Genomic DNA, 112426 nt, shown 5'->3' with positions numbered 1-112426 from the left:
TGTCGACCGCGGCGATGAAGCCCTCGCGGGTGAAGCCGGAGACGAAATCGTTCTCGTCCAGCACATCGCGGGTGATCGGCGCGGGGTAGCCGGCACCGGGCGCGCGCAGCTTGGTAACCAGCGCATCCAGCTTGGCCTGGGCATCCTCCCAGGCACCGGGCTGACCCGGGTCGGCATGCACGATCAGGTACAGGCGGCCCTTGAGGTTGTCGAACACCGCCAGCTCTTCGGAGTGCAGCAGCAGGATGTCCGGCGTGCCCAGCTCATCGCGGCCACGCGGCGGGGCCAGGCGCGGTTCGATATAACCGATGCACTCAAAGCCGAACCAGCCGACCAGGCCACCGGTGAAGCCGGGCAGACCCGCCAGCTTGGGCACCGAGTGGGCGCTGCGCAGCGCCTCGACCTCGGTGAACGGGTCGGCGACCTCGCGGGTTTCCACCACGGTGCCGGACTCGCTGATGGTCAGGGTATGGCCGTGGAAGGCATACACCCGGCGCGCCGGCAGGCCGATGATGGAATAGCGCCCGAAGCGTTCGCCGCCTTCGACCGATTCAAACAGATAGGTATGCGGGCCGTCGGCGAGCTTCAGATAGACCGACAGCGGCGTGTCCAGGTCGGACAGCACTTCACGGACGACGGGGATGCGGGTGTGGCCTTCAGCGGCCTGCTGCTGGAACTGCTCGAGCGTAATCAAGACGACTTTCCTTCCGGGAAACGGCGGTGGCGGGACGGACGACGGCAACAGGCCACCATCGCCACCAACGGCGAGCGGAAGAAAGGGTATGCGGGGTCGTCAGAATGGACACCCGGCGACTGTACCGCATTGACGGCACCGGATGGAACCCGGCGCCGCGCGTGGCATCAGCCCCGCGACAGCAGCGGGCTGTCCAGCGCCACATGCAGGTTGACCCGCCCCGGCACGCAGTCGATGCGGAAGTGCCGGGCCTGGACCGGTTCGCCATCCAGATTGAGCGTCAGCGGCGCCTCGGCGTCGATCTCCACCCACGGCGCCTGCACACGTTCGGCCACCTGCTCCAGCGCGCCACGCTTGCCGCCCTTGACCAGTGCGGCAAAGGTGGAGGCGACCTCCCCGCTCAGCTCAGGGATCACCGTGATATCCAGCACACCATCATCAATCAACGCTTCCGGGCACAGCACCTGCCCACCGCCGGCCTGGCGGCCGTTGCCCACGCCGAGTGCGATGAAACCACCGGCCCATTCGAACCCCGGCGCGCGGACCCGTGCCTGGATCGGATCGATCCGCCCCAGCCGCGATATCCCGGTGACCAGATAGGCCAATCCGCCGAGCACCTTCTTCAGGCCCTCATCGGTCTCCACCGTGACCTCGGTGCCGAAGCCGCCACTGGCCACGTTGGCGCACCACCACACCTTGCCATCGGCATCGATGCGGAGCAGATCGACCGGGCGCGCTGGCGCCTGGGCGATCAGCTCCAGCGCCGCCAGCGGCTCATCGGGAATCTCCGCTGCGGTGGCGAAATCATTGGCGGTGCCCAATGGCAACAATCCCAGCGACGGCAGCGCGTCGGCCGACTCCTCGCGATGCGCCAGCGTCTCGGCCACCTCACTGAGCGTGCCATCCCCGCCGGCCGCGATGATCGTATCGACCCCGTGCGCGATCGCCTCGGCTACATAGCGCTCGGCATCGCCCGATTCCCAGGTCACCCGCACCTCCAGCTGCACCCCGCGCTCACGCAGCGCGGCCACCGCCTCGCGCACATCCTCGTTGCCGGTGGCCTTGCCGTTGAGGATCAAACGCCAATGGGGACGGCTCATGCGGTACTTCCAGGGAGTGGGGAAGCGAAGGCTAGCAGCGGACGGCGTGGCCGCCGGTGAACGTCATCAAAGCGTCACCGATGGCCCGGAGAATGAAAGGCCATAGCAAGGAAGATGGATGGAGGCAGGATCAGCCTCCCGCTATTCCCAGGGCCGCATCAGCAATGGTGCGGTTTTTTTTGAAGACAGCTCAGCCTGCGGCAAACACCCGCAACGCCTCGCCTTCCATCCGGTACACCGTCCACTCGCTCTGCGGCTTCGCACCTGCGGCCGCGTAGAACTGTATCGCCGGTGCATTCCAGTCCAGCACCGACCACTCGAACCGCCCGCAGCCTTTGGCCACCGCGATCCGTGCGATGTGCTGCAGCAGCGCCTTGCCGGCACCGCTGCCGCGGCGCTCCGGGCTGACGTACAGATCCTCCAGATAGATCCCGTTTCGGCCCAGCCACGTCGAATAGTTATAGAAGTACACGGCATACCCGATGGCCACGCCGTCGGCTTCGCAGATCAGTGCATGCGCCTTGGCATCGGGGCCGAACAGACTCGCCCGGATGCCCGCTTCATCGGTCTGCACCGACGACTCGGCCTTTTCGTAGATCGCCAACTCGCGGATGAAGCGCAGGATCAGCCCCGCATCCTCGGCGGTGGCCACGCGGATGGTCACGGCAGCCACCGGTCCCATGGCTCAGCCCCGCGCCGCGGCGACGTTGCCGCGCATCTGCGCGATGATGTCCTGGTAGCTGGTCTTCGCGTTGAAGATCGCCGAGCCGGCCACGAACGCATCCGCCCCCGCCGCCGCGATGGCGCCGATGTTGTCGGCCTTCACGCCACCGTCGATCTCCAGGCGGATGTCCTTGCCGCTGGCATCGATCTTCTTGCGGATCGCGCGCACCTTGTCCAGCGCCGAGGGAATGAACGCCTGGCCGCCGAAACCCGGATTGACCGACATCACCAGCACCAGATCGAGGTCATCGAGCACCCAGTCCAGGATGTCCACCGGCGTGGCCGGATTGAGCACCACGCCCGGCTTGCAGCCCAGCGAACGGATCAGCTGGATCGTGCGGTGCACGTGGCGGCTCGCCTCCGGATGGAAGCTGATGTACGTCGCGCCGGCCTCGGCGAAATCCGGAATGATCCGGTCCACCGGCTCCACCATCAGATGCACGTCAATCGGTGCGGTTACGCCGTGCTTGCGAAGGGCCTGGCAGACCAGCGGGCCGATGGTCAGATTCGGCACGTAATGGTTGTCCATCACATCGAAATGCACCCAGTCGGCGCCGGCCGCGAGCACGTTGTCCACTTCCTCGCCCAGACGGGCGAAATCGGCGGACAGAATGGAGGGAGCAATGATGCAGTTGGACATGGCCGGGGCCTTCAGGAGGTTGAAAGGGGGCGCCGCGCGGAATCAGCGCTTGCGCAGGGTCTTGATGCGGTCGTAGGCGGCATTGAGCTGGCGCGACTTGCGCTCGGCCTGCTGGCGCAGCTCCGGCGCCGCGCCGACCACCTTGTCCGGGTGGTACTGGGACATCAGGCGGCGGTAGGCCAGGTCGATCTCGGCATCGGTCGCCTCGGAGGTCAGCCCCAGTTCGCGATAGGGGTTTTCCCTGTTCAGCCGGAACCAGTCGGCATCGAAGGCATGCCCCAGCAACAGCCCGACCACGGCCCCGAACAGCGGATTGGGCCTGAACAACAGGGCGCCAGCGATGAATCCGAGCAGTTTTCCGTACCAGCGCATGGTGGTCTGGGCAGCCAAGGCGACAAAGGATCCTCATTTTACGTCACAGCGGGCCCAACCCGCTTTACACTAGGCCGCCCGCTGTCTGTGCGGGCCCTCCGGGTCCCCTGGACAGCTGTCATGACGAAGCCTCAGGAGTGCCCGTGCCGACCACGTTGTTGCAATCCGATCTCCCCGGCCTGCCCTTGCGCCATCGCGGCAAGGTGCGTGATGTTTTCGACATTCCGCGCGACCGGCTCCCCGCCGGCACTCCGCCGGGGGACTACCTGCTGATGGTCGCAACCGACCGTCTGTCAGCCTTCGACGTGGTGCTGCCCGATCCGATCCCCGGCAAGGGCGAGATGCTCTGCCAGGTCTCGAACTTCTGGTTCGCCAAGACGGCGCACCTGATGCCCAACCACTTGACCGGCATCGATGTCGCCAGCGTGCTGCCCGAAGGTGTCGATCCGGCTCTGTACGCCAAGCGCGCCGTGGTCACCCGCAAGCTCAAGCCGGTTCCGGTCGAGGCGATCGCCCGTGGCTACCTGATCGGCAGCGGCTGGAAGGACTACCAGCGCACCGGCAAGATCAGCGGCATCGAGCTGCCCGACGGCCTGCAACAGGCCGAACAGCTGCCCGAACCGATCTTCACCCCCTCGACCAAGGCCGCCGTCGGCGACCATGACGAGAACATCGATTTCGATGCGATGGTGAAGGCGGTCGGCGCGGACCTGGCCGAGCGCGTGCGCGATGCCACCCTGCGCATCTATGCCTTCGCTGCCGAGTACGCCCGCGAGCGCGGCATCATTCTGGCCGACACCAAGTTCGAGTTCGGTACCGATGCCGATGGCCGTCTGTACATCATGGACGAGATGCTGACCCCGGATTCCTCGCGCTACTGGCCGGCCGACGAGTACGAGGTGGGCACCAGCCCGCCGAGCTACGACAAGCAGTTCGTGCGCGATTACCTGGAGACGCTGGACTGGGGCAAGACCGCCCCGGGCCCGAGCATCCCGGCCGAGATCATCGAGCGCACCCGCGCCAAGTACGCCGAGGCGCTGCAGCGTCTGGCCGGCATTTCGGTCGACTGACCGGCACGGCGTTCCCCGGCCCTGCGCCGGGGAGCGCGGTTTCCGATGCCGGGGCCATGTCGGGCAGCCGATGGAAAGCAACCGACCAACGGTCGGCTCTACCGGCGGTATGCTCTGCAGATCCTGGGAGGGAACATGGCCACCACCACCGTCGCACGCCCGATCGACCGCTATTTCGCCAGTTATTCCGACGACCACCGCAATGCGCTGAACCAGCGCATCCACGTCGTGGCCGTCCCGGCGATCGCATGGTCGGTGATTGCCCTGCTGTGGTGCCTGCCGCCGCTGATCACCTGGTTCCAGAACGGGATCTGGGCCGGCCTGGCGATGTTCGCCGCCTGGTGCTTCTACAATCGCCTCTCGCGCACGCTCGGCTACGGCATGCTGGCGTTCTTCTTCGTCAGCGGCTGCGTCTGCCGGCTGCTGGAAGCCGAGATCGGCCTGGTGAACCTGTTCTGGCTGGCCCTGGGCGTCTTCGCCGTGGCCTGGGTCGCGCAGTTCATCGGCCACAAGCATGAAGGCCGCAAGCCCAGCTTCCTGACCGATCTGGTCTACCTGCTGATCGGCCCGCTGTGGGTGCTGGCCAAGCTCTACCGCCGGATGGGTTGGCGCTGCTGACCGGTTTTTCCTGAACGAGCGAGGACGCTCACCAGCAGTCCACGCCACACCGTCCAGCATCGTCCGCAGTGGCCTTTCGAGCGACGGTCACCGTTCATCTTCGTGCACACCGCTACGCCCCCGTAGCCCCTGCGACGACTGGTTCCGGACCCGTTTCGACCGGTGCCGGGAGGCCACAGTCGGCAAAGTCGTTGGCCGGTCTCCATACGGCCGTCGACGGACCCGAATGGGGCCATGCGCTGCCCGGAAAAAATGAATCAGTGCACGTTACATGCAATTGAGGGCGTATTCGGGTGTATCGGCAGCAATTGCCTGCCTGTTAGACTGAACGACCTGCTCGTGAATCCCGCATTCCCTGCATGAATCCTAGTCTGCTCCTGCTGCTCGCCCTGCCCTTCCTGATGGCAGTGGCCGTCGCTTCATTCCGCCGCACCTCCCGCTCCACGGCCGCCTGGGTAGCCGCGGCCGCTCCGCTGGGAGGACTGGCGCTGTTGGCGACGATGACTCCGGCCATCATCGACGGCGGGATCGTCCGCAGTTACGGGGAGTGGATACCGCAGATCGGCCTGGCCTTCTCGCTGCGCCTGGATGGCCTGGCCTGGATGTTCGCCGGGATGGTGCTGGCGATCGGCGCACTGGTGGTGATGTACGCCCACTACTACCTCAGTGCCCGCGACAGCGCCCACCGCTTCTACTGCTACCTGCTGCTGTTCATGGGCGCCATGCTGGGCATGGTGCTCTCGGGCAACCTGTTGCTGTTGATGGTGTTCTGGGAAATGACCAGCATCAGCTCGTTCCTGCTGATCGGCTTCTGGTCGCACCGCCAGGATGCCCGCGAGGGCGCCCGGATGGCCCTGGTGGTCACCGGCGGCGGCGGGCTGGCGCTGCTCGGCGGCGTGCTGCTGATCGGCCGCATCGTGGGCAGCTTCGAACTGGATGCCGTGCTCGCCGCCGGCGATCTGATCCGCGCCAGTTCGCTGTACCCGTATGCCCTGTTCCTGGTCCTGGCCGGCATCTTCACCAAGAGCGCCCAGTTCCCGTTCCACTTCTGGCTGCCGCACGCGATGGCCGCGCCGACGCCCGTCTCGGCCTACCTGCATTCGGCGACGATGGTCAAAGCCGGCGTGTTCCTGCTGGCGCGGTTGCACCCGGCGCTGGCCGGCACCGATCTGTTCTTCTATACGGTCAGCGGCATCGGGGCGATCACCCTGCTGATCGGCGCCTGGAACGCGATCTTCCAGCATGACCTCAAAGGCCTGCTGGCCTATTCGACGATCTCCCATCTGGGCCTGATCACCATGCTGTTCGGCCTGTCCACGCCGATGGCGGTGGTGGCCGGCGTGTTCCACATCCTCAACCACGCCACCTTCAAGGCCTCGCTGTTCATGGCCGCCGGCATCATCGACCATGAGACCGGCACCCGTGACATGCGCAAGCTGGGCGGCCTGCGCCGGTTGATGCCGATCACCAGCGCGCTGGCGATCATCGCCTCGCTGGCGATGGCCGGCATTCCGCTGCTCAACGGCTTCCTGTCCAAGGAAATGCTGTTCGCCGAAGCGCTGACCGCCGGTGGCCCGGAAACCATGCGCGTGGTGATGTCGATCGCCGCGCTGCTGGCCGGCGTGTTCGGCGTGGCCTACAGCCTGCGCTTCGTGCACGACACCTTCTTCGGCAAAGGCCCACACGATCTGGACCGCGTCCCGCATGAGCCGCCGCGCTTCATGAAGGTGCCCGTCGAGATCCTGGTCGTGGTCTGCGTGGCCGTCGGCGTCGCCCCGGCGATCACCATCGCGCCGGTGCTGCATGCGGCCGCCTCCTCGATCCTGGGCGCGGCGATGCCGGCCTACAGCCTCTCGGTCTGGCACGGCTTCAACACCCCGTTGATGATGAGCATCGCCGGCGTGATCGGCGGTATCGCGCTGTACTTCGGCCTGCGTCGCCTGATCAACCTGCATGCGGTGGTCAGTCGCAGCATCGGCCGCAATATTTTCCACAAGCAGCTGGACCTGGTGTTCGGCTTCGCCCACCGCCTCACCCAGGGCCTGGCCAACGGCAGTCTGCAGCGCATGCTGATGGCGCTGGTGCTGGTGGCGATCATCGTCGCCGCCGCGCCGTTCGTGGCCAACCCGGCCTCGCCCAACTGGCCCTCGCCGCAACCGATCCCGCTGCTGGGCTGGGCGCTGTGGCTGGTGATGATGGCCTGCGCGCTGGGCGCGCTGTTTGTCTACCGGCAGCGCCTGCTGGCGGTGCTGGTGGTCGGCGGCGTCGGCCTGATGGTCTCGCTGACCTTCGTGTTCCTGTCCGCGCCCGATCTGGCGCTGACCCAGCTGCTGGTGGAGATGGTCACCCTGGTGCTGATGCTGCTGGGCATGAACTACCTGCCGATCCAGTCGCCACCGGAGAAGTCGGTCTGGCGCAAGCGGCGCGATGCGGTGATCGCGATCGTCGCCGGTGGCGGGCTGGCCGCGATGGCCTACACCGCCATGACGTTGCCGCCCAACACCATGGCCGGCGAACTGCTGGCGCGTGCGCTGCCGGAAGCCTATGGGCAGAACGTGGTCAACGTGATCCTGGTCGACTTCCGTGGCTTCGATACCTTCGGTGAGATCACCGTGTTCGGCATCGCCGCGCTGGTGGTGCACGCCATGCTGCGCCGCTCGCGGATGGCGCCGGAACAGATCATGCCCGGCCCGCCGATCAAGCTGCCGGTGCCGGCCGATCTGGCCCAGATCATGTTCCCGCTCACCCTGACCGTCTCGATCTTCCTGTTCCTGCGCGGCCACAACGCGCCCGGCGGCGGCTTCATCGCCGGCCTGGTGCTGGCCGTGCCGCTGCTGATCCAGTACGTCATCCAGGGCACCACCTCGGTGGAATCGCGCTTCGGCTTCGATTACATCCGCTGCATCGGTGCCGGTCTGCTGATCGCCATCCTCAGTGGCTGCGCGTCGATGCTGTTCGGCGTGCCGTTCCTGACCAGCGGCCATCTGGACCTGCACATTCCGCTGATCGGCGAGGTGCCGCTGGCCAGTGCGATCGGCTTCGATACCGGTGTGTACCTGGTGGTGTTCGGCGGTGTGATGCTGATGCTCTCGATGATGGGCACGATCAAGCCCTCGCGCACCCGCAATGCCCGCAAAGGCGAGATCGATCCCACCCGCCGTTCGGCAAAAACCGGGGAGATGCACTGATGGAACTGGCCCTGGCAAGCGCCATCGGCGTACTGAGCGCGATCGGCATCTACCTGCTGCTGCGCGCCCGCAGCTTCGATGTGATCCTCGGCATGACCTTCCTGTCGTATGCGACCAACCTGCTGATCTTTGCCGGCGGCCGGCTGGTGCAGGGCAAGGCGCCGGTGCTGCGTGAGGGCATCGACAGCGACCTGGGCAACTACACCGATCCGCTGCCGCAGGCGCTGGTGTTGACCGCCATCGTGATCGCGTTCGCGATGACCGCCGTCAGCATCGTGCTGGCGATGCGCAGCCGCAGCGACAACCACAGCGACCACGTGGATGCGCACGAAGAAGAAGAGCTTCCTGCCGATACCGCGCCGGGCCGGGAGGGCGGCGCATGAACCATGCGGTGATCCTGCCCATCCTGATTCCGCTGTTCGGCGCGGCCTGCTCGCTGTTCGTCGAGCATCGCCGCTACGGGCCGAAGGTGCAGCGCACGGTGGCGTGGACCACGCTGACCGCGCTCGCCGCGGCCGTCGCCCTGCTGTTCGCGCAGACCGCTGACGGCAGCATCGCGGTGTACCTGCTGGGTGACTGGCCCTCGCGCCTGGGCATCGCGCTGGTGGCCGACCGCCTCTCGGCATGGATGCTGGTGACCACACTGCTGCTGGCCATCCCCTGCCTGCTGCACGCCTGTTCGGGCTGGGACCGCCGCGCGCCGCACTTCCATGCGTTGTTCCAGTTCCAGCTGGTCGGCCTCAACGGCGCGTTCCTGACCGGCGATATCTTCAATCTGTTCGTGTTCTTCGAGGTGATGCTGATCGCCTCCTACGGCCTGCTGCTCAGCGGCGGGCGCGGCCTGCGCATGCGCATCGGCCTGCACTACGTGGTATTCAACGTCACCGCCTCGACCCTGTTCCTGATCGCACTCGGCCTGCTGTACGCCTCGCTGGGCTCGCTCAACATGGCCGAACTGTCGCAGCGCATCGCTGAAGTGCCGGCCTCGCACCTGACCCTGGTCAAGGCGACGATGGGGCTGTTGCTGCTGGTGTTCTGCAGCAAGGCTGCGCTGATGCCGCTGTATCTGTGGTTGCCCGAAGCGTATGCGCGTGCGCCGGCCGCGGTGGCCGCGCTGTTCGCGATCATGACCAAGGTCGGCCTGTACGCGGTGCTGCGGGTCAGCACCCTGTGGTTCGGCGAGGGTGCCGGCCCGATGGCCGGCTACGGCAGCGAATGGCTGCTCTGGGCCGGTGTGGCCACCCTCGTGCTGGGCGGTCTGGGCGTGCTCGCTGCGGCGCGCCTGCGCGTGCTGATCTCCTACCTGGTGGTGGTCTCGGCGGCGACGCTGTTCATGGCCTTCTCGGTGCGCACACCCGAAGTCCTCTCGGCCGGCCTGTACTACTTGCCGCACAGTACCTTCGTGGCCGCCGCGCTGTTCCTCATTGCCGATCTGATCCGCCGCCGTCGCGGCGGTGCCAGCGATCGCAAGGAAGTCATCGCGCCGATGCCGGGCAAGGAGACACCTGCGGTGCTGTTCCTGATCGGTGCGGTCTCGGTCGCGGGCCTGCCGCCGCTGTCCGGCTTCCTGGCCAAGGCCGCGCTGCTGGCCGGCATGCCGGCGCAGTACACCTGGGCGGTGTGGGCCGCGGTGCTGGGCAGCAGCCTGATGGTGATCGTCGGCCTGACCCGTGGCGGCATCCGCCTGTTCTGGCGCGTGCCGGTGGTCGAAGAAGGCGCACCGAAGCCGCGCAAGGCGCCGACCCGCACCGTGGAATTGTTCGCCGCCGCGCTGCTGCTCAGCTATGGCATCGCGATGAGCGTGTTCGCCGGCCCGCTGATGCAGCACACCGATGCCATGGCCACCCAGCTGCTGCAGCCCCAGGACTATGTGGGTGAACTGCGCGCCACCACGCCGGAGATCCGCCAGCCATGACGCGCAAGCCTTCCCTGTACAAGCGCATCCTGCCCTCGCCCTCGCTGAGCGTCATGGTGGTGGCGTTCTGGCTGTTGATGTCCGACAGCTTCACCCTGGGCCAGTTCGTGCTCGGCATGATCCTGGGCGTGGTGGTGCCGTTGTTCGCCGCCCGGCTGGACCGCGAGTTCGCGCGGATCGGCTCGCTCAAGCCCCTCCCCAAACTGCTGTTCGTGACCCTGTGGGACATCCTGATCTCCAACATCCGGGTGGCGATCCAGGTGCTGGGGCCGGAGCGCCGCATCCACCCCGGCTTCATCTGGCTGCCGCTGGATATCGCCAACATCCACGGCATCGCCGCGCTGACCAGCATGATCACGTTGACCCCGGGCACGGTCTCGGCCGCGTTGTCCGATGACCGCAGGTATCTGCTGGTGCACGTGCTGCATCTGGATGATCCGGATGAACTGATCCGGCAGATCAAATCCCGCTACGAAGCCCCGCTGATGGAGATTTTCCCATGACCGGATACATGTTCATCCAGACCACGATGGTGGTGTGCATGCACGTGGTCGGCCTGGCCATGCTGCTGGCCACCTGGCGCCTGCTGCGCGGCCCCACCGTGCCCGATCGCATCCTTGCGCTGGACACCTTGTCGGTGACGGCCATCGCTGAACTCATGTTGTTCGGCATGTACCTCAACTCGGCGGTGTACTTCGAAGCGGCGCTGATCATCGCCATGCTCGGCTTCGGCAGCACGGTGGTGCTGAGCAAGTTCGTGCTGCGCCGGGACATCGTCGAATGATCACCTTCATCCAGATCGTGCTGTCGATCCTGCTGCTGTTCGGCTGCTTCTTCATCCTGGTCGGCGCGCTCGGCCTGGTGAAGCTCTCCACCTTCTTCAAGCGCCTGCACGCACCGACCAAGGCCAGCACGCTGGGCGTGGGCTGCGTGCTGGTCGGCTCGGTCTGTTATCACATCTTCCTCGGCGAAGACCCGCAGCCGCGCGAGCTGCTGATCACCGTGTTCCTGTTCATCACCGCGCCGATCAGCGCGCACATGATGGCCAAGGCGGCGCTGTCGCTGCTGATGGAAACCCGACCGGACCTGCCGGGCCACAAGACCGCCAAGGAAGAGCAGCTGCCACCGCCGGAACCGCGTCATCCGGGCGACACCGAGGGTGCCGAGGCACCGGTTTCCCGCGACAGCCAGTAGCGCCCGCCGCTGGTCGGCTGCATGCATCGTGACGGAGGGCAGCCGATCAGCGGTCGGCTCGACGTTCAGCCGCCCCGTATCAACACCAGCTCCAGCGCGATCCAGCCGAGGAAGGCCACCACCAGCACCGCGCCTTCGCGCCGGCTGATCGTCAGATCGCCGCGCAGCATCGGGTAGAGCACCAGCACGAAGGCGATCGCCGCCGGCAGCTCCAGTTTCACGAACGATCCGGGCAGCGCCAGCGGCCGCAGTGCGGCCATGCCACCGACCACCACCAGCAGGTTGAACAGGCTCGAGCCGATCACGTGGCCGAGCACCATGTCGCCCTGACCACGCCGGGCGGCGGCAATGGCGGCCGCCACTTCAGGCAATGCGGTGCCGATCGCCACCGGCAGCAAGCCGACCAGCAGCGGCGACCAGCCCAGCCCGGCGCCGAACACCGGTGCGGCCTGCACGATCCAGCGCGCGCCGAAGTAGAGGCACACACCCGCGAACAGCAGCCGCAGGATGTTGAGGAACAGCCCGGTGCGGGTCATCGCATAGCCGGCGATGGCCTCGCGCACCGGCTCGGATTCCAGCTTCGCCCGGCGCAGCAGGACCACCAGCAGGGCGACGAAGGCGAGCAGCAGCACGGCCCCTTCCCAGCGTGCGATCACGCCATCCAGGCCGAACAGGATCAGCAGCGCACTGGCGGCGGCAAGACACACCAGCAAGGGCGAGAGCAGCCGCGCACGGACCAGCAGCGGCGCAGCCAGCGCCGCCAGGCCCAGGGTCAGGCCGACGTTGACGATATTGCTGCCCACCGCATTGCCCAGCGCGAGTTCTTCCGCGCCGACCACGAAGGCACGGGCGTTGACCACCAGCTCCGGCAGCGAGGTGCCGAAGGCCACCAGCAGCAACCCGGCCACGAACGGCGACGCGCCGAAGCGCTGGGCCAGACCCGAGGCGGCCCGGACGATGGAGTCACCGCCCAGTGCCAACAGCACCAGGCCCAGCACGAACCAAACAGTGGCAGCGATCATCTGGTGCTCCGCGGTGACAGATGTGAGCCGATTCTAGGGCCAGCCCACGCCAAACAGTGAAGGCCCGCCCCGGCAGTGCGGCCGGCGCGGTGCCGGTGGCTCAGGAACAGCCTTCCACGTAATCCACCTGCGGGGTCTTGCCGACCCGCCAGGCGGTGACGTTGCCATCGCCGTTGATCTCGAAGTTGACCAGCGCACCGCCCTCGGTGGCCGGGCGCACACGCAGGTTGTGGCCCTGCTCGTCGTACTTGTGCGGGGTCAGGTCGCCGCGATCCGGGTACAGCGTCTGCAGCTGGCCGAGCGACATGCCGACCTTGCCGCCCCCCGGTGCGACGATGCGGTCGTTGCGCACGTCATAGCGCACCAGTCGCTTGCCTTCGATCATGAAGATCACGTCCTCAGCCTGCGCGCCTTCCGGCCGCAGGGCATGGCAGTAATCGTCAGCGACGTCGCCCTGCAGGGGTGCCTTCCAGGCTGCCCGGACCTCGTCCAAGGTGCTGCCCAGCGCCACCGGGCCGTAGCCATCCAGCCGCGCCGGGCCGTGCGTCGCCGTGCCCGGGGCCGCCGTGGCGGGCGCTGCCGGCGCGGTGTCCGCCGCCGGTGTTGGCACGGCCGCCTCGGCATCAGCCGACGGCGTCTCCGGCGAGCGCTCGCACGCGGCCAAGGCCAGCACCATCCCCAGTGCCATCACGCTTCCCAGCTGTTTCATGCCTGCATCCTCCCGTTGAATGGGCGCAGCCTAGCGCGAGCGCTGTGTGGGCGACATGCACAGTGTCGCTGTCATCCGCGTTTCACCTGCCGCGCTCAGGCTCGGCCTGCACCGCATCGACCCCGCCCCCATGCAACCGCAGAAGACCGACCTCGCCCGCACCGCCCTGCAGGCCCACCGCGCGCCCTTGGACATGCGCCAGCGCCGGCTGTTGATCCTGTGCGACGGCCAGCGTGACCTGGTCCAACTGGGCCAGCTGGTGGGCCCGGAAACCCCGGCGATGGTGATCCAGCTGATCCAGAGCGGGTATCTGGTGTTGAGTGCGGTGACACCGACCGCGGAGCCGGCGCCGCTGACCGAACGCCGCCGATCGCTGGTGGCCGCCCGCATCTATCTGCTGGACATCCTGGAACTGCAGCGTCATCCGCAGGCGGCGGCGCTGTTCCACACCCTGCAGCAGTCGCGCAGCGACGAGACGGTCATGGGCGGGCTGCAGGCCGCATTGGACGCGCTGCCCGGCCTGACCTCCACCGGGTATGCCGAGCGGGTGCGGCAGCGGTTGCTGGAGGTACTGCCGAAGGAACATGCCGAGCGGTTCCAGATCGCGGTGGTTTGAGCCCGCGTCAGCCCGAGAAATTCGCCTTCAACCCCTGCCAGCACTGCTGGTACCCGCGCTGGCGATGCGCCGCGTCCATCGCCTGTGCGGTGGGACGGATCACGCCGCGGGTTTCGAACATGAAGGCCATGGTGTCCTTGATCACGTCCGGCCTGCTCAGATCGGCCGCGGAGGCCTTCTCGAAGGTCGCCGCATCCGGGCCGTGGCCGCTCATGCAGTTGTGCAGCGAGGCACCGCCGGGTACGAAACCTTCGGCCTTCGCATCGTAGGCGCCATGGATCAGCCCCATGAACTCGCTGGCGATGTTGCGGTGGAACCACGGCGGGCGGAACGTGTTCTGCGCGACCAGCCAGCGCGGCGGGAAGATCGCGAAATCCATGTTGCTGGTCCCCGGGGTGTCGCTGGGCGAATGCAGCACGAGGAAGATGGAGGGATCGGGATGATCGTGGCTGATCGAACCGATCGTGTTGAAGCGGCGCACATCGTAGCGGTACGGCGCGTAGTTGCCGTGCCAGGCGACCACGTCCAGCGGCGAATGATCGATATCCGCACGCCACAGCTGGCCCTCGAATTTGGCGATCAGTTCAAACGCGCCGTCGATGTTCTCGAACGCCGCATGCGGGGTTTCGAAGTCGCGCGGATTGGCCAGGCCGTTGGACCCGATCGGGCCCAGGTCGGGCAGCTTCAGCAGCGCCCCGAAGTTCTCGCAGACGTAGCCACGGGCATCGCCATCGGGCAGCTCGACACGGAAGCGCACGCCGCGCGGGATCACCGCGATCTGCTGCGGCTCGATCTCGATCACGCCCATTTCGGTGAGCAGGCGCAGGCGGCCCAGCTGCGGGACGATCAGCAGCTCGCCATCGGCGTTGTAGAAGTACCGGCCGTGCATGTCGCGGTTGGCGGCATACAGGTGGATGCCCACGCCACCGTGGGTATCGGGCGAACCGTTACCGCCCATGGTGTACAGCCCCTCGATGAAATCGGTGGGCGTGCTGGGCAGCGGCAACGGATCCCAGCGCAGCTGGTTGGGCGACACCGCGCCGTGCGCGAAATCGCCGTGCAGATGCGGCTGGGTAAAGGGGGTGAACTCACCGTGGGTCACCGCGGGGCGGATGCGGTACACCCAGCTGCGGCGGTTGCTGCCGCGTGGCGCGGTGAACGCGGTGCCGGACAGCTGTTCGGCGTACAGGCCATGGGCGACACGCTGCGGGGAGTTCTGCCCCACCGGCAGCGCACCGGGCACCGCCTCGGTGGCGAACTCGTTGCCGAAACCGGTCTGATAGCCGCGCGATGACATCGGGTTGTTCATGGTCCTGCTCCGCCGGAGGCGTGGATGGCAAGGGAGTACTGCCAGTGGCACCCACGCGAACGCGGATGCCACCGTTGAAGCGTAACGCCGACGGATGCCGGACGCTTTACCGCAGGCGTCTTACAGCACGCCGCGCTTGATCTGATCGCGCTCGATGCTTTCGAACAGCGCGGTGAAGTTGCCTTCGCCGAAGCCTTCATTGCCCTTGCGCTGGATGATCTCGAAGAAGATCGGGCCGATGCAGTTGGTGGTGAAGATCTGCAGCAGCTTGCGCTGGTGCGTCTCCGGGTCGGCATCGATCAGGATCTTGTTCTTGGCCAGGCGCGCGACGTCTTCACCGTGGTTGGGTACGCGCATGTCGATCACATCGAAGTACGTGTCCGGTGTATCCAGGAACTCCACGCCCTGGGCGCGCATCGCTTCCACGGTGTCGTAGATGTTCTCGGTGAAGCAGGCGATGTGCTGGATGCCCTCGCCCTTGTAGGCATCGAGGTATTCGTTGATCTGGCTCTTCGGATCGGAGGATTCGTTGAGCGGGATGCGCACGATGCCGTCCGGGGCGGTCATCGCCTTGGACACCAGGCCGGTCTTGAGGCCCTTGATGTCGAAGTAGCGGATCTCGCGGAAGTTGAACAGGCGCTCGTAGTAATCCGACCACTGCTGCATGTTGCCGAAGTACAGGTTGTGGGTCAGGTGATCGATGAAGGTCAGCCCGAAGCCCTTCGGGCGCGGGTCCACCCCTTCGATCGGCGCGTAGTCGGTATCGAACATGCTGCCGCTGGCGCCGTAACGGTCGACCAGGTACAGCATGCAGTCGCCGATGCCCTTGATGATCGGGGCGGCGACGGCGCGGGTGTCGGGCTTGAAGTCGATCGCTTCGGCACCGTTGCCCAGCGCCATCTGGTAGACCTCATCGCCCGGCTTCTTGAAGCGGATGGCGAAGCCGCAGGCGCACGGACCGTGCTTCTCGGCGAAGTCCGAGGCGAACGAATCCGGCTCCTCATTGACCAGGAAGTTCACGTCGCCCTGGCGATAGACCGTGATCGCACGCTGCTTGTGGCGCAGCACCGCGGTGAAGCCCATCTTGCGGAAATAGTCGTGCAGTTCCGCGCCACGGCCGGCCGGGGCGGCGAACTCGACGAACTCGAAACCATCGATGCCCATCGGGTTTTCGAAGGTGGTGACCTGCATGCCCGGATCGGGTGCGAAGGACGCGGTGCTCGTTTGGCTGGTCATGCTGTGGCTCCAAAGCAGTCCGCATCGGAAAAAACCAGGTGCGGTAGGAAGACAGACCCGCGAGAATGCGGAGTCCGGAACGTAGGTTATAGTTTCACATGAAACCACCATCAAGGTGCACCGCAACATGAGCCCGCCCGATCCCAGCAGTCACAGCATCCGCGCCTCGCACGCCCTGCTCGATCTGGAGCAGTTCCTGCCTTACCGGCTGAGCGTGCTGTCCAACCGCGTCAGCGGCAACATCGCCAAGCTGTACGGGGACCGTTATGGCCTGGCGATCCCCGAGTGGCGGGTGATCACGGTCCTGGCGCTGTATCCGGGCTCGTCGGCCAGCGAGGTGTCCGATCGCACCGCGATGGACAAGGTCGCGGTCAGCCGCGCCGTGGCCAGACTGCTCGAACGCGGCTTCATCAAGCGTGAAACCCACGGCGATGACCGCCGCCGCTCGGTGCTGGCGCTGTCGGCGGCCGGGTTCGAGGTGTACGAGACCATCGCCCCGCTGGTGATCGAGATCACCCGCAAGCTGATGTCCGTGCTCAGCGAGGAAGAGGAGCAGCTGCTGGAAACGCTGATCCTGCGCCTGGCCGGGGAAGGCCTGCAGCGGATGGACGAGTAGGCAGCGACCGTTGGCCACTGGCCGACGCAGCTCATCAGCTGAGGTGCTTGCGCCGTGCATGCACCCACGGCGCGGCCAGGGCGCCGATGGCGCCGGCGGCAAAGCCCAGCGAGGCGGCCACTGCGGCCGCCTCGATCGCGCCCGGCAGGGCCAGTGCAGCGACCACCAGCAGCAGTGACGGCAGGCCGATGAACACGGCCATGAAGTAGCGCCAGCGCGGTGACCAGGTCCCGACCTGGAGCAGACTGACCGGCATCCACGTCTCTGCCGATGCGTCCTGCGCGACCTTGGCCGCGACCTTGGTCAGGTCCGCCTCCACCGGCCCCTTGCCGGTGCGCGCGGTGGCCAGCATCGCGGCCACCTCATCCACGGCCGGGAAGCTGGTCGGCCAGGTCTGGGGGGCGCTCACGCCATAGGCGGTCAGCAGCGGCACGCTGATCCAGGGCGCCAGCAAGGGCCGCACCTTGCGGCGGTCCATCACGCACCAGATCTGGGTCACACCATGCGCGGTGACGCTGTACAGCGCCAGCTGCGCTGCAACCGGGTACGGCAGCATATGCACGCGCGCAGCCATGCTGTCGTAGCCCATCGCGCGCAGGAAGCCAGGACGGGTGCGTCCCTCGTGTGCCCACGCCAGGCCGAGCGCACCGACCAGGTAGGCCTCGGCAGGATCTTTCACACCGGCACTGGCGCGATCATCGCTGGCCAGGAAGAACGCCAGCGACTTGGGCTCGGCGACATCGTGCTGATCCCAGCGCCCGGCATCGCCGAGCACGTGTTTGAGCGGCAGACGCGCGGGCGCGGTTTCGTCCTTGCCGGCGTTCTGCAGGAACGGCACGACGCTCAGCACGAAGCCCTGCAGGTCCACGCCCCGGATGCCACTGCCCTGCCACTCGGCGGGAATCAGGCCCGGCAGCGTGCCTTGGCGCGCGAGCGCGTCCAGCTGCGCTTTCTGCTCGACCAGTTTCTGCACGGCCGCCTTGAGCAGCACGTTGTCCGGCACGGACACCATCGGCAGGCGGTAGCGGATAGCGCCCGGCGCCGGGGTCTCCGCCTCGGCATCCAGCGCATCCGGCGCGGTTTGATCGTCGAGCAGCACATCGACCGGCGGCAGGCTCACGCCGGCCGGCGCATCAAGGGAAACTTCGGTGGTGCTGTCGCTGGTGCCCGGCTGCATGCGTGGATTCCGTCGGTTGTCCGCCACGAACAGCGCGGCATGAGGTCCTTGGAGGTAGCGGCAGGGTTGCGCAGAAATTGAGCGCAAAAAAAAAGCCGCGGAATCCGCGGCTTTTTCGATCATGACGCCTTCGGTGGCGCCCATTGCTTCATGAAGGCGAAGAAGCGGCCACGGTCGTAGCCCTTCTTCTGCCCCTTGTCCGCCTCCAGCTCCCCGGTGAACTGCGAATGCAGCAGCGTGCCGTCGGCATCGAGCACGAACAGGTGGGGGTAGCCCTTCACTGCCGGGAACTGCGACAGGAACGCCGCGTTCTCGTTGTCTTCGCTGTAGTTGACCTTCATCCAGACATAGTTCGCATCGCGGAAGCTGCGGATCTCCGCATCGCCCTCGATGAAACCGTCCATCAGATGGCACCACGGGCACCACTCGCCGCCCACGTCCAGGATGATCCGCTTGCCGCCGCGCTGGGCCTCGACCTTGGCCGTGGCCAGATCGGCGACCGGATCGCGGGCGGGATCGAACTGGGCGTTGAGCGCCGCGATCGCGGCGATGTCCGCCGCGGCCGGGGTGTTGCCCGAGGCCACCGGTTCGCCGGGATCGGCGACCGGGGGCTTCTGCTCGGAGGTATCCAGCGGCTGCGCAGGCGCAGCGGTGGGCGCCGACGACGGCGAACAGGCGGCCAGCAGGCCGGCCACGATCATCGACATTGCCGCTGCTTTCATGCGCATCGCAGACCTCACTTGACGCCGTGCATCAGCTTGTTGATCAGCGGGGCGACCAGGAACAGCACCACGCCGGAAATGATCAACGCCCAGAAGCCGAAGGTGTAGCCCTTCAGGGCCGATTCCACGGTCATGCCGCCTTCGCCGCTGACCACACCGGCGAAGATGCCGGACATGTTGTTGCCGATGCCGGTGGACAGGAACCAGCCGCCCATGCCGAAGCCGACCAGACGCACCGGCGCCAGCTTGGTCACCATCGACAGGCCGATCGGCGACAGGCACAGCTCACCCACGGACTGGATGACGTAGACCATGAACAGCGTCCAGAACGGGATCTTGCCGTCCACGACCATGCTCGACAGCGCCACCATCAGCAGCGCGAAGGCCGCACCGTTGAACAGCAGGCCCAGGCCGAACTTGCGCGGAATCGACGGGTTGGCGCGACCCAGCTTGATCCAGATCCAGGCAATGATCGGGGCCAGGGTGATGATCGCCACCGAGTTGACCGACTGGAACCAGGCAGTCGGGAATTCCCAGCCACCCAGGTTGCGGTTGACGATGTTGTCGGCCAGGAAGGTGAACGAGCTGCCGGCCTGTTCGAAGAACATCCAGAACATCACGTTGAAGGTGAAGATGATCAGCATCGCGATGACGCGGTCACGCTGGACCTTGCCTTCACGGATGCCCTCCACCAGCAGCAGCACTGCCAGCGCGATGAACATCACGCCCAGGATCCAGGCCAGCGCGGTGGCGCCGGTGGAGAGCAGGAAGAAGGCGACCGGGATCGCCACGATGGCACCGATGAACACCATCACGATGCGGCCATAGCCCTCGGCACCGGCCGGTGGGGCGCCAATGCCCTTGAGGCCGGCACGGCCGACGTAGAACCAGGCCAGGCTGATCAGCATGCCGATGCCCGAGGCGATGAAGACCATCTTGTACGACGGCATCGCCTTGGTGCCGAACACGCTCTCGGCCAGATACTGGGTCAGCACCGGAGCGATCATCGCGCCGATGTTGATGCCCATGTAGAAGATGGTGAAGCCCGAGTCGCGGCGCTCATCCTTCAGGCCGTACAGCTTGCCGACCATGGTGGAGATGTTGGGCTTGAACAGGCCGTTGCCGATGATGATCGTGGCCAGGCCCAGCTCGAAGATTTCCTTGTTGGGCATCGCGACCATGAACAGGCCCGCGGCCATGATCACCGCGCCGGTCAGGATCGAGCGCTGGTAACCCAATACCCGGTCGGCAACGTAGCCGCCGAAGATCGCCGCCGCATAGACCAGCGCCAGATAGGCACCATAGGTCCGGCTGGCTGCGGCCTGGCCGGCCGAGTCGCCTTCGAAGAACTGCGCGACGATGTACAGCACCAGCGCCCAGCGGATCCCGTAGAACGCGAAGCGCTCCCAGAATTCGGTCATGAACAGCATCCACAACGGGCGCGGATGGCCCAGCGTGGTCTTGAACTCCGGCAACGCCGGTTCGGGAACGGATTTCGCGGCGGTGTCTACGCTCATGCGGGATTCCTGGGTTCGGTGGAAGACATGCACGTCCGATGTGCGAAAGCAGCGCGGGAGAATCCCAGACCAACCACGTTCACGTCAAATACACGCTGATGTGTACCGCTGGCAGCACGGTCGCTGAACTTGCATCTGCAACTGCCGGTCCACGACCGGCAGCGCAGCAACGGCGGGGCCTGCCGCACCGTACGGCGGATGGACCGGCTAAATATGAATAGGCTTATTGCAGGGAATGCCCGATCAGGCATCCGGCGGCATCGGATCGTCGTTGCGGATCGTGGTGCGCACCTGGAACAACTCCGGGAAGAAGGTCAGCTCCAGCGCCTGGCGCAGGAAGCCTACCCCGCTGGAGCCCCCGGTGCCGCGCTTGAAGCCGATCACCCGCATCACCGTGCGCATGTGGCGGAAGCGCCACAGCTGGAAGGCGGTTTCCAGATCGACCAGGTCTTCGCACAGCGCGTACTCACGCCAGAAACGGTCGGTGTTCTGGTAGATCCGCTCGAACACCGGGTGCAGCGCATCGTCGGCCACGTGCGGCTGCTGCCAGTCCCGCCCCTGATAGCCGGCCGGGACCGGATGGCCGAAGCGGGCCAGGTAGCGCAGGAACTCCTCGTACAGGCTGGGGGCATCAAGCACCTCCTGCAACTGGGCCTGGCCGGCCGGGTCATGCGAGAACACCTGCAGCATCTGCGCGTTCTTGTTGCCCAGCAGGAACTCGATGTAGCGGTACTGCAGCGACTGGAAGCCCGACGACGGGCCCAGCACATCGCGGAAACCCATGTACTCCGAAGGGGTCAGCGTCTCCAGCACCGACCACTGCTCGGTGAGCTGGCGCAGCACCTGCTTGCTGCGCGCCAGCACCTTCTGGCATTGCCAGACCTCGTCGCGCTTGAGGTGAGCGATCGCCGCGCGCAGCTCGTGCCCCAGCAGTTTCAGCCACAGCTCGGACGTCTGGTGCTGGATGATGAACAGCATTTCGTCATGGTGCGGCGGGTTGGACAGCGGCTGCTGGGCCGCCAGCAGCTGATCCAGGCGCAGGTAGCCGCCGTAGGTCAGCCGCCCCTCCAGATCGGTGTGGATACCGGCTTCGAGATCGCGTTGGTTCTTGTCGACGGACATGGCAGGGACCGCTTGAGGGGCAGAAAGGGTAGCGCAGTGGCCTGCTGGCCGTGCATCTGGCGGCCGGCGGCTTACCGTTCCACCAACTCGGCCGAGCGCACGACGTTGACGCCGGGCCTCGGCGCCAGGGCCGCCTCGACCAGCGCGGCCGCAATGCGCTCGGCCGGATTGATCCGCCACGCCCGCGGAAGGACCGGACCCAGTACGCCCAGCACCAGGCTGGCCAGATGCTCGCCGGTGCGCCGCTCGGCCCGCTCGCCCCCGATCAGCCCGGGGCGGACCAGGGTCAGGGAGGGGTAGCCCAGTTCCCGCAGGTCCTGCTCCAGCCGGCCTTTGACCTGGTTGTAGAAGATGCGCGAGCCCGGGTCGGCCCCCATCGCCGAGTTCAACGCGAAGGCATGCGCGCCTTGCGCCCGCGCCAGCCGCGCCACCGCCAGCGGCGCGTCATGGTCGACCCGCGCGAACGCCTCTTTGCTGCCGGCCTGTTTGATCGTGGTACCGAGCGCGCAGATCACCGCATCCACCGCCCACCAGTCGGCCTCGGCCCGCAACTGCGCGAAGTCCACCACCGGATTGACCAGCGCGGGATCGGTGATGCCCACCGGGCGTCGGGTCGGTGCAACCACCGCATCGCAGCGCGGGTCCTCCAGCAACTGCCGCAGCACGTGACTGCCCACCAATCCGGTCGCGCCCACCAGCATCACCTTCATCGCATTCTCCTGCCTCGCTCGTGCTTACCATCCTGCCATGCAGGATCGGTTCAAGCGTGACCGGACTGCGCCGATACTGTTCCAACCTCTCCACCGCTCCGGCCCCCGGCCGTGCCCTGCAAGGACCTGCCGCATGACGGACCCGCACGACCCTCCCCCCAGCCCCGGCACTGCTGTCGGGCGGCTGCTGTCGCGGCGGCAGAGCGTGGGGACCGCGGTGGACACGCGCAGCGAACCGGCCCCGGTCCTGAAGGGCGGCAGCAGCGCGATGCTGCAGCGCCTGTTTGCCGGGATCGACAGCCCCGAGCCCCTGCTGGCCGCGTTTGCCAATGGCATGTCCACCCTGCCCGGCGAGCTGGGCGACATGGGCCTGCGGCTGCAGTCGGCGCAGCGCAGCGGCGACTGGGTCAGCTACGGCCGCGCGATGCGCCAGCTGATCGACAAGTACATCCGCACCATCGAACAGGAAACGCCCGACGGCCAACCCGACAGCCTGCGCCTGCGCGAGCTGCTGCGGCACACCCTCGGGGTGACCGTGGCCAGCCTGCTGCAGAACATGCCTGAACTGCGCGAAGAGCCCGGGCACCTCGCCGGTGAGGTGCATCGCTGGCATCCCGGCCAACCGCTGCAGCCGATCGAAGTCCGGCTCCGCGAGCTGTCCCACCAGATCGGCGTACGCAGCGATGGCTGGCAGGAACAGCAGGAGCTGTTGCTGAGCCTGTTCGATCTGCTGCTGGACAACATCGGCGAGCTGCTCGACGACAGCAGCTGGCTGCACGGCCAGGTGCACGCGGTGCGGTCACTGATCGGCGGCCCGCTCGATCGCGACTCGGTGGAACAGGCACGCGCCAACCTGCGCGAAGTGATCTACAAGCAGGGCCTGCTCAAGCAGGGGATCGTGGAATCCAAAGCGGCGATGAAGAACGTCATGGGCGGCTTCATCGAGCGCCTGGATGGCATGGCGGTCAGCACCGGCGAATACCACGACCGCATCAGCAGCTATGCGCTGGCCCTGAAGGAAGCCCGCAGCATCGCCGATCTCAACCAGCTCCTGCAGGACGTGCTGGTGGATACCGGCCGGGTCCAGGAACAGGCGTTGCAGGCACGCGACCACCTGGGCAATGCACGCCGCGAGGTGGAGCAGGCCGAGCAGCGCATCGCCGAGCTGGAGCAGGAGCTGCGTGATGTCTCCGGGCTGGTCCGCACCGATCCCCTGACCGGCGCGCTCAACCGGCGCGGGCTGGATGAACTGCTCGAGCGCGAAATGGCGCGCGCCGCCCGCCATGGCCATCCGCTGGCGCTGGCCCTGCTCGATCTGGACGATTTCCATCAGACCAACACCCTGCACGGCCATGCCGGCGGCGATGCGGTACTGCGCCATCTGGTCGAGGTCTGCCAGCTGCACCTGCGCAGCAGCGATGCGATCGCGCGCCTGGGCGGGGACGAGTTCGTCCTGCTGCTGCCGGAAACGCCGGCGGCGGACAGCATGTCCACCCTGCTGCGGCTGCAGCGCTCACTCGCCCAGCGGCCGCTGCCGTTGGAGGAGCAGCGGGTGCCGGTGCATTTCAGCGCCGGCCTGGCGCAATGGCAGCCGGGCGAAGCGGCGGACGCGCTGTTGCGACGCGCCGATACGGCGCTGTATGCGGCCAAGCGGGTCGGCAAGAACCGCGTGCAGGCTGCCGAGCCGGCGCGCTGATCCGATGGCTGTGATATTCCGCGCCCCGGCGCGAATCACCCGGGTATGCACATGACCCTGCCCCGCGCCGCCCACGATCCACGCGCGCGCTTCGCCGCGTTGCTGGAGCAGCATCGCGGCATCGTGCTCAAGGTGGCGCGCGGTTACTGCCATCAGCACGAGGATCGGCTGGATCTGGTCCAGGAGATCAGCGTGCAGGCGTGGGCGGCATTCGAGGATTTCGACCCGGCGCGGGCGCGCTTCTCGACCTGGTTGTATCGGGTGGCGCTCAATGTGGCGATCTCGCAATGGCGTCGCCAGCAGCACCGGCAGGGCCACCACGCACCATTGGACGACGATCTGCCCGCGGTGGACGACGCCGCACCGCCCGAACACCGCCACGCGTTGCGCCAGCTGGAGCTCGCCATCCACGCGCTGCCACCGCTGGACCGCGCCCTGATGCTGCTGCACCTGGACGACCACGACCATCGGCAGATGGCCGAGGTGCTGGGCATCAGCATCGCCAATGTTTCCACCCGCCTGCACCGGGTGCGCCAGCAGCTGCGTACCCGCTTGAACCCCACCGACTGAGGGAACCACCATGCAACCGGATGAGCTCAAGCAGCTGTGGAGTCACGCCAACGCTCCCACCGACGCGCAGGAGGCCTTCGCGCTGGATGCGTGGCGCAGCCATCGGCAACGCGCCGTACAGCATCAGCTGGGGGCCTTCAGCCTGTGGCAGTGGCTGCAGCTGGCGATCTGGCTGGCCGTGGCGGTGTACTGCGGCAGCCAGTGGTGGCAGCAGCCGCCGCTGGCGGTGATGCTCAGTGCGCTGTCCCTGCACGCGTACTGCATCGCGGCCATCATCGTCAGCATCACCCGCCTGCAGCGCCGACGACAGCTGCACCCCACCCATACGGTGGTGGAGCAATCGCAGCAGTTGGCCGCGCTGCGCTGGCATACCGCACTGACCGAACTGCTGCTCGGCCTGCCGTGGTGCTGGCTGTGGCTGGCGGTGCCGGTGCTGGTGGCCTGGCAGGCGTGGGGGGTGGATCTGGGCGCGTTCGCCGCACCGTGGCTGCTGGTCTCGCTGGGTGCAGGGACGCTGGCCATGATCGCCGCGATGGTGGGTGCGCGACGCTGGGTGCAGCGTGCGCCGGCCTCACCACGGCTGCAGCGCGCGATCGACGCGCTCTCCGGGCGCCGCCTGGCCCGTGCCCGCGCCGAACTCGAGGCCCTGCGCGGGTGGGAATCGGCCTGAGCTGGCCGAGCCTCAATGCGCCGGCTTGGCCCCGCGCAGCTTCTGGAATGCGGTGACCGCGCCCAGCACCACCGCGCCGATCACCACGCCGACGATCACGTTGCCCAGCGCGTTGATCAACCAGCCCCAGCGGCCATCACCGCCCATCTCCAGAATGGCGTGATGCAGCGGCGCGATGCTGTGCACCAGGATCCCGCCACCGACCAGGAACATCGCTGCGGTACCGGCCACCGAGAGGAACTTCATCAGCCACGGCGCAGCCACCAGCAGGCCCCGGCCGATCGCGGCCAGCGCGGCGCCCTTGTTGGACAGGTACAGGCCCAGATCGTCGAGTTTGACGATGCCGGCGACCAGGCCGTAGACGAACACCGTCATCGCCAGCGCGATCACCACCAGCGCGGTGACCTGGTTGAGGAAGGGGGCGCTGGAGACCACGCCCAGCGACAGCACGATGATCTCCGCCGACAGAATGAAGTCGGTGCGGATCGCGCCCTTCACCTTGTCCTTCTCCCACGCCACCATGTCGACCTTCTCATCGGCGAGGGCCTTGACCCGCTCGGCCTTGCGCTGCTCGTCCTCATCGCGCGAATGCAGGAAGCGGTGCGCGAGCTTCTCCACACCCTCGTAGCAGAGGAAGGCGCCGCCGATCATCATCAGCGGGGTGATCGCCCACGGCAGCCAGGCACTGATCGCCAGCGCGGCCGGCACCAGGATCGCCTTGTTGACCAGCGAGCCCTTGGCCACCGCCCACACCACCGGCAGCTCCCGGTTGGCGCTGACCCCGGTCACCTGCTGGGCGTTCAGCGCCAGGTCGTCGCCGAGCACGCCGGCGGTTTTCTTGGCCGCCACCTTGGTCAGCACCGCCACGTCATCCAGCAGGGACGCAATATCATCGAGCAACGCGAACAGACTGGCACCGGCCATGGTGGATCCAAAGGAGGAAGCGGGAGCGCCGATTCTCACCGATCCGCCCCCTTCCGCGGTAGCGGGTGCGGATTCACCGGCCCACCACCGCCGCCCGGCCACACTGCCGGTGATCGTCGCCCCGGAGTCCTGCTTGAACACCACGCCCGTCGTCCCCGGTTCGCCGTCGCTGGTCAAGGGCATGAACCGTCGCAGCCAGATCCTGCGCCTGCTGTTGCGTTACCGTAATTCCGGCGTGTTTTCCGGCATGAACCTGGACGCCCGCGCGGTCCACGATGTGCCGCCGGACGGCAACCCGGAGCAGTTCGTCACCGATCTGGAATCGCTCGGGCCGACCTTCGTCAAACTGGGCCAGATGCTCTCCACCCGGCCGGACATGGTGCCTGTGGAGTTCGCCACGGCCCTGGAGCGCATGCAGGAGAACGTGGCGCCGATTCCGGTCGAGCGCGTTGCGGCGATCATCGAACAGGAGCTGGGGGCCTCGGTCTCCAAGCTGTTCGCCAGTTTCGATCCGGTCCCGCTGGGCTGCGCCTCGATCGCCCAGGTCCACCGCGCCGAACTGCATGACGGGCGCCAGGTGGCGGTCAAGGTGCAGAAGCCCGAGGTCGCCGCACAGCTGCGCTCGGACCTGGAGGTGCTGCGCAGCTTCGCGTTGGCCGCTGACCACCTCACCCAGGTCGGCCGTCGCGTACGCCTGCGCGACTGGCTCAATGAGTTCGCCAAAACCCTGATGCAGGAGCTGGACTACCAGGCGGAGGCCGAGAACCTGCAGCGCTTCGGGCAGCACCTCAAGCCGTTCAAACCGCTGTGGATGCCGCAGCCGATCTGGGACTACTGCAGTCATCGCGTGTTGACCATGGAGCTGGCGCAGGGCGTGCGCGTGGACATGATCCCCGACGTGCGCCGCACCGAACAGCCGATGGCGCCGCTTGCCGCGGCGTTGATCCGCGGCTATGTGGATCAGATATTCGTGCACGGCGAGATCCATGCCGATCCGCACCCGGGCAACCTGCGCGTCACCCCGGACGGTCGTCTGGCGATCTTCGACCTGGGCATGGTCGCGCACATGCCGCCGCGGCTGCGCGAGCGCCTGCTCAAGCTGCTGTTCGCGGCAGTGGATGGTCGCGGCGAAGAAGTCGCCGACGAGATCATCGGCATCAGTACGCGGCTGGAGTACTTCGACGAGGAACGCTACCTGCGTGAGACCGGCCAGGTCATCGCGCGCTACGCGGCCAACAGCAGCTTCTCCGAAGGCCGCGTGGTGCTGGACCTGGTGCGCATCGCCACCGCCAGTGGCCTGCGCACCCCGCCGGAGCTGAGCCTGCTCGGCAAAGCACTGCTGAATCTGGAAACTGTCTGCCGACTGCTGTCGCCCGACCTGGATACGCGCCGCATCGTGGAGAAACAGCTGCAGCACGTGATGCGCGCACGTCTCAAGAAATCGCTGTCCAAAGCCAATCTGGCCAGCGAGGCGATGGAGATCCAACAGCTGCTGCGCGATGGGCCGCGCAAAATGACCGACATCCTCGCGCTGCTCGCCGAGAACCGCCTGCAGATGAAAGTCACCGGGCTGGAAGAATCACGCCTGATGGAGAACCTGCAGAAGATCGCCAACCGCGTGTCCGCCGGTATCGTCACCGCCGCGCTGATACTCGCCGCGGCCATGATGATGAAAGTCGACACCGGCTGGCATCTGTTCGGCTATCCCGCCATCGCATTCACCTTGATGTTGATCGGTGTGTTCCTTGGCTTGGGCATCATCCTCAGTGCGCTGATCTTTGATCGTCGTGCGCGCTCGAAGGAAGAACGCGGGCACCGTTGACGCGCTCTCCACGCACCTCACGCATTCAGACACGACGATCAGACACCCTCCAAGCGCGTGATGCAGTCCGCATCGCGCGCACTCCTTCACGCGCGTTTTACGTCGCATATCGCAGTGCGATACGTGATCGAGCCTGTCGTTTTCAACAAACATTTCAGTCAGGTTCGTGCAGGCATGATCGAGTCATCGGCTTGTCATGCATGTGTGGTTGAGACAGCCGGTCGGATGGGAACTGCGTCGTCATGACGTCCATCACCACCTGTCTCCACTGCCAAAAGTGCTTATGCTCTGGATCCTGCTGCTGTCACTGTTGCTGCTCACCTGGCTGTTCCTCGCATCTGACAAATGGGTGTGGTGGAAGGCAAGCCTGATGTCATTGCTGCTGCTGACGCTCAGCGCATGGTGGTTGATCAACAAGTTGTCCGGTGACGGTCTCAATGCAGCCACGCTGTACCACCTCGGCGCGGACATGGAAGGCGCCGGTGTCGCCGACTTCAAGCACTACATCGCCGGCTTCATCGCGCTGGCCCTGGTCTCGCTCACCCCCTTGCTGCTGGCACGCCTGCGTCGCCGGCACCGCCCCGCGCATGGCAAGGCGGTGTTTGCCGGCTTCATGGCCATGTGGTTCGTCGCGATCGTGGTGAGCCCGTTGTACAGCGATGGCCAGCGTCTGTACCAGCAGATGCGCCCGGTCGACTACAGCATGGTCAAGGCCGAGTACCGCGTGCCCACGCAACCGCTGACCAAGCCACGCAACATCGTGTGGATCTATGGCGAAAGCCTGGAACGCACCTATCTCGATGACAGAACCTTCCCGGACCTGATGCCCAACATCAACCGGCTCGCCGCGCAATCGTTGGACGTGCGCGGGCTGGTCTCGGCCGAAGGCGGTGGCTGGACCATCGCCGGCCTGGTCTCCTCGATGTGTGGTGTGCCGCTGACCACCGCCAAGGAAGACGAAAACAGCATGGGCCGCATGGGCAGCTTCCTGCCCGAAGCGGTCTGCCTGGGCGATTACCTCAAGCAGCAGGGCTACACCAATCACTATCTGGGCGGGGCCAACGGCCAGTTCGCCGGCAAAGGCCAGTTCCTGGCCACGCATGGCTTCGATACCGTCGACGACCTGGCCTGGTTCAAGCAGCAGAAGATCACCCGCACGCATTTCTCCCCGTGGGGCGTGCATGACGATGTGCTGCTGGACAAAGCGTATGACCGCTTCGTGCAGCTCTCGCGCAAGGGCGAGCCGTTCATGCTCACCACGCTGACCATGGACACCCATCACCCGGCCGGACATCTGCCGGTGGCCTGCAAAGGCACCCGCTACAAGAGCGAGCACGGCAACATCGGCATGCTCAATGCGCTCAAGTGCACCGACGGGCTGATCGCCAAGCTGGTCGACCGCATCCAAGCCAGCCCGTACGGCGAAGACACCCTGATCGTGATCGCCTCCGATCACCTGGCCATGCCGAACGATCTCAGCCATATCCTGGCCAAACAGGAGCGCGAGAACCTGCTGCTGTTCCTGGGCAAGGACATCGCCCCGCGCCAGCTGGCCGCACCGGCCGGTTCGACGCTGGATTCGGGCGCCACCCTGCTGAGCCTGATCGATCCGGCCATCGATTCGATCGGCTTCGGCCGCTCGCTGCTGCATCCGGAGCGCTCGGACAGTGCCAGCGCCGCGGTGTTCCGCGACAACGGCGAGGACTATCCGCGTTACCTGGCGTTCTCGCGCTCGCTGTGGCTGGGCGACAAGACCCGCCAGCTGCGCATCGATGACGACAACCAGGTGGTGATCGGCCTGCAGCATGTGCAGCCGCCGGTGCTGCTGGAGTACGACAAGCACTGGGACCTGAAGTCGGTCTACCTGGAGAACACTTCCAAGCAGTTCGATCTGGCCGATCCGTCCAATACGCTGGCCTACGTGGATCGCTGCACCGCGTTCGAAGACGGCTCGGCCGATGGTGACTGGTGCGCGATGCTGGTCAACCAGGACAAGGGCATCAAGCTGTTCCGCGATGACCAGCTGCGCGGTGGCGTGGCGGTGGATGGCCCGCTGGATCCGTTCAACGGCCCGCGCCCGAGCATCCGTCAGGCGCACATGATCACCCAGAAGGGTCGCCGCACCCGGGCCGGCCAATACATGGTGCAGCTGGTGACCAAGCAGTCACCCGACCGCGGCTTCTGGATCGAAGCGGTCTCCTCGCAGCGCAAGGTGGTGGTCGCCCAGCAGTGGGTACAGCCGGATGCCGAGGGTCGCATCAACCTGAGCTTCGGCCTGGACCACGAGGTCGATGATCTGGAGGTGCGTGCCTGGTTGAACCACGCCGAGAAGCTGGCCGTGGATACCTTCGCGCTGGTGCCGTCGCGCCGCGGCAACCGCGGCTGACGGCGCCGGAAGGTACCGACCAACGGTCGGTACCTTCCGGCCTGCTTACGCGTCCGGGGCCGGCGTCGCCGCCGGATCCCGCACAAGATGGATATCCGTCGGCGAGGACAGCGCGATCCCGGCCTCGGCAAACGTCTGCAGCACCGTGAAATACAGCTCGCTGCGCGCGCCGTACACCGCACGCGGGCCTGACACGTAGGCGAAGCTGTTGATCGCGATCTGCCCATTGGCGATCGAGTCAATGAACACCGACGGTGCCGGGTCGCTCAGCACGCCCGGGTGATCGGTGTAGGCATCCAGCAGAATCTGCCGCAATGCGGCCACGTCCGTGTTCAACGGTACCGAGAACTGGATCTGGATCCGGCCCTGCGCGTTGCCCATCGTCATGTTGCGGATGGTCTTGGTGATCAGCTCGGAATTGGGCACGATCAAGGTGGACTTGTCGCCGACCTGGATCTCGGTCGAGCGCACGCTGATCCGCTTGATGTCGCCTTCCTGGTCCCCCAGCTTGACCCAGTCACCGATCTTGACCGGCCGCTCGGCCAGCAGGATCAGGCCCGAGACGAAGTTCTGGGTGATCGCCTGCAGACCGAAACCGATACCCACCGACAGCGCGCTGACCACCAGTGCCAGCTTCTCCAGGCCGATGCCCAGCGCGGTGACACCCCACAGCACCGCGGCGATGATGCCGAGATAACGGGTAACGGTGCTGATCGAGTTGCGCGCACCGGCATCCAGCTCGGTCTTGGGCAGATAGGTGTCGCTCAGCCAGCGCTGGAAGGTCTGCATCACCGCCCACACCACCAGGAACACCAGCACCGCATACAGCACGCTGCTCGGCCGGAGCGTGGTCTCACCGATCTTCAGACCGCCGGACAACGAGTCCAGCCCGCCCAGGAAAGCGTTGAGGTTGCCGAACGGCGCGGCCAGCATCAGCACGCCCAGCACGATCACCCCGACCCGCAGCACCGCCGAGAGCAGCACGCCGGCCTGCTCCACCCGCGACTCGCTGAGCCCGGTGGTCAACACGATGGTCTGCCCGGCACGGCTGCTGGGCGCGAGCACCCAGGTGGCAAGGTCATCGGCAAACTTGAGCAGCAGCGAGACCGCCATGAACACCACCGCGACCCAGACCAGCTGCTGGGCCACGAACAGCGCGAAGTTGAGATACCCCAGCAGTGTGGCGATCACCGCTGCAGCCACGGCGATGTGGCCGACCAGACGCGCCAGCACGATCCAGCCACTGCGGCGAGGCGCCCCCCTTACCTTGCCATCACCACCGGCGCGGGGATCGGCCCGTGCTTCGGCTTCGGCGGCTTCGGCTGCCTGACGGTTGTGCATGCGCGCCAGCGAGGTCAGGATCGCGATGATCAGCCCCAGGTAGGTCAGCGCCATCAACCCATCGGCGGCCACCGTGGTCACCTCGCTGGTGCGGGCTGCACGGTCGAGGGCAACCAGCATGATGCTCAGCCAGGTCAGGCCGGCCGCGCCCCACGCGTACTTGCGCAGCCGCAACGCCGCACTGTCATCCAGCGGCAGCAGCCGCCACGACGGGCGCTTGGGTACCAGCAGACAGGCGCTGAGCGCAGCGATGAAGGCCGCCACGAAGGTGGCCACCTCGAACGTCTCGGCCACCTGTTGCAGGCGCGGCGGAATCGCGCCGATCGCATCCAGCGACTCCACCAAGGCCACCGCCGCCAGGCCCGGCAACAGCGTGCCGACCAGCAGCAGCCACACCGCCAGGCCAGAGCGGCGCAGGCGTCCATCGGGTGCACGCTCGGAGGCGGCAAAGCGGCGCCCCAGCGCGCGCAGCCACAGCCGCAACGGGAAGAACATCACCAGTGCGACCGCCAGCCCGATCAAGGGCGCGTTCCAGCCATGCTTGGCAATGGCCTTGCGGGCCGCGTCTTCGCCCAGCCGATAAAGAATGGCCAGGCGGTGCACATCGTCCGGCACATCCTTGGCGAAGCTGCGCCACAGCGCAGGCGACAGCGGTGAGGCGACCTTGCGGCTCAGCTGTTCGCTGAACTGGGTGACCCGCATCTTCTCGATGCGCTCGCCGAGCTGTTTGGCATCCACTGAGAGCAGCTTGGCGCGGGCGATCTGCGCGGTGATGTCGGCCTTCTGCTGGTTCAGCGCCTTGCGCTGCCGGCTCACTTCCGGCGGCTCGACGGTGCCCTCGGCGACCTGGCCAAGCTGCTCAAGCCGCGCATCCACCTGCTGAAGCTGCGGGTCGAGGGCGCTCTGCAGGCCGTCGGCATCGCGCTGGACGGCCAGGGCGCGGTCGGACAGCGCCTTCAGGGTTTCAGTGGTGCCCGCATCCTCCAGCGCATCACTGGTGGCGCGCAGCGCTTTTTCGGCCTGGACCAGTTGTTTGGCCGGATCCGGGGGCGGATCCGTGGCCTGCCCGAGAGCGACCGGCGCGGCGCCGAGACAGGTCAACAACAGCAGCCAGCCCAGCGACCGCACCACAAACGAAGAATGACGAAGCGACACGCCAGCACCAACGGTTCGCGCGGACCACCGCGCCTGCCCGCGACTATAAACCGGGCCCCGTTCAGAACAGGTATGCGGGCACTCAGTACTTCAGGCGGAGCTCTTCAACCTGCGGCTGCAGGCGGGCGTACCAGTCCTGGAACTCTTCCTCGGTGATCTCCTCGGGCGCGTAGACCGCGATCTCATCCCAGGCGTGATCGGTCGGCAACGGCTGCCGCGGCCCGGCGCGCAGGGTGTAGGTCACGCCCTCGTGGTCGAGCACATCGTCGGCGGTCTCGCGCTGCTGGCGGGCAACGCCGGTTTCGCTCTTGAGCAGAATCACCTGGTACATCCGCATCTCCATCGCTGTTGAAAGAAGCGCTCATGGCGCTCCGGCCCAGCATAGCGCTGCGACCGCAAGCGGGACATGACGCGACCACAACGGACTGTCTCGACGCCGCACTCGCCCCGGCTTCACCCGGCCGTGGCAGCGGCCCCGGCATCGTGGGATCGCACTCTCACCAGCGTTCACCCATGACCACACAGCCCGACCTGAAAACCGTTCCCGACCTCAAGCTGCCGCGTTACCTGGGCACCTGGTACGAGATCGCCCGCCTGCCGATGAAGCATGAGCCGGAAGGCTGCACGGATGTGTCCGCGCATTACAGCCTCAAGGACAACGGCCACGTTGCCGTGGTCAACCGCTGCCGCATGGGCAACGAGATCGAGGAAGCCGACGGCGAAGCCTGCCCCGTGGACAACGACACCGCGCGGCTGGAGGTCAGCTTCCTGCCCAAGGGCCTGCGCTGGCTGCCTTTCACCAAGGGCGACTACTGGGTGATCCAGATCGCACCGGATTACAGCGTCTCGCTGGTCGGCAGCCCGGACCGCAAGTTCCTCTGGCTGCTCTCGCGCACGCCCACGCTGGACCGCACCACGCAGGAGCACTATCTGGCCCAGGCGCGCCTGCAGGGCTTCGACCTGACCGACCTGATCCAGACCCCGCACACCGGCCACCCCACCGCCTGAGGCTGCCATGGATCTGAAGAGCGGGTATCCGTTCTGGGCCGTGCGCAACGGCCTGATGCATGCCTTCCCACCGCTGGAGAAGGATCTCAACTGCGAGGTGCTGGTGGTCGGCGGCGGCATCAGTGGCGCGCTGATTGCGGACGAGCTGTGCGCGCACGGCCATGATGTAGCGCTGATCGAACAGCGCGACATCGGCTGGGGCAGCACCGCGGCCAGCACCGCGCTGCTGCAGTACGAGATCGACACCCATCTCATTGATCTTGCCCAGCGCTACGGCGAAGACGCGGCGGTGCTGGCCTATCAGGCCTGTGCCGAGGCGATCCCGGCCATCTGCAAGGTGGCCGCGCCGTTCCGCGATGTGGACTGCCACCGCATGGCCAGCCTGTACTACGCCAGCAAGCGCGGGCACCAGGCGGTACTGGCCGAAGAGTGCGCACTGCGTGCCAAGCACGGCTTCGATGTGCGCTGGCTGGACAGCGAGGCGGTCCAGGCCGAGTACGGCATCCGCGCACCCGGCGCGATCCTCAGCGCGCTCGCCGCACGCATCGACCCCTACCGGCTCACCTACCGGCTGCTGATGCGGCTGCACACGCGTGGCTGCGGCGTCTACGACCGCACCGTGCTCGATACGCTCACCCCGACCCCGCGCGGCGTGACCGCCACCACCCTGGGCGGCGCCCGCATCCGTGCCCGCCATGTGGTGCTGGCCACCGGCTATGCCGGGCAGCGCTGGTTGAAGCCCTCGGTGGCCCGCAACCGCAGCAGCTACGCCTTCATCACCGATCCGATCCATCCGGACCTGCTCGGCCCCCTGCGCGAGACCATGGCATGGGAATCGGCGCGGCCGTATCTGTACCTGCGCAGCACCGGCGACCACCGGCTGCTGATCGGCGGCGAGGACGATGCCATCGATCTCCCGGCCCGGCGCGACCGGCGGGTGGAGAGCAAGACCGTCACGCTGCTCAAGAAGGCCACCCAACTGTTCCCGCACCTGCCGCTGCAGCCGGCCTTCTCCTGGGGCGGCACCTTTGCCGAGACCCACGATGGCCTGCCGTTCTTCGGCCCGCACCCGCAATGGGGGCCTCGGGTGCTGTTCGCGATGGCCTACGGCGGCAACGGGATCACCTACTCCATGATCGGGGCCGGGCTGCTGCGCGCGGGCATCGAGCGGCGCCGGCATCCGCTGGCAGAGCTGTTCGGATTCGGCCGGTTGCGCTGAGTTCCCCTTGCAACCCACGCCATGACAGGCATCATTCAAACTATGCCTGCTAGCGTCAGCGCTGTCGGCCGTCCCGCCTGTCTGCTCCGGAGCCTCTCATGATCCGCCTGCTTCCCCTGCTGCTGTGCCTGTCCCTGCCCGGTGTGGCGCTGGCCCAGTCTGCGGCAGGCGCCACCGGCCCGCAGTCCTCGACCGGGCTGGATCTGAGCATTCCCGATGCGCCCATGCAGTACTTGAGCGATCAGTCCCTGCGCGGCGATCCGCCGGGCACGTTCTACGGCGATCGTACCGGCCGGCGTTCAACCGATCGTGCGGCCAACGGCATCGCCCACGTGACCGACGACAAGCTGCGGGTCAACGGCAGCCTGACCACCGGCATCGGCTACTCGGAGAATTTCGGCAATACCCACTACAACGCCGCCGAACTCAACCTGAGCAAGAACTACACCAATGACGAAGGCAACACCCGCAACGTCAACATCAACATCCGGGTGAGCGAAGGCAAGGGCCCTGGCTTCTACGGCCCCTATGGTGCGTACGGCTATGACGGCTTCGACGGTTACGGTGGCTACGGCCGCGGCCCGGGCTACTGGGATTACCCCTCGCGCTGGTAAGCGCGGCATCCCTCACGCGGACATGCGGACGGCCGGGGAAACCCGGCCGTTCGTGCATCCAGCGCGCGGTGGCGCGCTGGAATCAATCCCACCAGCCATCACGCTTGCTGGCGAGCACGCGGCCGTCGTGGCCACTCATGCGCACTTCCACGCGCTGGTTGCGGGCGTTGCGCGCATCCAGGGTCCAGGTCGCGCCATCGCGCTCGATCGACTCGATCTGCGTCAACCCGGCCTTGCCCGCCAGCGCCAGGATCTGCCCGGCGTCCAGCACGGCGCGGCCATCGCGCGGATCGAAGATCTCGCCCTTGGTGTCATCGATGATCACTTCATCGACCGTGCCGTCCTTGCGGGTCACGTCCGCTTCCCACACGCCATCGTCGTGCTCGAGCTCATGCACCTGGGTGTAGCCGGCCGCGCTCAGCTTGGCCTGGACCTGGGCGGCCGACAGGTTGGCGGCAAAGGCCGGAGTGGCGAACAGCGCAGCGGCCAGGGCGGTAGCGGCAATCATCGTCTTCATGGGAATCCTTGAGGGGGCACCGGTCCATTCCGGCACCGCCAGTCTGGCCACCGCCCCTAACCGGACCATGAGGGCGACTGTTAGATACTGTTTAGACAGCCCCGGTATACCGGTGCCCTGCCCTTTGCCCTGCGTGCCCGCATGTCTGCCCTGTCCCTGATGCTGCCCCTGCTGCTGACCCTCGCCCCGCAGGACCCGATGCGGGTCCTCGACGGTGGCAGCCGTCAGCAGGACAGCGTTCGCCAGGCGGTGCGCCAGGGTCGCTTCGTGCCGCTGGAGCAGGTGGTCGCCGACGCGCTGCGTCGCTACCCCGGCAAGCTGATCGAGGTGGAACTGGATGACGGGAAATACGAGATCGAGATCCTTGGCCCGGATGGCGTGGTGATGGAGTTGGATTACGATGCCGCCACCGGCCGCCTGCTGAAGATGGAAAAAGACTGATGCGCGTGCTGCTCGCCGAAGATGACGCCCTGCTCGCCAGCCGATTGCAGACGCTGCTGGAAGAGGCCGGCTATGTGGTCATCCACAGTGCGGAGGGCCGGGATGCCGAGTACCAGGGGCAGATCGAGGACATCGCCGCGGCCGTGGTCGATCTGGGCCTGCCGGGCCTGGACGGGCTGAGCGTGATCGAACGCTGGCGCCAGGCCGGGCGCGACTTCCCGGTGCTGGTGCTGACCGCCCGCGCCCGCTGGCACGACAAGCTGGCCGGCTTCGATGCCGGCGCCGACGACTACCTGACCAAACCCTTCCAGCCCGAAGAACTGCTGCTGCGCCTGCGCGCCCTGATCCGCCGCAGCGCCGGCCACGCGCATCCGCGCCTGCAGTGCGGTCCACTGGTGCTGGACGTCAACGCCGGCCGCTTCGAGCTGGACGGCGCGCCGCTGTCACTCAGCGCGCAGGAGCACCGCATCCTCAGCTACTTCATGCATCACCCCGATACCGTGTTGAGCCGCTCGCGGCTGGGCGAGAACGTCTACGAGGACGGCTTCGATCCAGACTCCAACACGCTCGATGTACTGATCGGCCGCATCCGCCGCAAGCTCGGCAGCGAGCTGATCCACACGCACCGCGGCCAGGGCTTCCGCCTGTCGGCAACGCCATGACCACCGGCTCGCTGCGCACCCGCCTGCTGGTGGCCGGTGGCCTGGGCCTGGTGCTGGTGTCGGCCTTGGCGACCTGGTGGCTGGGCGCGATGTTCGAGCGTTCAGCGCGGACCGCGATGGATGAGCGCCTGGGCAACGATCTGATCGCGGTACTGGCACTGGCCGAAAGCGATGCCAACGGCCAGCTGCAGTGGCGCGACACGCTGGCTGACGAGCGCTACCGCCGCGTGTTCTCCGGCGACTACTGGCAGGTGCTGGACCAACAAGGCCGCGCGCTCGGACAATCGCGCTCGCTGTGGGATGACGCGCTGGCCGCACCCACCGCGCTGCAGCCGGGACCGGCCAAGGCCTTCGATGCTCCCGGTCCGCTGCAGCAATCCCTGCGCGTGCTGGCCCAGCAGGTCACCCTGCCCCGCGCTGCCGCGCCGGTGATCGTGATGGTCGCCACCGACCGCAGCCCGCTGGATGCCCAGGTCGCCAGTTTCCGGCAGCGCACCGCGCTCGCACTGGCCGTGCTCATCGCCGTGTGGTTCGGCGTACTGGTGACCCAGGTGCATTACGGCCTGCGGCCGCTGGCCGAACTGGGCCGCATTGCCGGGCAGGTCCGCAACGGCGAGAACGTGCGCTTCCCGCAGCAGGGCCTGGTGAAAGAAGTCGCGCCGCTGGCCGTCCAGCTCAACGCGCTGCTCGACCATCATCAGCGCATGGTGGTACGCGCACGCCGCAGCGCCGAAGACCTCGCGCACGCGCTGAAGACACCGCTCACCGTGCTCACCACCGAAGCCGAGGGCGACGGCAGCGACTGGCGCCAGACCCTGCGCAGCGAGACCGCGCGCATGCAGGCCAGCATCGATCGTTACCTCGCTGCAGGCCTGGGCGCCGACAGCCAGCAGCGCACGCCGGTGGCGCCGGTGGTGAGCGCGCTGTGCGGGCTGATGCAGCGCGTGCATGCCGCGCGCGGGCTGCGTTTTACGTGCGACAGCGACACCGCTGGGGTGTTCGCCGGCGCGCGCGAGGATCTGGAAGAGATGCTGGGCAACCTGCTCGACAATGCGGGCAAGTGGGCCAGTCACGCAGTGCGCGTGGAGGTGGCACCACGGGAGGGTCAGCTGCGCATCACGGTGAGTGATGACGGTCCTGGGCTTCCTGCGGAGCAGCTGCAGCGCGTGCTGGAACGCGGCGTGCGGCTGGATGAGCGCGCGGCCGGGAGTGGGCTGGGATTGTCGATCGTGGCGGACATCGCCGAGAGCTATGGTGGGACGCTGGTGCTGGCCAACGCCGCGCCAGGATTGGAGGCGACGGTAACGCTGCCGGCGGGGTAAACCGGCTGCCGCTGCACGTCATCCACGCATGGTGTGGGCCTACCTGCCAGCGTGCATCCACCAGCAATCAATGGCATCCAGCACGATGTGGATGATCAGACCGATGCCGAACAGGCGCGTCTTCTTCGGTACACACAGCCCCGCATACACCGCGATCGCCGGTGCGGTGTGCAGCGGATGGAAACCGATGCTGCAGCGGTTCGGGGCGTAGATCGGGTCGGCCAGCAGGTGGTCCAGATCGATGATCCAGCCCAGCAGCATCAGCACCCAGGCGGACATGAAACGCTTGCGCCAGAACATCCACGCCAGCACCGCCGGTACGGCCGCATGCAGGAACAGATGAAAGATCGCGCGGGCGCTCATGCCGGTGTCGGGTGCCTTGGAAAGACCGCCGGGCAATGCCCGGCGTTATGGACAGCCAGGTGAGGCCCGAAGGCCGTCACCCGTCGCCACTGGCTTACGCCAGCGGTTCGTCGGACAGGTACGTGTAGCCGGTCAGACCAGCTTCCAGTGCCTCGGACAGTTCCTGCGCGCGCTCGGGCGAGAGCTTCGCCGCCGCCACGCGCTCGGCGTAGCTGGCGCGCAGATCGGCCAAGCTGTAGCCCACGTAGTCCAGCATCACATCGGTGGTATCACCGCGGCGCTGCTGAGTGATCGCGTAGCCATCGGCATCGGCCAGCACTTCCACCGCGTCGGTGTCGCCGAACAGGTTGTGGATGTCGCCCAGGATTTCCTGGTACGCACCGACCATGAAGAACGCGATGCGGTAGCTCTCACCGGACTTCAGCGCATGCAGCGGCAGCGACGTGTCCAGGCTTTCGTTCTCGACATAGGTTTTCACCATGCCGTCCGAATCGCAGGTCATGTCGGCGATGATGCCGCGGCGCTCGGGCTGCTCGTTCAGGCGCTCGATCGGCACGATCGGGAACACCTGGTCGATCGCCCAAGCATCCGGAATCGATTCGAACACGCTGAAGTTGACGAAGTACTTGTCGACCAGGCGCTCGTTCAACTCGTCCAGCGCCGGGCGATGGCTCTTCTCGTCATAGCTCAGGCGGGCACGCACGGCATGGGCGATGGCGTAGAACAGGTCGTCGATGCGGGCGCGCTGCGGCAGGTCGATCTGGCCCAGCGCGTAGCTGGACAGGCCTTCGGCATGGAAGTGCTGCGCTTCCTGGAACAGCTCCACCGCCGGGCGCTCGTCGAGCTCGGCGTGGATCTCGCGCAGGTGGCGGATCGCCGCCGGCTCGTCGTCGTGCTGGTCCGGCACGCGGCCTTCCTGCGCCTCTTCCACCTCGGAGACATTGGCGATCAGCACCGCGTGGTGCGCGGTCATCGCGCGGCCACACTCGGTGACGATCCGCGGCGGGGTCAGACCATGCTCTTCGCAGGCATTGGCCAGCGGCTGCACGATGTTGCTGGCGTAGGAGTTCAGGCCGTAATTGATCGAGCAGAAGCTGCGCGAGCGGGTGCCTTCGTAATCCACACCCAGGCCACCGCCGACGTCCACGTGGGTGATCTTCGCGCCCAGGCGCGAGAGCTCCACAAAGTAGCGGGTGGCTTCGCGCATGCCATTGGCGATGTCGCGCACGTTGGAGATCTGCGAGCCCATGTGGAAATGCAGCAGGCTCAGGCAGTCGGCGTACTCGGTATCGCGCAGCGACTTCCACAGATCCAGCAGCTGGCGCGGCGAGAGACCGAACTTGGCCTTGTCGCCACCGCTGTTCTGCCACTTGCCCGCGCCCAGCGAGGCCAGGCGCATGCGCACGCCCAGACCCGGCTTCACGTCCAGCGCCTTGGATTCCTCCAGCACCAGCTTCAGCTCGGAGGGCTTCTCGATCACGATGAAGGTCTGCAGGCCCAGCTTGCGGCCGATCAGGGCCAGGCGGATGTATTCGCGGTCCTTGTAGCCGTTGCAGACGATCAGGCCACCCGGGCGCGACAGCGCCAGCACCGCCATCAGCTCGGGCTTGCTGCCCGCTTCCAGGCCGAAGCCCTCGCCGTGATGACTGGCGAGCGTGCCGGCCACGCCACGGTGCTGGTTGACCTTGATCGGGTACACGGCGGTGTAGCCGCCCGGGTAGTCCCAGTCGGCCTGCGCCTGCGCGAACGCGGCCTGCAGCTTGCCCAGGCGCTGGCCCAGGATGTCCGGGAAGCGCACCAGCAGCGGCAGCTTGGCGCCGGCCTCGCGGGCAGCGTCCACGATCTTGGGCAAGGACACCACCGGGCCGTCCTGGCCAGTCGGTCTCACCACCATGTGTCCTGCCTGATCCACGTCGAAGTAACCATCCGCCCAATGCGGAATCGAGTAGGTCTTGCGGGCTTGGTCGAGGGACCAATCGGTCATTTCAGTGGGCCTGGTTGGTAAAAAAGGGGGTGCATGATAACGCCTATGTGGCGACAGCTCCGTTATCATGCGCGCCCGCGCCCGTGCTCAGGCTTGAAACCTGAACGGGCCAACCCGTCCGGACGTGGCTTGCGCCACGCGGCACCGCCGCCAGCCCGGCTCCAACACCCTTCCGAACAGGACTGCTGCTCCATGACTGACAACAACAACTGGTACATCGAACACTTCGAGCGCACCGGCTCGGCCATCGGCTACCGCCTGACCGGCAAGCTGGATGAAGTGCAGTCGCCGTTCCAGAAGATCGAGATCTTCGCGACCACCGACTGGGGCAACCTGATGACCATCGACGGCGCCATCATGTTGACCAGCAAGGACAACTTCTTCTATCACGAGATGATCAGCCACCCGGTGCTGTTCACCCATGCCGCGCCCAAGCGCGTGGTGATCATCGGCGGCGGCGACTGCGGCACCCTGCGCGAAGTGCTCAAGCACGAAGGCGTGGAGAGCGTGACCCAGTGCGACATCGACGAGCAGGTCACCGTGATGGCCCGCAAGCATTTCCCGGAACTGTGCGATTCCAACGACGATCCGCGCGCCGAGCTGATGTTCGACGACGGCGTGGCCTACATGGCCAACTGCCCGGCCGGCAGCGTGGACGTGGTGATCGTGGACTCGACCGATCCGGTCGGCCCGGGCGAAGGCCTGTTCAACAAGGCGTTCTACGAAAGCTGCTTCAAGGCCCTGAAGGATGACGGCATCCTGGTGCAGCAGTCCGAATCGCCGCTGATGCAGCTGGACCTGATCAACGAAATGCGCGGCGAGATGGGCAAGGCCGGCTTCGGCTCGTTCAAGACCCTGCCGTTCCCGCAGCCGTGCTACCCGACCGGCTGGTGGAGCGTGACCCTGGCCCGCAAGGGCGAGAGCAGCTTCGATTTCCGCCAGGCCGATTCGGCTGGCAAGTCGTTCGATACGCTGTACTACACCGCCGCGCTGCACACCGGTGTGCTGGTGACCCCGCCGTTCGTGGCGGCAGCCCTTAAGGGCTGAAGCGCCGTATCAACGTGCTGCGTTGCTACCCCAGCGTTTGCCCTGCAACCCCTGGGGCCCCGGCTTACCAGCACCCACATCCCCCGCGCCTGTCGGCGCGCCCCCCTTGACTCAAGGGGGGGCTTTTGGCCGGATGGAATGCCAGTCAATGTCTCCAAAAAAAACCCGCGCTGGCAACAGCGCGGGTTTTCTTTGTTCCGGTAGTGCCGGCCGCTGGCCGGCACCCTGACGCCCGGGCTCAGATCGCCCAGATCCCGGCGATCACCGCCACCACCAGGCCCCATTTGATCACCTGGTAGGCGACCACGCTGCGCTCGCGCAGGGCCTTGGCCTTCAGGCGCACCTTGTAGACGCTGCCGAAGGCCTTGTTGACGCCACCGGTCGGGTCACCCGGCAGGTTCGGCGAAGCACCACCGGCCAGCAGCGTGGAGGCCACCGCGCGGTTGAACAGGCCCGGCAGGCCAAAGCGAAGCGGGCGGGCGATGTCGCAGAACAGGATCACGCGGTCGTCCGGCGTCTCGTTGTGCGCGTGGTGGATGTAGGTCTCATCGAACATCATCCACTCGCCATCGCGCCAGCTCTTCCGGATGCCGTCCACCTCGATGTAGCAGGCGTCATCGTTCGGCGTGGCCAGGCCCAGGTGCAGACGCAGCGAGCCGGCGAAGGGATCGCGGTGCGGGCGCAGTTCGCTGCCCGAGGGCAGCTGGGCGAACATCGCCGCACGCACGTCCGGCAGCGATTCCAGCAGCGCGGTGGTCTTCGGGCACAGCGCCTTGGCCGACGGGTGCGAGGGGCCGTACCACTTCAGGTAGAAGCGCTTCCAGCCGCGGCGGAAGAACGAGTTGAAGCCGGCATCGTTGAAGGTGCTGGAGGCGGCGATCTTGTCGGCATCGCGCAGGGCCAGCGCTTCGTCGCGGATCATCTGCCAGTTCTGGCGCAGCGGCTCGAGCTGCGGAAATTCCTTGCCCGGATCCAGAAACGGCGTGGTCGGCACCTTCGAAAACGCGTACATGATCACATTGATCGGGGCCATGAAGCTGGAGTGGTCCAGCAACTGGCGCGACCAGCGTGCACGCACTTTGCCGCGGTAATGGATGTACAGCACGCAGGCAATGAACAGCCCTGCCAGCACGATCTTGATCATCAGTCTTCCTCCGGCATGGCCGGACCCGAAATAGTGGGGGCGATGCACGGCAGGCACCGGCATCGATACGGCGGCAATGGGCGGGGACGTGCCGGGGTGGGGCGGCCGCCAATGTCGCGAGCAACAGCGTATGGTCGGCAGCGCCCGCGTCGCGGTCAAGCGCGGGCTGGGCGGCATTCAGCGCGGCTTGGCTGAACGGACCGCCTAGACTGTCCCGATGCACGGTCCTGCCGCCCCCGATCCCTATCCCGCACTCAGCCAAGCCTACCAACGGTTTTTCGACCCGGTGGCCGGTGCTGTGCCGCCACGTCCGGAGCGCAGTGAAGGTCCCCTCGGCGGGCTGCAATTGGACCGCCATGGCCCGGCCGATGCCGCGCTGAGCGTGGTGCTGGTGCATGGCGCCGGCGGTTACGGGCGCATGTTTGCGCCACTGGCACAACGCCTGGCGGTGGCCGGCCATGAGGTATTGGCCCCCGATCTGCCGGGCTACGGGCTCAGCCCCGCGCCCTGGTCACAGGTGGACTACGCGGCATGGAAGCGCACCCTGCTGGCGCTCATCGAGGCCGAATACGCACAGCGCGCGCGCCCCTTCGTCCTGCTCGGTGCCAGCATCGGCGGCTACCTGGCCTATCTGGTCGCCGCCGAATCGCCTTGGGTGCGCGGTCTGGTGGCCACCACCCTGGCCGACCCGCGCGATCCCGACGTGCAGGCTGCACTGGTGCGGCAGCCCTGGATGCGTCGGCTGCTGCCTGCCCTGCGCCCGGTGAGCCGGCTGACCCGCGGCCTGCGCGTGCCGGTGCGCTGGTTCACCCACATGGAGCGGATGTCACGCGATCCCGCGCTGTCGGCGCTGGTTTGCCGCGATCCGCTGGGCGGCGGCAACCGGGTACCGCTGGGCCTGCTCGCGTCCTTGTTCGACACCCCGCCAGCCGTGGAGCCCGAGCAGTTCACCCGCTGCCCGGTGTTGATGGTCCATCCCGCGTGCGACGCGTGGACGCCGGTGCAGATCAGCGATCCCTTCTTCGAGCGGCTGGCCGCGCCGCGCCAGCGGGTGCTGCTGGAAGCATGCGGTCACTTCCCGATCGAACCGCCTGGCCTGGACCAGTTGCGCGACGCACTCCTGCCGTTCCTTCAACGCATTGCTCAATCGCCCGCTCTCCAAGCAACTGATTGAAAAAGAAATTATTCCAAACGATACAAGATTGTCCGCTTCAGCGTGACGAACTGTTCCACGCTGGGCGACGACATTTCTCCGACATCATCTGGATTCGTGTACTGGCGAGTACTAAAATTAACGAAATCTTTAGTTCCCCACAGTAAGCAGCACCGGTACGCCTGACGCATTGCGCCGACCGCCGGGTCGCACAGACCCCTATGAACACAATTGTTGCCCCGTGTGTCGATGACACCGTCCCCGCCGAGCTGCTCAAGCGCGGTGAACGCCTCCTGGAACCCGACGTCTACCGCACCTGCCTCAATGGTCAGCCCGCGGTGGTCAAGGATTACACCCGGTATCGCGGCACCCCGCTGTCGCCGATCGCCCGCCATCTGGTCCGCCGCGAGGCGCGCATCCTGCAGCGCCTGAGCGGCTGGAAGCACGCCCCGGCCCTGCTCGGCACCATCGGTGGCCTCGCGCTGGGCATGGAGTTCATTCCCGGCCAGACCCTGAGCGCGGCCCAGTCGGTCGGCGTGGAGGTGTTCGAGCAGCTGCAGTACGCGCTCACCCGCCTGCATGCCGCCGGCATCACCCACAACGATCTGCATGGCACCAACGTGATGGTCAGCGGTGGCGTACCGGTGCTGGTGGACTTCACCTCGGCCTGGCGCAGCCCGCGCTGGCTGCCGGTGCACCCCGTCTCACGCCAGCTGCGCCGCAGCGACATGAAGAACCTGCTGAAGATGCGCCAGCGCCTGACCGGCGAGCGTCCCAGCCCCTCCGAGGCGGCCCAGGTGGCCGACCCGCGCTGGGTGGCCGGCGTGCGCGTGGCCTGGAAGCGCTTCTACCGCTGGTTCAAGGGCCACGCCTGATCGAGGGTGCCACCGGGAAAGCCGGCGCGCGTTACAGCGCGTCGGCGTCCAGCTCACCGGTGCGGATGCGCACCACGGTGCCCAGGTCGTACACGAAGACTTTGCCGTCGCCAATCTTGCCGGTGCCGGCGGCTTTGACGATGGCTTCCACCACCTCCTCGACCTGATTGTCGACGACGGCCACTTCGATCTTCACTTTGGGCAGGAAATCGACCACATACTCCGCCCCGCGGTAGAGCTCGGTGTGGCCTTTCTGCCGCCCGAAGCCCTTGACCTCGGTGACCGTGATCCCGGTGACGCCGCGCTCGGCCAGCGCTTCGCGCACGTCGTCGAGCTTGAACGGCTTGACCACCGCCATGACCATCTTCATCCGTCTGCACTCCTGTGTTCCAGGCTGCGAGGATAACGCCTGTCCGCCGGTGAACGCGATGCGCGCGGTCCGTGCCGCCGGCAGCGTGGCGGCTTATCCTTGGCGTATACCCCGCGGAGCCGCAGCATGATCGACCTCAACCACCTCGATGACCTCGCCCGCCGCCTGAGCGACATGGTCCCACCGGGCCTGCGCCAGTCGCGCGAAGAACTGCAGGCCACCTTCAAGACCGCGCTGCAGGCCGGGCTGGGCAAGCTGGACCTGGTGACCCGCGAGGAGTTCGACGTGCAGCGTGCCGTGCTGCTGCGGACCCGCGAGAAGCTGGAGGCGCTGGAGAAGGTGGTGGCCGAGCTGGAAGCGCGTGGGGCGGCTGCGCATCGCGAATAAGTCAGGCCCGGACGGCGCGTTTCTTACACGTCCTGCAGCACGAACCGCTCGATCGCCAGCGCCACGCCATCTTCGGCGTTGGTCGCCGTCTCGAAGCGCGCCGTCTGCTTCACCGCCGGAATCGCGTTGCCCATGGCGACACTGGTGCCGGCGAACTGCAGCATGGTCAGGTCGTTCTCCTGATCGCCGACCGCCATCACGTTGGCGCGGTCCACGCCCAGATGCGCGGCCAGCTTCTCCAGGCTCGGGCCCTTGCCGGCGCGGTGATCGAACACTTCCAGGAAAAACGGCGCGCTCTTGAGCACTGCGAAGCGGTCGGTCAGCTCCGACGGCAGGCGCTGGATGGCGGCATCCAGCACGTCCGGCTCATCGATCATCATCAGTTTGATGAACTGCATGGCCGGGTCCATGTCCGCCACCCGGCGATACGACAGCGGCACGTTCGACAGGTGCGAATCGGCCACGGTGTAGTGGCTGATGTCCTGGTTGGGCGTGTACATGCGCCGGCCATCGAGCGCCTGGAAGTGGATGCCCAGCTCGCGTGAGATACGCTCGCAGAAAACGAAATCCTCGAAGCTCAGTGGAAATTCGATGACGTGCTGGCCGCTGCCGATGTTCTGCACCACCGCGCCATTGCAGGCGATGCAGTAGTCCTGCTCGCCCTCGATCCCCAACTGCTGCAGGAACGGCGCCATCCCCGACACCGGGCGGCCGCTGGCCAGCACTACCTGCACGCCCTGCGCGCGGGCGCGGGCGATGGCCTGCATCACCCGGGGCGTGAGCGTGTGCGCGGGATCGAGCAGGGTCCCGTCCATATCGATGGCGACCAGTTCGATCGGGCCGGAGCGGTGGTGCATATCCATGGTGTTCGACGGCGTGGTGCGTGGGGGCATCCAGTCTAGCGGCAGTGCCGTATACGGGGAGGTGCTTGCCTACCCCATGGCGCGGCAAGCGCCTATGGGCTGGGTTCTCCATGTGCTGCCATTGTGCTCGGCATGCCGCAGACCCCGGAAACAACCGCATGAGCCTTGCGCTGGTGCACAGCCGTGCCCGTGCCGGTGTCAAAGCGCCCGCCGTGCGGATCGAGGTATTCCTGTCCGGCGGGTTGCCGCATACCCAGATCGTCGGGCTGCCGGCTGCCGCTGTACGGGAATCGCGTGACCGCGTGCGTGCCGCGTTGATCTGCGCGCGGTTCGAGTTTCCGCAGCGGCGCATCACCATCAACCTGGCCCCGGCCGATCTGCCCAAGGAGGGCGGGCGATTCGATCTGGCCATCGCACTTGGCATTCTCGCCGCCAGCGGTCAGATCGATGCGCGGTCCCTGGACCAGTACGAGTTCCTCGGCGAACTGGCCCTGACCGGCGAACTGCGCGGTGTCGACGGCGTCCTCCCTGCGGCGATCGCTGCCGCCCGGGACGGCCGCAGCCTCATCGTGGCCGCTGCGAACAGCGAGGAAGCCGCGCTGGCCCAGCACGCCGACGTACGCGTCGCCCGCACCCTGCTGGAGGTCTGCAGCGCCCTTGAAAGCGGCACGCTGCCTCCGGCCGTGGCGGCTGACCCACTGCCGGCCGGCATTCCCGACCTGCGCGACGTGCGCGGCCAGCTGCAGGCGCGCCGCGCGCTGGAGGTCGCGGCGGCCGGCGGGCATCACCTGTTGCTGCTCGGCACGCCCGGCTGCGGCAAGACCCTGCTGGCCTCGCGCCTGCCCGGCATCCTGCCCGCGGCCAGCGAGCTTGAAGCACTGGAAGCGGCCACCATTGCGTCGTGTAGTGGCCAGGGCATTGATGCGGGGCGCTGGCGGCAGCGGCCCTACAGAGCGCCGCACCACACAGCCAGCGCCGTCGCGCTTATCGGGGGCGGCTCACATCCTCGCCCTGGCGAGATCTCCCTGGCGCATAACGGCGTCTTGTTCCTGGATGAACTACCCGAGTGGAGTCGACACGCGCTGGAGGTCATGCGCGAGCCGATTGAATCCGGAGTTGCGGTCGTCAGCCGTGCTGCGCGAACCGAGCGTTTTCCAGCGCGCTTCCAGCTCGTTGCGGCAATGAATCCCTGCCCCTGCGGCTGGGCCGGGGATCGCAGTGGGCGCTGCCTCTGCACCGAGGAGGTCATCCGTCGTTACCGCGGGCGGGTCTCCGGACCGTTGATGGACCGCATCGACCTGCATGTCGAAGTGCCGCGGCTGGACCCGCGCGAGTTGCGTGATGACGCGCCGCTCGGCGAGGACAGCGCGAGTGTTCGTGCCCGTGTGGTGGCCGCGCGGGAGGTGCAGCTGCTGCGCAGTGGCAAAGCCAATGCACAGCTGCTCCCATTTGAGCTGAGCGCGCATTGCCGGTTGTCGCCGGAGGATCAGCAACTGCTGGAGGATGCCGTGGAACGGCTGCAGCTGTCGGCGCGCTCGATGCATCGCATCCTGCGGGTGGCACGGACGTTGGCGGATCTGGGGCATGCGGACGAGATCAAGACCGCACATGTGGCGGAGGCGATCGGGTATCGGCAGTTGGATCGGGGTGGTGGGAGTTAAGCCTTCGGTATTGCCGAAAGGACACGTAAACAAACTACACACCCCCAATACATGGATGCAGATCTGCGCGCGGTTCGAGTTTCCGCAGCGGCGCATCACCATCAACCTGGCCCCGGTCGATCTGCCCAAGGAGGGCGGGCGATTTGATCTGGCCATCGCACTTGGCATTCTCGCCGCCAGCGGTCAGATCGATGTGCAGTCCTTGGACAAGTACGAGTTCCTCGGCGAACTGGACCTGACCGGCGAACTGCGCGGTGTCGACGGGGTCCTGCCTGCGGCGATCGCTGCCGCCCGGACGGTCGCAGCCTCATCGCGGCCGCCGCGAACAGCGAAGAGGCCGCAGTGGCCCTGCACGCCGACGCACGCGTCGCCCGCACCCTGCTGGAGGTCTGCAGCGCCCTTGAGAGCGGCACGCTGCCACCTGCCGTGGCGACCCACTGCCGGCCAGCATTCCCGATCTGCGCGACGTGCGCGGCCAACTGCAGGCGCGGCGGGCACTTCATTCGGTGAAGTGTGCCTCGTGTGTCGAAATGCGCCTATGAATCGAGCCAGGAGGGGGCAGTACCATGGAAGCGGGCCGCGTAGTGGAGACGTCGGTTGCCTTCGCGCATCATACGAACTGAAGGTAGCCGCGGATAAGGGCTCCCTGTCGTTGGCGTGAGTAGATGGCCGCAGTTTTGGCTGGGGTGACGAACTTACGAAGCGCGATGGTGATCAATAGTGTGACGGGCAACGCGGCTCACCTAGAGCTGTCCATTGCCGTCGAGGCCGGGGGGCTCTCCCGAACTCGCCAACATACCTGCGAAGTTGATTGACTGCTATGCCAAGTACAATAATAACTGTGTAAAGAACGACGATGCGGTCATTGAGGAGGAAATCGAGTTCATCCTTGAGATCACGTCATCTTTCATGAAGCACCTTGTGGCACTCGTAGCCAGGGGCTAACAGTTCACCCAACCCGACGCTGCTTCGCGGTGTGGTTTAAATCAGGTGTTTAAATGCCATGAAGGCGAGCGATTTACCCGGTGGCTGGATATACGTTATGCTCACCTCGCAAGATTATACTCGAAGCAAAATAGGGAGGACTAGCGGGAATCCTCTCGTTAGGTACAGGACGTTACGCACGTCCGAACCATTTCTTGGATTGGTCGTTGCTTACTACATACCAAGCTCTTTCGGCCCAGTAAGTTCGTTCGAGGCATCGATTCACGCTGAGTTTGAAGATCAGAGAATATATGGCCATGATGAGGTGAAAACGGAGTGGTTCCGCATTGAGTACTCAGAGGCTGAAATGCTAATTGACGGCATGCTGGAGGATTGGTGCAATCAGAAGGTCCACTACTTTAGCGGCCTTCATCTCGACAAGCTTTGCAAGTTGTATGAATCAGACATACGCGCCTGCTTTGAGCCCGATCCACACGATGTTGAATTTGCCAGGTCGTTACTTGGCGGGCAGTCGCGCTGAGAATTCATTCAAACCGGCACCTTTTTGCAGCGCGGCTTAACTCAGAGTGTTGAACGTCAGCTACTGGCCGGTAGCGGACATCAAAGGATGTTCTCGCACCACCCCTCATCGATGTCCTGCTAGACCACGTGGCCAAGGAGACAAGGAAAAGGGGCTGGGTAGATCGGCTACGCATCGCAAGTGCGCTGACCGTCAGTTCCTCCGCTGCAGTTGCTGTTCAGCGCGTCGTCGCATCGCTCACCCTCTAAAATATCCGATCAAGTTTCGACCGACTGCTTGATCCACGCGTAAGCCCCCCGGCAGCCAGACACCCGGTAAGTAGAACTTTCTGGCATCGTTACCCAGTCAGGAGGTTGCATGCGCACATCAAAATTCACCGAGACGTAGATCATCACGATCCTCAAGCAGGGCGATGCTGGGCTTGCGGTGAAGGGATCTATGTCGCCAGGCGTGGACCATTGACTCTTGCACCCGATTGCTTAGCCTTCAGCCATTACACGAGCACGGTGACCTGATGGCCAGTAGCCACCCCCTCAAGACCCGGCGCGAAGGGGCAACCTTCGCAGGGATGGTAGGTCTCAGCTTTTCTCTTGATAGCCAAGACGGTCAGCCCATGCTGACCGTCAGTGCAGCGCCCAGTGCTTTGGCTTTGAGCGCCAACACGGCAATTGAACCGCGCAACGTTGTCATAGCCCGTATCGACGATTCGCGGTTGCGCACGTATCCGATCAACGTCAACCCGTACAAGCCCGATTTCATGGAGCCCAAGTACGGAACGCTGCGGGAGATCACCGTCACTGACATGTGGTTCAACTTCGACCATGTCTCAGACTTGGAGAGCTTTTCGTGGTTGTTATCCGATCTCCCACCAGGCTTCAACACCCAAGGGGACTTGGGCTTGGGCTTTGTCTATGCCTACCGGGCCATAGCCGAGCAGATCGCGGCGATCGAGGGCGTTGAACGACTGCTGCTGACGCCCGGACGTGCTGCTCGCATTTCAGATGGCAGTTACCATCTGGGTAGAACCCGATATGACGAGGTGCGAAGGGACCTCAACAGGATTGCCGCCCACTGGCGCGCCCATGCGCAGTCCCAGCGTATGCGGCATGCGCACAACGCCCTGCTCAATGCTGCCAGTCCCGAACGCTTTGCCGAGCAGCCGGACGTGCTGCCTTCAGGGACACTGCGACGGGTAGTGGCTACCGAAGAACAGGTGAGCAGGATGCCCAAGGCTGATCAGAAGGCGTTGGTGGTAGCTGCCACGTCGACGCTTAAGGTGATAGCTGAGGAGTCGTTGCCCACCGTCCTCAAGCTGGGCCAAACCCTCCAGCGCGTTGCACTTGAGCAACTGATTGAGAGGTTTGAGGGTGCTCTTGCCAAGAAGCATAGTGAGGCGACATGGCAATCGTTCTTCTCCGCCAACTCATTCGTCCTTGGCTTGGCTTTTGCCTATCCCGCACTGGTTGTGTCCCAACAGACTCATGTCGGCTACACCAATTCCAAAGGCGCCGGCCACAGCATTCTTGACTTTCTTATAGCTAATGCGTCGTCCGGCAACGTGGCCATCGTGGAGATCAAGACCCCGGAAGAGCCGTTGCTGGAAGCCAGAGCGTATCGGGGCAAACTTAAGGGACCCCACGGCAAGCTGACCAGCGCCGTTGGTCAGGTGCTTCATCAGCGAATTGAGTTGGTTAGCAGCTTCGTAACGAAGCAACACGAGCAAGCGTTAAGGGGCAAGGATGTGGCATCAGTTCATTGCATCCTGATCGCAGGTACGACCCCGCAGAGCAGGCAGGACCGACGCTCTTTAGAGATCTTCCGGGGCGCGCTGAGGGATGTGAGCATCGTCACGTTCGACGAGCTGCTGGGCAAGCTAAAGATCATAGCGAGCGTCTTGGAGCAGGCCGAAGACGCTCTCGGCTAGCGCAATCTCAGGCGCCACCCTCCACCAACTCTCCGTCTTCTTTTCGGAAAGACCCGGGCAGTGGCGGTAGTATCTCCAGCACTACCTCGGAAGGCCGGCACAGGGGCACGCCCATCGGGGTCGGTGGCAACCGCGCGCCGTCGCAGTGAAGTGCCCCCACTCCAGCGAACTGGCTTATCGGTCAAGCTGGATGATGGCTAGACGAACATCCGATACGGTGTCATCGTATCGCTCCACAAACGTCTCAAACTTGGTCGATCCGGGTCCGCAACTTGCAATCCACCGAGCTTGTGCGCGCGAGAACACGTCGATTAGACCCTTAAAGTCGAAGAAGAAGACACTCCCGGACTGAGGGACCGCGTGCTCCGAATTCCCGACCCTGAAGGATATCCTCCTCACCGCATTATTCTTGACGCGAGATGAGTTGATATTCGTCATGTGCAAGAGGCCATTGCGCAGCTCCCACAGCTCCTCGGCGGTTATTCCCAAGGCAGACAGATCCGCGTAGTCCCGCAGCCATCGAACGAAGGACGGTGGGTCACGAACGTCGCCGTAATCAAGGTAAGCCAGGCTGTCGATGCAACTGAGCAGCAGCTTCATTGATGACACGTACAAGCCGGCATTGAACGTGAGCTTGATGGAAGCGAAGTAGTCATCATGGATCAGCTGAGAGAAGTGAAACCCCTCATCGTCCGTGTAACGACTGAGCCAATCGACCATTTCTCCTTGCTCCCCGGCGGCAGCGGCGGCCTCGCCGATGTCGAACTCACCTACCTGCGAGCTATAGTTGAACATCACCTTCCCACCAAGGACAGGTGTTATCACGGCCAAAGCACCATGGTCGGCACCTGCATGGACGAATAGGTCGTCGAGCAGGGCACGATCGCTCCCCAGCCTTGCCCGCGCGTTGTACTGCTGCCGTGTGAACGATTGCTGCAGCTTTACCTTGGTTGCACGCTGCAGGTCTGCCTTCAAGTTCTTCTGTAACAGCTGCAACCCCTGGGCATCATCGCCCACGAGCTCATGTACCGCATAACCGACTCTCTCACACCGATCACTTGGGTCGAAGTACAGATAAATGTTGAAAATGCTCTCTTTCACCACGAAATCCCCTTGCATTTGGCAGCGCAGAGACGACCCGTCGTTACCAACATGCCTGTGAAGAACTGAATCGCCCAGGCTTTTGCAGACAGTCGTCAGCCCTTTAGTGCGTACTGCTTCTCGAACTCTACCGGGGACAGCCCGTCGTTGGAACTGTGCCGCCGTTTTGGGTTGTAAAACACCTCGATGTACTGGAAGACGTCACCCCGTGCCTCGTCGTGATTGCTGTAGCTTCTCCGCTTAATACGCTCCCGCTTCAGTAGCTGGAAGAAGCTCTCCATCGCTGCGTTGTCATGGCAATTGCCTCGTCGACTCATGCTGCACACCATGTCGTGCTCGCGCAGTAAGCTTTGCCAGTCTTCACCGGTGAACTGGGTTCCTTGGTCGGAGAAGCAGAAGCCCGGGGCCTGGCTTGCGCCGCCACACTGCAGCCAATAGCGCCTGCAAAACCAGGTCCATGTGTCGAGTTGGCTGGGTCGCACAGGGACGCGGCATCCTACGGTTATGATCTGCGCCAGCAGGCAATCCGGCGAGGGCCAACTTGGCGCATTCGCACGCAAGCACGGCGAACGCGCCCGCCCCCCCCCTTTCCCCGCCTCCACCAGCCGCGGCACCGCTCCTGCCACGGCAGGGTCGGTCTTAGTCGGTCGACTCTATGCGACCTCCCGGGCAGCAACTCCACCGTCTTCGGGCACTAACGACCAAATTCTCGCCTCTAGACCATCATTCATGAGCTTCCTCTTGAAGTAGCGCGCCTGAGCCGCATCGTGCGTAGCTAGGACAAGCTGGAAGCCGTGATCAACTATGTAGTCTCTAAGTACGTCAAACACAGATGATGCGTGTACAAGATCATGGTGCTGCGTTGGATCATCGAGCAGTAATGCCCGCCAGTTCGACCACTTGTGATGCAACGCCATAGAGAGAAGGAAGGTCAATTGAAGATCAGTCATCTGCGCTTCGCTCGCGATCAGGGGCGCAGCCATCTCTTCCCCATTCATTTGGACACTCACCGACGCAACCGGTCTCCGGTAGCGATTCTGCAGGCCTAAAGTTGTACCGGAGAATCTAGGTTCACGAACGATCCTCTTGAGAAGTGCTTGCCAGCTGGGGACCACGGCTCCTATGTAATCGTGGACGCTATCAATTTCAGTTGATAGCCTCCTGGAGAGAGCCTCAAGAGCGGCGGAAAGCTTCGCAAGCTCCTGCGCATCCACATCAAGACACTTCTTCTGATCCCGCAAGTTCCCAGCAAATGCAGCTTCTTGCATCGCCCCTCTTCTTTGATCGATGAGCTCCTGAATCGAGTTCCGCTGCTCGGCCGACAATCGCGCCTCAAGATCGCCCGCAATGGCTTCGAGCCATTTGAGGCTCCTCTCAATGAAATTGAGGTCTGCCTCAGCGACTTCAATACTCGCATCGACTACATCATTCGAGGGCGAGCCGGGCAGTGAAAGGTTGCGCCACCTGGAATCTAGAACCGCAACCCTTGATCCTGCTTCGCCCGCGTGAGACTCAGCGTCTAACAGTTCGTCGTTCAGTGAGTGCATTTTCCGCACCTTTTCACTGAGAACTTTCTCAAAAGCCTCAATCTCAGCACTTATTGCCTTAGACTTCTCGTCCAAGGCAACTCCCTCCCGCTCAAGCTCAAGAACGTCTCGATCAAGAGATCCTTGCTCATAGTTGGCCACGTGGACCGTTGCAATGTCGACAAGATCGCGGGACTTCCTGGACTCAGCGCGAAGTAGTTCGACGCGAGACTGAGTAGCTGAGAGTGTTGACCTGAGCTCATGCCCTTTGGACTCAACGACGCGGCGGTTGATCTGATCAATGAGATGCCTCTGAACTTCGACCTCTGCACGGACCTTAGTAAGGCGCTGGGCAATTGCATCAACCGCGAGCCCAGGCGTGGACCACCCCGCCAAGTGCTCGCTCCTCGCGTATTCATCCGCATTTAGGCTAATCTCAGCCAAGCGGCCTTGTATTTCACTCAGCCTAGACCGCGCAGATTGCAGCTCGTGCAGCTTTTCGTTCATGGCTGACAGAATACGCGCGGCACTCTCACTCGCTTCGCGAAGCTCCAGCTGAGAAACTTGCAGTTCTGCACTATCACTGCTGAGTGAGCTACGAAGCCTGCGCTGAAGCTCTACAGCTCCATGATGAACCCCACACGCGGGACAGTCCTCGCTCCCGACCGGCAAGTTTGCAACAATCAGCGACAAGGCACGGCGAAGCTCGCCCACAGATGCCGACGCTGAAGAATACTTGGCCTGAGCTTCTCTCTGCCGGCGACCAGCGTCAGCATGCGCCGCTACCGCATCAGCATGCGACTCAGACAGGCGTGCAATGTTGTCTCGCTCTTCAGCTGCTTCGGCATTCAGACTAGCCGCATCAACAAGATCGTCACGCCACCGCTCTGCGGCCTTTGACGCGCTCAGCAAGCTTGCTTCAAGACCGAGTAGCGAGGAAACCTGATGCGAGGCGCGTATCAGCTCCTCTTCCTCCGCTGCCAGCTTTACCACCTCCCCACGGATAGCCGCCAAGTCCTCCTCGGCCGCCTGCAATTCGGTGAGATCAATCGCGCTCTTCTCGCGAGCCGCATTCAGGACATGGCGAGCGTGAGTCCAGTTCCTAATACCATCTATCTCGGCATTCAGCTCCATACGCCGTGACTCACATCGAAGCACTCCCTGTGCGGCACTCTCTTTCGCAGAGTTGACGCCAGATAGCTCAGTCTCCAAATTTTCGATAGATGACCGTAGATCCGCCATCTTGCCCGAACTCTCTTGTAGCCGCTGCTTGTCCGATTGATACGATTGAAGCGCCCCTGCGAGGCTGGCTAGTTGCTCGGTCTTCTGAATCAGGCGAGCTTGCTTAGCGGAAACCTTTGCACCAAGCGTAGAGTGGAAACTGCTCAGAGCTTGTAATTTGCCTCCCGAGCTTCTCCAGTCTGGCGCCAGCGTGTCCTCCATGCTGCCCAAGAGCGCAAGCTCAGCTAACTCCTCGTAGATGTTCTCGATAGGTTTCAACGACGCAGTCGAAGCCGACGCGGCCTTGTCACGTTCCGCGACGAGGGCCTCCCACTGTTGGAGTTGAACTATCACTGATTGGGTGCCGGCAATGTTTGCCTTTACCCGCTCAGTAACTGCCTTGCGCACTGGAACCAAGGCCGCGCTTGCAATCGCCCCTTCGCGCCCCACTGGCAGCTTAGAAAGGCTTTGGCCAGCATCCTTTGGGGCCGCCTGGATGAACCAGCTTCGCTCGCGCTGATCAAGCAGGTGCGTTAAGCGCAATAGGTACGGGACATCCTCACCGGCAACGCCGGGAAACAGTCCACTAACGTCTCCGCTCATCGTAAGTGCCCCGTCCATCGCGACACTTGCGCTGGCCTCTGCGGCGTCAAATTCCAGCTTGACTGACGCACTACCGGCGCCATCACCAACCACGGCTCTCAAAGCATCATCCGCTTGGAGACGTGAGATCATTCCGGTTAACGCCAGCTCAATCGCCTCAAAGACTGTTGTCTTGCCAGTCCCGTTTGGCGCAAGGAGTATCGTCGCGTGCCGGCTGAATTCAATTGTTGTTTCACGGCCAAATCGCCGCATGCCCCCAAGGGTAATTCTCTTAAGAGTTGCCATTGGATACGCCTTCCTTTGCGCTGACTAGTAGCCGATTAACCAATTCAGAAGTTCCGTCACCGGATAGAAGCGCCCCTCGCCATCCATCCATATGACCTCTCATCCAGGGGTGAGCCTCTGCAACTGCAGCTAGGGCCACCCGAAACGGATCATTTAAGGCAGTTAGCTGCGATTCTTCTTGACCAGAAACTAAGAAGGATCTGTCCAAAAGTGAGTGAACACTCTCTCCACCCCTAAGCACGTACTTCCGACAGAACCGGTCGTCAGTCTCGATTCTGGATGCATCCTGATCGGAAACGCCATCTATCGCCATGATCATGTACAGATCAGATGCCTCAGGGTCCGAAAGGGAGTCTCTTAAGTCAGCAGCGCACATAAATGCCATGCGCAAACTCTCACGCTCGTTGGCGACTTCAGCTACCAGAATAGTTCTAGCACCGGCCTCTCTTCTTCTTCTCCGCAGACGGAGTATGCGATGAGCCCCTTCGTCTAACGACGAGTTCGGCATCACATGAGCATCTTGACAAACTTCGAATCGTTCCGCTGCGCGTGTCTCGATCGCGGCAGTAATCTCTTCAATCTTAGTCATTGATTTCCATCCGCTGCGTTGCTTGCTGCCTGCTCTGTCGCAATCACTTGCGCGTCCCATTGACTCTTGAAATACGTGCGGGCGTTCTCCAAGTCCCCCATACGCAAGAATCTATCGATGTATTGGCCGGTCACTAGGACTTTGGGTCGACGCTGCGCAATCAAGCTGGTTGAGTCGTATGGTACGCCGGACATAACCGGCTCCAAGAATGTGCTCGCTGGAGCTTCTACACCTGACAAGACTACGACTGCATTCGGATTGGGGCCGATGATTTCTTGGAGATCATCCGACTGCAAGGGACGCATTGCGATTTCCTTACCTCTGGGTCCTGACCACTGCTTAAGGGCAATGCTTAGCACCGTCCCACAATTGGTAAACGTGCTCCACGTAGATCCTTCTCCCCCTATAGAAACGGCAACGACCAGGAGGGTCATCACGGCCGTCTCTAGCAGGTCTAGAGCCCGAGGCCCAACCCTCAGCAAACTGGCCTTAACAAGTCCCTCGGTTGGGGGATGCAGCAAGGCCGAGAACAAAGCTCTGGTTGCGGTGGGGTCTTGATCCAACCCACTCCACCAATCCTTCCACAGAGTGTCGAGTTCAGTCTGCAGGCCCACGTCCTTGACTTTCTCAATAGCGCCATCAACTCGAGTCTTCAACTGCGAGAGCACAAGATCGTCCATTGCCTGCATCAAAGAGGTAGCTTCAGCTGCAGACTGGGAAATTCCGTCCAAGTGCCTCATTGGCGCACCGGGCCGCATTGGGGATTCCACCCAAGGCAGGTTCTTTAGATCGGACGCGGAGCTTCCCAACGTCTCACCAGTGAGATCCATCGCTTTGGCCTTCCACACACTCGCCTCCTCCAGTAGGCACTGGGAGCCTGCATTGAGATGCAGAGCCAGCCTCATAATTGCGTGTGGAAGAGTGACTTTGCTTACATCCATACTGGTATGCGGTACTTGGAACTGAAGAACCCGTCGCGCCGCATCGGGCGCCCACAGACCCGCAACTACTTCTGGCGCGCGTTCCGCATCTTGTTCATCGAGGTCGTGAATACCCGACAGCTCCCAGCAAGAAGTCCCCTGCACCTTGCGGTACTGCGTCCAGCTTGCGACGTCCGGCCGAAGCGATTTTTTGAGGTACCTCATGAGCGCCCTGCGATTGATCGCACCAACGTCCGACGCTTCACGGAATATGTAGGCGTTGAGGCTATCCGAAGCTTCGCTCGCATTACTGAAGGCGACTGACAGCGATTCGATGATTTCTATATCAATCTGATCTTCCGTGCCGCCGTAGCCAACTTGCATCCTAGACAAAGCCGATCCAATGTGATCCCAGTCCTTGAATCCGCACCAGGTCGTCAGCCACTTAAATATGTCGTCGGTCGCAGTGTCCTTTCGATCCGCCATCTTCGAGGAGCTAAAAGAGTCCGTCGAACAGAGGCTGACGATTTCGCGGAACTGATCGATACGAATCCCTTTTTTCACTTCCACTGCTGGACCGAGCACCATCAGTTCGAAGAAACGCCTTCCTGAGTCATCAAGGTCTTTCCGCTCGATCGCGACAGCCAAACTCTCAAGTGCCTTGTCAAGCACCGATAGCTCTGTGGTCGAAGAGGGCCTAACTGGCGTGGAACTGCAGAACGGTGTGCCCTGCCGTTTGACTTGGGTATGTTGAATTGTCCCGTCACAACGAACTTCCACGATGTCATCCCAGTGTGGAATTCCACCTTGTTCGCTGCCGATCTCCACTGAATGAGGGATAGAACTAACCACGCCTTCAAGCATCTTCGCGAGCTTCAAGGCGAACAATCGCACCTCGTACCTGTTTCGACCATCAAGCCTGAACTTGCTTAGCATCTAAACCTCATCCTTGACGCGGTTTTAACGTGCGATATGAAGCAGGGTAGCCGTTTCACGCCCGGGAGCCTAGTCCACTCTTTATTGGGCGTAAATGTGGCCGAGGTTTCGGACATTTGACAACTCCCCATTGACAAATGCTAAGTACCGGAGTGGAGTCGACACGCGCTGGAAGTCATGCGCGAGCCGATCGAATCCGGGGTTGCCGTCGTCAGCCGTGCGGCGCGTACCGAGCGTTTTCCTGCGCGGTTTCAGCTCGTTGCGGCGATGAACCCCTGCCCCTGTGGCTGGGCCGGGGATCGCAGCGGGCGCTGTCTCTGCACCGAGGAGGTCATCCGTCGTTACCGCGGGCGGGTCTCCGGGCCGTTGATGGACCGCATCGATCTGCATGTGGAAGTGCCTCGGCTGGACCCGCGCGAGCTGCGGGATGACGCGCCGCTCGGCGAGGACAGCGCGAGTGTTCGTGCCCGTGTGGTGGCCGCGCGGGAAGTGCAGCTGCTGCGAAGTGGCAAGGCCAATGCACAGCTGCTTCCGTTCGAGCTGAGTGAGCATTGCCGGTTGTCACCGGAGGATCAGCAATTGCTGGAGGATGCTGTGGAACGGTTGCAGCTGTCGGCGCGCTCGATGCATCGCATCCTGCGGGTGGCGCGGACGTTGGCGGATCTGGGGCACGCGGAGGAGATCAAGACCGCGCATGTGGCGGAGGCGATCGGGTATCGGCAGTTGGATCGGGGTGGGGGCGTGTAATGCGAATGCCTCCGTGACCGCAGAATCTCCAGCCAACCAGCAGAACCGTCGTCAGTGCCGAGTATCGCCTCAACGGCTGGCACGGTTGGAAAGTGTTATCGCCTGACTTACTATCCGCGCTCGCGCCTCCCCGCTGACGCATTCAACACCAGCCAACAGGCGACTCGGCGTCACACCGTGGGCGATGCGCACAGCGAGAGGCGCGCCGGGTCAGATGTTTCATAGGCATGACGACCCGCCCCGGTCACCCGGTTTATCAATCATGGACAGTTGGAGTTTCAAGGACGTATATGGGGCGATCACGAGCAATTGATGACCTGCGTGGCTGGATAACGCATGCCGAGCAGGAACTCAACCGCCAGGCCACGTGGCTGAGCGACATGGGCCATGGCAGTGCGCTCCGTCATTGGCACGCGGTACTGTCGAGCTCCAAAGCGGTCGATCTTCTTTCAAGCGCCGGCTTTCTTGCAGAGGCCGTGCTGGCAGCTCGACTTGCAGGTGAGCATCTGTTCGCCATGGCCGCCACGCTCAAGGATCGAACAGCATGCGCGAAGATGGCGGGCAGCTCATTGAAGGACGTCGACAGGGCGATCCGGATGGCGCGCGACGATCGCCACCCGATCAACCCGCACAGCGTTGCGCTGGCGGGAGAAATCGACGCCGCACCGCGCTTGGACACCGATCCTGAGCATGTCTTCAACGGCCAGCGTGAGATCGCAGAGAGAGCCGGCCTTCTGGCGATCTACGGTACCCGATACAGCGTGATAGCGGCCATGGCCGACAACGCCAGCTTCATCGCCGTAAACCTCCAGGACATGATGCAGGACGTACTGGATGTGACAATCGATGCCGTCACCGAGTTTCTTCAGCAGAGCTGTGCCGAGGCTTCGGCAGTTATCGCCAAAGGTATCGTAAGCGAGACCTGCCGCTGACCCACCGTTGAGATGATTTCCACGCACATGCAAGGAGCATGTATGCAGCACGCTGGCTCACGCATCGAGATCGACGTGTTGTACCAGCTCGCGGAGTACCGGCAGTTGCTGCATGACGTCATCGCGATGGACATGGCGACCGGTAACGCGCAGACCAATCCTGCCAGCCCCTGGAACTGGCCGATCGTGCAAAAGGTCGTCCTGGCCATTGTGGTCCCGCCGATCTTTGCCTGGAAGATGCTCCGCGTCGGTCGCTGTGCGTTCGTCTTCAGTGCGGCTGGCCTCTCGCGCACGAGCAAAGGCAGGCGTGCCTTTCGAACGTGGGACCAGGTAAAGCATGTGCAGCGGTTGCAGGCGGCCTATCTCATCGAATTGGTCGAGGGAGGCGCGATGCCCATTCCCTTCCGGGAAATGGACACGGAGCAACGCCAGCAGTTTGAGCGTCTGCTGGCATCTGTGCCGGTGGTGATCCTCGAACCAGCTCACTGGCGGATTGGCAGCTACGTCAGTAAGCCCGCTGCGGCCCCACCGGCACGATCCCCGACGGATTGAGATGCCGATGACTCTCGTAATAGTGATGCTTGATGTGCTGGAAGTTCACCGTATCCGCCACCTCGGGAATCGCCATCATCCGCCCCATGAACGCATGCAGGCCAAGGAAGTCCGCAATGCGCCGCACGTTGCACTTGAAGTGCACGTAGTACACCGAATCAAAGCGGATCAACGTCGTGAACAGACGGATATCGGCTTCGGTCATGGCGTCACCCACCAGCCACGCCTGTTGCTGCAGTCGCTCGTCCAACCAGGTGAGCGTCTCAAACAACGGCCCAACAGCCTCTTCGTACGCCTGCTGCGTTGATGCAAAGCCCGCTTGGTACACACCGTTGTTGACGGTGGCATAGATCCGTTTGTTGATCGCATCGATCCCGGCACGCAGCGCCACCGGATAGAAATCACCGGCCTTGGCACCCAGTCCGTCATACGCGGCGTTGAACATCCGGATGATGTCCGCCGATTCATTGCTGACGATCCTGCCGCGCTCGCGATCCCACAGCACCGGCACGGTCACCTTGCCGGTCATTCCCGGCTTGGCGGCGGCGTACAGTTCATGCAGATAGCGCGCACCGCGTTCTGGCTCCGGCGTCACCTGCGGGCCGGGCTCAAAGTTCCACCCCTGATCGCCCATGTGCCAGTTGACCACCGACACGGGCATCAGATCCTCCAGGCCTTTCAGCGCGCGCACGATCAGCGCGCGGTGTGCCCACGGGCAGGCGAGACTCACATACAGGCGAAACTCCCCAGGCGCGGCTTTGACACCAGGCTCGCCATTCGGGCCAGCGCTGCCGTCAGCGCTCAACCAATCGCGGAAGGTGGATTCCTCGCGCTTGAAATGACCGTCCTTGTCAGCGGCACCCGCGGTGCCTTCCTGCCATGTTCCATCGACCAGCATGCCCATCGCGGGAGTACTCCTCTGATAGCGGTGTGTGATGCGCCGGTGGTGCGTGCCGGCTTCTACAGCGGGTTGTAGCAAACGCATCGGCAATGCCCGGTGATGGGCCCTCGCAGCGGGTGCATGTTTCATCGCGTTCATCGCCGCAGCACACGCAGCTGCGGCAGAATGTCGATGTATTTACGCGAGACTCCCACCATCATGCGTATCCACCAGATCGATCTTCCCGTGTCCGATGTCGCCGCCACCGTGGCGTACTTCCGCGATGAACTTCAGCTGCCGGTTGAGGGCTCGGCCGTGCGCATCGGCTGGAGCACCCTGCGGCTGCAACCCGCAGGATCGAATCCGGTCGGCGGTGTGCACCTGGCCTTCAACGTCCCAGCCAATCGATTCGAAGCGGCCACCGACTGGCTGAAAGCACGCGCCACCCTGCAGCGCGATCTGAAGGGCCATGACCACTTCACCTTCGATGGCCGCTGGGATTCCGAATCGATTTATTTCACCGGGCCGGACGGCCTGATCCTGGAGCTGATCGCGCGCCGGCGGCTGCCTGCCGGCGAGCGTCAGGGCGCGTTCCATGGCAGCGAGATGACCTGCATCAGCGAGGTCGGCCTGCCCGCTGAAGACGTGGCTGAGGTGCAGGCAAAGGCCCAAGCGGCGTTCGGGCTGGAGCCGCTGTCACAGCCCACGCCGCACTTCGCACCCCTCGGCGATGACGAAGGTCTGTTGATCGTGGTCGATGCGACGCGCCGCTGGTTCCCCGAGCAGAAGGTGCCGCCGAATGCGCGCGGCCTCCGCGTGGTGCTGCATGACGTGGTGCCTGGCGCGGCTGTGGAAGACGCAGCACTGGGCTGGCACCTGCGCTCTGCCTGAGCAGGCCGCAGACGAACGAAGCCCCGCCGGAGCGGGGCTTCAGTTCACATAACAGCCGGCTGGGCTCACTCTTCCTCGTCCTGCTGGCCGCCCTGCTGCTGGTTCTGGTTGCGCTGCTGCTGTTCCTGCTGCTGTTGCTGCTGCTGGCCGCGACCACTTTCCTGCTGCTCACCGCGCTGATTCGGGTTCTGCTGGTTCTGCTGAGCCATTTCGATTCTCCGGTCGCCGCAAACGGAATGTCGCGGTCGGGGCCATCCTCTGCAGCGCGAGGTTAACGACGTGTGGGGGTTTGTATACGAATTCGTCAACGTCTCCACGCCAACGTTTTCTGCAGGTACAAACCCCATGTCGCAGTAAGCGTTGGCCCGCATATGAACGGTTCGAATTCCCTTATGCCACCATCCCCCAACCGCCCCGGAGCGTGACTGAACAGGGCATCCCCGATCCTGCGGGTGGAGATGACGCGCAGATGACGATCACGGCATCACCGGCGGCACGTAGGTCAGCGTCATGCCGAGCAGCCACAGCAGGCCAAGCACCAGCGGGATGTGCACGAGCAGCTGGATGAAGGTGAAGCCGACGATGTCGCGCGCCTTCAGCCCGAGCACGCCCAGCAGCGGCAGCATCCAGAACGGGTTGATCAGGTTCGGCAGCGCCTCGGCGGCGTTGTAGACCTGTACCGCCCAGCCCAGGTGGGCCTTGAGTTCGTTGGCCGCCTGCATCACGTAGGGCGCTTCGATGATCCACTTGCCACCACCGGACGGCACGAAGAAGCCGAGCACCGCCGAGTACACGCCCATCACCAGCGCGAAGGTGTCGGTGGTGGCGATGTGCACGAACAGGGTGGACAGGCGATGCGCGAGGGTCTCATCACCACTGCCGGTGGCGTGGGTGAGGATCATCGCGATGCCGCCGTACAGCGGGAACTGGATCAGCACGCCGGTGGTGCTGGGGACGGCCTTGGCCACCGCGTTGAGGAAGCTGCGCGGGCGCCAGTGCAGCAGCAGGCCGAGCGAGATGAACAGGAAGTTGTAGGTGTTGAGGTTGGCGATGGCGGTGACCACCGGCTTGCTGGCGAACTCGCCGAACAGCCAGCCGAACGCGAGCAGCGAGAGCAGCACGGTCAGCAGCGGGCTGTACTCCAGCCACTCGCCGGGGCGGGTACGCGGCTGCAGCGGCTCGGCCTCGGCGCGGGCAGCGCCTTCGAAGTCCTTGGCGGTGCGCGCAGTGGCGGCGCCGGGTGCGGTGAGCCAGGCAATCAGCAGCGACACCAGGATCAGCGCGGATGTCAGCGCGATCGACTGCCACAGGAAGATGGTCTCAGTGAAGGGCAGCACGCCGGTGATTTCCACCAGGCCGGGCGGCATGCTGGCCGGGTTGGCCTGCAGCTGGGCGGCCGAGGAGCTCAGGCCCATCGCCCAGACCGCGCCGAGGCCAAGGTAGGCCGAGGCGCCGGCGGCGCGGTAGTCCATGTTGAGTGCTTCGCGACGGGCCAGTGCGCGCACCAGCAGGCCGCCGAACACCAGCGAGAAACCCCAGCTGAGCAGCGAGGCCAGCATGCTGATCAGGCCGACATAGACCACCGCGCCACGGCCGGTCTTGGGCACACGGGCCAGCAGCTCGATGAAGCGCGCCACGATCGGTGCGGTGGCGACCGCATAGCCACCGATGACCACGAAGGCCATCTGCATGGTGAAGGGGATCAGGCTCCAGAAGCCCTCGCCGAAGGCGGTGGCGGTGGCCTGCGGGGTGGCGCCGAAGCCCATCGCCGCGGCCGCGACGATGACGACGCCGAGCACCGCGAACACATAGGCATCCGGGAACCATTTTTCCGCCCAGGCGGCCGAGCGCAGTGCCGCGCGCGCCATCCAGCCGTCCTGCACCACCGTCGATGTGCTCATTGCCCCGCCCTCCCCGATCATTCATTGGGAGCGATTCTGGGCGTTGGGAACGGCGCTGTCAGTCGCCTAATGGTCGTAGTGCCGGGCGCTGCCCGGCTCTGCGAGGTGATCGGGAGCCGGCCAACGGCCGGCACTACCACTGCGCGCGTTACGGGTAGCACCCGACCGTTGGTCGGGTGGCCACCTCAGCGCAGCGCCAGCGATACCGCGATGCCGGCGAACAGCGCGGCGCCGACCCAGTTGTTGTGCAGGAAGGCCTTGAAGCACGGGTCGCGCTCGCGCTTGCGGGCGATCCAGAACTCGTAGGCGATCAGGCCGGCGGCAACGCCGACGCCGAGGCCGTAATAGACCCCCAGCTCCGCGCGCAGGCCGACCAGCGCCATCGTGCCCAGGAACAGCGCGTAGAGAATCCCCTGGATGATCAGGTCCAGATCCCCGAACAGGATCGCGGTGGAATGCGAGCCCATCTTCAGGTCGTCATCGCGGTCGACCATGGCGTACCAGGTGTCATACGCGGTGGACCACAGGATGTTGGCGCCGTACAGCAGCCAGCCGATCACCGGCACCTCGCCCTGCACCGCGGCGAAGGCCATCGGGATGCCCCAGCCGAAGGCCATGCCGAGATAGACCTGCGGCAGGTGGGTGTAGCGCTTGAGGTAGGGATAGCTGGCGGCCAGGAACACGCCGATGAAGCTCATGCCGATGGTGAGCCAGTTCAGGGTCAGCACCAGAGCGAAGGCGACGATCATCAGCCCGGCGAACAGGGCCAGCGCCTCACGGCCGGACACGGCCCCACTGGCCAACGGGCGGTCCTTGGTGCGCTTGACGTGCGGGTCCAGCCAGCGGTCGGCGTAATCGTTGATCACGCAGCCGGCCGAGCGGGTCAGCCACACGCCAGCGGTGAACACGAACAGCGTCCACAGCGGCGGCAGCCCGCCGGAGGCCAGCCACAGCGCCCACCAGGTGGGCCAGAGCAGCAGCAGGGTGCCGATCGGGCGGTCGGCGCGCATCAACTTCCAGTAGTGCCGCCAGCGCGACGGGGGCGCCGCCTCGGGCGCTTCAAAACGTTCGTAAGCCATCGGTAAAGGATACCGCCTGGGCTGGCCGGGCGCGCCGCCGCCGGGCGCATCGGTGCAGGGGGCAGACCTGCGCGGCGTTTACGGATAGAATGCTCCTCCCGCGCCGCTTTGGCGGTCCGTGGCCCCATCAGGCGGCCCGGCGGGACGCAGGACACAACGCGCTCGTAGCTCAGCCGGATAGAGTAGTGGCTTCCGAAGCCATTGGTCGGGGGTTCGAATCCCTCCGGGCGCACCATCTGAACGTCTTACACCGACTTATGAAGGCCGAATTTTCCTTTCAAATCGAGGATGTCGGCCTTTTTTGTGCCTGTTAGCGTCCCCGCTGAAATGCTGGCGCGCCCCACGTGAGTTCGTGCGCCAGCTGGCCGCAGGCGGTGTGGAGATGTCTGCCCATCGCAACACGATGCAGCCGCTGCTGGCCTACATCATTCAGGAGCGCATCGACGCCCGCGCCCGCAATGTGGCCGTGCCGGGCTGGCATGACAGCAGCTACGTGCTGCCCAGCGGCGAGAGCTACGGCAGCAGTGAGGAACTGCTGGTCTACCAGCACAGCGGCGGTCTGCAGCACCACTACGCCGCCGTGGGCTCGCTGGCCGACTGGCGGCGCGAGGGGGCCAGCCGGTGCCACGGCAATTCTCGGCTGGTGCTGGCGTATCAGTGACTAATTGAGGGCGCCCCTCAACTTCAAACCGGAATCTGACATAGGGCAAGAAAGCGCCAATGCCTTCTTGCTGCTTGCGCGGGCGCGCAAATGCGCAACGGCAGAGGAGACGCGCCGCAGAAGAACAGTCTTCTTACGCTTAATGTTCGGCTTCGGCGGCGCCGCACTACAGGAGCCGGACATTCTAACCCGCATCACGGCTAGCCGAGACTCGATCATTCTTGCGTGAACTCTCATTCCGGTGTGCAACCGCTCCGCCTCACGGTATTGCCCCATGAGCGTGGTACCTAGCAGGCACGCATCGCTATAGTCCTTCGGATTCTTGAAAGCAGCCCTGTAACGGCGCATTTTTCTATAACGACTCATTGGAAGGCCAATTCGGTCGCTCCAGACCGCAACGCCAGTCACGACCTTCACTGTTCCCGCAGGAAAATAGGAAATTTTGTGACCAATGAAGTTGTAGTGAGCCAACTCCTTAACCACCGCCGACGCAAACAATCGAGTGGCTTGTTCACCAGAGAACATCATGTCGTCAACGTACAAAGTGAACACCAGATCCTTCTGTGCTGCCATCTTATGTATACGGGCGAAAAGATCCGAACACGCGAAGTAGGAAAGCAAAGGGCTAACTGCACTACCAGTGGGGAGAAACTCCCCGGCGCAGCAGATCTGGGTCAGAAGCTTGGCGACGTCTGGCACACAACTCAGACGCTCCTCAAAAAATTGGCGAACAAGACGTGCCCGTACCGAGGCGTAGAAGTTCTTGATATCTACCTTTACCCCGCGATGCGGATTCATGTGGGCACGGGCATTATCTACGTAGTCGAGCCCCTTAGTTGCAGAAAAAACGAAAGAAGGCTTACTAATCCTTGAAAGGAGCTGGGCCAAGCGCCTGTGGACTGCATCGAGCAACGGCTTGGGTTGCTGAATAACCCGCGGCTTTTTCTCGGGGAGGCCAGCCAATATCTCTTGTCGCTTCTGAGGAAGCTCCCAGTGCCGGTAGTTGTCAGTAAGCGAAGCGAGAAATCGAAGGTCCTTAACCGATATCTTCAGAATATCTGCCAATTTTCGCTTTGACGTCACCTTGTATAGCGGTGATTGGCAAACCAGATAGCATCCCTGCTTCTTCTTCGTCATGAAACCACCTTAAGCGGCGTTCTTAAAAATTGATTTCTTTTCAATCCAATGAAGAATTGCTATAGCCTTCTCGCCTAGCATGCGCTTAACCTTTAGGTCGCGCGGAGATTCACCGGCATTCTCGGAAAACAAAATTAGAGAAGAAAGAGGGATTCCGAAATGCGTTGAATACCTCTGCAAAAGCTCCAAACTAGGGGTCTTTTTGTTTGACTCAATTTCAGAAAGATAAGACCTTGATATGCTCAGAGCATCGGCTAGCTCAGCTTGATTCACGTCATGAAACGAACGAACTAACCGGAGAGCTTCACCAAACATGATTGATTCTCCAATTGAATGTGAATGGAAGTTAGAGGTTAGCCCCCTCCGCTTCTTTAACAAGGCGGAAGACCCACTTAACTACCTTGTAGGCTAGGTAAGCATAATCGGCTGCCTTTAGCACAGACTTCAGAGTCAAGCTCTTCAGAAAAGCTTTCAGGCGGGACGGCTTGCGGGTTGTACGGTTATTGTCTGGTGTTGCCATAAGTGATGTTTCCTTTTCAGTTAATGACGGCAAATTCCAATCAACACGATGTTGATGTCGACCTACCGTCTCACGGCACTAACTGAAACCTTATGGAACTTTGAAGAACCCGCTTGCTTTTCCCTCTACTACCAACCCCGTCTTCCTCACGAAGACGGTCTATGTCACTGCTGCCATGACTTCATCGTCCGTCGGACGACGACGACGTCGTCATGCGCTTGCGTGATGAAAGAGGCTTTCGCCTCCACGGCGCCAAACTGGCCGCCACTTTTACTTCAGCCGCAATCTTCAACCACCGTACAGTTGCAAATCATACACGGAATTCGCTGACAGTCAACACCGGGTCGACTCAGAGAGAACTTGATTCGTTCAGGATCTGCGCGCTACTGACCTCTGCGACGGGCAAGTGCTTTACAGGTGTCAGGTGGACAAGTGCATTGGCGCCGTCCGCGCGATTTGCCAGAGCCAAAATCGCGTAGTGGTGGCCTTGCCTCAAGCGGTGCAGGCCAGGCTCAGCCCCTGCTTCATGCCCGAAGCGCCGCCGTACAGCCACTCACGTTACCGCTGTAACCAGTTGTTACCAGCCATCACCCCACTGACTGATGGCGTAGATGATTGTTTTTACGAGGAATGGAATGCCCGTTACCAGCGTTACCGCTGTTACCCGGATTTTCGGCATGTCAGGAGAGCATCCAGCCTCTCAAGTGCCTAGGCAACGGGCGTGGCTGCTTCGAAGCTATGTGTTGTGGGTAATCCGGCCATGTTGATACGGGCGCACTTCCGGTGAGAACGTGTTACCGCAAAGTAGTTGCCAAGCACGTTTTCGTAGCGTTCCCGAACCACTCTTTATTTGGGCAGCTGCTTTTTAGGATTCACTTGGACAGCTGCACTTCCTCTCTGCCGCGCGCAGTCCTGGCTTCGCCCCTGAACACCGTCTTCCCGCCGCGATTTAGTCTTTGTTGGTGCAGGCTTCCGCAGGGGGCCATGCACTATCGTGATAGCACTTGGAGCCTCACCATGCCTGCGCGTGGCGAAGTGCAGGTGGTGCAGAGAAAGCACCCTATAAAGCCCGCAGGCGTGGCGGGGAGACGAGTGCGCGCGCCGGGGGCAGAGCCTCGGCGGGCAGCTGGTTGGCGCTCATCGGCCTATGTGCCATGCAACCCCTCTCTTTCGCCTCAGGACTGCGTCCAGGCCCGTAGCCTCCCGCGCATGCAGGCTGGAGTCCCGTGCTCCCTGACGCCCTGGTAGATTGCCGACATGGATTACTTGGTCTTCGCGCTCATCGCGTTTCTGCTGCTGGCGGCCGTAGGCGTCACCCTTGTCTGGGGGCTCAGCGTGCTGTGCCGCTTCCTCTCGGTCCTGGTCGACGAGTTCTCCACGTCACCGAGGGCGCGGTGATGCTGACGCAACGCACCTAGCGTCCGAGCTGTGGCGGTAACTTTGGCGGTAAGCCAAATAGCCAACGACCCATTGACCCTTGTATAGCAAGGCATTTGAAGGATTATGCGACTCCCTCCGGGGCACCATCCTTGCCACTTCCCCGTGTTCATTGCTTTGCCTGCGCTGACCGCGCCTAGGCTGGGCCGCGCCATCGCCTGGCCGACCGGGTGAACGCGCGCACGGAATGGCCGGTACGCATCGGTACCGGCCCTGGGACGTCAGCCTTCCTCAGTACGTCCCATCAAACGCAAAGATCGGCTTGCGCTGTTTCCACAGCCCGGCGGTGAAATCCGGGAATTCCAGCGTCTGGAAACTGTTGGCGATGGACTGCTCGGACAGCGGCGTGATCGCGCTCCAGGTGATCGCGTCGTAGATGTCGATCGGCATCGGTGCCTTGGCCTTGAGGGCTTCCACGAAGGCATGGATGACGAACCAGTCCATGCCACCGTGGCCGGCGCTGGCGGCGGTATCGGCATGCTGCTTCCACAGCGGGTGCTCGTACTGGTCCTGGTAGGCCTGGAACGGTTCCCACTTGTGCGGCGGGCTGCGGCCTTCGATGTGGATGGACTGGTTCACATCCATCCACAGGCCCTTGGTGCCCTGCACGCGGAAGCCCATCGAGTACGGCCGCGGCAGCGAGGTGTCGTGCTGCAGCAGGATGGTCTCGCCGTTCTCGCAGGCCAGCGTGGTGGTGACGATGTCGCCAAGCTTGAAGGCCACCTTGGTGCTCGGGTGGGTGGTGCCCCCGCTCTTGGCCACGGTGTACTCGTGCAGGCCACGCGCCTTGCTGGCAAACGCGTTGATGTGGGTGAAACGGTTGCCACGGTTGATGCCGGTGTACATCGCACACGGGCCGATGCCGTGGCTGGGGTACAGCTCACCGTTGCGCTGCACCGAATGCTCGGTGCGCCAGCGTGCTTCGGACCAGCCCTTGGCACCGAACTCCACGCCGCTGTCATACGGCTGACTGGGGTCGCCGGAATTGAACTTCACCCCGCGCAGGTCGTGCTGGTAGCCGCCCTGCAGGTGCACGAGTTCGCCGAAGAGGCCTTGCCGCACCATCTGCAGCGCCGCCATCACATCGCGGCGATAGCAGACGTTCTCCAGCAGCATGTACGGCGTGCCGGTGGACAGCTGGGTCTTGAGCACGTCCCAGTGGTCCTGCAGGGTGATGCCGGCGACCACTTCGCAGCCCACCGCGACCTTGGCCTGCATCGCCGCGATCGCCATCGGTGCATGGTATTCCCAGGGCGTGGCGATGATCACGCCGTCCAGGCCGCGCTGCTCGATCAGCCGCTTCCAGGCGTTGACGTCGCCGTCCTGGCCGTACGCCTTGGGCGCCGGCTTGCCGGCCTTGGCCACCATGGCCATGCCGCGCTTGAGCATGATCGGCTCGATGTCGCACAGCGCGACCACCTCCACGTCATCGCGGCGGACCAGTTCCTTCAGCAATACCTGGCCGCGCATGCCGGTGCCGATCAGGCCCAGCCGCACCTTGCGCGCGCGTGCCCGGGCGGGCGTGTTGGGCAGCAGGCTGGTGGCGGCGACGGCCGCGCTGGCGGCGATGAATTCTCTGCGTTTCATGGACAGTACCTCGTGTGAAGATCGCGCCGGCCGGGACCGGCGCGGGGGAAGCATCAGAACTTATAGCCGACGGTGAGACTGTAGCCGCGACCGAAGATGGTGGCGTAATCGCTGGAATCGCCGAGGAAGCTGTTCGGGTCATAGAACGGCAGGCGGTCGAACAGGTTCTTGATGGTGAAGCCGACGTTCCAATGCGCATCCGGGCGCCAGGCCACGCTCAGGTTGGCGGTCCACCACGACGGGGCGCCATCGCACTTGCTCTGCTCCACCGGCAGGTAGCCGGCGGTGCAGGTCTGCGGGTTGTTGTCCTCCTCGTCGATCTGCTGCAGCGCCCACTTGGTGCCACCCACGTAGTTGACGAAGACACTGGTGGTGACCTGCTTGTAGCTCCAGTCCGCGTTCAACGTGGCGCGCAGCCGCGGGTTGTTGTAATAGCCGACCAGGTCGCCGTAGTACCAGCCGCTTTCATCATCCAGGTAGGAGCGGTTGCGGTTGGCGATGGTGGCGGCCACACCGATATTGAGGTTGCCCCACTCGCCCAGCGAGAAGCGGCTGCGCGCATCGATGTCGAAGCCGTCGATCAAGGTCTTGCCACGGTTCTTGTACTGGCCCACCACGCTGGCCACGTTGCCCACGCTGTAGCCGGGCAGCGTGCCGGGACAGGCCACGCCGCTGGCCGGGTCGGCGCACATCGCCGCCAGGGCGGCCAGGTTGGCGCGGTCGCTTTCGGTGATCGGCGAACGCGTGGAGGAAATGATGTCTTCGTCGCGGGTGAAATCCGGGGCGACGATTTCATTGCTGCGGTAAATGAACCAGTAATCGGCCGACACCGACAACCATTGGGTCGGCTCGTAGACGAAACCGAGCGTGGTGATCTTGGCCTTCTCCGGCTTCAGGTCCGGGTTGGGCTGGGTCATGCGCGCCACGGTGCGGCTGCAGTCGGTGTTGAGCAGGGTCTTGCCGAGGTCGACGTCACCGCCACGCTGCGACTGCAACAGGAGGTTGGCGATGGCGTTGGTCTCGTTGCATCGCACCTCGTCGCGGTAACCGCCCAGCTGGGCGAACACGCCACCATTGCCGGACTCGGCCAAGCTCGGGGCGCGGAAGCCGGTGGAATAGGTGCCGCGCAGCATCAGCTGATCGAACATCTGGTACTTCAGGCCGATCTTCGGGGCCAGGTTGGCGCTGAAGTCCGGGTACTTGTCCACGCGCAGTGCGGCGTCCAGTTCCAGCTTCTCGGTGAGCGGCGCCACCGTCTCGGCGAACAGCGCATAGGTGTTGCGCTTGCCATCGAACCACGAGCCACCCTGCTGGGTGATCAGGCCGTTGGCCGCGTCCGGGTTGCCGGGGGTGTAGAAGGTCTCGCGGCTGGCGTTGAAGCCGAAAGCCGCACGCACTTCGTCGGCCGGCATCTGGAACAGCGGACCTTCGATCTTGCCGTCCAGGGTATGCAGGCGCGTCCAGGACTGGATGTCGAAGGTCGGGAACGCTTCGCGGATCAGCGCGGCGTTGGCCTCGCTGATCTCACCGAACTTGTACGCCGGGTGATCGGAAATGATCACGCGGCCAGTGCCCGGATCGACGGAATACGGGCCGAAGGCCTTCTCGAAGCCGGCCAGGTTGACGTTGGTGGTCTGGTAGGTGACCGAGTGGCTGCCGGCGGTGGCAAACGCGGTTTCCCAGTTCCAGTCGCCGATGTCACCGCGCATTCCGGCCACCACGCGGTAGCTCTGATCGGTGTTGCGCTGGCCGAAGTGGTTAGCGCCCACGTCCTGCAGCAGGTACTGCAGGCCGACCACGCCGCCCATCAGTGCCTTCAGTTCGGGCGAGGCGTTGTTGTATTCGTTGTTCGGGCCCAGGTAGGGATACAGGAACTGGTTGACCGTGGTGCCGGTGTTGCGCGAGAACCAGCTGGTCGGGTTGCCGGTGGTGGTGCCGTAGGCACGCGGCGTACCGCCGTTGGCGGTCAGGTCGATGTCGGTGTAGGTCGCTTCGGCGAAGGCTTCGGTGCTGTCGCCGATCAGGAAGTGGGCGTTTACATACGCAGTGTTCCGCTCGGACTTGGCGCCGGCGTCGATCTCGTTGTTCATCCACGTCTCCCAGATACAGCGCGGGCCGGCCGCTTCGCTGGTGAGTACGTTGTTGCAGCCTGGCGCCGCTTCCTGCACGCGGCGGCCGGTGACCGGATCGAACGCGAAATAGCTGCCCGGATTGAACTCGCCCGGCTTGCTGCCGGTCCCCAGGCGCAGGTTGGGCAGGTAGTTGGGGTTGTTGACGTAGTACTGGTCAGGCCGCTTGTCGTAGAAGTCGCTCAGCGGGATCGCATCGCGCCGGTACAGATTGACCGAGGCGTAGACGTTGTAGCGGTCTTCATCCAGGTCACCGAAGCCGGCGGTGATGCTGCCCTGGTGTTCGCCGTAGGAGCTGATCCGCGAGGATTTATCCGTGGTGAGGTTGATCTCCGCGCCCTGGTAGGAGCGTTTGGTGATCACGTTGATCACGCCGGCCACCGCGTCGGTGCCATAGACCGCCGAGGCGCCGTCGGTCAGCACTTCCATGCGTTCGATCGCCGCGGCGGGGATCGCATCGATGTTGACGAACTGGGTCTGGAAGCCGGCCGGTGCGCCGTAGTAGGACAGGCGGCGGCCATTGAGCAGCACCAGCGTGCCCTGTGCGCCGAGGCCACGCAGGTTGGCCTGCGAGGCGCCATCCGAACCGGTGAACAGCGAGCGCGAGTCCTGCTGGCCCGGCCGCGCGGCGGGCAGGTTGTCGAGCACCTGCAGCAGCGTGCGCGCGCCCATGTTCTCGATGTCCTGCTTGCTGATCACCTGCACCGGCGAGGCGGTTTCCACATCACTGCGGCGGATGTTGGAGCCGGTCACCTCGATGCGCGACAGCTCGGTGGCTTTCGTATCGGGTGATGCGTCCTGGGCGCTGGCACCGCCGACCACCGCGACGGCCAGGCCGAGTGCGATGGACAAGGGGGTGGCGGTGATGCGGCGATGGCGATGGCGTTCGGTCAACATCTTTGGCTCCTTGTTCGATCCGCAGCGTGGGGCTGGCGGTGGATGGGTGTTTTCGGGCAAACGTCCCCCGTGCCGCGGCCAGACGGCCGCAGACGGGAAACGGGAGAGAGCGGTGTTTCGAAAGGCGGTTCGGTTAGGGCGACACGATGCTGGCGGTATCGCCCTCCTGTCCGATCAGGGCGGCATTGGCCCAGTTGCCACAGACCTGCGCGGGGTGATCGCCCTGCGCCCCGAGCGTGCGCAGGCTCAGCCGCTGCAGGCCGCGCACGTCCAGCTCCGGTTTGACCACGCCGGGTGCGGTGACCAGCCCGCTGTCGTACAGCAGCCGACCGTCACCCCACACCTGGAACTGCATGCCGCCGGCGGTGCGGCACTGATCATCGATCCCCAGGTCGGCACGCAGCAGGCGCCAGCTGCCCGTCAGTTTCAGATCGATCCGGCTGCTGGCGTTGACGCCCAGGCCGCGGCGGAAATGCAGCCCGTTCATGCGCATCTCCGCCTGCCCACCGAGGGCGCGGTCGGCAGCCACGCTGGCCTTCAACGGGGCGGGCATGGGCAGCGCGGAGAGATACAGCTGCTGCGCGGGACCCTCCGGCTGCGGATGCTCCAGCACGTGGAAGGTGGACAGCACGATCGGGCCGACATCGCGCGGCTGCAGCGCATCCACTGCACGCGCCACGCTGCCCTGCGCTGCGGTGACCATCGGGTCGGCACCGCTGGCACCGTCGCCTTCCGGGTTCTGCGTGCTGAGCACGCGGAAGCGCAGCAGGCGGCCGGCATGGGCGGGGAAATCGATCTGCTGCGCGCCTTGCTGCAGGGTCAGGCGGCCGCGCTTGATCGGCTCACCCCATTCGCCGTTGCTGTCGGCCATGTAGATTTCGTAATCGCGGATCTGCCCGCTCTTCCAGTGCTGGTCGTTGCGCGGCGCCAGTTCGATGCCGTCGATCAGCTTGCGTTCGCCGAAGCCGAGCACCCACTCGTGCGCACCGGTCTTGACCGCCTGGTTGCGCACGGTGCGGAACCACGTGGCCGGATCATCGTCGAAGGCCTTTTCCATCTCGTAGCCCTGCTCCTCGGCCGGGCGGTTGACCACCAGCAGGCTGTCGGAGGGCAGCGCGCGGCCCAGCTCGGGCGCGGCCGGGAATGCATCGTCGGCCGGTGCAGCGGCAACCGGCAGTTCAAGTTTCAGCGCGAGCGGCTGGCGGATGTCGGTCGGCGAAGTGCGTACGTGCAGGGTGCCGCGGCGCTCGGCCGCATCGAAGTACCAGCCCTCGCCTGCGGCCTGCCACGCCGCCGCATCGGCCAGCATCGGCAGCGCGCGGCCGTCCAGCGTCACCGCCTCCGGGCGCTGGCGGCTGAGCACGCGCAGCGCATAACGGCGCTGCGGCAGCTGGCCGGCGTACTGGCCCTGCACCGGATCGATGCGCACCTGCACCTGGCCAGTGCCCTGCGCCGGGGCCTGCACCGTGATCGCCTGCGTGCTCGATTCACCTTTCTCATAGCGGCGGGTGGCGCCATCATCTTCGTACAGCGTGTACTGCGAGGTACCCTGCGGGTACAGATCGAAGGTCACTTCATCCAGCGGCTTCTCACCGTCGTAGAGCATCGCCGGATACATCGGGATGATCGCCCCGGCGCGCACGAACACCGGGATTGTGGCCAGGTCGACCGGGCGGTCCAGCGAGCGACCTTCGGCACCGGCGAGCAGCTGGCGGCCATCCCAGTAGTCGATCCAGCGGCCCTGCGGCAGGTGGATGTCGCGGCGCCAGCCACGGCTGGCGGCCTGGCTGCGGTACACCGGCGCGATCAGCAGCTCGCGGCCGAGCAGGAACTGGTACTTGTGCGCCTCGGTATAGGCCTGCGGGTCCTGCGGGTGATCCCACATCAGCGCGCGCAGCAGCGGGGCACCGGTGGTCGCCGCGTCATGCGCCAGCCCGTACATGTACGGGGTCATGCGCATTTTCAGCTTGAGGTAATCGCGGTTGACGCTGCGGTACGGCTCATCGAACCACCACGGGTGCTTGCGCGCGTTGCCGGACCAGCCGGACATGCCCATCAGCACAGGGGTGAAGCTCTTCCACTGCAGGTCACGGGTGAAGGTCTCGGCGCTGCCGCCGAAGATCGCGTCCACATCGCCACTGGCGTAGGCCATGCCGGACAGGCCCGAGCCGATCAGGGTCGGGATGTGCCAGCGGATGTAATCCCAGCTGCTGCTCTGGTCGCCGGTCCAGGCCACCGCGTAGCGCTGGATGCCGCCCCAGCCCATCACCGTCCACAGGAACGGGCGCGAGTCGGAATTGTTCAGGATGCCGTTGAACGCGGACTGGTTGGCATCCATCGCGAACTGATAGCCCTTGCCGGTCCAGGCCACGTCCAGCTTCTGCACGCGGCTGCCGGCAGTACCGACTTCCCAGGCGATCTTGTCGACGCCGTTCTCGGTCCACAGGCCGGTCTTGAAGCCGTACTTCGCCAGCCCCTGCACGGTCTCGGGCAGCTTCTTGTAGCCGCAGCCGTAGCCATCGTTGGGCAGGATCCAGCCGCCGGGCATGTCGTGGTCGCGGTACTGCCGGGCCACGCTGTCGACGACATCCGGCGTGGTGCCGGTCGGGCCGTCGCTCCAGCCTTCGGGCACGCTGCCGGGCTTCTTGATGTTGTCGCCATCGTTGTAGCAGTCGGCGTCGCCATAGGAGAACGCCCAGCGCGGCAGCAGACCGGCGCGACCAGTCAGGGTGGTGTAGCGGTCCAGCAGCGTATGCAGGCTGGGCCCGACGAAGTAGTACGCATCGAAGCGGTCTTCGCGGTGCAGCAGCGTGGCCTGGTCGGCCTGGCGCAGATCATAGGTGCCGTCGCTCCACGTGTTGCGCAGCATGCCCCAGCCGCGCGAGCTCAGCAGCATCGGCGCCGGGTTGGGGCGATCGCCTTCTTCCCAGCCACCGGAATACGAGACCTCCAGTTCGCGGCCCTTGAACTCGAAGCGACCGTTCTGCTGGCCGCCGCCGTAGAAGTGCTCATCGCCTTCGCTGGAGAGCACCTGCACGCTCTGGTCCTTGTCCAGGTCCAGCGGCTGCAGTTCACGCCACAGCGCGACATCGCGGTCGCCCTCGCGGCGCACCAGCGACAGGCGCAGTGGCTGGCGCTGGATGTGCAGCACCAGCGCATCGGTGCGGATGCGCACCTCGTTGGCACCTTCTTCCACCTCGAAGGCGACCTTCGCGGCCGGCTGCGGCAGCACGATCGGGGCAGCCTTGTCGCCGGCATCGGTCAGCGTGCCGTTGCGGCCGGCGCGCACACGCAGCACGTCATCGCGCAGCAACTCCACGCGCAGCGTGGCGCCGGTATCCGTGCTGAGTGTCCAGCCGGCGGTGCCGTCGTTGGCGGGGGTGGCGCTGATCGCACGCAGGTTGCCCACCGGCGCGGCGTTGGCAGTGGCAGCCAGAGCCACTGCGGTGAGCAGTGCGATCGTCAGACCAGTGCGTCGAAACCGGAAGTCCACCTTGCCCCCAAGCCCGCGGTCAGCGGGAAACTGAAACCAGTGCGGCCGACTCTAGGGCAGGGTCTCGAAAGATGTCAACAAATTGCAAAGAAAAAGGAAGGATATTTTGGCACAAACGAAAGATGTGGCGGTGCGTCACTTTCCAAACGCCAACTGAATACGCATTTTGTGCCCGTTGAAACCTTGGTGCAGCGCGGCATTCCGCGCCATCCTCGACGGCCACCCCACGAGCGGAAGTCAGAAACTGTGACCGATCGACCTTTTCTTTATCTTTCGATATTTGACATTTCGAAAGAAAACGAAGAAGGTGCGGTCGCCCAACAGGAATTGCGAATGGACGCTTCTCTGCTCCCTGATTTGCCCGCGTGGCAGCGCCTCGGTGGCGCCTATACCGCCGAAGAAATCGCCCAGCAGCCCCGCTTGTGGGCTGCGCTGGCCAGCCTGCTGGAGGCCGCGCAGGCGCGCGTCGATGGCTTCCTCGGGCAGACCCTGCGCGATCCCAACCAGTTGGTGATCTTCACCGGCGCCGGCAGCTCGGGCTTCATTGCCGAGATGGTGGCCGACCAGATCAATGCGCAGTGGCCTGCCGAGGTCCGCGCCGTGCATACCACCAGCCTGCTGACCCATCCGGCGCTGTACCTGCGCCGCGACCGCCCGACCCTGCTGGTGTCGTTCGGACGCAGCGGCTCCAGCCCTGAGAGCGTGGCCGCGGTGGATCTGGTCCGCGACCAGGTGGAGCACGCGCGCTTCGTCGATATCACCTGCAATGCCGAGGGCGAACTCGCCACGCGTGGCCACGGCCGCAGCGATACGTTGTCGCTGCTGATGCCGCCGGCCAGCTGTGATCGCGCCTTCGCCATGACCAGCAGCCTGAGCTGCATGCTGTTGGCCGCGCTGAGTGCGTTCGACAGCGCCCCGTGGGCAACGCGCCTGGAGCGTCTTCGCACGTTGGCCGGCCATGGCGAGCGTGCGCTGGATGCCTGGGATGGCGCGGTGGCCACCCTCGCCCAGGCGCCGTATTCGCGTGTCATCTATCTCGGCAGCGGTCCACTCGAAGCGGTCGCCCGCGAGGCCGCGCTGAAGGTGCTCGAACTCACCGCCGGCCGCGTGCTGGCGCTGGCCAATACCCCGCTGGGGTTCCGCCATGGGCCCAAGTCCACCCTCAACGGCGAAACCCTGGTGGTGATGCTGCGCAGCGCGCAGCCGCTGGCACGACGCTACGAGCAGGACCTGTTGAACGAACTGCGCCGCGACGGCATCGCCGGGCGGGTGCTGTCAATCGGGCCGGACGACGTGGACCGCGCCGAGGGCGACTTCGTCCTCGCCGCACCCGCACTGCCCGATCCGTGGCTGGCCCCGCTGTGGCTGCTGGTGCCGCAGTGCTATGCGCTGCAGCGTTCGGCCGCGCTCGGCATGACCCCGGACAATCCCTTCCCCGACGGCACGGTCAACCGTGTGGTGCAGGGCGTGACCATCCACCCCCACGGCTGAGCACGCATGCAGACCTGGTACGGCATCGACATCGGCGGCACCAAGATCGAACTGGTCGCGTGCGACGCCGCGCTGGGGGTGCACCACCGCCAACGCGTGGCGACGCCGACCCGCGACTACGCCGCGTTCCTGCAGGCGATCGTCGATCTGGTCGACGCGGCCGATGCCGCACTCGGCCAGCGCGGCCTGGGGGTCGGCATCGGCCTGCCCGGCGTGCGTGATCGCGTCAGCGGCCGCCAGCTCAGTGCCAACGTGCCCAGCCTGACCGGTCAGACCGTCGGTGCGGACCTGCAGGCACGCCTGCAGCGCCCGTTGGAGCTGGGCAATGACCTGCAGTGTTTCGCCTTGTCCGAAGCCCATGACGGCGCCGCCGCCGGCTACCCCAGCATGTTCGGGGCGATCCTCGGCACCGGTGCGGGCGGTGGCTTCTGCGTCGGCGGCCGGCTGATCGCCGGTCACAACGGCATCGCCGGCGAGTGGGGCCACTGGAGCCTGCCCGCCACGCTGCAGCAGCGCCACGACCTGCCGGTGCTGGACTGTGGCTGCGGCCTGCGCGGCTGCCTGGAGCGTTACGTGTCCGGCAGCGGCTTGGCGATGATCCATGAACGCCGTGGCGGCGACGCGCTGGATGCCGCCGAGGTGGTCGCACGCGCCCAGGCCGGCGATGCGATCGCGCAGCAGGCGCTGGCCATCCACCGCGACCTGCTCGGCTACAGCTTCGCCAGCCTGATCCTCGCGCTGGACCCACACGTGATCGTGCTCGGCGGTGGGCTCTCCAAGCTGGAACAGCTGTACCGCGATCTGCCGGCCGCGATCGCGCCCTACCTGTTCGACGGCGTACGCGTGCCGCCGATCCTGCCGCCCACCTTCGGCGATGCCGGCGGTGCGCGGGGCGCGGCACTGCTCGCGCGCCAGCACCACCCTTCCCCCTGAACACCGCTGTTACTGGAGTTGCCATGTCCGCCGTCCAATCGTTGATCGCCGCCCATCGCCAGGGCCACCCCGTCGGGCTGTACAGCGTCTGCTGCAGCAACGCGCAGGTGTTGCTGGCGGCGATGCAGGTCGCGCAGCGCTACGACACCCTGCTGCTGATCGAGGCGACCTCCAACCAGGTCGATCAGTTCGGCGGCTATACCGGCATGACCCCGCCGCAGTACCGCGACTACGTGCTGCAGCTGGCACGCGATGCCGGCTTCCCGGCCGAGCGGCTGGTGCTCGGTGGCGACCACCTCGGTCCCAACGCCTGGCAGAAGGGCCCGGCAGACGCTGCAATGGCAAACGCGCGCGAACTGATCGCCGCCTACGTCGCCGCCGGTTTCCACAAGATCCACCTGGACTGCAGCATGTCCTGCGCCGATGACCCGACCCCGTTGCCGGACGCCATCGTCGCCGCACGCTCGGCCGAGCTGGCGCGGATTGCCGAACGCACCGCCGCCGAGCACGGGCTGCCGCCGCCGGTCTATGTGATCGGCACCGAGGTACCGATTCCCGGCGGTGAGGCCTCGCTGGCCGGCGGCCTGCAGGTGACCACGCCGGCGGCCGCAGCGACCACCCTGGCAATTCACCGTGAGGCGTTCTCCGCCCCGGACCTGCTGCCGGCCTGGGAGCGCGTGATCGCGATGGTGGTACAGCCCGGCGTGGATTTCGACCACAGCAGCGTGCACTACTACGACCCGGCCGCCGCCGCGGAGCTGTCGGCCTTCGTCGAGCAGCAGCCGGGCATCGTGTTCGAAGCACACTCCACCGATTACCAGACCGAAGCTGGCCTGCACGCGCTGGTCCGCGATCACTTCGCGATCCTGAAAGTCGGCCCGGCGGCGACCTATGCCTTCCGCGAGGCGGTGTTCGCGCTGGCGATGATCGAGCGCGAACTGCTGCCCGCCGCGCAATGCTCGCATCTGATCGAGGTGCTGGACCGCTGCATGGTCGACGCACCGGACAGCTGGCGCAGCTACTACCAGGGTGACGAGCACGAACTGCGCCTGCTGCGCGCGTACTCGCTCAGCGATCGCAGCCGCTATTACTGGGGTGAGCCGGCGGTGCAGGCAGCGCTGGACACGCTGGTCGCCAATCTCACCGCGCACGCGCCGCCGCAGATGCTGCTCAGCCAGTTCATGCCCGAGCAGCTCAAGGCCATCGAGGCCGGTGAGCTTCAGCCGGCGCCGCTGGCGCTGATCCAACACAAGGTGGCGCTGCGCCTGGCCGAGTACGCCCGGGCCTGCAATCGCACTGTGTCGGGCACGCATAACGAAACCCGGCAGGCCAAGGAGCTTTCGGAACGGTAAGCTTCGGCTTTCCCTTTCGAACGGAATCGCCCCCATGCGAAACACCCGGCAGCGCCGCCAACAGATCCTCCAGACCCTGGTCGAGCACGGCAACGTGCAGGTCAGCGAGCTGGTGGCGCGCTTTGCGGTCTCGGCGGTCACCATCCGCGCCGACCTGACCCACATCGAGTCGCAGGGGCTGGCCACGCGCACCCACGGGGGCGCGACGCTGGTACGCACGCCGCCGCAGGAACAGGACATCCATGAAAAGGACGCGCTGAACCTGCCCATGAAGGACCGCATCGGTATCGAGGCGGCCAAGCTGGTCAAAGCCGGCGACAACATCATCATCGACTCCGGCTCGACCACGATGACCCTGGCGCGCCACCTGCGCGGGCATCGCGACGTCACGGTCATGACCAACGGGCTCAACATCGCCTGGGAGCTGGCCAATGCGCCGGGCGTGGAGCTGCTGCTCACCGGCGGGCTGCTGCGCAAGCAGTCGCTTTCACTGCATGGCAGCCAGGCCGAGGCGAGCCTCAACACCTACAGCTTCGACACCCTGTTCCTGGGCGTGGATGGCCTGGACCTGCAGTTCGGCCTGACCACCCACCATGAGGCCGAAGCGAGCCTCAATCACCGCATGGTCGAGCGCGCGCGCCGCATCGTGGTGCTGACCGACGCCTCCAAGTTCGGCCGGGTCAGCCTGCACCGCATCGCACGGCTGGACCAGGTCCATACCATCATCACCGACGGCAGCATCGAGCCCGAGTACCTGGAAGGGCTGCAGCGGCTGGGCGTCGAAGTGATCATCGCCGAGTCCCCACCTTGACCGAGTCCCGCTCCCTGCACGGCCGCCTGCTCACCGACACCGGTTGGGTCCGCGGCGATCTCCATTTCGACCAGCGCATCACCGCCATCGACACCGCGCATGCCGATACGCGCGGCGACGATGAGGTGCCGCTGATCCTGCCCGGCTTCATCGACCTGCATGTGCATGGCGGCGCCGGGGTGGACATCATGCAGGGCGGCACGACCGCGCAGACGGTGGCCCGCGCGCATGCCCGGCACGGCACCACCGCGCTGCTGGGCACCACCATGACCGCGCAGGAGGACGACATCACCCGCGCGCTTGAAGGCCTGTCCACCGCGATCGCCACGCGCGCACCCGGCATGGCCCGCGTACTCGGCGTACACCTGGAGGGCCCCTTCATCAGTGCGCAGCGCCTGGGCGCGCAGCCACCGCTGGTGGTCGAGGCCACGCTGGCCGACGTGCAGCGCCTGCATGCGATCGCACCGATCAAGGTGCTTACCCTTGCGCCGGAGATCGGCCAGCACCTGGCGCTGATTCCCGCGCTGAGCGCGCTCGGCATCCGCGTGCAGCTTGGCCACAGTGCCGGCAGCTATGAGGATGGCGTGGCTGCATTGAACGCCGGAGCGGTCGGCTTCACCCATCTGTTCAACGGCATGACCGGGGTGGATCACTATCACCCGGGCATCGCGACCGCTGCGCTGGCGCATGCGCAGTACGCCGAACTCATTCCCGATCTGCAGCACGTGCATCCCGGCGCGATCCGCACAGCGCTGCGCGCGATCCCGCGTTTGTACTGCGTCACCGATGCGACCGCGGCCACTGGCATGCCCGATGGCGAATATGCGCTTGGCGTACAGCGCGTGCACAAGTGCCTGGGCTGCGTGCGGCTGTCGACCGGCTCGCTGGCCGGCAGTGCGCTGACCATGGACCAGGCGCTGCGCAACCTGGTTTCGCTCGGCCTGGACATCGCCGATGCCTCCCACCGGCTGTCGCGCTACCCGGCCGACTACCTCGGCATCGACGACCGCGGGCGCATCGCGACCGGTGCCTGGGCGGACCTGGTGGTGCTCGACCACGACCTGCGCGTGCGCGGCGTGGTGGTGGAAGGCGATGACATCGCGCTCGACTGAGCGTGGACTCCCGCGCCGCCATGGCGCACGCACTTGCAGACAGGACCGGCACGATGAACGACGTTTCCGCAGCCTTGCCCGTGCACGCCGGCGCCTCCGCGCCGCGCTGGCCGGTACGCTATCTGTTGTTCATCGGCGGCATGGGGGGGCTGCTCTACGGCATCGACATCGGCATCATCGCCGGTGCCCTGCCCTATCTGGAGGCCACCGCCACCGCGAGCTGGCACCTGACCAGCCAGCAGCTGGGCTTCGTGGTGGCCGCGGTGCTGCTCGGCAGTGTGCTGTCTTCGCTGTTCGCCGGGATGGTCGCTGACCTGATCGGCCGCCGTGGCGCGATGCTGCTGGCCGGCGTGCTGTTCACCGCCAGCATTCCGGTGATGGCCCTGTCCGATGGCTATGCCGCGCTGTTGATGGGGCGCCTGCTGCAGGGCATCAGTGGCGGGCTGATCGGTGTGGTGGTACCGCTGTATCTGGCCGAAGTGCTCAGCCCGGAACGACGCGGGCGTGGCGCGGCGATGTTCCAGCTGCTGCTGACCATCGGCCTGGTGCTGGCCGCGGTGATCGGGCTGTACCACGCGCATGCCGTGGATGCCGCGACCGCCGCGGTGCGCCATCTGCCCGGCGCGGACCAGCAGCGCCTGCTGTTCGACGTCAAGGATCATGCCTGGCGCACCATTTTCTGGAGCTGCCTGCTGCCCGGCCTGGTGTTCACCGGGGGCGTGCTGCTGATCAGTGAATCCCCGCGCTGGCTGGTGCACCGTGGCCGCATCGACAAGGCGCGCCGTGCCCTGCAGCGTACGGTTGCCGCGGGCGAGGTCGAGCCGACGCTGCAGCGCATGCAGGCCCCCGAAGAAATGCAGATCGGCCGCAACGGCAAGCGCGACCCGCTGCTCAGCCGCCGCTATGTGTGGCCCTTCGTGCTGGCCTGCCTGGTGCTGGCCTTCACCCAGGCCACCGGCATCAACTCGGTGCTGGCCTACGCGGTCAACATCCTCAACCAGGCCGGCCTGCCCGGCTCGGTGGCCAATGGCGCCGACGTGGCGATCAAGCTGCTCAACGCGGTGATGACCGTCGTCGCGCTGGTGCTGGTGGACCGCAAGGGGCGCAAGTTCCTGCTCATGTTGGGCAGTGGTGGCATCACGCTGTCGCTGCTGGCCGCTGCACTGTTGTTCGTGCAGAGCGAACGCGGGCGGCTGGATGTGCAGGCCGCGCTGCAGCAGCAGGTGAGCGGCACCACCCTGTCGCTGCCGCTGGATGCCGCGCAATGGCAGCGGCTGGATGGCAACGCCGGCACCGCGCCGCAGCAGCTGACCGTGTCCTACGCCTACGGCGGCTTCAGCAACGTGCGCTCACTGCGCAGCGACAACCCGATTGACGCCACGCTGCAGATCCGTCGCGAAGACGCGGTGTCGGCCGACAGCGTGATCGGCCGCTTCTTCCGCACGCTGCATCTCAACCCGTTCCCGGACCAGGCGCAGGCCGCGAACGCGCCGCTGGTTTTCGAACGTGCGGTGATCGGCCCGGTGCCCTCGCCCACCCACGGCTGGCTGGTCGCCGGCTGCATCCTGCTGTTCGTCGCGTTCTTCGCGGTGGGCCCGGGCGTGTGCGTGTGGCTGGCGCTGTCCGAGCTGATGCCGACCCGCATCCGCTCCAACGGCATGAGCATCGCGCTGCTGATCAACCAGTTCGTCTCCACCGTGATCGCGGCGATCTTCCTGCCCACGGTCGGCCATCACGGCTATGCCAGCATGTTCTTCTTCTGGGCCGGCTGTACGTTGCTGTACTTCCTGATCGCCGCGTTCTGGCTGCCGGAGACCAAGGGCAAATCGCTGGAGCAGATCGAAGCGAATTTCCGCTGAACGGTCCGCAGCAAGGCGCAGGGCTCAGGGTGCCTTGCCCGTGATCTCCGTATACAGCCGGTGCGCTTCTTCCGTGCTGTCCAGCCCGCTCACCTGCATGGACTGCGCGAAGGGGCCGGCGATGACGGCGACATTGAGGACCTGATCGCCGACGGTAAATGCCACACGCTTGGCGACGCGCGCTTCCGTGGCCGCGAGGATGCGCGGTGCGGCTGCATCCGTGAAGCGCAGGATCAGGGTCCCGTGGCCGGTGTGGCCGTCGGTCCCCACGGCCACCGAGGCGATGTCGGCCGTCGTGATGAAAGCGGGCTCGATCAGGGACAGCGCGTGGCCATCGCGGTCCTTGAGCGTCGTGGCGCCGGGGCGCTTGGCATCCTCGGCCACCTCACGCATCTGGATGCGTGCCTGCGCCAGCGGTGCGACGCCCGCCGGCGTCTCGATCGCCGCCGGTGCAGGAGGTGGCAGGGTGCAGCCGCTGAGGCCGGCCCCCAGTGCCATCGTCATGATCAACAGACTGCTGCGCATGCGTGTTTCTCCATGAGTAGATGACGTCAGTATCGCTGCTGCGCGCACTCAGCGTGGCGGCAACTACGCCAATCGGCTGCGCTTACGGCACCCGCGCACAAACCCAGACCTGCATCGGGCCGGCACCGGCGTACTGCAGCGCGCGCAGCGCGGCATCGGTGGTGGCCCCGGTGGTCATCACATCGTCGACGATGGTCAGCCCGGCCGGTGGATGGCCGCGTACCGCGAACGCATCGCGCAGGTTGCAGCGCCGGGCATCCGCGTCCAGGTTCGATTGCGCCGCGGTCTCGCGGGTCCGTTGCAGCCCGTTCCAGAGCGGGCAGCACAGCCCGCGCGCCAGCGGCTTGCTCAGCTCCAGCGCCTGGTTGTAGCCGCGCAGACGCAACCGGCGGCGGTGCAGTGGCATCGGCTGCAGCGGCCCGGCCAGAAACGGCGGCACGCGCTGCAGCATCAGTTGTGAAAGCAGCCGGCCGGCGGCCAGGTCCTGGTGGAATTTGAACCGGATCAGCAGCCGGTCGATCGGCGGCGCGTAGAGGAACGCAGCACTGGCCGCCGCCTGGCGGGGGTACTCGTCCACGCAGCGCTCGCAGTGATCGCCCTCGTCATCGCCGGGATCGGTCGCCGCCAGTGGCAGCGCGCATCGCCCGCAGGCGTGGTCATTCCAGGGCAGGTCGCGATGGCACGCGCGGCACAGGTCCATCCCGTCTTCGCCCGGGCATTCGCAGACCAGGCAGCGCAGCGGCAGGATCTGCCAGCCAAGCCCACCGAGTATTCCGTAAACTTTTGAAAAGATCATATGGTTGACAGAAGGGGGCCGCCTCACCAGACTGCCGCCCTTTCGTTCCACTATCCGTCAGGACACTCCCATGGCTTCTGTCATCCGACACGACTGGCACCGCGAGGAACTGCTGGCCCTGTTCGCGCTGCCGTTCCCGGACCTGCTGCACCGCGCGGCCAGCGTGCACCGCGAGCAGTTCGACCCGGCGGACGTCCAGGTCTCGACCCTGCTGTCGGTCAAGACCGGCGGCTGCCCGGAAGACTGCGCGTACTGCCCGCAGGCGCAGCGCTACAGCACCGGGGTGGACGCACAGAAGCTGATGGCCACCGACGACGTGGTCGCCAAGGCCCGCCAGGCGAAGGCCGCGGGCGCCTCCCGGTTCTGCATGGGCGCGGCCTGGCGCTCGCCCAAAGACCGCGACATCCCCAAGGTGGCGGCGATGATCCGCGAGGTGAAGGCACTCGGCCTGGAGACCTGCGCCACGCTGGGCATGCTCAGCGGCGCGCAGGCCACCGCCCTGCGCGAGGCCGGGCTGGACTACTACAACCACAACCTGGATACCGCGCCGGACTACTACGATTCGATCATCCACACGCGCCAGTACCAGGACCGCCTGGACACGCTGGCGCACGTGCGCGATGCCGGGCTGAAGACCTGCTGCGGTGGCATCGTCGGCATGGGTGAGACGCGCGAACACCGGGCTGGGCTGCTGCTTGCGCTGGCCACCCTGCCTGCCCACCCCGACTCGGTGCCGATCAACCGGCTGGTGCAGGTCGCCGGCACACCATTGCACGGCACCGCCGAGCTGGATCCCTTCGAGTTCGTGCGGATGATCGCGGTGGCCCGCATCGTGATGCCACGCTCGATGGTGCGGCTCTCGGCCGGGCGCGAGGCGATGAGCGATGAGCTGCAGGCGCTGTGCTTCCTGGCCGGGGCCAATTCCATCTTCTACGGCGAAAAGCTGCTGACCACCGGCAACCCGGACACCGAACGCGATCTGGCCCTGTTCGAACGGCTGGGCCTGCGCCCGATGCCGGTTACGGTGGACGCCGCCGGGCACGACCACCCGGGCACGGTCCACGCCGACATCACCACCGGCGGCGGCTGCGGGCGGGCGGCCTGAGCCCCGAGCAGCGGGCCCGGCAACCGGGTACGCTAACGGCCCACCCGGACCCCCTGATGACCATGGCCCGTCCTGACCTGCACGACCGCATCCAGGCCCAGCGCAAGCTCCGCGACGCGCAGGGGCGCCTTCGCGTGCGCCGCATGGTGAACCGGCGCGATGGTGTGCAGCTGGAAGTGGACGGCCAATGGCTGACCAACTTCTGCAGCAATGACTATCTGGGTCTGTCGCAGCAGTTCGGGGTAGTCAGCGCACTGCAGGATGCCGCTGCACGCGAAGGTGCCGGCGCGACCGCCTCGCACCTGATCTGCGGCCACCACGCGCTGCACGAAGCGCTCGAACAGGAAATGGCCGACTGGCTCGGCTATCCGCGGGCGCTGCTGTTCGGCAGTGGCTTCGCCGCCAACCTTGCCGTGCAGCAGGCGCTGCTCAGCGAAGAAGACGATGTCTGCGTGCAGGATCGGCTCAACCACGCCAGCCTGCTCGATGCCACGCGCCTGGCCGGTTGCCGCCTGCGTCGTTATCCGCACCTGGATACCGAAGGCGCGCTGCGCCAGCTCAAACACGCGCCCAACGGCGCGGCGATGCTGGCCACCGACGGCGTCTTCAGCATGGACGGCGACATCGCCCCGCTGCGGTCGTTGTCGCTGGTGGCACGCATGCAGGAAGCGCTGCTGTACGTCGATGACGCGCACGGTATCGGCGTGGTCGGTGAACACGGCCGCGGCTGCGTGGCCGATGCGGGCCTGGGCGTCAATGATGTGCCGCTGCAGCTGGCCACGCTCGGCAAGGCGCTCGGCGGCAGCGGCGCGGTCGTGCTCGGTGACGAGGCGATGATCCAGCACCTGGCCGAAACCGCGCGCCCCTACATCTACACCACCGCCGTGCCGCCGGCGCAGGCGGCCGCCGCCCTGGCCGCGGTGAAGCTGGCCCGCCGCGACGACTGGCGCCGCGAAAAGCTCACCGAACTGATCGGCATTTTCCGCACCGGTGCGCGCCAGCACGGCCTGGAATTGATGCCGTCCGATACCCCGATCCAGCCGCTGCTGTGCGGCGCCGAATCGACGGTGATGGGCATGTCGGCCGCGCTGGAAGCCGCCGGTTTCCTGGTCAGCGCGATCCGGCCGCCGACCGTCCCCGAGGGCAAGGCACGCCTGCGGGTGACCCTGTCCGCCCTGCATGCACCCGCACAGGTCCGCGCCCTGGTCGATGCGATCGCGCATGCCCGCGATACCGTGGTGCAGCAGCAGGCACTGAGCGCGCTGACCGCGTGACACCGCAGCGTTGAGCATGCATATCGAGGTCATCGGCCAGGGCCCGGCGCTGGTTCTCATCCACGGCTGGGCCCTGCACGGCGGCGTGTTCGCACCGTTGGTGGACCGCCTGTCGGCGCACTTGCAGCTGCACCTGGTGGACCTGCCCGGCCACGGCGCCAGCCGCGATGACACCACGCCGCTGCGCCTGCCGTACGTGGTCAACGCCATTGCCGCGGCCACGCCGCCGGCGGTCTGGTGCGGCTGGTCGCTCGGGGGTCTGTTCGCGCTGCATGCTGCCGCAACCCTGCCCCAGGTGCGTGCACTGGCGATGATCGCTGCCACGCCGCGTTTCGTGCGCGGCGAGGACTGGCCGCATGCGGTGGAACCGGCCGTGTTCGAGCAGTTTGGCCACGACCTCGCACAGGACTACCGCGGCACGCTGGAACGCTTCCTCGCGCTGGATGCGATGGGCTCCGAACACGCCCGCCAGGAACTGCGCACGCTGCGCGAGATGCTGGTCGCGCGCGGCGAGCCCGCCCCTCGTGCGTTGCAGGAAGGCCTGCGCCTGCTGGAGAACACCGATCTGCGCGGCGCCCTGGCCCAGCTGGGCAAGCCCAGCCTGTGGCTGGCCGGCCAGCGCGACCGGCTGGTGTCGGCGCGGGCCATGCAGGCTGCCGCCGCGCTGGCGCCGGGCGCGCAGGCGCATGTGATCGCCCAGGGCGGGCATGCCCCCTTCCTCGGCCATACCGACGAGGTGGCCGCGCAGCTGCAACACTTTGTTGCCGCGCTGCCTTGACCTGTTCCGGCCGCGCATCGCCGATCATGTACGCCTGCCTTTCCCCACAGGACTGACCCCATGGATCTTGGAATCGCCGGCCGCTGGGCCCTGGTCTGCGCCGCCAGCAAAGGCCTCGGGCTGGGCTGTGCACGCGCACTCGCCCGCGAGGGCGTCAACGTGGTGATCGCCGCGCGCGGTCAAGCGGCCCTGGAACGCGCCGTGCTCGAACTGCAGGGCCTGCCGGGCGCACGCCGGGTGATCGGCGTGGTCGCCGACATCACCACGCCGGAAGGCCGTACCGCCGCGCTGGCTGCCTGCCCGCAGGTCGACATCCTGGTCAACAACGCGGGCGGCCCGCCGGCGGGCGATTTCCGCCAGTTCACCCGCGAGGACTGGATCGCCGCGCTGGACGCCAACATGCTGGCCCCGATCGAGCTGATCCGCACCACGGTGGATGGCATGATCGAGCGTGGCTTCGGCCGCGTGGTCAACATCACCTCCTCCTCGGTGAAGGCCCCCATCGACATCCTCGGGCTGTCCAACGGCGCACGCTCCGGGCTGACCGGGTTCGTGGCCGGGCTGGCACGCAAGACCGTCGCCCACAATGTCACCCTCAACAATCTGCTGCCGGGCCAGTTCGATACCGATCGCCTGCGCGGCAACTTCGCGTATCTGGCGCAGCAGCAGGGCATCGATGCCGGCCAGCTCGCCGAGCGCAAACGCACGCATATTCCCGCCGGCCGCTTTGGCACCGCCGATGAGTTCGGTGCCGCCTGCGCCTTCCTGTGCAGCGCGCAGGCCGGCTACATCACCGGGCAGAACCTGCTGATCGATGGCGGCGCCTACCCGGGCACCTTCTGAGTCCACCCGCACCACCGTTTTGAGCCGTGAGTACCCCATGACGTCCAGTTTCGATCCCCATCACGTCCGCCGCGCCTTCTCGCGTGCCGCCAGCAGTTACGACGCCGCCGCGGCACTGCAGCGCGAGGTGGAAAAGCGCCTGCTCGAATCGCTGGACTACCTGGAAAACCGCCAGCCGCAAGTGGTGCTCGATGTCGGCAGCGGCACCGGCCACGCCAGCGCGCTCATGAAGAAGCGCTGGCCGAAGGCACAGGTGATCGCGCTGGATCTGGCCCAGCCGATGCTGCGTGAGGCGAAGAAGCAGGCCGGCTGGTGGAAGCCGTTCTCGCGCGTGTGCGGCGATGCGCAGGCGTTGCCGGTGCTGGACCAGAGCGTGGATGTGATCTTCAGCAACCTGTGCCTGCAGTGGGTGGAGGATCTGCCGGCGGTGTTCGCCGGGTTCCGCCGCGCGCTCAAGCCCGGCGGCCTGCTGCTGGTCTCCACGTTCGGGCCGGAGACGCTGATCGAACTGCGCGATGCATTCGCCGCGGCCGACGACGTGCCGCATGTGAGCCGCTTCGCCCCGATTGCACAGTTCGGCGATGCGCTGATGATGTCCGGCTTCCGCGATCCGGTCCTGGACCGCGACCTGTTCACCCTGACCTACGACGACCTGACCGCACTGATGCGCGAGCTGCAGGCGATCGGCGCCACCAACGCGCGTCAGGACCGCCGCCACACGCTGACCGGGCGCGGGCGCTTCGATGCCGCGCGTGCGGCCTACGAGCCGCTGCGGCGCGAAGACGGTAAGCTGCCCAGCAGCTGGGAAGTGATCTACGCACACGCGTGGGCGCCGGAAGGCGGCGCGCCGATCCGCGAGCGCGGGCACGATGTCGCCACGGTGCCGGTGTCGGCGATTCCGATCCGCCGCAAAACGACGTAATACCGCGCGCTACCTGACCGCCGACGCGTCAGCTCGACGATGGGAACAGATCGCGATGGAAGAAGTAGATTTCCTGCGCCAGGAACCGCCAGCTGGTGTGGAAGCTGCGGAAGCGCGTGCTCGGCGTGGACGAGGCCAGCGCATCGATGCCCAGCTCGCGGCACAGCCGCAGCGCGCGGGCCATGTGCAGCGGGTCGCTGACGATGATCACGCGGTGCAGCTTGCGCTGCTCCATCAGGCGCCGCGCCTCGATCAGGTTCTGGCGGGTGGTGCGTGAGGCGGTCTCGATCAGGATCGCGTCATCGGGCACGCCCTGCTTGAGCGCGTAGCGACGTGCCACCTGCGATTCGGAGAAGCGCGCGCCGGTGCCACCGTAGCCACCGGTGAAGATCAGCAGCGGCGCATAGCCGTGCTGGTACAGATCCAGCCCGTGCCGGATGCGCTCTTCGAACACCGGCGACGGCTTGGCGTCATACGCCGCCGCGCCGAGCACGATGATCGCGTCGGCCTTCTGCGCCTGGTCGCGCTCGCCGATCCAGACGATCCACGCGGTGACCCCGAGCAGCCAGACCGCCAGCAGCACGCACAACCGCCACAGCCAGCCGAACAACCCCACCCCTGCGCGTCGGCTCATGCCACCCCCCACGGGAGGGCATCAAGATCGACGTTGCCACCAGACAGCACCACGCCCACTCGTTTGCCGGCAAAGGGTGCCGGTTCGGCGAAGATCGCTGCCAACGCGATCGCCGACGAGGGTTCCACCACCTGCTTGAGCACCTGCCAGATCACCCGCATCGCCGCGACGGTATCGGCGTCGGCCACGGTGATCACCTGCGATGCACCGTGCAATAGCGCGAAGTTGGGCACGCCCAGCGTTCCGCGCAGGCCGTCGCAGAGGGTGTCGGGGGTGAAATCGATGCGCCGCTCGCCGGCGGCCAGCGAGCGCGCGGTATCGGCAGCACCCAGCGGCTCGGCCAGGATCAGGTCCACGCTGGGGGTCGCAGTCTGCAGCGCCAGCCGCGTGCCGGCGGCCAGGCCACCACCGCCGACCGGTACCACCATCACGTCCAGCCCATCGGCGGCGTGCAGCAGTTCCAGCGCAGCCGTGGCTTGGCCGGCAATGACCCGGGGGTCGGTATAGGGGTGCACCAGGGTGGCCCCGGTTTCGGCCTGGACCTGGGCGCACATGGCTTCACGCGCGGCGATCGAGGCATCGCAGCGCCACAGCGTGGCCCCATGCCGCCCGATGTTGGCCAACTTGGCGGCCACGGCTCCCTCGGGCACCACCACATGGCAGGCAATGCCGCGGGTACGCGCGGCCAGCGCCAACGCGGCGCCATGGTTGCCCGACGAGTGGGTGACCACCCCGCGCCGGGCCTGTTCCTCGTCCAGTGCCCAGACCGCATTGCAGGCGCCGCGGAACTTGAAGGCCCCGCTGCGCTGCAGGTGTTCGGCTTTGAAGAAGACGGTCGCGCCGGTCATGGCATCGATCGTGCGCGAGCGCAGGACCGGGGTCACGCAGGCGTGCGCGGCAATGCGTGCCGCCGCCGCCAGCACGTCGTCAACACAGGGCAAGGGTGAATCGCTCATGACGCAAGATTAACGTATGCCCCGCATCCACACCCGCCTTGCTGAACATGTCAGCATGGCAACCATTCATTCGGACCGGGCCAAGTTAAGGGCCGATTCAATGCCACGGGCCGAAGCTGGCCCTACAGCCCTTTGGGGGGACCCCATCATGAAAATGCGCCTTGTTCTTGCCGGTGGCCTGTTGTTGGCCCTGTCCGGCTGCGCGACGTACGACTATGTCGGCGGTGGCGGCGGTGGCAACGGCTACTACCACGGCGCACCCTCGGTCGAGTACCGCTACCCGGCCGGGTATCCCTATGGTTACGGCAGCGGCTATTACGGCGGCGGTGGCTATTACGGCTATGGCGGGTATGGCGGTGGCTACGGCTACCCGGTCTACCGTCCGTACCCGAACTATCGCCCGCCGCACAATCACCGCCCGCCGCCGCGCCCCGGCAACGGCCATGGCGGTCAGCCGACCCGTCCGCCGGATCGTCCGCGCCCCAACAACGGTGGCTCGCCGTGGCGGAACATGGATTCGGTGAGTGGTCCGCGCCGGCCGCAGCCGCAGCAACAGCAGCGCCCGTCGCCGCGGCCCCAGGCCCGGCCGGCCCAGGCACCGCGCCCGGCGTCCCCGAGGATGAACGGTTCCCCGTGGCGGAATCTCAACAATGCGAACCAACGCACAGTTGAGCCCTGATATGGCTTGATTTTCACGCGCCCGGCGGTTCAATCTAGCCGGGCGGTGACGACCACGGTCACAAAGTGCCAAAAGCGACAAGTGGCGTCACATTCGGTTCTATGTCGATATCCGCCAGGAACATCTGGATCCCCCCTGTTCCGGCCCTGTCGGATGTCGGCACCTACAACGCAGAAGGCCCCGCCAATGGCGGGGCCTTTTGTATCTGGCGCCCATGAAATCAGCGCGGGACGGCAAAAAAACAGGGCCGGCAGTCCCCCGACTACCGGCCCTTCTGCTTCCCCACGATGCGCTTGGACCGGCCCCTGTTCCAATTCCGGTCCGTTACGCACAAGGCGCATGCCATCCTGGGTGCTATTGGGTTATCTGCAGAAAACGTGCCAACTTGAGGGTGGATGTCATGCCCCCCGACGAATGGCGCTAAAATCGCCACCCGCGCCCTGCCTGCAGGCCTGATCCGGGCCGCCTGCGCCCGCTCCCGAGCTTCCCGCCATGACTGACACCTTCTATCGCTACGACGTCATCGTCATCGGCGGCGGCCACGCCGGCACCGAGGCCGCGCTGGCGGCCGCACGCAGCGGTGCGCGCACCCTGCTGCTGACCCACAACGTGGAAACGATCGGCGCGATGAGCTGCAACCCGGCCATCGGCGGGATCGGCAAGGGCCATCTGGTCAAGGAGATCGATGCCCTGGGCGGCGCGATGGCGCATGCCGCCGACCGCGCCGGCATCCAGTGGCGCACGCTCAATGCCTCCAAGGGCCCGGCCGTGCGCGCCACGCGCTGCCAGGCCGACCGCAATCTCTACCGGATGGCGATCCGCCAGATCGTCGAAGCCCAGCCCAACCTGACCGTCTTCCAGGCGGCGGTGGATGACCTGATCATCGACGGCGATGCCGTGCGCGGTGCGATCACCCAGACCGGCCTGCGCTTCAGCGCGGCCGCCGTGGTGCTGACCGCCGGCACCTTCCTGGCCGGCAAGATCCACGTGGGTGAGACCCAGTACGCCGCCGGCCGCATGGGCGACCCGCCGGCGACCACGCTGGCCGCGCGCCTGCGCGAGCGTCCGTTCGTGATCGACCGCCTCAAGACCGGCACCCCGCCGCGTATCGATGGCCGCTCGCTGGACTACAGCCTCATGGAAGAACAGCCCGGCGACGATCCGCGCCCGGTGATGTCCTTCCTCGGCAGCGTGGCCGAGCACCCGGCGCAGGTCAGCTGCTGGATCACCCACACCAGCGAGCGCACCCACGAGATCATCCGCAACGCGCTGCACCGCTCGCCGTTGTACAGCGGCCAGATCGAAGGCATCGGCCCGCGTTACTGCCCCTCCATCGAGGACAAGGTGGTGCGCTTCGCCGAAAAGGCCAGCCACCAGATCTTCGTCGAGCCTGAAGGGCTGGACGTGGTCGAGATCTATCCCAACGGCATCTCCACCTCGCTGCCCTTCGATGTGCAGTTGGAGCTGGTGCGCAGCATGCGCGGCTTCGAGAACGCGCACATCACCCGCCCCGGCTACGCCATCGAATACGACTTCTTCGATCCGCGCGGGCTGAAGAACACGCTGGAGACCAAGACCGTCAGCGGCCTGTTCTTTGCGGGCCAGATCAACGGCACCACCGGCTATGAAGAAGCCGCCGCGCAGGGCCTGCTGGCCGGGCTCAATGCCGCGCGCTACACCCGTGACGATGCCGGCTGGTGCCCGCGCCGCGACGAGGCGTACCTGGGCGTGCTGGTCGACGATCTGATCACCCACGGCACCAACGAGCCGTATCGCATGTTCACCAGCCGCGCCGAGTACCGGCTGCAGCTGCGCGAGGACAACGCCGATGTGCGCCTGACCGGCCTGGGCCGCGAGCTGGGCCTGGTCGACGACCGCCGCTGGGCGGCCTTCCAGACCAAGCAGGACGCCGTGACGCAGGAAACCGCACGGCTGCGTGCACTGTGGGCCACGCCGGGCAACGCGCTGGGCCGCGAGGTGGAAGCTGCGCTGGGGGTGGCGGTCAGCCGCGAAACCAACGTGCTGGATCTGATCAAGCGCCCGGAACTGGACTACGCCACGCTCATGCAGGTGCCGTCGCTCGGCCCGGCCGTGGCCGATGCGAAGGTCGCCGAGCAGGTTGAAATCGGGGTGAAGTACGCCGGCTACCTGGACCGCCAGCGCGACGAGATCGAGCGCCAGCAGCGTCACGAGCACACCGCCATCGCCGCCGATTTCGATTATGCCGGCGTGCGCGGTCTCTCGGCGGAAGTGCAGCAGAAGCTCGAGCGCGTGCGGCCGCAGACCCTCGGCCAGGCCCAGCGCATCCCGGGCATGACCCCGGCGGCGATCTCGCTGCTGCTGGTGCATCTGGAACGCGCGCGCCGCAGTCGCGTCGCGTAACGGAAAGAAAAAACGGCGCCCGGTATCATGACCACGCGCCCAGCAGGGCGCGTCATTGTCTGGAGTCCGCATGTCCCCGATCCGCCCCTTCCTCAACACGCTGCCGGTGCTCGGCGAACGCGTCTACATCGATCCGGCCTGCACGATCATCGGTGACGTGGTGCTGGGCGATGACGTCTCGGTGTGGCCGGGCACGGTGATCCGCGGCGATGTGAACCACGTGCGGATCGGCGCGCGCAGCAACATCCAGGACGGCACCATCATCCACGTCAGCCACCACAGCCCGTTCAACAAGGGCGGCTACCCGACGATCATCGGTGAGGGTGTCACGGTCGGCCACGGCACCATCATCCATGCCTGCACGATCGGCGATTACTGCCTGATCGGCATGGGCGCGTGCATCCTGGATGGCGCGACGGTGAGCACGCACGGCTTCCTCGGCGCCGGCGCGGTGCTCGGCCCGGGCAAGGTGGTCGGCGAAGGCGAACTGTGGCTGGGCAACCCGGCACGGCTGGCACGCACGCTCAGCGACAAGGAGATCGAGTCGCTGCACTACTCGGCTGATCACTATGTGCGCCTGAAGGATCAGTACCGGGGTTGATTGCGGTAAAGTCCTCAGCCGACCAGGAAGCAGTCGAGAACCGCATGCCCCCGCTGGCAGACCGGAGAGGACTCCGGCCCCCCTCGTGCCCGCCCGCAGGATCCCGCGCGATGCGCTGCCGATGAGCGCGCCCATGCTGGATACCTACCGGGAGGTCATCACCCCCGAAGGCGTGCCTCTGCACCTGCCCGTGGCCGGGCCGTTGCCGCGTGCGCTGGCGTGGGCGATCGACTTCGTGATCCGGGTCGGTTCGCTGATGATGCTGAGCATTCCACTGGCCTTCCTCGGTGGATTCGGCCAAGGCCTGTACCTGGGCCTGATGTTCCTGTTGATGTGGGCCTACACCATCGTCCAGGAAGCGTGCTGGGGCCGCACCCTGGGCAAGCGCGCGATGGGCCTGCGCGTGGTGGCGAGCGATGGTGGGCCGATCGGCTGGATGAGCGCGATCACCCGCAACCTGCTGCGCACCGTGGACATGCTGCCGTTCGGCTATGCGCTGGGACTGCTGTCGAGCCTGTTCGATGCGCATGGCCGCCGCCTCGGTGACCTGGTCGCGGGAACCGTGGTGATCCACCAGAGCGCACCGCCGGTGGGCGGCACGGTGCCGGTCGGCAGCGTACTGGCCCCGCCGCAGCCGCTGCAGCCGGCCGAGCAGGCCGCCGTGGTCGATTTCGCCGAGCGTGCGCCGCGGCTGTCGGTGCCGCGCCAGCAGGAACTGGCCGACATCGCCTCGCCGCTGACCGGGAGCCACGGCCAGGTCGGCGTGCTGCGCCTGTATGCGATGGCCAACTGGCTGCTGGGACGGCGATGAGACAGGAGCAGTTCGTCGCCCGCTACCAGGCCGAGTGGCAGGCACTGGAACACTGGCTGGCCCAGCGCGGTGAGCGTCCGCGCCAGGCGCGCCGGCAAGCCGCCCCTGACGGCGTGGACGATGCCGACTTCCCGCAGCGCTACCGCCGGCTGTGCCAACAGCTCGCGCTGGCGCGCCGACGCGGTTACAGCCCGCAGTTGGTCGCACGCCTGCAGCAGTTGATGCAGCAGGGCCACACGTCGCTCTATCGCACGCCACGTCCGCAGTGGCAGCGCGCACTCGCCTTCCTGTTCGCCGATTTCCCGCAGCTGGTGCGCAGCCAGGCGCGCAGCATGTGGGTGGCCGCCGCATTGTTCGTGGTGCCGCTGGTGGGCAGTTTCGCGCTGATGCTTTGGCGCCCCGAGCTTATCCATCTGCTGATGGACAACGCGCGCATCGCCGAATTCGAACGCATGTACGACCCGGCCTCACCCAACCTGGGCCGCGACAGCGGCACCAACTGGACGATGTTCGGCTACTACATCATGAACAACATCAGCATCGGCCTGCGCACGTTCGCCTTCGGCTTGATCGCGGGCGTCGGCACGGTACTGGTGATGTTGTTCAACGGCGTCGGCATCGGCTCGGTCGCCGGCCATCTGCAGCACATCGGGCATGGCGATCCGTTCTGGCGCTTCGTGGCCGGCCACGGCGCGTTCGAGCTGACCGCGATCGTGATCGCCGGCGGGGCGGGTCTGCAGCTGGGCATGAAACTGCTCGCGCCCGGTCGCCAGCGGCGCATCGATGCGCTGGTCGAGGGCGGTGTGATCGGCGCCAAGCTGTGCGTGGGCGTTGCGGCGATGCTGCTGATCGCCGCCTTCATCGAAGCGTTCTGGTCCTCGATCGCGGCGATTCCGGCATGGGGCAAGTACAGCGCTGCCGCTGTGCTGTGGACCACCGTGTTCGTGTGGTTGTGGCGTGGTGGACGTGGGGCGGCCGATGCAGATTGATCGGCTCAACGTCGTGCTGCGCGCACGCTCGGGCTGGGAAGCCATGGAGCTGGGCATGGCCCTGGTGCGCCGGCATGCCGCGGCGATCTGGGCGCCGTGGATCATCGTGTCGCTGCCGGTATTCGTGCTGCTCAACGCGCTGGCCTGGTGGACCGACAGCTTCGGCTGGGCCTGGCTGGCGATGTGGTGGCTCAAGCCATTGTTCGAGCGCATCGCGCTGTACGTGATCTCACGCGGGGTGTTCGGCGATGCCTCCACGGCCCTGCAGACATTGCGCGCGCAGCGCACGTGGGGCTGGCAGGGCTTCTGGGGCTATCTCGGCTGGCGACGCCTGAGCCCGCTGCGTTCGGTGCTGCTGCCGGTCAATCTGCTGGAAGGCGCTGATCCGGCACATCGTCGCCAACGTCGTCGCGCCATCGCCGGGGGCGCGACGGGCTATGCCGTACTGCTGACGATGGTGTGCATGGTCTTCGAGATCGTGCTGGTGGTCGGCGGCATCGCGGCGGTGTTCCTGTTCATTCCGGTGGACCTGTTGTCCGAGTCCTGGCGCGCCGCGTGGGAGCTGGCCAAGCAGGACATGCCCGCCTGGATGCAGCTGGGTGTGAACCTGCTGTTCTGGGCGGCCGCCACGCTGCTCGGGCCGTTCTATGTCGGTGCCGGCTTCGGGCTGTATCTGGACCGGCGTACCCAGATGGAAGCGTGGGATCTGGAGATCGCCTTCCGGCGCCTGCATGCACGGTTGCAGCGTGCTGCGCCGCTGCTGGTCCTGGCCCTCGTGCTGGTCTGGCCGGGCGCGGCACTGCACGCCCAACAGGCGCCGGCGCAGTCCAATACCAAGGGTGCGTTGCCGGCGCCGGCCGATGACGCTGCGTCGCCTGCGCAAGACGCCGATGCGGCTCCGGACGCGGCCGCCGACGCTGACGGCGGCGAAGACGATGATGCCGATGACCCGCCGCGGACGTACGACAACGATCCGGACAACACGCCCCCGGTCATCTTTGGCGATGACGCGGTGGATACGGCGGGCTTCCGCCAGGCCGTGCAGCGCGCGTATGAAGACCCGCTGCAGAGCCCGACCCGTGAGGTCACCGAGTGGACGCGCATCGAAAGCGATGCAACCGAAGCGGAGAAGGCAAAACGTGAGGCCGCGGCCAAGGCCGCTGGCAAACGCGGCAGCAAGGGACCGCTGTTGCCGGCCCGGATCGCCGAATGGACGCTGTGGGCGGTGGTCGGGGTCCTGGTGTTGCTGCTGCTGGCCACCGCACCGCGCTGGCTGCCGTGGCTGCGCGGCTCCGGCCAGCGCCGTCGTGCGAAAGCCACGGCGGTCGTCGAAGAAGCGATCCGGATACCGGACGTGGTGCCGCCCGATCCCGCGTCGCGTGCGCGTGCCCTGTGGCAGGAAGGGCGCCCCCGCCAGGCGCTGGCACTGCTGTACCGCGCCAGTGTGGAATCGATGAGCGAGCGCGCCGGGATCAGCCTGCCCCCCGGTGCCACCGAAGCGCAGTGCCTGCGTGCTTCGCGTCGGATGCCGGTCGAGGCCGACCGCAGCCTGTTCGCGCGCATCGTGCGGGTCTGGCAGTACGCGGCCTATGCCGGCCGACTGCCCAGCGATGATGACTTCGATGCGCTGGCGACGACTCTGCAGGCCCAGTTCGGGTGGCGCGCGTGAGCGTCCGTCTGCGCTGGCTGGTGATCGTCCTGGGTCTGCTGGTGATCTGCGTGCCGCTGGCGATCCTGTTTCTGCGTACGCACGAGCGGGTGACGCACACAGAGCACCTGCCGCCCCAGGGCGAAGCCAGTTACAACGCGCTGTACGTGCTCGGCCAGGCGCTGCGTGCGGATGGGATCACGGTGCAGTCGCGCCCACGTCTGGACCTGACCCGGATGCCGCTGGAGCCGGGCGATACCGTGGTGCTGCTGCAGGACAGTGGAGAGGTCCCGGCGCCGGCCGTGACCGAGCTGATGACATGGGTGGCCAAGGGCGGGCATCTGATCGTGCGCACCCCACCGATCGGAAAGGACAGCGCCGGTAATGGTCCGCTGCTGGACGCGCTTGGCGTGGACAGCGACGGCTACGAAAGCTACTGCCAGCGCTTCCACGTACGCGACGATCCGCAGCATGTCGAGTTCTGCAATGGTCGCCGCTTCTCGGCCGAACCGCCTGCCGGCGTCACCCTCGAGCGTGGGTGGGGTGACGACTATGACCTGGTCTTCGCCCGCCTGCGCCACGGCCAGGGGCGCATCGACGTGTTGGCCGACATGGCCTTCATGCAGGGCAAGGGCCGGCCCAACCCGACCGTTCCGCCGAATGCTGCCAACGCCTTCGTTGATGGCCTGCACGACAAAGCCCACCGCGATCTCACCCGCTACGTGCTGGCGCCCAACTATGGCAAGGGCACGATGTGGCTGGTCTACGCCTCGCGCCCGCCGTCGTTGTGGAACCGCGTGTTCTACCTCGGCTGGCCGGTGTGGGCGCCGTTGCTGCTGGCCCTGCTCGGCTGGCTGTGGCAGCGTGCGCAGCGCCTGGGCAGTGAACTGCCCTCGCCCGCCGCGGAACGCCGCTCGCTGCTGGAACACATCCGCGCCAGTGGCGAACACCTGCTGCGCTTTGGCAAGGCACCGCTGCTTCATGACGCAGTGCGCCGCGCCTTCCTGGCCCGCCTGCGGCGGCGCTCGCCGACGGCAGCCGCCCTCACCGGCGAGGCCCAGGTGCAGGCCATCGCCGCGGTACTGCAGTGGTCGCACGAGCGCGTGCGGACCGCCCTGACCCCACCCGCTTCCCACGACGTCGCCGGCCTGCGCGACCGCATCCGCCTGCTGATCCAGATGAGAAACCTGCTATGACCGAGCCGACGCTTCCGCCGCCGTTGTCCCCGCCTGCCGTGACGCCATCCCCGTCGCCGTCACCGCTGTCCGAGCGTGTCGATGCCGTCCGCGAGGCCGTGGGCCGCGCCTTCATCGGCCAGCCCGAGGTCCTCGACCAGATCCTGATCGCGCTGCTGGCCGGCGGCCACGTGCTGATTGAAGGCGTGCCCGGGCTGGGCAAGACCCTGCTGGTGCGCGCGCTCGCCCAGGCGCTGGAGCTGGATTACGGCCGCGTGCAGTTCACCCCGGACCTGATGCCCAGCGATGTCAGCGGCCATGCCGTGTATGACCCGAAGACCGAGAGCTTCAAGATCCGTCGCGGCCCGGTGTTCACCAACCTGCTGCTCGCCGATGAAATCAACCGCGCCCCGGCCAAGACCCAGTCGGCCCTGCTGGAAGTGATGCAGGAAGGCCAGGTCACCATCGAAGGCAAAGCGTTCGCGCTGACCCCGCCGTTCCTGACCCTGGCCACGCAGAACCCGGTCGAGCAGGAAGGCACCTACCCGCTGCCCGAAGCGCAGCTGGACCGTTTCCTGCTGAAGGTGCTGATCGACTACCCGACGCTGGACGACGAGAAGCGCATGGTCGATGCGATCACCACCGGCCGCAGCGCCGCCGATTTCGATCTGTCGCAGGTGCCACGCGTGCTGAATGCGGCCGAGGTCGTCGCGTTGCAGCAGGCCACCGCGGCGATCACGGTCGACCCGGAAGTGATCGACTACGCGGTGCGGATCGTCGCCGCCACGCGGCAATGGCCGGGCATCGCGCTGGGTGCCGGCCCGCGCGGCAGCATCGCGCTGGTGCGTGCGGCGCGTGCGCAGGCGGTGCTGTCCGGCCGTGATTTCGTCACCCCCGATGACGTGCGCGACATCGCCAGGCCGGCGCTGCGCCATCGCATTGCGCTCGCGCCGGAACTGCAGATCGAAGGACAGAGCGCCGACGACGCGCTGACCGCGCTGCTGGCCAAGGTGGACGCACCGCGCAAATGAGCCGACGCGCCGTCCATCGTGAGCGATCGGCATGAGGCCGGGCGCACTGCTGCTGGCATTGCTGGCCGGCTGGGGCCTGCTCGGCGTGCCGGTGGTGATCGGCGCCTGGCCGCACGCGGTCTGGTGGGCGATCGGCGGCGGCGTGGCGCTGATTGCGCTGGTGGACCTGCTGCGCCTGCGCCGCCAGCCCTCGCCGAGTGTGCACCGCGAGCTGCCGGAGTCGCTGGCACTGAATGCCGAACGTGAGGCGACGCTGCGGCTGGAATCGAGCCGGCACCAGCGCGTGGAGGTATTCGATCTGGTGCCCGGTGGCTGGAGCCTGCAGGGCCTGCCGCGGTCACTGGCGCTCAAGCCGATGGTCACCAGCAGCGTTGCGTACCGACTGACCCCGACCGCGCGTGGCCGTTTCGTCTTCGAGGGCGTGCACCTGCGCATGCACAGCGCGTGGCGGCTGTGGCATCAACGGCGCCAGCTGCCGCCGGCGCTGGCGGTGCGCGTGTACCCGAACTTCGCCCCGCTGACGCGCTTTGCGTTGTTCAGTGCCGAACAGGCCTCGCGCCTGGTTGGCGCGCACCTCAAGCGCCGCCGCGGCGAAGGCACGGATTTCCATCAGATGCGCGAGTACCGCGTCGGCGACAGCCTGCGCCAGGTCGACTGGAAGGCGACCGCCCGCGCGCGCAAGCTGATCTCCCGCGAATACCAGGACGAGAAAAACCAGCAGCTGGTGCTGATGATCGACACCGGCCGGCGCATGATGGCCAGCGAAGGCGGGCTGTCGCACTTCGATCATGTGCTCAATGCGGCGCTGGTGGTGTCCTACCTCGCGCTGCGCCAAGGCGACGGCGTGGGCCTGTTCGCGGCCGGGGGCGACAGCCGCTGGGTCGCGCCGAAACGCGGCATGGGCACCATCGATACCCTGCTGCGCGCCAGCTACGATCTGCAGGCGCAACCGGTCGCCACCGATTACCTCGCCGCAGCCACCGAGCTTTCACTGCGTCAGCGCCGCCGCTCGCTGGTGATGCTGGTCACCAACGTGCGCGATGAGGATATCGAAGACCTGCTCGCGGCCGTTCGCCTGCTGCAGCGCCAGCACCTGGTGTGCGTGGCCAGCCTGCGCGAGCGCGCGCTGGACGATGCGCTGGCCCAGCCGGTGGAGACCCTGCAGGACGCTGCCCAGGCCGGTGCGATCGCACGTTACCTGCAGCAGCGCAGCGACGCACATGACGCGCTGCGCAGCCACCGGGTGATGGTGCTGGATGTCACCGCCGAGGCCTTGCCCGGCGCGCTGGTGGAACGCTACCTGGCGGTCAAGCGGGATGGGTTGTTGTAACGATCAGAGATAGATGCGCGTCGGCGCTTCGTCGATGATCGCGTGCGGTACGAAGCGGGCGCTGTCGCGGGTGATCCGGCTGTTGTCTTCGCGGATACCCATGCCACAGGCCTGATCGCCCACGATCCAGCTGCCGATCAGCGGATAACCGCCATCGAACGCGGTGAGCGGATGCGCGGCCTGGCGGATCGCCGGGCCGGTGTACGGGCCTTCGCTTTCCTGCCAGCTGCCATCGGCCAGGTGCATGGCCACATTGGCGCCCTCGCGTGAGAACAACGGCTTGCGCACCCAGCCACGCGGCAGCTCGCTGCCATCGTCGAACTCGGCGGCGAGCAGGTTCGGGTGGCCACGGTGACGCTGCCACAGCAACGGCAGCACGCCCTTGTTGCTGAGGATCGCCTTCCACGCCGGTTCCAGCAGCTGCACGCCCGAGGCGGGCAGCGCCTGGCCGAACGACTCGGTCATCAGGTCTTCCAGCGGGTACAGCTTGAACAGGCTGCCGATCACGGTGTCGTCGAGCGCGGTGAAGCGCCCGTCCTCGGACAGGCCGATATCCTCGATCGCGATCGCGTCGCCGCGCAGGCCGGCCTGGGCCGCACAGTCGCGCAGGTAGGCGACCGTGCCCTGGTCTTCTTCCGACGCACCGACCGCGCTGAAATACAGCGGCGGCGGCAACTGGGCGGCCAGCTCACCGAAGCGTTCGACCAGCGCCTCATGGATCGCGTTGAACTGATCGGCATGCGGTGGCAGCCGGTTCTGGTTGCGCTGGTCTTCCAGCCACTGCCACTGGAAGAACGACGCTTCGAACAGCGAGGTGGGCGTGTCGTAATTCAGCTCGTACAGCTTGGCCGGGCCGCTGCCGTCGTAGGCGAAATCCAGCCGCCCATACAGGTGCGGCTCGCGGCGGCGCCAGCTGTCAGCGATCCAGTCGCGGAACAGCGGCGGGATCGCCAGCTGGTCCATCAACTGCTGGCTGCCCACCACCTCGTCCACCAGGTCCATCGCCATCGCATGCAGCTCGGCACTGGGGTCTTCGATGTCCTGTTCGATCTGGCGCAGGGTGAAGGCGTAGTACGCGGTTTCATCCCAGTACGGCAGGCCATCGATGGTGTGGAAACGGAAACCCGACTCTTCGGCCCGAGCGCGCCATTGGCTGCGCTCGGCGATACGCACGCGCTGCATCGATCAGCCGCCGACGCTGCTGCGGTTGCTGCTGGTGTTGCCGAAGCCACCGCGGCTGGCGGTGACCGCCCGGTTCGGGGTGGCGTTGACCGGCGCCAGGCCGGCCTTGCCAGCGCCGATGCCGCTGGCGGTGTTCATGCCACCGGTCGACGGACCCGGGCGTGCCCAGCCCTTGGCCTTGTCCTGGTAGGCCGGGCTCGCGGCCGGCTGCTGGGCCAGCCCTGCGCCGCCGCGGTTGCTGAGCATCTGCGACATGAAGAAGCCCATCATCATCGGGCCGATGAACGAATGGCCGGTGGAGGTCTTCTGTTCCACGCACTGCTCGGCGTTGTATTCGGCCTCGCAGGCTTCGCGCGTGGCGTACTTGGGGGCGGCATCGGCCGACTGCTTCTGCGCTTCGGCGAAGGCGGTGCGGCAGCTGGACGGATCGCCGGTGGCTTCGGTACAGGCCTGCACCGAGGTGTAGAGCCCTTCCTGCACCTGCACGGCCTCGTTCTTCTGGCAGGCGGTGAACAGCAGCGGCGCGGCGCTCATCAGCAGCAGCGCAGTGGTCCTGGAACGTTTCATGGCGTCATGCCCCCTAGTACGGTTATCTGCCCAATCATGCCTGATCGGGGCGAACAACCAAAACCGGCAAAGTCCAAAACATGAACAGCGTTTCAGCATTCGCTCTGGGCGGGGCCGCGGCAGCGGCGAAGGTGGTTGCAAACGCAACCGGAATTTTTCGGCAGAATCGAGCTGAAACGCGCCCCCACGGCCCGCCAGATCCTGCCAGCCACCATGCCTGAATACCGCTCCCGCACCTCCACCGCCGGCCGCAACATGGCCGGCGCCCGCGCCCTGTGGCGCGCCACCGGCATGACCGATGGCGACTTCCACAAGCCGATCATCGCCGTCGCCAACTCGTTCACCCAGTTCGTGCCCGGCCACGTGCACCTCAAGGACCTGGGCCAGCTCGTGGCGCGCGAGATCGAGCAGGTCGGCGGCGTGGCCAAGGAGTTCAATACGATCGCGGTGGATGACGGCATCGCCATGGGCCACGATGGCATGCTGTATTCGCTGCCCAGCCGCGAGATCATCGCCGACTCGGTGGAGTACATGGTCAACGCGCATTGCGCCGATGCGCTGGTGTGCATTTCCAACTGCGACAAGATCACCCCCGGCATGCTGATGGCCGCGCTGCGCCTGAACATTCCGGTGGTGTTCGTCTCCGGTGGCCCGATGGAAGCGGGCAAGACGCGCCTGTCCGAGCACAAGCTGGACCTGGTCGATGCGATGGTGATCGCCGCCGATGAAAGCGCCAGCGATGAGAAGGTCGCCGAGTACGAGCGCAGCGCCTGCCCCACCTGCGGGTCGTGCTCGGGCATGTTCACCGCCAACTCGATGAACTGCCTGACTGAAGCGCTGGGCCTGTCGCTGCCCGGCAATGGGTCGACACTGGCCACGCATGCCGACCGCGAGCAGCTGTTCCGCCGTGCCGGGCGACTGATCGTGGAGCTGTGCCACCGCTGGTACGGCGGCGAAGAGGTGGGTGCATTGCCACGCGGCATCGCCACCCGCGAAGCGTTCGAGAACGCGATGACGCTGGATATCGCCATGGGCGGTTCCACCAACACCATCCTGCACCTGCTGGCCGCCGCGCAGGAGGCGGAGGTGGACTTCGATCTGCATGCCATCGACGAACTCTCGCGGCGTGTGCCGCAGCTGTGCAAGGTCGCCCCGAACACGCCGAAGTACCACATGGAGGACGTGCATCGCGCTGGCGGTGTGTTCGGCATCCTCGGCGAACTCGCGCGCGGTGGCCTGCTGCATACCCACGTGCCGACCGTGCACAGCCGCACCCTGGCCGAGGCGATCGCGCGCTGGGATGTCGCGGTGAGCACCGATGAAAAGGTCCACGATTTCTTCCGCGCAGGGCCCGCTGGCATCCCCACCCAGGTCGCTTTCAGCCAGGCCACGCGCTGGCCGACGCTGGATGTGGACCGTGCCGAGGGCTGTATCCGCGCCGTCGCGCACGCCTATTCGGCCGAAGGCGGGCTGGCGGTGCTGCGTGGCAATCTCGCCGTCGATGGCTGCGTGGTGAAGACCGCTGGCGTGGACGAATCCATCCACGTGTTCGAAGGCAACGCGCGCGTGTTCGAAAGCCAGGACGCCGCCGTGCAGGGCATCCTCGCCGATGAAGTAGTGGCCGGCGATGTGGTGGTGATCCGCTACGAAGGCCCGCGCGGTGGCCCGGGCATGCAGGAGATGCTGTACCCGACCAGTTATCTGAAATCCAAGGGGCTGGGCAAGCACTGCGCCCTGCTCACCGACGGCCGTTTCTCCGGCGGCACCTCGGGCCTGTCGATCGGGCATGCCTCGCCGGAAGCGGCGGCGGGCGGCACCATCGGCCTGGTGCGCGACGGCGACCGGATCCGCATCGACATTCCCGCACGGCGCATCGATGTGCTGCTCGATGACGCCACGCTGGCCGCACGCCGCGCCGAACAGGACGCGCTCGGCTGGAAGCCGCGCGAGGTGCGCCCACGCAAGGTCACCGGTGCGCTGAAAGCGTATGCGTTGCTGGCCACCAGTGCTGACAAGGGCGCGGTGCGCGACCTGGCCAAGCTGGACGACTAAGGCGCGCCGCGCGGGCGGATCGGCTACGCTGCGGCGCATGATCGCGCCATCGCCTCGCCAGCCCCTGATCGACGCCCTGCGCGGCATCGCGCTGCTCGGCGTTTTCCTGGTCAACCTGCGCTTCTTCTCGCTGGATGCGTTGCTGGATGAATCCACCCAGCAGTCCCTGCCCAGCGCCGCGCTCGACCACGTGATCCGCACCGGCATGGGCTGGGTGGTGGACCTCAAAGCGATCACGGTGTTCTCCCTGCTGTTCGGGATGGGCTTTGCCATGCAGATGGACGCCCGTGGCACAGCGGGCGTGGCACCGCACCTGCGCCGCATGGCCGCACTGGCGGTGATCGGCCTGCTGCATGCCACGGTGCTGTGGTGGGGCGACATACTGCTGACCTACGCGCTGGTCGGGCTGCTCCTGCCGCTGTTCCGTCACCTCGGCGATCGCGCGCTGGTGGTGACCGGCGTGGTGATCGCCTTGTTCCTGCCACCGCTGCTGTCGCCATGGATGCGCGAGTGGGTGATGACGATGGCGCCGCGCGCGCAGGTTTACGCCGCCGCCGTGACGGCACTGTCTTCCGGCACGCTGCTCGAGGCCTGGTGGCAGAACCTGCTGCTCGGCAGCTGGGTACGGCTGACCAACTGGGCCCTGCTGTTCTTCGTGCTGGGCCGCTTCCTGCTCGGCTACTGGGCGGGCCGCCGTGGGCTGCTGCAGTCTCCGGTGCAGCATCGGCGCAGCCTGCGGATGCTGTGCCTGGGCGGCGCGGTTATCGCCGCCGTCTTCCTCACCTTGGAAACGTGCGTGCCTGCGCTGAAAGAGGCCTGGCCTGCGCTTCGCAGCGGTGTGCCGGGCTACCTGCTGCGGGTGAGCTATCGCGTCGGCCCGTTGGCGCTGGGCATCGCGCTGGCCTGCGGCTTCGCGCTGCTCTATCTGCATGCCTGGGCGGAGCGCTGGCTGCGCGTGTTCGTGCCTGCCGGACGGATGGCGTTGAGCAACTACCTGCTGCAGAGCGCGATCTGCGTGCCGCTGTTCGCCGGCTTCGGGCTGGGATTAGGAAAAGGGCATGGGCTGTGGCCGATCCTCGCAGTAGCGCTGATCGTGTTCCCGCTGCAGTTGTGGCTGAGCGCCTGGTGGTTGCAGCGGTACCGTTTCGGCCCGGTGGAGTGGCTGTGGCGCAGCCTCAGCGAGGGGCAGCGCCTGCGGTTGCGGCGGGCGTGAGCGCTTGACCCCGTACGCATCACTGGAAAACACTCGGTGCAGACCTCTGAACAAGGGTGTGACGATGCACGGCACGCGTTCTCTGCTGTTACTGGTCTTGTCGGCCGCCGCACGGTGAGGTGGTACAGGTCGCCTGGCCGCCCAATCTCGATATCGTCGATGCGTTTGTGCGGTGCTTCGGCCAGAGCTACCGGCAGGCCTTCTCCCACCAGGCCTGCCGTCATCCCGACACCTCGGCCGCGCCTCAAGGAAGCACCCCCTGACCGAGCTGCCAGAGAGCATTCGGCGCTACCCGATCACCCGCTTGAACGGCGGCAGTGAATCGATGATGCGTTTGCCGTAGCGACGGGTCAGCAGCCGCGAGTCGAGGATGATCACGCGGCCGGTATCGGTGGAGGTGCGGATCAACCGGCCGGAGAACTGGGTCAGCGTGCGCAGCGCATGCGGGATCGCGATCAGGTTGAAGGCGTTCAGGCCGCGGCTTTCGAACCACTCGCTCAGCGTGGAGGTCTGCGGGTCGGTCGGCACCGCGAACGGCACCTGGGTGATCACCACCGTGGTGCAGGCTTCGCCGGGCAGATCCAGGCCCTCGCCGAAGGAATTGAGACCGAACAATACCGAGCCCTCCCCGGCCGAGGTGCGCCGCAGGTGCTCGTCGATCATCTTCTGCTTGGCCGTTTCGCCCTGCACCAGCACCTGCTTGCGCTGCGCGGCCGGCATCAGCTCGGCCACCTTTTCCATCTTCCAGCGCGAGGTGAACAGCACGATGCTGCCCTTGCCCCAGTCCAGCTCCTTGACCAGGTACTTGGCGATTTCCTTGGGGTGACCTTCCTTGTCATCCGGGGTCACCGGGAATGCCGGCACGATCAGCTGGGCCTGGTTGGGCAGATCGAACGGCGAGGCCAGCGAGACCATCTCGGCTTCGGCCGGAATGCCGTTGTCGATCGCCAGCGCCTGGAAGTCCCCGCCGCCGGTGAGCGTGGCCGAGGTCATCACCACCGAATCCACTTCATCCCAGAGCAGCTTGCGCAGCACGTTCGCGGCCGAGACCGGCGAGCCATGCAGGACCAGGTCGCCATCGCGCGAGAGGGTGATCCAGCGCGCGGTCGGCGGCTGGCCCTCCTTGTCTTCGCGGCGCCAGCCGGTCCACAGGTTGTGCTGCTGCTCGATCATCTCCAGCGCCATGCCGAGGTTGCGCTGCAGGCGCTCGCGCGCGGCATCCTCGGGCTTGCCCTTGGCGACCTGCGTCAGCGCGGCATGCGCCCAGTTGAACAGCGCGCGGGTGTCGTCGGCGATGGCCTCGATATCGGGCATCCAGATCTCCGGCAGGCGGCCGTTCGGGGCGCGCCACATCGGCTCCTGCGCGGCCGGGTCCGGCCGCCAGCTGCGGTCGATCACATCGCGGAAGGCTTTGAGCTGCTTGCTGACCTTGGCCGCGGCTTCGATGGCCTCGTTGGGCAGCAGGTTGCCCAGCTTGTCCTTGTCCACCGCGCGGTAGGACGCAGCGATCAGCACCTGCAGGCGGCCGGTGCGCTTGGCCATTTCGTCCAGCGCGAGGCTGGCCGCGCCCTGGTCGATGGCGACGTTGCCGATGTGATGCCCTTCATCAAGCACCAGCAGCATGTCCGAGGGCGGCGCGATCAGCGGCTGGCCGTTGTCGCTCTCGCCGATCGACAGCGCCGACAACAGCAGCGCGTGATTGGTCACCACGATCTGCGCCTCGCGCACGGTGTTGCGCGAGCGCAGTACCGCGCACTGCGCCGAGTACGCGCACTTGCGCCCCGCGCAGCCCGAGGCCGGCGTGGTGATGCGCGAGCGCAGGGTATTGCTGATCGTTTCCGGCGCGTTGTCCAGGTCACCGTTCCAGCGGCCTTCGAGGAAGGCCTTGCTCAGCGACTGCGCCAGGTCCATCTCGATCGGCGCCAGCGGGCGGTCGAACAACGGCTGTTCGTCGTCGAACATGCCTTCCTGCGCGCCGTCGCCATGTGCTTCTGCCGCGTTGCGGGTGCACAGGTAGCGGGTGCGGCCCTTGGCCAGCGCCACGGTGGCTTCGATGCCGGTGGCCTTGAGGAAATTGGGGATGTCGCGCTCGACCAGCTGCGACTGCAGCGCCACGGTGCCGGTGCTGATCACCAGTTTCTTCTTGGTCGCCAGCGCGATCGGTACGCCGGCGGTCAGGTAGCCCAGCGACTTGCCGACGCCGGTCGGCGCCTCGACCACGCCGACGCCGCCGCTGTGCGACAGCGCACGGGACACCACGCCGATCATCTGGCTCTGCGAGCGCCGGGTGCTGAAACCGGGCGTATTGGCCTGCAGCTTGGCGTAGGCATCGCGGATGCCGGCCTTGAGCTCGTCGTTCAGGGCGCGGGGGGCTTCAACTTTTTCGGTCACGCCGGTGGACTGCCTGACTGGATCACGGCCCCCATTTTCTCACGACCCGGGGGCCATGACCGGCGCCATTTTCCGCGCCGGTTCATATCCGTGACGCGGCCCACGTCAACACTGTGGACCGCGACAGGCGGCTGCACCCGCTCAGCGTGGCGGCAGCGGCGCAGCGGGTGGAACGGCGCGGCCGCGCAGCGCGCGGGTCATCGCCCAGACCAGCAGCACCAGCGCGAGGGCCTCGAACAGATTGAGTGCGAAGTGGCCGGCACCGAGCAGCTTGGACATCAGCTGCAGGTTCTCGTAGTTGCCCTGCTGCACCATCCACATCGGCACCAGGTTCAGCACCAGGCCGGCCAAGGTGGTCAGCGCCATCACGCCCAGCGCGGCCAAGGCCACGCTGCGGATCGCGCCGCGCGGGGTATCCACCACCCAGACCACGGCGATCGCCAGCGCGATCAGTACCGGCAGGCGCACACCCAGCATGGTCAGCATCGAGATCAGCAGATCCATGTCCACCGGCTCAGTCCTCGCCAGCCAGCGGGGCCAGCTGCGTACGCAGCTCGGTATAGACCGCCTCGGTCTGCGGGCGCACGGCGTGCCACTGCAGGAAGCTCTCGGCGGCCTGTTCGACCAGCATGCCCAGGCCATCGACGATGTTGCGGCAACCGGCCGAGCGCGCCCACGCGGTGAAGGCAATCGCGGCCTCGCCGTAATTGAGGTCCACCGCGGTGGTCATGCTGTTGACCAGCGACAGCGGCAGCTTGAACTCCGCGGCGCGGTCGCGGCCGGCCGAGGTGGCGTTGATGATCAGCTCGAAATCGCCCAGCTCGCGGATGTCTTCCCAGTAGCGGGTGATCGCTCGGCCCGGCTCACCCATCGCATCGATCAGCGCGTCGGCGCGCTCCGGGGTGCGGTTGACCACCACCAGCTCCAGGATGCCGGCATCCAGCAAGGCCGGGGCCACGCTGCGGGCCGAACCACCGGCGCCGATCAGCAGGGTACGGCGGCCACGCAGGTCCAGACCGTGGCGGTCGGTGAGGTCACGGACCAGGCCGATGCCATCGGTGGTATCGCCGTGCCAGCGGTCGCCCTTGCGCAGCAGGGTGTTGACCG

Annotated in this window: 100 protein-coding genes, 1 tRNA gene and 4 pseudogenes (2 of these 105 cut by a window edge); 58 read left to right on the top strand and 47 right to left on the bottom strand. The window is 65.8% G+C overall.

The window, feature by feature from the left end:
• The 5 genes from trpE to ACWV8V_RS13040 form a co-directional block, all read right to left on the bottom strand.
• A protein-coding gene (trpE, locus tag ACWV8V_RS13060) for an anthranilate synthase component I (RefSeq protein ID WP_455899914.1) crosses the window boundary here: on the bottom strand, positions 1-694 show its start. Its footprint begins 782 nt before the window's first position; only the first 694 of its 1476 coding nucleotides appear in the window; it begins with the start codon at positions 692-694; its stop codon lies beyond the left edge, outside the window.
• Between the two features lie 167 nt (positions 695-861).
• On the bottom strand, positions 862-1794 hold the full coding sequence (yegS, locus tag ACWV8V_RS13055) for a lipid kinase YegS (RefSeq protein WP_259258834.1): 933 nt from the start codon (positions 1792-1794) through the stop codon (positions 862-864).
• Between the two features lie 190 nt (positions 1795-1984).
• Positions 1985-2467, bottom strand: coding sequence for an N-acetyltransferase family protein (locus ACWV8V_RS13050; RefSeq protein ID WP_455899913.1), 483 nt, complete (start codon positions 2465-2467; stop codon positions 1985-1987).
• A 12-nt stretch (positions 2468-2479) separates the two neighbouring features.
• Positions 2480-3157 carry a ribulose-phosphate 3-epimerase gene (rpe, locus tag ACWV8V_RS13045; RefSeq protein ID WP_070426117.1) on the bottom strand — a complete coding sequence of 226 codons (678 nt, stop codon included), beginning with the start codon at positions 3155-3157 and terminating at the stop codon, positions 2480-2482.
• A 42-nt stretch (positions 3158-3199) separates the two neighbouring features.
• Complete coding sequence (locus ACWV8V_RS13040) at positions 3200-3529, bottom strand: J domain-containing protein (RefSeq protein ID WP_123730837.1); 330 nt, start codon at positions 3527-3529, stop codon at positions 3200-3202.
• 143 nt (positions 3530-3672) lie between these two features.
• On the opposite strand from ACWV8V_RS13040, the gene ACWV8V_RS13035 reads away from it, so the two are divergent.
• The 8 genes from ACWV8V_RS13035 to ACWV8V_RS13000 all read left to right on the top strand — a co-directional run bounded on the left by ACWV8V_RS13035 (position 3673) and on the right by ACWV8V_RS13000 (position 11514).
• Positions 3673-4599 carry a phosphoribosylaminoimidazolesuccinocarboxamide synthase gene (locus ACWV8V_RS13035; RefSeq protein ID WP_455899912.1) on the top strand — a complete coding sequence of 309 codons (927 nt, stop codon included), beginning with the start codon at positions 3673-3675 and terminating at the stop codon, positions 4597-4599.
• Between the two features lie 135 nt (positions 4600-4734).
• Positions 4735-5217, top strand: a complete 483-nt coding sequence (locus tag ACWV8V_RS13030) for an Mpo1 family 2-hydroxy fatty acid dioxygenase (protein ID WP_455899911.1) — start codon at positions 4735-4737, stop codon at positions 5215-5217.
• Positions 5218-5576: 359 nt separating this feature from the next.
• Positions 5577-8405, top strand: a complete 2829-nt coding sequence (locus ACWV8V_RS13025) for a monovalent cation/H+ antiporter subunit A (protein WP_455899910.1) — start codon at positions 5577-5579, stop codon at positions 8403-8405.
• On the top strand, positions 8405-8788 hold the full coding sequence (locus ACWV8V_RS13020; protein ID WP_019185295.1) for a Na+/H+ antiporter subunit C: 384 nt from the start codon (positions 8405-8407) through the stop codon (positions 8786-8788). The genes ACWV8V_RS13025 and ACWV8V_RS13020 overlap by 1 nt, the downstream gene beginning before the upstream one ends.
• Complete coding sequence (locus ACWV8V_RS13015; RefSeq protein WP_455899909.1) at positions 8785-10320, top strand: monovalent cation/H+ antiporter subunit D; 1536 nt, start codon at positions 8785-8787, stop codon at positions 10318-10320. The genes ACWV8V_RS13020 and ACWV8V_RS13015 overlap by 4 nt, the downstream gene beginning before the upstream one ends.
• Entirely contained in the window at positions 10317-10823 is a 507-nt protein-coding gene (locus ACWV8V_RS13010; protein WP_123729954.1) for a Na+/H+ antiporter subunit E, read from the top strand. The genes ACWV8V_RS13015 and ACWV8V_RS13010 overlap by 4 nt, the downstream gene beginning before the upstream one ends.
• Positions 10820-11104, top strand: a complete 285-nt coding sequence (locus tag ACWV8V_RS13005; protein ID WP_070472350.1) for a K+/H+ antiporter subunit F — start codon at positions 10820-10822, stop codon at positions 11102-11104. Before ACWV8V_RS13010 ends, ACWV8V_RS13005 begins: the two co-directional genes overlap by 4 nt.
• Positions 11101-11514 carry a Na+/H+ antiporter subunit G gene (locus ACWV8V_RS13000; protein WP_123729953.1) on the top strand — a complete coding sequence of 138 codons (414 nt, stop codon included), beginning with the start codon at positions 11101-11103 and terminating at the stop codon, positions 11512-11514. Before ACWV8V_RS13005 ends, ACWV8V_RS13000 begins: the two co-directional genes overlap by 4 nt.
• Before the next feature lie 65 nt (positions 11515-11579).
• On the opposite strand, the gene ACWV8V_RS12995 is transcribed toward ACWV8V_RS13000, so the two are convergent.
• Both ACWV8V_RS12995 and ACWV8V_RS12990 read right to left on the bottom strand, forming a co-directional pair.
• A complete protein-coding gene (locus ACWV8V_RS12995; protein ID WP_259258828.1) occupies positions 11580-12536 on the bottom strand; it encodes a sodium:calcium antiporter in 957 nt (318 codons plus the stop codon).
• A gap of 100 nt (positions 12537-12636) precedes the next feature.
• A complete protein-coding gene (locus ACWV8V_RS12990) occupies positions 12637-13245 on the bottom strand; it encodes a hypothetical protein (RefSeq protein ID WP_455899908.1) in 609 nt (202 codons plus the stop codon).
• 130 nt (positions 13246-13375) lie between these two features.
• On the opposite strand from ACWV8V_RS12990, the gene ACWV8V_RS12985 reads away from it, so the two are divergent.
• Positions 13376-13861, top strand: coding sequence for a hypothetical protein (locus ACWV8V_RS12985; RefSeq protein ID WP_455899907.1), 486 nt, complete (start codon positions 13376-13378; stop codon positions 13859-13861).
• 7 nt (positions 13862-13868) lie between these two features.
• Here the strand turns inward: ACWV8V_RS12985 and hmgA are convergent, their stop codons facing one another.
• Complete coding sequence (hmgA, locus tag ACWV8V_RS12980) at positions 13869-15170, bottom strand: homogentisate 1,2-dioxygenase (RefSeq protein WP_455899906.1); 1302 nt, start codon at positions 15168-15170, stop codon at positions 13869-13871.
• 120 nt (positions 15171-15290) lie between these two features.
• A complete protein-coding gene (gene hppD / locus ACWV8V_RS12975; protein WP_429000505.1) occupies positions 15291-16361 on the bottom strand; it encodes a 4-hydroxyphenylpyruvate dioxygenase in 1071 nt (356 codons plus the stop codon).
• Positions 16362-16533: 172 nt separating this feature from the next.
• Between hppD and ACWV8V_RS12970 the strand changes: the two genes are divergently transcribed.
• The gene (locus tag ACWV8V_RS12970) at positions 16534-17022 is read left to right on the top strand and encodes a MarR family winged helix-turn-helix transcriptional regulator (RefSeq protein ID WP_455899905.1); all 489 of its coding nucleotides are present in this window, start codon (positions 16534-16536) and stop codon (positions 17020-17022) included.
• Between the two features lie 34 nt (positions 17023-17056).
• Here ACWV8V_RS12970 and ACWV8V_RS12965 read toward each other — a convergent pair whose 3' ends face one another.
• The 5 genes from ACWV8V_RS12965 to ACWV8V_RS12945 all read right to left on the bottom strand — a co-directional run bounded on the left by ACWV8V_RS12965 (position 17057) and on the right by ACWV8V_RS12945 (position 22270).
• On the bottom strand, positions 17057-18199 hold the full coding sequence (locus ACWV8V_RS12965) for a hypothetical protein (protein WP_455899904.1): 1143 nt from the start codon (positions 18197-18199) through the stop codon (positions 17057-17059).
• A 119-nt stretch (positions 18200-18318) separates the two neighbouring features.
• Positions 18319-18927: a thioredoxin family protein gene (locus tag ACWV8V_RS12960; RefSeq protein ID WP_455899903.1), complete on the bottom strand. Its 609-nt coding sequence runs from the start codon at positions 18925-18927 to the stop codon at positions 18319-18321.
• Between the two features lie 8 nt (positions 18928-18935).
• Positions 18936-20438, bottom strand: coding sequence for a peptide MFS transporter (locus ACWV8V_RS12955; RefSeq protein WP_123729945.1), 1503 nt, complete (start codon positions 20436-20438; stop codon positions 18936-18938).
• Between the two features lie 243 nt (positions 20439-20681).
• Complete coding sequence (locus ACWV8V_RS12950; RefSeq protein ID WP_259258816.1) at positions 20682-21560, bottom strand: tryptophan 2,3-dioxygenase; 879 nt, start codon at positions 21558-21560, stop codon at positions 20682-20684.
• A 71-nt stretch (positions 21561-21631) separates the two neighbouring features.
• Positions 21632-22270, bottom strand: a complete 639-nt coding sequence (locus ACWV8V_RS12945; RefSeq protein ID WP_455899902.1) for an NAD(P)H-binding protein — start codon at positions 22268-22270, stop codon at positions 21632-21634.
• 133 nt (positions 22271-22403) lie between these two features.
• On the opposite strand from ACWV8V_RS12945, the gene ACWV8V_RS12940 reads away from it, so the two are divergent.
• The 3 genes from ACWV8V_RS12940 to ACWV8V_RS12930 are packed head-to-tail and all read left to right on the top strand — an operon-like array spanning position 22404 to position 25206.
• On the top strand, positions 22404-23966 hold the full coding sequence (locus ACWV8V_RS12940; RefSeq protein WP_346467674.1) for a GGDEF domain-containing protein: 1563 nt from the start codon (positions 22404-22406) through the stop codon (positions 23964-23966).
• 51 nt (positions 23967-24017) lie between these two features.
• The gene (locus ACWV8V_RS12935; RefSeq protein WP_455899901.1) at positions 24018-24536 is read left to right on the top strand and encodes an RNA polymerase sigma factor; all 519 of its coding nucleotides are present in this window, start codon (positions 24018-24020) and stop codon (positions 24534-24536) included.
• Positions 24537-24546: 10 nt separating this feature from the next.
• Positions 24547-25206: a hypothetical protein gene (locus ACWV8V_RS12930; RefSeq protein WP_346467672.1), complete on the top strand. Its 660-nt coding sequence runs from the start codon at positions 24547-24549 to the stop codon at positions 25204-25206.
• A gap of 12 nt (positions 25207-25218) precedes the next feature.
• On the opposite strand, the gene ACWV8V_RS12925 is transcribed toward ACWV8V_RS12930, so the two are convergent.
• The gene (locus ACWV8V_RS12925; RefSeq protein ID WP_259258808.1) at positions 25219-26130 is read right to left on the bottom strand and encodes a DUF808 domain-containing protein; all 912 of its coding nucleotides are present in this window, start codon (positions 26128-26130) and stop codon (positions 25219-25221) included.
• Positions 26131-26311: 181 nt separating this feature from the next.
• Between ACWV8V_RS12925 and ACWV8V_RS12920 the strand changes: the two genes are divergently transcribed.
• Both ACWV8V_RS12920 and ACWV8V_RS12915 read left to right on the top strand, forming a co-directional pair.
• A complete protein-coding gene (locus ACWV8V_RS12920) occupies positions 26312-27952 on the top strand; it encodes an AarF/UbiB family protein (protein ID WP_184997280.1) in 1641 nt (546 codons plus the stop codon).
• A gap of 283 nt (positions 27953-28235) precedes the next feature.
• Complete coding sequence (locus ACWV8V_RS12915) at positions 28236-30338, top strand: phosphoglycerol transferase I (protein WP_455899900.1); 2103 nt, start codon at positions 28236-28238, stop codon at positions 30336-30338.
• Between the two features lie 45 nt (positions 30339-30383).
• Here ACWV8V_RS12915 and ACWV8V_RS12910 read toward each other — a convergent pair whose 3' ends face one another.
• Positions 30384-32834 carry a DUF3772 domain-containing protein gene (locus ACWV8V_RS12910; RefSeq protein WP_346467670.1) on the bottom strand — a complete coding sequence of 817 codons (2451 nt, stop codon included), beginning with the start codon at positions 32832-32834 and terminating at the stop codon, positions 30384-30386.
• 82 nt (positions 32835-32916) lie between these two features.
• The gene (locus ACWV8V_RS12905; protein ID WP_121040674.1) at positions 32917-33165 is read right to left on the bottom strand and encodes a hypothetical protein; all 249 of its coding nucleotides are present in this window, start codon (positions 33163-33165) and stop codon (positions 32917-32919) included.
• A 182-nt stretch (positions 33166-33347) separates the two neighbouring features.
• Between ACWV8V_RS12905 and ACWV8V_RS12900 the strand changes: the two genes are divergently transcribed.
• From ACWV8V_RS12900 to ACWV8V_RS12890, 3 genes are all read left to right on the top strand, one after another.
• Positions 33348-33842, top strand: a complete 495-nt coding sequence (locus ACWV8V_RS12900; RefSeq protein WP_259258804.1) for a lipocalin family protein — start codon at positions 33348-33350, stop codon at positions 33840-33842.
• 7 nt (positions 33843-33849) lie between these two features.
• Complete coding sequence (locus tag ACWV8V_RS12895) at positions 33850-35061, top strand: NAD(P)/FAD-dependent oxidoreductase (RefSeq protein WP_455899899.1); 1212 nt, start codon at positions 33850-33852, stop codon at positions 35059-35061.
• 98 nt (positions 35062-35159) lie between these two features.
• The gene (locus tag ACWV8V_RS12890; protein WP_123729934.1) at positions 35160-35675 is read left to right on the top strand and encodes a hypothetical protein; all 516 of its coding nucleotides are present in this window, start codon (positions 35160-35162) and stop codon (positions 35673-35675) included.
• An 82-nt stretch (positions 35676-35757) separates the two neighbouring features.
• Here ACWV8V_RS12890 and ACWV8V_RS12885 read toward each other — a convergent pair whose 3' ends face one another.
• Positions 35758-36192 (bottom strand): PepSY domain-containing protein, encoded by a 435-nt coding sequence (locus tag ACWV8V_RS12885; RefSeq protein WP_259258801.1) that lies wholly within the window; start codon positions 36190-36192, stop codon positions 35758-35760.
• Between the two features lie 141 nt (positions 36193-36333).
• Between ACWV8V_RS12885 and ACWV8V_RS12880 the strand changes: the two genes are divergently transcribed.
• Genes ACWV8V_RS12880 through ACWV8V_RS12870 form a run of 3 tightly spaced genes read left to right on the top strand, consistent with a single transcriptional unit; the run spans position 36334 to position 38617 of the window.
• Positions 36334-36633 (top strand): PepSY domain-containing protein, encoded by a 300-nt coding sequence (locus ACWV8V_RS12880; protein ID WP_123729932.1) that lies wholly within the window; start codon positions 36334-36336, stop codon positions 36631-36633.
• Positions 36633-37295, top strand: coding sequence for a response regulator transcription factor (locus ACWV8V_RS12875; RefSeq protein ID WP_455899898.1), 663 nt, complete (start codon positions 36633-36635; stop codon positions 37293-37295). The genes ACWV8V_RS12880 and ACWV8V_RS12875 overlap by 1 nt, the downstream gene beginning before the upstream one ends.
• The gene (locus tag ACWV8V_RS12870) at positions 37292-38617 is read left to right on the top strand and encodes a sensor histidine kinase (RefSeq protein WP_259258798.1); all 1326 of its coding nucleotides are present in this window, start codon (positions 37292-37294) and stop codon (positions 38615-38617) included. The genes ACWV8V_RS12875 and ACWV8V_RS12870 overlap by 4 nt, the downstream gene beginning before the upstream one ends.
• A 39-nt stretch (positions 38618-38656) precedes the next feature.
• Here the strand turns inward: ACWV8V_RS12870 and ACWV8V_RS12865 are convergent, their stop codons facing one another.
• Together ACWV8V_RS12865 and speA are read right to left on the bottom strand one after the other, a co-directional pair.
• On the bottom strand, positions 38657-38980 hold the full coding sequence (locus ACWV8V_RS12865) for a DUF6122 family protein (protein ID WP_121040688.1): 324 nt from the start codon (positions 38978-38980) through the stop codon (positions 38657-38659).
• A 94-nt stretch (positions 38981-39074) separates the two neighbouring features.
• Positions 39075-40964 (bottom strand): arginine decarboxylase, encoded by a 1890-nt coding sequence (speA, locus tag ACWV8V_RS12860; RefSeq protein ID WP_259262072.1) that lies wholly within the window; start codon positions 40962-40964, stop codon positions 39075-39077.
• A 192-nt stretch (positions 40965-41156) separates the two neighbouring features.
• Here speA and speE point away from each other — a divergent pair, with 192 nt between their 5' ends.
• Positions 41157-42011, top strand: coding sequence for a polyamine aminopropyltransferase (gene speE / locus ACWV8V_RS12855; protein WP_455899897.1), 855 nt, complete (start codon positions 41157-41159; stop codon positions 42009-42011).
• A gap of 238 nt (positions 42012-42249) precedes the next feature.
• On the opposite strand, the gene ACWV8V_RS12850 is transcribed toward speE, so the two are convergent.
• Positions 42250-43155 carry an aspartyl/asparaginyl beta-hydroxylase domain-containing protein gene (locus ACWV8V_RS12850; protein WP_176987925.1) on the bottom strand — a complete coding sequence of 302 codons (906 nt, stop codon included), beginning with the start codon at positions 43153-43155 and terminating at the stop codon, positions 42250-42252.
• Positions 43156-43372: 217 nt separating this feature from the next.
• On the opposite strand from ACWV8V_RS12850, the gene ACWV8V_RS12845 reads away from it, so the two are divergent.
• The gene (locus ACWV8V_RS12845; RefSeq protein ID WP_455899896.1) at positions 43373-44329 is read left to right on the top strand and encodes an alpha/beta hydrolase; all 957 of its coding nucleotides are present in this window, start codon (positions 43373-43375) and stop codon (positions 44327-44329) included.
• 200 nt (positions 44330-44529) lie between these two features.
• Positions 44530-45183, top strand: coding sequence for an RIO1 family regulatory kinase/ATPase domain-containing protein (locus tag ACWV8V_RS12840; RefSeq protein WP_455899895.1), 654 nt, complete (start codon positions 44530-44532; stop codon positions 45181-45183).
• Between the two features lie 31 nt (positions 45184-45214).
• Here the strand turns inward: ACWV8V_RS12840 and ACWV8V_RS12835 are convergent, their stop codons facing one another.
• Positions 45215-45553 carry a P-II family nitrogen regulator gene (locus tag ACWV8V_RS12835; RefSeq protein ID WP_123729924.1) on the bottom strand — a complete coding sequence of 113 codons (339 nt, stop codon included), beginning with the start codon at positions 45551-45553 and terminating at the stop codon, positions 45215-45217.
• A 126-nt stretch (positions 45554-45679) separates the two neighbouring features.
• On the opposite strand from ACWV8V_RS12835, the gene ubiK reads away from it, so the two are divergent.
• Positions 45680-45940: a ubiquinone biosynthesis accessory factor UbiK gene (gene ubiK, locus ACWV8V_RS12830; protein ID WP_259262068.1), complete on the top strand. Its 261-nt coding sequence runs from the start codon at positions 45680-45682 to the stop codon at positions 45938-45940.
• A 23-nt stretch (positions 45941-45963) separates the two neighbouring features.
• Here ubiK and yidA read toward each other — a convergent pair whose 3' ends face one another.
• Positions 45964-46803, bottom strand: coding sequence for a sugar-phosphatase (gene yidA / locus ACWV8V_RS12825; protein WP_455899894.1), 840 nt, complete (start codon positions 46801-46803; stop codon positions 45964-45966).
• A 158-nt stretch (positions 46804-46961) separates the two neighbouring features.
• Between yidA and ACWV8V_RS12820 the strand changes: the two genes are divergently transcribed.
• From ACWV8V_RS12820 to ACWV8V_RS12805, 4 genes and pseudogenes are all read left to right on the top strand, one after another.
• Positions 46962-48464 (top strand): YifB family Mg chelatase-like AAA ATPase, encoded by a 1503-nt coding sequence (locus ACWV8V_RS12820; RefSeq protein ID WP_455899893.1) that lies wholly within the window; start codon positions 46962-46964, stop codon positions 48462-48464.
• Positions 48465-48525: 61 nt separating this feature from the next.
• A pseudogene (locus ACWV8V_RS12815) lies at positions 48526-48964 on the top strand (magnesium chelatase domain-containing protein); the annotation flags it as partial.
• A 503-nt stretch (positions 48965-49467) separates the two neighbouring features.
• On the top strand, positions 49468-49929 hold the full coding sequence (locus ACWV8V_RS12810) for a GIY-YIG nuclease family protein (protein WP_455899892.1): 462 nt from the start codon (positions 49468-49470) through the stop codon (positions 49927-49929).
• A 514-nt stretch (positions 49930-50443) separates the two neighbouring features.
• Positions 50444-51853 carry a Shedu immune nuclease family protein gene (locus tag ACWV8V_RS12805; protein WP_455899891.1) on the top strand — a complete coding sequence of 470 codons (1410 nt, stop codon included), beginning with the start codon at positions 50444-50446 and terminating at the stop codon, positions 51851-51853.
• A 7-nt stretch (positions 51854-51860) separates the two neighbouring features.
• On the opposite strand, the pseudogene ACWV8V_RS12800 reads toward ACWV8V_RS12805, so the two are convergent.
• The 6 genes and pseudogenes from ACWV8V_RS12800 to ACWV8V_RS12775 form a co-directional block, all read right to left on the bottom strand.
• Positions 51861-51974: pseudogene (locus ACWV8V_RS12800) on the bottom strand (arsenate reductase (glutaredoxin)); the annotation flags it as partial.
• A gap of 53 nt (positions 51975-52027) precedes the next feature.
• On the bottom strand, positions 52028-52954 hold the full coding sequence (locus ACWV8V_RS12795) for a hypothetical protein (protein WP_455899890.1): 927 nt from the start codon (positions 52952-52954) through the stop codon (positions 52028-52030).
• 95 nt (positions 52955-53049) lie between these two features.
• Positions 53050-53428: pseudogene (locus ACWV8V_RS12790) on the bottom strand (IS3 family transposase); the annotation flags it as partial.
• Positions 53429-53607: 179 nt separating this feature from the next.
• A complete protein-coding gene (locus tag ACWV8V_RS12785; protein WP_455899889.1) occupies positions 53608-56589 on the bottom strand; it encodes an AAA family ATPase in 2982 nt (993 codons plus the stop codon).
• Positions 56576-57178: an ABC-three component system middle component 1 gene (locus ACWV8V_RS12780; RefSeq protein ID WP_455899888.1), complete on the bottom strand. Its 603-nt coding sequence runs from the start codon at positions 57176-57178 to the stop codon at positions 56576-56578. Before ACWV8V_RS12780 ends, ACWV8V_RS12785 begins: the two co-directional genes overlap by 14 nt.
• On the bottom strand, positions 57175-59034 hold the full coding sequence (locus ACWV8V_RS12775) for an ABC-three component system protein (protein ID WP_455899887.1): 1860 nt from the start codon (positions 59032-59034) through the stop codon (positions 57175-57177). Before ACWV8V_RS12775 ends, ACWV8V_RS12780 begins: the two co-directional genes overlap by 4 nt.
• Positions 59035-59178: 144 nt before the next feature.
• Between ACWV8V_RS12775 and ACWV8V_RS12770 the strand changes: the two are divergent.
• The 3 genes and pseudogenes from ACWV8V_RS12770 to ACWV8V_RS12760 all read left to right on the top strand — a co-directional run.
• Positions 59179-59781: pseudogene (locus ACWV8V_RS12770) on the top strand (ATP-binding protein); the annotation flags it as partial.
• A gap of 227 nt (positions 59782-60008) precedes the next feature.
• Complete coding sequence (locus ACWV8V_RS12765) at positions 60009-60713, top strand: hypothetical protein (protein WP_455899886.1); 705 nt, start codon at positions 60009-60011, stop codon at positions 60711-60713.
• A gap of 42 nt (positions 60714-60755) precedes the next feature.
• Positions 60756-61265, top strand: coding sequence for a YcxB family protein (locus ACWV8V_RS12760; protein WP_455899885.1), 510 nt, complete (start codon positions 60756-60758; stop codon positions 61263-61265).
• On the opposite strand, the gene ACWV8V_RS12755 is transcribed toward ACWV8V_RS12760, so the two are convergent.
• Positions 61219-62169 (bottom strand): glutathione S-transferase family protein, encoded by a 951-nt coding sequence (locus ACWV8V_RS12755; protein WP_455899884.1) that lies wholly within the window; start codon positions 62167-62169, stop codon positions 61219-61221. The two genes, ACWV8V_RS12760 and ACWV8V_RS12755, sit on opposite strands and share 47 nt — an antisense overlap.
• Before the next feature lie 195 nt (positions 62170-62364).
• Here ACWV8V_RS12755 and ACWV8V_RS12750 point away from each other — a divergent pair, with 195 nt between their 5' ends.
• Complete coding sequence (locus ACWV8V_RS12750) at positions 62365-63036, top strand: VOC family protein (RefSeq protein ID WP_455899883.1); 672 nt, start codon at positions 62365-62367, stop codon at positions 63034-63036.
• 65 nt (positions 63037-63101) lie between these two features.
• Here ACWV8V_RS12750 and ACWV8V_RS12745 read toward each other — a convergent pair whose 3' ends face one another.
• The 3 genes from ACWV8V_RS12745 to ubiA all read right to left on the bottom strand — a co-directional run bounded on the left by ACWV8V_RS12745 (position 63102) and on the right by ubiA (position 66016).
• The gene (locus ACWV8V_RS12745) at positions 63102-63245 is read right to left on the bottom strand and encodes a hypothetical protein (RefSeq protein WP_167390338.1); all 144 of its coding nucleotides are present in this window, start codon (positions 63243-63245) and stop codon (positions 63102-63104) included.
• Positions 63246-63512: 267 nt separating this feature from the next.
• Positions 63513-64904 (bottom strand): short-chain fatty acid transporter, encoded by a 1392-nt coding sequence (locus ACWV8V_RS12740; protein WP_152151094.1) that lies wholly within the window; start codon positions 64902-64904, stop codon positions 63513-63515.
• A gap of 218 nt (positions 64905-65122) precedes the next feature.
• Positions 65123-66016, bottom strand: a complete 894-nt coding sequence (gene ubiA / locus ACWV8V_RS12735) for a 4-hydroxybenzoate octaprenyltransferase (protein ID WP_455899882.1) — start codon at positions 66014-66016, stop codon at positions 65123-65125.
• Between the two features lie 158 nt (positions 66017-66174).
• On the opposite strand from ubiA, the gene ACWV8V_RS12730 reads away from it, so the two are divergent.
• Positions 66175-66251, top strand: a tRNA-Arg gene (locus ACWV8V_RS12730).
• A 147-nt stretch (positions 66252-66398) separates the two neighbouring features.
• Positions 66399-66677 carry a DUF927 domain-containing protein gene (locus ACWV8V_RS12725; protein WP_455899881.1) on the top strand — a complete coding sequence of 93 codons (279 nt, stop codon included), beginning with the start codon at positions 66399-66401 and terminating at the stop codon, positions 66675-66677.
• Here the strand turns inward: ACWV8V_RS12725 and ACWV8V_RS12720 are convergent, their stop codons facing one another.
• The gene (locus ACWV8V_RS12720; RefSeq protein WP_455899880.1) at positions 66678-67814 is read right to left on the bottom strand and encodes a reverse transcriptase family protein; all 1137 of its coding nucleotides are present in this window, start codon (positions 67812-67814) and stop codon (positions 66678-66680) included.
• A gap of 9 nt (positions 67815-67823) precedes the next feature.
• Positions 67824-68129, bottom strand: coding sequence for a helix-turn-helix transcriptional regulator (locus ACWV8V_RS12715; RefSeq protein WP_455899879.1), 306 nt, complete (start codon positions 68127-68129; stop codon positions 67824-67826).
• Between the two features lie 1462 nt (positions 68130-69591).
• On the opposite strand from ACWV8V_RS12715, the gene ACWV8V_RS12710 reads away from it, so the two are divergent.
• Positions 69592-69732 (top strand): hypothetical protein, encoded by a 141-nt coding sequence (locus ACWV8V_RS12710; RefSeq protein ID WP_455899878.1) that lies wholly within the window; start codon positions 69592-69594, stop codon positions 69730-69732.
• 270 nt (positions 69733-70002) lie between these two features.
• Here the strand turns inward: ACWV8V_RS12710 and ACWV8V_RS12705 are convergent, their stop codons facing one another.
• The 3 genes from ACWV8V_RS12705 to ACWV8V_RS12695 form a co-directional block, all read right to left on the bottom strand.
• Positions 70003-71358, bottom strand: a complete 1356-nt coding sequence (locus ACWV8V_RS12705) for a Gfo/Idh/MocA family protein (protein ID WP_455899877.1) — start codon at positions 71356-71358, stop codon at positions 70003-70005.
• Between the two features lie 53 nt (positions 71359-71411).
• The gene (locus tag ACWV8V_RS12700; protein ID WP_455899876.1) at positions 71412-74384 is read right to left on the bottom strand and encodes a TonB-dependent receptor plug domain-containing protein; all 2973 of its coding nucleotides are present in this window, start codon (positions 74382-74384) and stop codon (positions 71412-71414) included.
• Positions 74385-74517: 133 nt separating this feature from the next.
• Entirely contained in the window at positions 74518-77877 is a 3360-nt protein-coding gene (locus ACWV8V_RS12695; RefSeq protein ID WP_455899875.1) for a TIM-barrel domain-containing protein, read from the bottom strand.
• Positions 77878-78210: 333 nt separating this feature from the next.
• Here ACWV8V_RS12695 and ACWV8V_RS12690 point away from each other — a divergent pair, with 333 nt between their 5' ends.
• Genes ACWV8V_RS12690 through ACWV8V_RS12665 form a run of 6 tightly spaced genes read left to right on the top strand, consistent with a single transcriptional unit; the run spans position 78211 to position 85435 of the window.
• Positions 78211-79368 (top strand): SIS domain-containing protein, encoded by a 1158-nt coding sequence (locus ACWV8V_RS12690; RefSeq protein ID WP_455899874.1) that lies wholly within the window; start codon positions 78211-78213, stop codon positions 79366-79368.
• 6 nt (positions 79369-79374) lie between these two features.
• On the top strand, positions 79375-80301 hold the full coding sequence (locus tag ACWV8V_RS12685) for an ROK family protein (protein ID WP_455899873.1): 927 nt from the start codon (positions 79375-79377) through the stop codon (positions 80299-80301).
• A gap of 23 nt (positions 80302-80324) precedes the next feature.
• Positions 80325-81653 carry a D-tagatose-bisphosphate aldolase, class II, non-catalytic subunit gene (locus tag ACWV8V_RS12680; RefSeq protein WP_259262034.1) on the top strand — a complete coding sequence of 443 codons (1329 nt, stop codon included), beginning with the start codon at positions 80325-80327 and terminating at the stop codon, positions 81651-81653.
• A gap of 34 nt (positions 81654-81687) precedes the next feature.
• The gene (locus ACWV8V_RS12675; RefSeq protein ID WP_123729905.1) at positions 81688-82464 is read left to right on the top strand and encodes a DeoR family transcriptional regulator; all 777 of its coding nucleotides are present in this window, start codon (positions 81688-81690) and stop codon (positions 82462-82464) included.
• Positions 82461-83576, top strand: a complete 1116-nt coding sequence (nagA, locus tag ACWV8V_RS12670) for an N-acetylglucosamine-6-phosphate deacetylase (RefSeq protein ID WP_455899872.1) — start codon at positions 82461-82463, stop codon at positions 83574-83576. The genes ACWV8V_RS12675 and nagA overlap by 4 nt, the downstream gene beginning before the upstream one ends.
• A gap of 53 nt (positions 83577-83629) precedes the next feature.
• The gene (locus ACWV8V_RS12665) at positions 83630-85435 is read left to right on the top strand and encodes an MFS transporter (protein WP_455899871.1); all 1806 of its coding nucleotides are present in this window, start codon (positions 83630-83632) and stop codon (positions 85433-85435) included.
• Positions 85436-85459: 24 nt separating this feature from the next.
• On the opposite strand, the gene ACWV8V_RS12660 is transcribed toward ACWV8V_RS12665, so the two are convergent.
• Complete coding sequence (locus ACWV8V_RS12660; RefSeq protein WP_455899870.1) at positions 85460-85960, bottom strand: SecDF P1 head subdomain-containing protein; 501 nt, start codon at positions 85958-85960, stop codon at positions 85460-85462.
• A gap of 82 nt (positions 85961-86042) precedes the next feature.
• Complete coding sequence (locus tag ACWV8V_RS12655; RefSeq protein ID WP_346467644.1) at positions 86043-86756, bottom strand: ComF family protein; 714 nt, start codon at positions 86754-86756, stop codon at positions 86043-86045.
• Positions 86757-86826: 70 nt separating this feature from the next.
• Here ACWV8V_RS12655 and bioB point away from each other — a divergent pair, with 70 nt between their 5' ends.
• The 5 genes from bioB to bioC all read left to right on the top strand — a co-directional run bounded on the left by bioB (position 86827) and on the right by bioC (position 91678).
• Positions 86827-87861 carry a biotin synthase BioB gene (gene bioB, locus ACWV8V_RS12650; protein WP_455899869.1) on the top strand — a complete coding sequence of 345 codons (1035 nt, stop codon included), beginning with the start codon at positions 86827-86829 and terminating at the stop codon, positions 87859-87861.
• Positions 87862-87923: 62 nt separating this feature from the next.
• Positions 87924-89135, top strand: a complete 1212-nt coding sequence (gene bioF / locus ACWV8V_RS12645; protein WP_259262077.1) for an 8-amino-7-oxononanoate synthase — start codon at positions 87924-87926, stop codon at positions 89133-89135.
• A gap of 16 nt (positions 89136-89151) precedes the next feature.
• Positions 89152-89913 (top strand): pimeloyl-ACP methyl ester esterase BioH, encoded by a 762-nt coding sequence (bioH, locus tag ACWV8V_RS12640; RefSeq protein WP_455899868.1) that lies wholly within the window; start codon positions 89152-89154, stop codon positions 89911-89913.
• A gap of 60 nt (positions 89914-89973) precedes the next feature.
• On the top strand, positions 89974-90756 hold the full coding sequence (locus ACWV8V_RS12635) for an SDR family oxidoreductase (RefSeq protein ID WP_346467641.1): 783 nt from the start codon (positions 89974-89976) through the stop codon (positions 90754-90756).
• A 37-nt stretch (positions 90757-90793) separates the two neighbouring features.
• On the top strand, positions 90794-91678 hold the full coding sequence (gene bioC / locus ACWV8V_RS12630) for a malonyl-ACP O-methyltransferase BioC (protein ID WP_259262026.1): 885 nt from the start codon (positions 90794-90796) through the stop codon (positions 91676-91678).
• Positions 91679-91706: 28 nt separating this feature from the next.
• On the opposite strand, the gene ACWV8V_RS12625 is transcribed toward bioC, so the two are convergent.
• Together ACWV8V_RS12625 and ACWV8V_RS12620 are read right to left on the bottom strand one after the other, a co-directional pair.
• Positions 91707-92324, bottom strand: a complete 618-nt coding sequence (locus tag ACWV8V_RS12625; RefSeq protein WP_259262025.1) for a YdcF family protein — start codon at positions 92322-92324, stop codon at positions 91707-91709.
• The gene (locus tag ACWV8V_RS12620; protein ID WP_455899867.1) at positions 92309-93268 is read right to left on the bottom strand and encodes a pyridoxal-phosphate dependent enzyme; all 960 of its coding nucleotides are present in this window, start codon (positions 93266-93268) and stop codon (positions 92309-92311) included. Before ACWV8V_RS12620 ends, ACWV8V_RS12625 begins: the two co-directional genes overlap by 16 nt.
• A gap of 148 nt (positions 93269-93416) precedes the next feature.
• On the opposite strand from ACWV8V_RS12620, the gene ACWV8V_RS12615 reads away from it, so the two are divergent.
• The 9 genes from ACWV8V_RS12615 (at position 93417) to ACWV8V_RS12575 (ending at position 103914) form a co-directional block, all read left to right on the top strand.
• The gene (locus ACWV8V_RS12615) at positions 93417-93947 is read left to right on the top strand and encodes a hypothetical protein (RefSeq protein WP_455899866.1); all 531 of its coding nucleotides are present in this window, start codon (positions 93417-93419) and stop codon (positions 93945-93947) included.
• Positions 93948-94439: 492 nt separating this feature from the next.
• Positions 94440-96329, top strand: coding sequence for a tRNA uridine-5-carboxymethylaminomethyl(34) synthesis enzyme MnmG (gene mnmG, locus ACWV8V_RS12610; protein WP_455899865.1), 1890 nt, complete (start codon positions 94440-94442; stop codon positions 96327-96329).
• Between the two features lie 70 nt (positions 96330-96399).
• A complete protein-coding gene (locus ACWV8V_RS12605) occupies positions 96400-96930 on the top strand; it encodes a gamma carbonic anhydrase family protein (RefSeq protein WP_455899864.1) in 531 nt (176 codons plus the stop codon).
• 121 nt (positions 96931-97051) lie between these two features.
• Positions 97052-97741, top strand: coding sequence for an RDD family protein (locus ACWV8V_RS12600; RefSeq protein WP_455900123.1), 690 nt, complete (start codon positions 97052-97054; stop codon positions 97739-97741).
• Positions 97738-98730, top strand: a complete 993-nt coding sequence (locus ACWV8V_RS12595; protein WP_455899863.1) for a stage II sporulation protein M — start codon at positions 97738-97740, stop codon at positions 98728-98730. The genes ACWV8V_RS12600 and ACWV8V_RS12595 overlap by 4 nt, the downstream gene beginning before the upstream one ends.
• On the top strand, positions 98720-100399 hold the full coding sequence (locus ACWV8V_RS12590; protein WP_455899862.1) for a DUF4129 domain-containing protein: 1680 nt from the start codon (positions 98720-98722) through the stop codon (positions 100397-100399). The genes ACWV8V_RS12595 and ACWV8V_RS12590 overlap by 11 nt, the downstream gene beginning before the upstream one ends.
• Positions 100396-101574, top strand: coding sequence for a DUF4350 domain-containing protein (locus ACWV8V_RS12585; protein ID WP_455899861.1), 1179 nt, complete (start codon positions 100396-100398; stop codon positions 101572-101574). The genes ACWV8V_RS12590 and ACWV8V_RS12585 overlap by 4 nt, the downstream gene beginning before the upstream one ends.
• Entirely contained in the window at positions 101571-102584 is a 1014-nt protein-coding gene (locus tag ACWV8V_RS12580) for an AAA family ATPase (protein WP_121040770.1), read from the top strand. The genes ACWV8V_RS12585 and ACWV8V_RS12580 overlap by 4 nt, the downstream gene beginning before the upstream one ends.
• Positions 102585-102615: 31 nt before the next feature.
• Positions 102616-103914, top strand: coding sequence for a DUF58 domain-containing protein (locus ACWV8V_RS12575; RefSeq protein WP_259262017.1), 1299 nt, complete (start codon positions 102616-102618; stop codon positions 103912-103914).
• 3 nt (positions 103915-103917) lie between these two features.
• Here the strand turns inward: ACWV8V_RS12575 and ACWV8V_RS12570 are convergent, their stop codons facing one another.
• The gene (locus tag ACWV8V_RS12570) at positions 103918-105096 is read right to left on the bottom strand and encodes a glutathionylspermidine synthase family protein (RefSeq protein WP_259262016.1); all 1179 of its coding nucleotides are present in this window, start codon (positions 105094-105096) and stop codon (positions 103918-103920) included.
• Positions 105097-105099: 3 nt separating this feature from the next.
• Positions 105100-105663 (bottom strand): DUF1190 domain-containing protein, encoded by a 564-nt coding sequence (locus tag ACWV8V_RS12565; RefSeq protein WP_259262015.1) that lies wholly within the window; start codon positions 105661-105663, stop codon positions 105100-105102.
• Positions 105664-105876: 213 nt separating this feature from the next.
• Here ACWV8V_RS12565 and ilvD point away from each other — a divergent pair, with 213 nt between their 5' ends.
• On the top strand, positions 105877-107715 hold the full coding sequence (ilvD, locus tag ACWV8V_RS12560; RefSeq protein WP_259262014.1) for a dihydroxy-acid dehydratase: 1839 nt from the start codon (positions 105877-105879) through the stop codon (positions 107713-107715).
• A 37-nt stretch (positions 107716-107752) separates the two neighbouring features.
• On the top strand, positions 107753-108928 hold the full coding sequence (locus tag ACWV8V_RS12555; RefSeq protein ID WP_455899860.1) for a DUF418 domain-containing protein: 1176 nt from the start codon (positions 107753-107755) through the stop codon (positions 108926-108928).
• Between the two features lie 288 nt (positions 108929-109216).
• Here the strand turns inward: ACWV8V_RS12555 and dinG are convergent, their stop codons facing one another.
• The 3 genes from dinG to aroE all read right to left on the bottom strand — a co-directional run.
• Positions 109217-111319 carry an ATP-dependent DNA helicase DinG gene (gene dinG / locus ACWV8V_RS12550; protein WP_259262011.1) on the bottom strand — a complete coding sequence of 701 codons (2103 nt, stop codon included), beginning with the start codon at positions 111317-111319 and terminating at the stop codon, positions 109217-109219.
• Positions 111320-111460: 141 nt separating this feature from the next.
• Positions 111461-111823, bottom strand: coding sequence for a hypothetical protein (locus ACWV8V_RS12545; RefSeq protein WP_259262010.1), 363 nt, complete (start codon positions 111821-111823; stop codon positions 111461-111463).
• 10 nt (positions 111824-111833) lie between these two features.
• Positions 111834-112426 carry the 3' portion of a shikimate dehydrogenase gene (gene aroE / locus ACWV8V_RS12540; protein ID WP_259262009.1) on the bottom strand. Its footprint extends 253 nt past the window's final position, so the window shows 593 of its 846 coding nt (coding positions 254-846); the start codon falls outside the window, past its right edge; the stop codon is at positions 111834-111836.

This window comes from Stenotrophomonas sp. Ker107b (genome assembly GCF_053847245.1).
This window is presented reverse-complemented; position numbering and strand designations above follow the sequence as displayed.

What these genes read in the sequence shown, in the direction of transcription:
- yegS (WP_259258834.1), bottom strand. Translation starts at nt 1,794, where the DNA reads ATGAGCCGTCCCCATTGGCGTTTGATCCTCAACGGCAAGGCCACCGGC.
- rpe (WP_070426117.1), bottom strand. Translation starts at nt 3,157, where the DNA reads ATGTCCAACTGCATCATTGCTCCCTCCATTCTGTCCGCCGATTTCGCC.
- ACWV8V_RS13040 (WP_123730837.1), bottom strand. Translation starts at nt 3,529, where the DNA reads ATGCGCTGGTACGGAAAACTGCTCGGATTCATCGCTGGCGCCCTGTTG.
- ACWV8V_RS13030 (WP_455899911.1), top strand. Translation starts at nt 4,735, where the DNA reads ATGGCCACCACCACCGTCGCACGCCCGATCGACCGCTATTTCGCCAGT.
- ACWV8V_RS13025 (WP_455899910.1), top strand. Translation starts at nt 5,577, where the DNA reads ATGAATCCTAGTCTGCTCCTGCTGCTCGCCCTGCCCTTCCTGATGGCA.
- ACWV8V_RS13020 (WP_019185295.1), top strand. Translation starts at nt 8,405, where the DNA reads ATGGAACTGGCCCTGGCAAGCGCCATCGGCGTACTGAGCGCGATCGGC.
- ACWV8V_RS13015 (WP_455899909.1), top strand. Translation starts at nt 8,785, where the DNA reads ATGAACCATGCGGTGATCCTGCCCATCCTGATTCCGCTGTTCGGCGCG.
- ACWV8V_RS13010 (WP_123729954.1), top strand. Translation starts at nt 10,317, where the DNA reads ATGACGCGCAAGCCTTCCCTGTACAAGCGCATCCTGCCCTCGCCCTCG.
- ACWV8V_RS13005 (WP_070472350.1), top strand. Translation starts at nt 10,820, where the DNA reads ATGACCGGATACATGTTCATCCAGACCACGATGGTGGTGTGCATGCAC.
- ACWV8V_RS13000 (WP_123729953.1), top strand. Translation starts at nt 11,101, where the DNA reads ATGATCACCTTCATCCAGATCGTGCTGTCGATCCTGCTGCTGTTCGGC.
- ACWV8V_RS12995 (WP_259258828.1), bottom strand. Translation starts at nt 12,536, where the DNA reads ATGATCGCTGCCACTGTTTGGTTCGTGCTGGGCCTGGTGCTGTTGGCA.
- ACWV8V_RS12990 (WP_455899908.1), bottom strand. Translation starts at nt 13,245, where the DNA reads ATGAAACAGCTGGGAAGCGTGATGGCACTGGGGATGGTGCTGGCCTTG.
- ACWV8V_RS12985 (WP_455899907.1), top strand. Translation starts at nt 13,376, where the DNA reads ATGCAACCGCAGAAGACCGACCTCGCCCGCACCGCCCTGCAGGCCCAC.
- hmgA (WP_455899906.1), bottom strand. Translation starts at nt 15,170, where the DNA reads ATGAACAACCCGATGTCATCGCGCGGCTATCAGACCGGTTTCGGCAAC.
- hppD (WP_429000505.1), bottom strand. Translation starts at nt 16,361, where the DNA reads ATGCAGGTCACCACCTTCGAAAACCCGATGGGCATCGATGGTTTCGAG.
- ACWV8V_RS12970 (WP_455899905.1), top strand. Translation starts at nt 16,534, where the DNA reads ATGAGCCCGCCCGATCCCAGCAGTCACAGCATCCGCGCCTCGCACGCC.
- ACWV8V_RS12965 (WP_455899904.1), bottom strand. Translation starts at nt 18,199, where the DNA reads ATGCAGCCGGGCACCAGCGACAGCACCACCGAAGTTTCCCTTGATGCG.
- ACWV8V_RS12960 (WP_455899903.1), bottom strand. Translation starts at nt 18,927, where the DNA reads ATGCGCATGAAAGCAGCGGCAATGTCGATGATCGTGGCCGGCCTGCTG.
- ACWV8V_RS12955 (WP_123729945.1), bottom strand. Translation starts at nt 20,438, where the DNA reads ATGAGCGTAGACACCGCCGCGAAATCCGTTCCCGAACCGGCGTTGCCG.
- ACWV8V_RS12950 (WP_259258816.1), bottom strand. Translation starts at nt 21,560, where the DNA reads ATGTCCGTCGACAAGAACCAACGCGATCTCGAAGCCGGTATCCACACC.
- ACWV8V_RS12945 (WP_455899902.1), bottom strand. Translation starts at nt 22,270, where the DNA reads ATGAAGGTGATGCTGGTGGGCGCGACCGGATTGGTGGGCAGTCACGTG.
- ACWV8V_RS12940 (WP_346467674.1), top strand. Translation starts at nt 22,404, where the DNA reads ATGACGGACCCGCACGACCCTCCCCCCAGCCCCGGCACTGCTGTCGGG.
- ACWV8V_RS12935 (WP_455899901.1), top strand. Translation starts at nt 24,018, where the DNA reads ATGACCCTGCCCCGCGCCGCCCACGATCCACGCGCGCGCTTCGCCGCG.
- ACWV8V_RS12930 (WP_346467672.1), top strand. Translation starts at nt 24,547, where the DNA reads ATGCAACCGGATGAGCTCAAGCAGCTGTGGAGTCACGCCAACGCTCCC.
- ACWV8V_RS12925 (WP_259258808.1), bottom strand. Translation starts at nt 26,130, where the DNA reads ATGGCCGGTGCCAGTCTGTTCGCGTTGCTCGATGATATTGCGTCCCTG.
- ACWV8V_RS12920 (WP_184997280.1), top strand. Translation starts at nt 26,312, where the DNA reads ATGAACCGTCGCAGCCAGATCCTGCGCCTGCTGTTGCGTTACCGTAAT.
- ACWV8V_RS12915 (WP_455899900.1), top strand. Translation starts at nt 28,236, where the DNA reads ATGCTCTGGATCCTGCTGCTGTCACTGTTGCTGCTCACCTGGCTGTTC.
- ACWV8V_RS12905 (WP_121040674.1), bottom strand. Translation starts at nt 33,165, where the DNA reads ATGTACCAGGTGATTCTGCTCAAGAGCGAAACCGGCGTTGCCCGCCAG.
- ACWV8V_RS12900 (WP_259258804.1), top strand. Translation starts at nt 33,348, where the DNA reads ATGACCACACAGCCCGACCTGAAAACCGTTCCCGACCTCAAGCTGCCG.
- ACWV8V_RS12895 (WP_455899899.1), top strand. Translation starts at nt 33,850, where the DNA reads ATGGATCTGAAGAGCGGGTATCCGTTCTGGGCCGTGCGCAACGGCCTG.
- ACWV8V_RS12890 (WP_123729934.1), top strand. Translation starts at nt 35,160, where the DNA reads ATGATCCGCCTGCTTCCCCTGCTGCTGTGCCTGTCCCTGCCCGGTGTG.
- ACWV8V_RS12885 (WP_259258801.1), bottom strand. Translation starts at nt 36,192, where the DNA reads ATGAAGACGATGATTGCCGCTACCGCCCTGGCCGCTGCGCTGTTCGCC.
- ACWV8V_RS12880 (WP_123729932.1), top strand. Translation starts at nt 36,334, where the DNA reads ATGTCTGCCCTGTCCCTGATGCTGCCCCTGCTGCTGACCCTCGCCCCG.
- ACWV8V_RS12875 (WP_455899898.1), top strand. Translation starts at nt 36,633, where the DNA reads ATGCGCGTGCTGCTCGCCGAAGATGACGCCCTGCTCGCCAGCCGATTG.
- ACWV8V_RS12870 (WP_259258798.1), top strand. Translation starts at nt 37,292, where the DNA reads ATGACCACCGGCTCGCTGCGCACCCGCCTGCTGGTGGCCGGTGGCCTG.
- ACWV8V_RS12865 (WP_121040688.1), bottom strand. Translation starts at nt 38,980, where the DNA reads ATGAGCGCCCGCGCGATCTTTCATCTGTTCCTGCATGCGGCCGTACCG.
- speA (WP_259262072.1), bottom strand. Translation starts at nt 40,964, where the DNA reads ATGACCGATTGGTCCCTCGACCAAGCCCGCAAGACCTACTCGATTCCG.
- speE (WP_455899897.1), top strand. Translation starts at nt 41,157, where the DNA reads ATGACTGACAACAACAACTGGTACATCGAACACTTCGAGCGCACCGGC.
- ACWV8V_RS12850 (WP_176987925.1), bottom strand. Translation starts at nt 43,155, where the DNA reads ATGATCAAGATCGTGCTGGCAGGGCTGTTCATTGCCTGCGTGCTGTAC.
- ACWV8V_RS12845 (WP_455899896.1), top strand. Translation starts at nt 43,373, where the DNA reads ATGCACGGTCCTGCCGCCCCCGATCCCTATCCCGCACTCAGCCAAGCC.
- ACWV8V_RS12840 (WP_455899895.1), top strand. Translation starts at nt 44,530, where the DNA reads ATGAACACAATTGTTGCCCCGTGTGTCGATGACACCGTCCCCGCCGAG.
- ACWV8V_RS12835 (WP_123729924.1), bottom strand. Translation starts at nt 45,553, where the DNA reads ATGAAGATGGTCATGGCGGTGGTCAAGCCGTTCAAGCTCGACGACGTG.
- ubiK (WP_259262068.1), top strand. Translation starts at nt 45,680, where the DNA reads ATGATCGACCTCAACCACCTCGATGACCTCGCCCGCCGCCTGAGCGAC.
- yidA (WP_455899894.1), bottom strand. Translation starts at nt 46,803, where the DNA reads ATGGATATGCACCACCGCTCCGGCCCGATCGAACTGGTCGCCATCGAT.
- ACWV8V_RS12820 (WP_455899893.1), top strand. Translation starts at nt 46,962, where the DNA reads ATGAGCCTTGCGCTGGTGCACAGCCGTGCCCGTGCCGGTGTCAAAGCG.
- ACWV8V_RS12810 (WP_455899892.1), top strand. Translation starts at nt 49,468, where the DNA reads ATGAAGGCGAGCGATTTACCCGGTGGCTGGATATACGTTATGCTCACC.
- ACWV8V_RS12805 (WP_455899891.1), top strand. Translation starts at nt 50,444, where the DNA reads ATGGCCAGTAGCCACCCCCTCAAGACCCGGCGCGAAGGGGCAACCTTC.
- ACWV8V_RS12785 (WP_455899889.1), bottom strand. Translation starts at nt 56,589, where the DNA reads ATGGCAACTCTTAAGAGAATTACCCTTGGGGGCATGCGGCGATTTGGC.
- ACWV8V_RS12780 (WP_455899888.1), bottom strand. Translation starts at nt 57,178, where the DNA reads ATGACTAAGATTGAAGAGATTACTGCCGCGATCGAGACACGCGCAGCG.
- ACWV8V_RS12775 (WP_455899887.1), bottom strand. Translation starts at nt 59,034, where the DNA reads ATGCTAAGCAAGTTCAGGCTTGATGGTCGAAACAGGTACGAGGTGCGA.
- ACWV8V_RS12765 (WP_455899886.1), top strand. Translation starts at nt 60,009, where the DNA reads ATGACGACCCGCCCCGGTCACCCGGTTTATCAATCATGGACAGTTGGA.
- ACWV8V_RS12760 (WP_455899885.1), top strand. Translation starts at nt 60,756, where the DNA reads ATGCAGCACGCTGGCTCACGCATCGAGATCGACGTGTTGTACCAGCTC.
- ACWV8V_RS12755 (WP_455899884.1), bottom strand. Translation starts at nt 62,169, where the DNA reads ATGGGCATGCTGGTCGATGGAACATGGCAGGAAGGCACCGCGGGTGCC.
- ACWV8V_RS12750 (WP_455899883.1), top strand. Translation starts at nt 62,365, where the DNA reads ATGCGTATCCACCAGATCGATCTTCCCGTGTCCGATGTCGCCGCCACC.
- ACWV8V_RS12745 (WP_167390338.1), bottom strand. Translation starts at nt 63,245, where the DNA reads ATGGCTCAGCAGAACCAGCAGAACCCGAATCAGCGCGGTGAGCAGCAG.
- ACWV8V_RS12740 (WP_152151094.1), bottom strand. Translation starts at nt 64,904, where the DNA reads ATGGCGCGCGCGGCACTGCGCTCGGCCGCCTGGGCGGAAAAATGGTTC.
- ubiA (WP_455899882.1), bottom strand. Translation starts at nt 66,016, where the DNA reads ATGGCTTACGAACGTTTTGAAGCGCCCGAGGCGGCGCCCCCGTCGCGC.
- ACWV8V_RS12725 (WP_455899881.1), top strand. Translation starts at nt 66,399, where the DNA reads ATGTCTGCCCATCGCAACACGATGCAGCCGCTGCTGGCCTACATCATT.
- ACWV8V_RS12720 (WP_455899880.1), bottom strand. Translation starts at nt 67,814, where the DNA reads ATGACGAAGAAGAAGCAGGGATGCTATCTGGTTTGCCAATCACCGCTA.
- ACWV8V_RS12715 (WP_455899879.1), bottom strand. Translation starts at nt 68,129, where the DNA reads ATGTTTGGTGAAGCTCTCCGGTTAGTTCGTTCGTTTCATGACGTGAAT.
- ACWV8V_RS12710 (WP_455899878.1), top strand. Translation starts at nt 69,592, where the DNA reads ATGGATTACTTGGTCTTCGCGCTCATCGCGTTTCTGCTGCTGGCGGCC.
- ACWV8V_RS12705 (WP_455899877.1), bottom strand. Translation starts at nt 71,358, where the DNA reads ATGAAACGCAGAGAATTCATCGCCGCCAGCGCGGCCGTCGCCGCCACC.
- ACWV8V_RS12700 (WP_455899876.1), bottom strand. Translation starts at nt 74,384, where the DNA reads ATGTTGACCGAACGCCATCGCCATCGCCGCATCACCGCCACCCCCTTG.
- ACWV8V_RS12690 (WP_455899874.1), top strand. Translation starts at nt 78,211, where the DNA reads ATGGACGCTTCTCTGCTCCCTGATTTGCCCGCGTGGCAGCGCCTCGGT.
- ACWV8V_RS12685 (WP_455899873.1), top strand. Translation starts at nt 79,375, where the DNA reads ATGCAGACCTGGTACGGCATCGACATCGGCGGCACCAAGATCGAACTG.
- ACWV8V_RS12680 (WP_259262034.1), top strand. Translation starts at nt 80,325, where the DNA reads ATGTCCGCCGTCCAATCGTTGATCGCCGCCCATCGCCAGGGCCACCCC.
- ACWV8V_RS12675 (WP_123729905.1), top strand. Translation starts at nt 81,688, where the DNA reads ATGCGAAACACCCGGCAGCGCCGCCAACAGATCCTCCAGACCCTGGTC.
- ACWV8V_RS12665 (WP_455899871.1), top strand. Translation starts at nt 83,630, where the DNA reads ATGAACGACGTTTCCGCAGCCTTGCCCGTGCACGCCGGCGCCTCCGCG.
- ACWV8V_RS12660 (WP_455899870.1), bottom strand. Translation starts at nt 85,960, where the DNA reads ATGCGCAGCAGTCTGTTGATCATGACGATGGCACTGGGGGCCGGCCTC.
- ACWV8V_RS12655 (WP_346467644.1), bottom strand. Translation starts at nt 86,756, where the DNA reads ATGATCTTTTCAAAAGTTTACGGAATACTCGGTGGGCTTGGCTGGCAG.
- bioB (WP_455899869.1), top strand. Translation starts at nt 86,827, where the DNA reads ATGGCTTCTGTCATCCGACACGACTGGCACCGCGAGGAACTGCTGGCC.
- bioF (WP_259262077.1), top strand. Translation starts at nt 87,924, where the DNA reads ATGGCCCGTCCTGACCTGCACGACCGCATCCAGGCCCAGCGCAAGCTC.
- bioH (WP_455899868.1), top strand. Translation starts at nt 89,152, where the DNA reads ATGCATATCGAGGTCATCGGCCAGGGCCCGGCGCTGGTTCTCATCCAC.
- ACWV8V_RS12635 (WP_346467641.1), top strand. Translation starts at nt 89,974, where the DNA reads ATGGATCTTGGAATCGCCGGCCGCTGGGCCCTGGTCTGCGCCGCCAGC.
- bioC (WP_259262026.1), top strand. Translation starts at nt 90,794, where the DNA reads ATGACGTCCAGTTTCGATCCCCATCACGTCCGCCGCGCCTTCTCGCGT.
- ACWV8V_RS12620 (WP_455899867.1), bottom strand. Translation starts at nt 93,268, where the DNA reads ATGAGCGATTCACCCTTGCCCTGTGTTGACGACGTGCTGGCGGCGGCG.
- ACWV8V_RS12615 (WP_455899866.1), top strand. Translation starts at nt 93,417, where the DNA reads ATGAAAATGCGCCTTGTTCTTGCCGGTGGCCTGTTGTTGGCCCTGTCC.
- mnmG (WP_455899865.1), top strand. Translation starts at nt 94,440, where the DNA reads ATGACTGACACCTTCTATCGCTACGACGTCATCGTCATCGGCGGCGGC.
- ACWV8V_RS12605 (WP_455899864.1), top strand. Translation starts at nt 96,400, where the DNA reads ATGTCCCCGATCCGCCCCTTCCTCAACACGCTGCCGGTGCTCGGCGAA.
- ACWV8V_RS12600 (WP_455900123.1), top strand. Translation starts at nt 97,052, where the DNA reads ATGAGCGCGCCCATGCTGGATACCTACCGGGAGGTCATCACCCCCGAA.
- ACWV8V_RS12595 (WP_455899863.1), top strand. Translation starts at nt 97,738, where the DNA reads ATGAGACAGGAGCAGTTCGTCGCCCGCTACCAGGCCGAGTGGCAGGCA.
- ACWV8V_RS12590 (WP_455899862.1), top strand. Translation starts at nt 98,720, where the DNA reads ATGCAGATTGATCGGCTCAACGTCGTGCTGCGCGCACGCTCGGGCTGG.
- ACWV8V_RS12580 (WP_121040770.1), top strand. Translation starts at nt 101,571, where the DNA reads ATGACCGAGCCGACGCTTCCGCCGCCGTTGTCCCCGCCTGCCGTGACG.
- ACWV8V_RS12575 (WP_259262017.1), top strand. Translation starts at nt 102,616, where the DNA reads ATGAGGCCGGGCGCACTGCTGCTGGCATTGCTGGCCGGCTGGGGCCTG.
- ACWV8V_RS12570 (WP_259262016.1), bottom strand. Translation starts at nt 105,096, where the DNA reads ATGCAGCGCGTGCGTATCGCCGAGCGCAGCCAATGGCGCGCTCGGGCC.
- ACWV8V_RS12565 (WP_259262015.1), bottom strand. Translation starts at nt 105,663, where the DNA reads ATGAAACGTTCCAGGACCACTGCGCTGCTGCTGATGAGCGCCGCGCCG.
- ilvD (WP_259262014.1), top strand. Translation starts at nt 105,877, where the DNA reads ATGCCTGAATACCGCTCCCGCACCTCCACCGCCGGCCGCAACATGGCC.
- ACWV8V_RS12555 (WP_455899860.1), top strand. Translation starts at nt 107,753, where the DNA reads ATGATCGCGCCATCGCCTCGCCAGCCCCTGATCGACGCCCTGCGCGGC.
- ACWV8V_RS12545 (WP_259262010.1), bottom strand. Translation starts at nt 111,823, where the DNA reads ATGGATCTGCTGATCTCGATGCTGACCATGCTGGGTGTGCGCCTGCCG.